We start from the raw sequence: 111,085 nt of genomic DNA on the forward strand, positions 1-111,085 counted from the left end.
GCATGCCCCAGGGCACATTGAAACCACCTCAACCATCAAGCATGAAGGGGAAAGACACTGCGCCTGAGCGCGAACAAAAAGGGGAGCACGTCACGGTGCCTGCCAATCATTGAGCGAACACTGATTCAACATTACATTTCCGAGGGACACCCTCTGGCAAATGTTATGGGTACTACAATCCACTATCACGCCATACAGTCCACTAAAAAGTTACCGACCCGACTTCCCGAAACACTCTATACCCGCAAGGGCTAGCCGGTTTCTTGTTACAGAAGCGGCAAAATGGCGTTTGCCCCAGTAATTGCAGTATACTCAACTGTAAGGGTAACTCTTCTGCTGGCAGGTCTATCGTAGGCCCAGGAACTACTTCCCCCTGGTGACACAACGATAAAAACGTAATAGGGACGCCCCAGCTTTTTTGGACAAAACCTTAGGGACATAGTCACATGCGCGTTTACTACGATCGGGATGCCGACGTTAACCTCATCAAGAGCAAGAAAGTCGCCATCATCGGTTATGGCAGCCAGGGCCACGCCCATGCGCTGAACCTGAAGGATAGCGGCGTGAAAGAGCTGGCCATCGGCCTGCGTCCGGGTTCCACCGCCATCGCCAAGGCCGAAGGCGCGGGGCTGAAGGTGATGACCCCGGCTGAAGCCGCCGCCTGGGCCGATGTCGTGATGGTGCTGACCCCGGACGAGGGCCAGGCCGACCTGTACTACAAGGATCTGGCCACCAACCTGCGCCCCGGCGCGGCCCTGGCCTTCGCGCACGGCCTGAACGTGCATTTCAACCTGATCGAGCCGCGCGCCGATATCGACGTGTTCATGGTCGCCCCCAAGGGCCCCGGCCACACCGTGCGCGGTGAGTACCTGAAGGGCGGCGGCGTGCCGACCCTGGTAGCCGTGGCGCAGAACGTCACCGGCAACGCGTTCGACCTCGCCCTCTCCTATGCCTCGGCCAATGGCGGCGGCAAGGGCGGCATCATCGAGACCACCTTCCAGGAAGAGTGCGAGACCGACCTGTTCGGCGAGCAGGCCGTGCTGTGCGGCGGTCTGGTCGAGCTGATCAAGGCTGGCTTCGAGACGCTGGTCGAGGGCGGCTACGCCCCCGAGATGGCCTATTTCGAGTGCCTGCACGAGGTGAAGCTGATCGTGGACCTGATCTACGAGGGCGGCATCGCCAACATGAACTATTCTATCAGCAACACCGCTGAGTATGGCGAGTATGTCACCGGTCCCCGCCTCATCACGGCTGAAACCAAGGCCGAGATGAAGAAGGTGCTGGAAGACATCCAGACCGGCCGCTTCACCCGCGACTGGATGCTGGAGAACAAGGTGCACCAGAGCAGCTTCAAGGCCATCCGCCGCCGCAACGCCGCCCACCCGATCGAGGAAGTGGGCGCCAAGCTGCGCGCCATGATGCCCTGGATCGGCAAGAACGCCCTGGTGGACAAGTCCAAGAACTGATCCACCTGATCAAACTTGCCGTGGGGGTGCGCAACGCCGCGCACCTTGCCGCGCTGCAATCGGCAAGGGCGGCGGCAACGCCGCCCTTGCGCCATTTTACGCGCAATTTTCCCAAGCGCGCCGCCGAGCTGACCGATGGCGGCTCGATCTACTGGGTCATCGGCGGGGTCATCCTCGTCCGCCAGCGCATTCTCGACATCACCCAGGACACCGATCCTGAAGACGGCACCCCCTCCACCGCCCTTGTGCTGGCCCCGGAACTGGTGCGCGTGGAAGCCAGGGCGCAGCGGGCCTTCCAGGGCTGGCGCTATCTGCCCCCCGAGGACGCGCCGCCCGATCTGACCGCCCGCAACAGCGACACGGCCGAGATGCCCGAGGCCATGCGCCGCGAACTGGCGGCGCTGGGACTGTTGTAAATTTTGCGTCCCGCCCGGCTCATGCTAGTGCGTCCCCACGTTAGAGGAGACCCACGATATGGCGGTGAACGCCTTTATATTCCCGGGACAGGGCAGCCAGGCCGTCGGCATGGGCCGCGACCTTGCCGCCGCCTTCGCGCCCGCCCGTCAGGTATTCGAGGAAGTGGACGAGGTTCTGAAGCAGAAACTCTCCAAGCTGATGTTCGAGGGCCCCTCCGAGGAGCTGACACTGACCGAGAACGCCCAGCCCGCGCTGATGGCCGTCTCGCTCGCCGTGCTCCGCGTGCTGCAAGCCGAGGGTGGGATCAGCCTGAAGGACAAGGCCATCGTCGTCGCCGGGCACTCCTTGGGTGAATACGCCGCCCTGGCGGCGGCTGAGTCCTTCTCCATCGCCGAGACCGCCCAGCTGCTGAAGCTGCGCGGCCAGGCCATGCAGCACGCCGTACCCGCTGGCTTGGGCGCGATGGCCGCCCTGCTGGGCGTGGAGATGGACGCCGCCCGCGAAATCTGCGCCGAGGCCGAGATGGGCCCCGAAGGGCGCGAGATCGTCTCCGCCGCCAACGATAATGGCGGCGGTCAGGTCGTCATCTCCGGCCATAAGGCGGCGGTGGACCGCGCCATCGAGATCGCCAAGGCCAAGGGCGTGAAGCGCGCCATGCTGCTGCCGGTCTCCGCGCCCTTCCATTGCGCGCTGATGGCCCCGGCGGCGGACGCCATGGCCGAAGCCTTCGCCAACATCCCGCCCCGCACCCCGCTGGTGCCCGTGGTGGCGAACGTGACCGCGCAGAAGGTGACCGACCCCAATGTCATCCGCGACCTGCTGGTGCAGCAGGTGACCGCCACCGTGCGCTGGCGCGAGAGCGTGCAGGAGATGGTGGCCCTGGGCGCGACCAATTTCGTCGAACTTGGCTCAGGCAAAGTGCTGGCCGGGCTGGTCAAGCGCATCGCGCCGGAGGCCACCGCCATCTCCGCCGGCACGCCCGCCGATATCGAATCTCTGCTGAAGGTTCTGTAAATGTTTGATCTGACTGGCAAAACCGCGCTGATCACCGGCGCTTCGGGCGGCATCGGCGCGGAGATCGCCCGCGCGCTGCACAAGCAGGGTGCGACCGTGGCGCTTTCCGGCACACGGCGCGAGGCGCTGGACACCCTGGCCGCCGAGCTGGGCGAGCGCGCCCATGTGCTGCCCGCCGATCTCTCCCAGGCCGACGAAGCCGCCCGGCTGATCAACGATGCCGAGGCTGCCCTGGGCAAGGTGGACATCCTGGTGAACAATGCCGGGCTGACCAAGGATGGGCTGGCCATGCGCATGTCCGACGCCGATTGGGAGAAGGTTCTCAACGTGGACCTGGGCGCCCCGTTCCGCCTGATCCGCGCCGCGCTCAAGTTCATGCTCCGCCGCAAGGCCGGGCGCATCATCAATATCGGCTCCATCGTGGGCACTACCGGCAATCCGGGCCAGGCCAATTACTGCGCCGCCAAGGCCGGGCTGGTGGGCCTGACGAAGTCGCTGGCGCAGGAAGTCGCCTCGCGCGGGATCACCGTGAACCTCGTCGCCCCCGGCTTCATCGAAACCCCGATGACCGACGCGCTCTCCGATGCCCAGCGCGCCGATCTCTCGGGCAAAATCCCGCTGGGCCGCCTGGGCCAGCCGGGGGATATCGCCGCCGCCGTAGTGTATCTGGCCGCCGAGGAGGCGGGCTGGGTCACCGGCAGCACCATCCACGTTAACGGCGGCATGGCGATGGCCTGAACCACCTCCTGGGCATGGCGGCTTGGCGTGGCGCGAAAAACCGTGCTAAGCGCCGCCACGTCTAGGGTTAACGATGTACGCCCGGCGGTGCTAAGATTGCACTGTCACCATCATTCTAGTTGCAGGAAAGTGAAGTTTTATGAGCGAAATCGCCGATAAGGTTAAGAAGATCGTTGTCGAGCACCTGGGCGTGGACGAAGCCAAGGTGACCCCGGAAGCCTCCTTCATCGACGATTTGGGCGCTGACTCGCTCGACACCGTGGAGCTGGTGATGGCGTTCGAGGAAGCCTTTGGCGTGGAAATCCCCGAGGATGCCGCCGAGAAGATCACGACCGTGAAGGATGCGGTCGAGTACATCGAGAAGCAGAAGGCCGAGTAAGGCTTTTTCCAGCCTTCTCCATTAAAAAGCCGTCCGAGGAGTTCGCATGCGCCGTGTTGTCGTAACAGGTATGGGGATCACCTGCCCGCTTGGGGTGGGCGTTGAACATGTCTGGAAGAGGCTGATCAACGGGGAGTCCGGCATCAGCGCCATCGACTCTTTCGACACCACGGAGCTGACGGCCAAGATCGCCGGCCAGATTCCCGCGGGGCCTGCCGCCGAGGGCAAGCTTGACCTGTCCGAATGGATCGCGGTCAAGGAGCTCAAGAAGATGGACCGCTTCATCCATCACGGCATGGTCGCCGCCGCGCAGGCCATGGCGGATTCCGGCTGGGTGCCGGAGACCGAGGAGGACAAATGCGCCTCCGGCGTGATGATCGGTTCGGGCATCGGCGGCCTGCAAACCATCTATGAGACCTCGATCATGGTGCATGAGGGCCGCGCCAAACGCGTGTCGCCCTTCTTCATCCCCGCCGCGCTGATCAACCTGATCTCCGGCCAGGTCTCCATCAAATACGGCCTCAAGGGCCCCAACCACTCCGTCGTGACGGCCTGCGCCACCGGCGTGCACGCCATTGGCGACGCCGCCCGGCTGGTCGCCTACGGCGATGCGGATGTGATGGTGGCCGGTGGCGCCGAGGCCGCCGTGAACCAAATCGGCATTGCCGGGTTCTGCGCGTCGCGCGCCCTCTCCACGGGCTTCAACGACCGTCCCACCGAGGCCTCCCGCCCCTGGGACAAGGACCGCGACGGCTTCGTGATGGGCGAAGGCGCCGGTGTTGTGGTGCTGGAAGAGTACGAGCACGCCAAGAAGCGCGGCGCCAAGATCTATGCCGAGATCGGCGGCTACGGCATGTCCGGTGATGCGCACCACATCACCGCGCCCGCCGAGCACCATGACGGCGCCTTCCGCGCCATGAAGGCCGCGTTCAAGAATGGCGGCCTGACCGCCGCGGACGTGGACTACGTGAACGCGCATGGCACCTCGACCCCCATGGGCGACGATCTGGAGCTGGAAGCGGTCGAGAACATGTTCGGCGACCACGCGAAGAAGATTGCCATGTCCTCCACCAAATCCGCCACCGGGCATTTGCTCGGTGCGGCCGGTGCCATCGAGGCGATCTTCTCCATTCTCGCCATCCGCGACGGCATCGCCCCGCCGACCTTGAACCTGCACGAGCCCAGCCGCGCCTCGGTGATCGACCGCGTGGCGCTGACCGCCCAGGAACGCAAGATCAACGTGGCGCTGTCCAACAGCTTCGGCTTCGGCGGCACCAATGCCTCCGTGATCTTCAAGCGGGCCGTCTAAGCCATTTTACGCCGCGGCCAGATTCTACTTTTGCTGGTCACCCTGCTCGTCACGCTACGGGCAGGGCAAATGGCCGCGAAGCAGGCTTATACTTCCCCCGGTGCCGGGCAAACAAACGCCGATGTGGTGATCCCCACCGGCGGCGGTAGCGCCACGGCCGAGGCGCTGGCCAAGGCAGGGGTGATCCGCCATCCGCTCGTGTTCCGGGCCGCCGCGTGGCTGACCAGGACCGATGGCGTTTTGCATGCCGGGGAGTTCATCTTCCCCGCCCATGCCAGCATCAGGGAGATCCTGAATATCCTGCGGCACGGAAAGCCGGTGGAGCATCAGGTGACCATCCCCGAGGGGCTGACCGGAGCGCAGATCGCCAAGATCATTAATAACGCACCCACGGCCACCGGCGAGGTCACCGCCCCGCCCGATGGCAGCGTGTTGCCGCAAACCTATAACTATCCGTGGGGCACGCCTCGCGCCGCCATACTGGCCCGCGCCGAAGCCGCCATGCAGGCCAGCCTGGACACCGCCTGGCCCAACCGCGCCCAGAACGTGCCGCTGAACTCTCCGCAAGAGGCGGTGATCCTGGCCTCAATCGTGCAGCAGGAGACACCGCTGGGGCATGAGTTACCGCAGGTGGCCGCCGTGTACGAGAACCGGCTGCGCCAGGGCATGAAGCTACAGGCCGATCCGACGGTGATCTATGCCGCCACCGGGGGCAAGCAGTCAGGCGGTACGGGTATCAGCCGGACGGACCTTGCCAACCCCTCGCCCTACAACACCTATGCCCATGCCGGGCTGCCGCCAGGGCCAATCTGCGCACCCGGCGCCGCGGCCATCGACGCCGTGCTGCACCCCGCCAATAGCGACGCGCTATACTTCGTCGCCACCGGCAATGGCGGGCATGTATTCTCCCGTCTCTTCAAGGACCAGCTGCGCAATATCGAACATCTGTTCGACGCGCGCAGATAATAAAAAAGGCCCCGCAAGGGGGCCTTTTTGCCATGCCCGTTGGAGCAGGGTCTTACTTCTTGCGCAGGCCGATGCTGGCGAACTTCTTGTTGAACTTGGCGACCTGGCCGCCCGTGTCCATCACGCGCTGCACGCCGGTCCACGCGGGGTGGGACTTCGGGTCGATGTCGAGGCGCAGGGTCTCACCCGGCTTGCCCATGCACGAGCGGGTCTTGAATTCAGTCCCGTCGGTCATGATGATGTTGACCTCGTGGTAGTCCGGATGAATGTTCGGCTTCACCGTATCTGCTCCAAATATGTTTTGAGCCGCCGATCCCGACCGGCGGCGTGGAAGGCCCGGCTTTACGCTGGCGCCCCGCAAGATGCAAGGGATTTTCTGGCTTTTACCAGCGGTCCAGCCTGGCGATCCGGGCGCGGCGGATCACGTAGCGCGTCCATACCAGTTGCACGGCCAGCGGCAGCAGCCCCATGGCCGGGCGCAGCGCGGAAGGGGCGGCGAGAAAGGCGAGGGCGGTGATCCCGCCCAGCGCGGCAAACCCCCAATGCAGCACGGCGACACCCCGCGAATCCATCCCCGCCCGTCGCGCAACCTGATACAGATGCCCGTTATGAGCCCGCGCGATGTTCTCGCCCGCCAGCAGGCGGCGGATGAGGGTAAAGGCGACATCGTAGAACACGCCCGAGAGCAGGAAGGGCACGAGCAGGAAGGAGAGCGGCACCCCCTGAAAGCGCGTGGCGGCAACACCGAACAGTGCAAGCATGAAGCCGCAGAACTGGCTGCCGACATCACCCATGAAGATGCGGCCCTTGGGAAAGTTGAAGGGCAGGAAGCCCAGCACCCCGCCCGCCAGCAGCAGCGAGGCGGTATAGACGAAGAACCCGCCGTGCAGCCCGGCAATGCCCGCCAGAAACAGGCTGGCGATGAGCGTGACACCCGAGGCGAGGCCGTTTAGTCCGTCGATGAAATTCATCGCGTTGGTAACGAAGACGAGAAAGCCCAACGTGATGGCAATGCCCGCCGCGCCGAAATCCACCGTGCCGTAATAGGGCAGGGCCAGCATATGCACCCACAGCCCCGAGGCCACGGCCACCCCGGCACAAGCAAGCTGGGTGAGCAGCTTCACCAGGAATGGCAGGTTGAGCAGATCGTCGATGAATGAAATGGCGGCAATCAACACCGCCGCCGCGATCACGCCGATGAAATACGGCTCCGCGAGGCGGGAGACCTGCCCATAGCGGTAAAGCAGCAGCACACCCAGCAGAAAGGCGCAGACAATGCCCACCCCGCCGGATTTGGGGGTGATGTGGGCATGGGCCTTGCGCGGGTCAGGGTGGTCCGGCACGCCGATGCTGATCATCACCCGCACCACGATGGCGGAGAAAATGGCAAGGCCCGCCATCAGCGCCAAGTGGCGGGGCAGGGCGAGCACGGCAAGGGCGGCGGGTAAATTCATATGCCGTAAACTTGGCTGAAACCGAGGCAAATTAGAAGATGCCTAACTTTGTACGAAAGGGGCTTGCCGAGGCTTGCCGGCCACGCCAGAACCGGTGACGTTGACGCATGCGGGGGACTTGGCGTGAGGATTGCGATTATTGGCGGCGGTTACGTCGGACTCGTGTCTGGCGCCTGCTTCGCTGAATTCGGTGTGTCGGTCGCGGTGGTGGAAGCTGACGCGGCAAAGCGCCAAATGCTGCTTGGCGGCCAGATCCCCATCTACGAGCCCGGTCTGGACAGACTGGTGGCCGACAATGTGGCGGCCGGGCGGCTGACTTTTCCGGCCGCGCTGGAAGAGGGCATCCACGACGCCGAGGCGGTATTCATCGCCGTTGGCACCCCCACGCGCCGCGGCGATGGCCATGCCGACCTCACCTATGTGTTCGCCGCCGTGGAGCAGGTGCTGCGCGCGCTGGATCATCCGGTGGTCATCGTCACCAAATCCACCGTGCCGGTGGGCACCGGGCGCAAGATCCTGGAACTGGCACGGGAGCTGCGGCCGGATCTGGCGGTGGACGTCGCCTCCAACCCCGAGTTCCTGCGCGAAGGCTCGGCCATCGGCGATTTCATGCGCCCGGACCGCGTGGTGGTGGGCGCCGAGAGCGAGCGCGCCCGCGAAGTCCTGCGCCAGCTCTACCGCCCGCTCAACCTGATCGAGACCCCGATCGTCTTTACCGGGCTGGAGAGCGCGGAGCTGATCAAATACGCCGCCAACGGCTTCCTCGCGATGAAGATCACCTTCATCAACGAGATGGCCGATCTCTGCGAGAAGGTGGGGGCGGATGTGAACGATATCGCCAAGGGCATCGGGCTCGATGGCCGCATCGGCCGCAAATTCCTCCATGCCGGGCCTGGCTTCGGCGGCTCCTGCTTCCCCAAGGACACGCTGGCCCTAATGCGCATCGCCGAGGAGGCGGGCGCGCCCTCGCGGCTGATCCAGTCCGTGGTGGCGGTGAACGATGCCCGCAAGGAGGCCATGGCCGCGCGCGTGGTCGCGGCCTGCGGCGGCGATGTGACAGGCAAGACCATCGCGGTGCTGGGCCTCGCCTTCAAGCCTGAGACCGATGACATGCGCGAAGCGCCCTCTTTGCCACTGGTGCGCGGGCTGATCTCGCGCGGGGCGCGGGTGCAGGCTTTCGACCCCGAGGCAATGACCCAGGCCCGCCCGCTGCTGCCCGAGAGCGTGGTGCTGGCGGCGGACACGGCGGAAGCCCTGACCGGAGCCGACGCCCTGGTGCTGGTGACCGAGTGGAACGAGTTCCGCGCCCTCGCCCCGGCCAAGCTAAAGGAGCTGATGCGCGGCAATGCCGTGATCGACCTGCGCAACGTGTTCGACCCCAAGGCCATGCGCGAGGCAGGCTTCATCTATTCCGGCATCGGCCGCGCCGCATCCTGAACACACACGAGGATAACCCGCCTTGAACGCCGCCCATACGCATTATCCCGACTTCGCCAATCCCGAGCTGCTCGAAAAAATCCCGCTTTCCGCCAAGACCATCCTGGATGTGGGCTGCGCGCAGGGCGCCCTGGGCGCAGACTACCTGCGCCGCAACCCGAACTGCCGCGTGCTGGGCATCGACATCGACGAAGACGCGGTAAGCCACGCGCGGCACCGGATCTCTGAAGTGTTCTGCGGCGATGTGGAAAAAACCCCGATGCCCTTCGAGGTGCCGGAAGGGATCGACTGCATCGTCTATGGCGACGTGCTGGAACATCTGGTTGACCCCTGGGCGCTGTTGGCCGAGCACGCCAAATATCTCTCGCCCGAGGGCACCATCCTGGTCTGCATGCCCAATGTCGAGCACTGGTCCTTCGTGGCGCGCCTGCTGACTGGCTCCTTTGGTTACGAGGAGCAGGGGCTGTTCGATCAAACGCATCTTCGCTGGTTCACCCCGCGCACCATGGCCAAGCTGCTGGCCGATGCCGGGCTGCAACTCTCGGACCTGTCGCCCCGGCCTATCGCCACCGACCAGGCCGAGCAATTCGTCGCCGCGCTGGCGCCGGGGCTGCAGGCCGTGGGGGTCGATCCGCAGGAATATCTCAACCGCGCCGGGCCGCTGCAGTTCATCTGGCGCGCGCGCAAATCCTCACCCGAGCGCCTCGAAATCGACGCCACCATGCTGGCCCCGCAGGGCGGCGTTTCCGATGTGCGGGTGGTCGAGCCCGTGCGCGCCCTGCGCACCGACAGTTCTCTCTTCGGCCAGATCCTGGACGAAGCAAATCTGCGCCCCGCACTGCCCGATACGCCGCGTATCGCCGTGCTGCACCGCCCGCTGCTCACCGGGGCCAACGGCCTCGCCCGCGTGCGCACGCTGCTGGACAAGGGCTACGTCGTCATCAGCGAGTTCGACGATCACCCGATATTCCTGGAACAGCGTGGCGTGAACCGGGACGAACTGCTCACCTTCCGCGGCGTGCATGCGGTACAGACCAGCACACGCACCTTGGCCGAGGCGCTGCTGCCCGAGAACCCGGAGATCGCCGTGTTCCCCAACGGCATCTTCGAACTGCCGCAGCCGCGCAACTTCCAGAACCCCGAGCAGATGACCCTGTTCTTCGGCGCGCTCAACCGCCAGGCGGACTGGGCGCCGCTGATCGGCGCGATCAACGACGTGGCGCGCGCCGTCGGGCCGCGACTCAGGTTCCAGGTGATGTTCGACGAAGCCTTCTTCGACGCGCTGGAAACCCCGCATAAGAGCTTCACGCCCATGGGCGATTACGCCAGCTACCTGAACATGCTGGGCGAGGCGGAAATCTGCTTCATGCCGCTATCGGACAATCCGTTCAACCGCGCCAAGTCGGATCTGAAATTCATCGAATCCTCGGCTTCGCGCGTGGCCGCGCTGGCGAGCCCCGTGGTCTATGCCGACAGCATCGAGGATGGCCGGACAGGCCTGTTGTTCAACGACCCACTGCAACTGCGCGCCGCCCTGTTGCGCCTGCTGGCCTACCCGGAGGCGACAAAGCGCATGGCCGAGGCCGCCCGGGCCTATGTGGCGGGCAACCGCATGCTGGCCTACCAGGTGGAAGCGCGCAGCCTGTGGTACCGCAGCCTGTGGGCCCGGCGCGACGAGTTGAACGCCGCACTTAAGGCCCGCGTGCCGGAACTCTTCGCCTGATGGCCGCGGCCAGGAAAATCCAGGTCACCGCCCATATTGAAGTCGAGTGGCTGCACGGGCAAACGGCAAAGGCCACCTGCCCGAATTGCGGCTGTACCGGCGAGGTGACGCAGGTCCTGGCCACCAATTACACGCCCCCCGGTCAGGCGCTGCGCTTCATCCAGCATCTTTGCCCGCGCTGTTCGGTGCGCTTCGTCGATGACATGCACACCATGGACTACGAGGGTGAGCACCTGATCAAGCTGGGCTGGCATAGCCATCAGGCGCAGATCGGGGCGGGCATCTGGCCTATCACGGCGCCGCTCACGCGCCTGCGGAAACCCGCGGGGACGCGGGTTCTGGAAATCGGCGGAGCCTATGGCTTCGGGCTTGACTTCTGCGAACAGATTTACGGCTGGAAAGGCGAGGGGTTCGATCCCTCGCCACTGGCGGCTTGTGGCGCGCGGGAGCTGGGGCTGAACATCCGCAAGGATTACTTCACTGAGGCCAATCTCGCCGAAGGTCCGTGGGATGTCATCGTTGCCACCGAGGTGGTGGAGCACATCCCCAACCCGCCGGACTTCCTGCGCCTGCTGCGCGCCGCGCTGGCCGATGACGGCATTCTGGTTCTCACCACGCCGGACGCAGAATGCATTACTCCTGAACTTGGGATGGCGGAGCTGACCGCGATCCTGGCGCCGGATGCTCATCTGGTGCTGCAAACCGCTCAGAGCCTGGAATATGTGCTGCGCGAAACCGGATTCACACAAACAACGATCCGGCGCGAGGGAATGACGCTGATCGCCTACGCCTCGCCGTCGCCCTTCACGCTGATTGAAGATTTCGCCGCCGGGCACGACGCCTACCGGCGTTATCTGGCCAAGCGCGCCACGCTGGCCGTGCCGGGCTGCGATACACAGCTCGGCTTTGCCGGGCGGGCGCTCTTCGAGGCCGTGAACGCCGCCGACTGGAACATGGCGCAGACCGCCTGGACGGCTTTGCGCGCGGGCGTGAGCGCGCGCTTCGGCTACGAGCTGGAGACGCTGAGCGCTCTGCCCCAGGGCTGCGCGGAGGCTGATCTGGCCGGACTGATCCAGAAAATCCCGCTCGGGCTGGGGATAATCCTGTTCAGCCGGGCTCTGTGGCGGCTGAACCAGGGCGAGAGCAGGGCGGCGCTGCGCCCCTTGTTCGCGCTGGCGCAGCAGGCCCTCGCAGCCCTGCGCAACGCCCTGGCCAAACGCTCGCTGGTCGATGGACTGGCTGCCAACATCGCCGATCTGGCCGCCGTGGAGCTGCTCCTCTGCGCCGCCGAGGCCGCCGGGCCGGAAAGTGTTGTCGGCCTGCTGGAGCGCGGCGACGTACTCACTGGCTGGCGGGGTTTCGTGGCGCTGGTGAATGCGGGGGCATTCGCCTTGGCGGCCGAGCTGAAGGACAAGCTGCTGCCGGACCTGCCGGGCGAGGATATTCCCGCCGGGCTGCGCCACGACGCGCTGCTGAGCCTCGCGAATTTCTACCTGGCACCGGGCGCCGATGCGGCCCTGGCCTTTCCCGTGGCCGAGGCGCTCGGTGAGGAGGGCGGGGATGTTATCCTCGGCGGCTTCACCCGGCTGGTCAATGCCTCGCGTTACGAAGAAGCCCTGGCGGCGGCGGGCCGTTACCGCATAGCGGTGCTGGCGGGCAGGGCAGGGATGGCGGCACGCGATGCGCGGCTGGCCCAGATCGTGCTCGACCTCGCCGTGGGTGACCCGGCGGAAGTGCCGGCCCGGCTGCTGGGGCTGGAGATCGAGCCCGAGCGGCGGGACGTGCTGTTGCTGGAGGCGTTCATCCGGCTGGTCAATGCCTCGCGCTACGAGGAAGCTCTGGACTTCATCGCGGCGCATGATGTCTCTGCGCTGGCTGCGCGGGCGAGCGGGGAAGTGGCAAAAAACACAGGCATTGCCAGGATGGTTCTGGATCTCGCCGTAGGCGATCCGGCGGAAATTCCAGCGCGGCTGCAAGGCTTGGAAATCGAACCCAAGCGGCGCGATGTGCTGCTGCTGGAGGCGTTCATCCGGCTGGTCAATGCCGCGCGCCTCCAGGAAGCAAGGGATGTCTCCACCATGCACCGCATGCCGGAGATGCTCCGCCGCACCGGCGGCAAGACCGGCGCGGATGCGGCCATCGCACTCGCCGTGCTGGAACTGGAATTGGGCAATCCCGCGCTGGTGCCGGAGCATCTGGCCGGGCTGGACGTACCCGCCACGCGGGCGGAGGCGTTGGTCCTTGGCGCCTTTACCGCGCTGGTGAATGCCGCCCGCTACGAGGAGGCCGAGGCCCTGGCCGCTTCCGCACCCTGGTTCGGCCGGCTGACGACACTGCCAGGCAAAGCGGCCGATGATGCACGCTGGGCAGCGATGATGCTGGATTTGCAGCGCGGGCGCGTGGTGAGTGCCGTGCAGCGGATGGAAGCGCTGGCACAAGCGGGAGCCGATGCCGCCGTGCTCGGCGCGCTATATGTGGATGCGTTCATCCGATTGGTGAATCATGGTGATTTCGCCCAGGCGCAGGCGCTGGCGGCAGGAAATGGCGTGGAAAGCCGCCTGGCATATTGCACGCCGGAAGCATGCCAGGATGCGCTGGTCGCGTTGCTGCTGCAGGAGCTGCAACCGGGCGGTACCGCCGCGCGCGTACCGGAACGGCTCAACGCTCTGGACCGGTTGTATCTGGACGAGGCATGGTTGCGGGAGCTGGCCCTGATCTCCTTCGCGACACTGGTGAACCAGGACCAACCCGATCCGGCCCGGCAATTGCTGCCGCGCGTGGAGCCGGTACTGATCAAGCTCCGCCCGCCCTACGCTCCCGCCGAACGCGATGTGCTGTTTGCCGCTGGCATCCTGTATACACAGGACGAGGAAAACTGGCGGCGCGGCTTGGCCAGCTTCGCCAAACTGCGCGACGAACTTGCCAAACTCTCAGCCCCGGGCAAAGAGCCCGCCCCGCTGTTCTGGCCAACCCTGCGCGGCGAGGTCGTGGCTTTGCACCGGCTGAACCGGGGCGGGGAAGCGAGGGAGCTGCTGGAAGCCTTTGTCAACGCCTATTCCGGCGCACCGGATGATCTGCGCCAGCAGATCGAGACATAGACCAACGAGGCCCTGCCTATGAGTTTAAGAAAATTCGCGCGCCGTATGCTGGTCCAGGCCAAATGGAGGCTCTGGGTTCCGCTTGGGCAACTCATGGGGCAGATCCGCAGCCCGCATCAGGTCGTCTTCTCCTGGCCTCAGGGCGAGGTAAAACTCGGGGCCCGCGTGGCGCTGTTCATGCATTTCGACGGGCGCGGGCTCGTGCGCCCGCAACTCTTCGACTACATGCGCGAGCTGAAGGAAAACGGGCTGGATGTCGTGTTCGTCACCAATTCCGACAAGATGCAGCCCACGGCCATCGAGGCGCTGAAGGAAGTCAGCGCCGCCATTCTGGTCCGGCGCAATATCGGTTACGATTTCGGCGCCTGGGCCGATGCGCTGCATACGCTCGGCCTGCCGCGCGAAGAGACACGGGAAATCATCCTCGCTAATGACAGCGTGTTTGGTCCTCTAACGCCGCTGGGCGATGTGCTGCGCCGTTTCAACTACGCCAAGGCGGATGTCTGGGGCCTGACAGAGAGCTGGCAGCAGCGCTACCATCTGCAATCCTTCTTCCTTGCCTTTGGCCCGGCTGCACTGCGCGCCGAGGCCTTCGGCAAGTTCTGGAAATCGGTGCGCCCCGTACCGATGAAATCCTATATCGTGAAGACCTATGAGGTCGGCATTACCCAGGCGATGCTGAAAGGCGGGCTACGTTGCGCTGCGCTCTGGACCTATGACTCGCTGATCCGCCAGGTGAACCTTGATGGGTTAGCCAAGCTTGCCGCCGAGGAGGAGAGTGAGCTGATCAAGCAGGACCCGGTGCATATCACCCGCAAGCTGCAGATCCTGCGTATCCGCGACGCGATCGCCCGGCGCGTCGCGCTGAACCCGACCTCCGATCTTTGGCGCCAGTTGTTGTTCTCGGGCTTCCCGTTCATCAAGCGCGAATTGCTGCGCGACAACCCGACCAATGTGGAGGACGTGGGCGATTGGGCCGAGGTGGTGCAGACCGTGCTGGGCGCCGACCCAGAGCCGATCCTCACCGATCTGCGCCAGATGCTGAAGGACGGCGCACCCTGATCAGACTGGCTTACCGGCTCGGGCTTTTCGTCCTCTGGACGCTGTTCGCGGCGCCGGTACAGGCGGTGCTGCTCGCGCTCCCTGGGCGGGGCAAGGAGCGCTTTGCCCGTATTTATTGGCGCGGCGTGGCCTGGATCATCGGGCTGCGCCTGCGGGTGATCGGCCAGCTTGCACAGGCGCGGCCGGTGCTGTTCGCCGCCAATCATTGGTCCTGGCTGGATATCGTGGCGCTGGGGGCGGTGCTGCCGGCCTGCTTCATCGCCAAGGGCGAGGTGGGGCAATGGCCGGGCATTGGGCTCATTGCCAAGCTCGGGCGGTCGATCTTCGTTTCACGGGGCCGCGATACCGTGGCCCGTGAGCAGAAGGAAATCCAGGACCGGCTGAAGGCGGGAGACAACATCCTGCTCTTCCCCGAGGGTACATCCTCCGACGGCAACCGCGTGCTGCCCTTCGCCGCCGCGTTTTTCTCGCTTGCCTTCAACGAGAATGCCCCCTGGGTGCAGCCCGTGACGATCGTGTACGATGAGTTGGAAGGGCTGCACGTGCGCCGGGGCGACCGCGCGAATATCGCCTGGTTCGGGGACATGGACCTCGCCCCCCATGCCGGGCAGTTGCTACGCCGGCGTAATCTCCGTGCCACCATCTGGCTGGATGCACCGATCCCGCCCGGCACCTACACCACCCGTAAGGGGCTGAGTGCGGCTTTGCAAGGGCGGATCGAAGCCAATGCCGCCGCACTGCGCCAGGGGCGGCTGCCAGAGCAATTTTAAAACGATACAGAAATAATTTACAAAGCGCTCCACGTGGAGCATGACGGCTCCCGATTCAAAACCTTGGTGTTTTTCCGGTAAACTCGTTAATACCCCGCCATGCATTACGATGTCATCGTTATTGGCGGCGGGCATGCGGGCACCGAAGCCGCCGCCGCCGCCGCGCGTTACGGCGCCAACACCTTGCTTGTCACCCAGCGGGCGGACAGGTTGGGCGAGATGTCCTGCAACCCGGCCATCGGCGGGATCGGCAAGGGGCATCTGGTGCGCGAGATCGACGCGCTGGACGGGCTGATGGGCAAAGCAGCCGATGCCGCCTGCATCCATTTCAAGCTGCTCAACCGCACCAAAGGCCCGGCCGTGCGCGGTCCGCGCGCCCAGGCCGACCGCAAGCTCTACCGCCAGGCCATCCAGGCGCTGCTGGCGGCACAGCCCCACCTCACCATTCTGGAGGCCGAGGCCGCCGGGCTGGTGCAGGATGCCTCCGGGCGGTTGCACGGCATTACGCTGGCCGATGGGCGCGAGATTGCCTGTGGCGCGGCGGTGCTCACCACCGGCACTTTCCTCAACGGCGTGCTGCATTTCGGTGCCGAGATGGTTCGCGGCGGGCGGATCGGCGATGCGCCTTCCACCCATCTTGCCGAGGCGCTGGCGCGGCTGAACCTGCCGCTCGGGCGGCTGAAAACCGGCACCCCGGCGCGGCTGGCCAAATCCTCCATCGACTGGGACGGCCTGCCCGAGGACAAGGGCGAAGACCCGCCGGAGCCGTTCTCGGCGCTGACGGCGCGCGTGACCAACCCGCAAATCTCCTGCCGGATCACCAAAACTACCGAGCAGACGCACGAGATCATCCGTGCGAATATCCATAAATCCGCCGTGTATGGCGGCAATATCGCCGGGCGCGGGCCGCGCTATTGCCCGTCCATCGAGGACAAGGTGGTGCGCTTCGCTGAAAAGCCGGGACACCAGATCTTTCTCGAGCCGGAAGGGCTGGATGACGATACCGTCTATCCCAACGGCATTTCCACCTCACTGCCCGCAGATGTGCAGGAGGAGCTGATCCACTCCATTCCTGGGCTAGAACGCGCTGTTATCCTGCGTCCTGGCTATGCGGTGGAATATGATTACGTCGATCCCCGTGCGCTGGACCATGCGTTGCAGTTGAAGGCGATGCCGGGATTGTTCCTGGCCGGGCAGATCAACGGCACAACGGGCTACGAGGAAGCGGGCGCGCAGGGGCTGATCGCTGGGCTGAACGCGGCGCGGCTGGCGGGCAATGCCGGGATGGCCGTGCTGGGGCGGGCCCAGGCTTATATCGGGGTGCTGATCGACGATCTGGTGACGCAAGGTGTGACCGAGCCGTACCGCATGTTCACCTCCCGCGCCGAATACCGCCTGCAATTGCGTGCTGACAATGCCGAGCTGCGCCTGACCCCGCTGGGGCTGGGCTGGGGTTGCGTGGGCAGCGAGCGCGAAACCGCGTTTACGGCACTGGCTGCGGAAATTTCCGGGTTCAACAACAAGCCCGAAGGCGAAAGCCGGGCCGCGAATATTTTGCGCGCCGATCTGCATTACGCCGGCTACCTTTCCCGCCAGGATGCCGAGATCAAGGCCCGTGAACGCGACGAGGCGGTGTTGATCCCGGAGGAATTTGACTTCTCCCAGGTTGGCGGACTTTCCACCGAGTTGCGCGAAAAGCTGGAGCGTGTTCGCCCGCGCAATTTGGCCGCTGCCGGGCGGATCGAGGCCATGACCCCGGCTGCTTTGGGGGCGATTTTTGGGGCATTGAAGAAAGGACGCCGGGCGGCATGAACGAGGATAAGCTACGGCAATTCGCCGCCCTGGTGGAAAAATGGTCGGCCAAGATCAATCTGGTGAGCAAGTCAGACCTGCCGCATATCTGGGAACGGCATGTGCAGGATTCGCTGCGTCTGGTGCCTTACATCCCGGCCGGTACGTCGCGGGCCATAGATATCGGCTCCGGCGCCGGGTTTCCAGGCCTCGTGCTGGCAATCGCCACTGGGATTCCGTTCGATCTGGTGGAATCCGATATCCGCAAGGCCGCGTTTTTGCGCGAGGCGGCGCGGATTACGGGTGCGCCGGCGAAAATTCACAATGCCCGCATCGAGGCTGGAGGGCTGGAACCCGCACCGCTGGTCACGGCCAGAGCCTTGGCGCCGCTGGATAAATTGCTAGGCCTTGCATCGCCTTTGCTGGCACCGGACGGCGTTTGTCTCTTCCCCAAGGGCCGGGGCTGGGAAGCCGAATTGACGGCCGCCAAAGCGCTCTGGCACATGCAGGCCGAGCGCATTTCCGCCCCCGGCTGGGGCGAAAGCTGCATCCTGAAAGTGAGCCAGATCCGCCATGCCGGTTAAAAACAAGCGCCCGCGCATCGTCGCCATCGCCAACCAGAAAGGCGGTGTGGGCAAGACCACCACCGCCATTAACCTCGCCGCCGCCATCGCGGTAGGCGGGCTGAAAGTGCTGCTGGTGGATATCGACCCTCAGGGCAATGCCAGCACCGGCTTGGGTATCGACCAATCCGCGCGCAAGGGTGGCTCTTATGCCCTACTGGCGGGTGATTCGACACTGGCCGAGTGCATTGTACCCACGGCGGTGGAAAACCTCTCCATCGTACCGGCGGTGGCGGATCTCATTGGCGCGGACCTGGAATTTGGCGCGGCTGACGGGCGCGAATTCCTACTGCGCAACACGCTGCGCGAGCATGCGGATGCGGATGTGGTGTTCATTGATTGTCCGCCCGGCCTTGGTCTGCTCACGCTCAACGGGTTGGTGGCGGCCGATGCCGTGCTGATCCCACTCCAGGCGGAGTTTTTCGCGCTGGAGGGCATTTCCCAGATCATACGCACCGTCGACATGGTGAAGCAAAACCTGAACCCGGCACTGGAGGTGGAGGGCATCGTGCTCACCATGACCGACCGGCGCAACAATCTCTCCGAACAAGTGAGCAACGATGTCCGGGCCTATTTCAAGGAAAAGGTGTTCGAGACGGTGATCCCGCGCAACATCCGCGTCACCGAAGCCCCTAGCCATGGCATCCCGGTCCTGCTTTATGATTTCCGCTCAGTCGGGGCGCAATCCTATCTCGCCCTGGCGGCAGAGTTCATGAAGCGGGCAAGGGCAAAGAAGGTGCTGGCATGAGTGCAAAGGAACAGCCGAAACGTTTGGGCCGCGGGCTGGCGGCGCTGCTGGGCGATGCCGCGGTGCCCGCCAACGTGGCCGCGCCCGGCGTGCAGCATCTGCCGGTGGAGGTGCTGGAGCCAGGGCCATTCCAGCCACGCCAGGAGATGAAGGACGACGCCCTGCAGGAATTGGCAGACTCCATCGCCCAGCGTGGCGTTTTGCAGCCGCTGCTGGTGCGCCCTGACCCGAAAAAACCCGGGCATTACCAGATCATCGCTGGCGAACGACGCTGGCGGGCCTCGCAGCGGGCCAAGCTGCATGAGGTGCCGGTGCTGGTGAAGCCGCTCTCGGATGCCGACGCCATGGCCGCCGGGCTAGTGGAGAACCTCCAGCGCGAAGACCTGAACGCGGTGGAAGAAGCCGAGGGCTATCGCCGTCTGGTCAGCGAATTTAATCTGAGTCAGGACAAGCTGGGCGAGGCTGTGGGCAAATCCCGCTCGCATATCGGCAACATCATGCGCATCCTGGACCTGCCGCCCATGGCTCTGGCCTTTGTGCGCGGGGGCAAGCTCACCGCTGGTCACGCCAAGGCGCTGCTCGGCCACCCGGACCCGGTAAAGGCCGCGCATGAGGTGCTGAAGAAGGGGCTGAACGTGCGCCAGACCGAAGCCCTGGTGCAGGCGGCTAATCGGACAGCCAAAGCGGGCGCGGCGGAAAAAGCCAAGGGTGGTGCGGATTCCGACATTACCGCCCTGGCAGGCAGCCTGACCGAACGGCTCGGCCTGCGCGTGGACATTAAATACAACGGCAAGGGCGGGCAGCTGGTGCTGAACTACGCCAATCTGGACCAACTGGATTCGCTGCTGGCCCTGCTGAATGGCTGATGCTCCACGTGGAGCATCGCCTTTTTCTCTCTAACCGATTGAAATAACCTACCTTCTGGCGGCGGAACGCGCGCGCGTCGCCAAGGCCAGAAGGGTCTGGCGGCAATAGGCTTGGTCGGGGATGTGCGTGGTCTTGCACGCGGCCTCCGCGGCCAGGGCGGCGGCAATGGCCTGATCCAGCGCGGGCAGCGGCCAGAATCGCAACATCTTCTGCACCGCCGGTTGACGCTTGAAAAACACAGGCGGGCGCATCCCGGCCATTGCCTCCTGGGCAGAAGCGCCTTGTGCCATCGCTCCCGCCGCCACACGCAGGCGCAGCAACTCGCCCAACAACACGCGGAGCAGCCCCACCGGGGCCGTGCCTTCCTCATAAGCCAAAGCCAGCGCCTTATCGGTCGCGGCTGGGTCGCCGGTCAGCGCGGCGTCTATGGCCTCACCCATTGAGGTATCGCCGCCATCGGTCAGGGCGTCAGAGACATCCCCCAGGCTCAACGTCTTATTCTCACCGGCATAGAGGAACAGCACCTCCAGAGCCTGAGAGAGCGGGCCCTCTTCGCCGGAGAGATTCTGCCCACACCAAGCGGCGGCGTCCTGGTCGATGCTCACTCCCATGCCGCGCAGCCGGGCGCTGATGATCTGCGGCAGCTTCGCTGGTTCGATGGCATAGCAGGCGATCACCGCCACATCCGGCGATTTTTCCCCCAGCGCGCGCAACTTGGATTTGGGCGTTAACTCGCCCGCCTCCAAAATCACCAGCGCCTCGGGCGGGGTTTTCAGCAGGGTCTCCAGCGCCTTGACCAAAGGCTCATGCGCATCGCGCACCCGCACCACGCGCTTGCCCCCGGTCAGCGAAGCGGCCGAGGCCTCAGCCAGCAGCGTATCAGGTGCGGGATTGTTCAGTTCTGCGAAGCGGAACGGATCATTCAATGCCCCCGGTACCGAGCGCGCCAGGGCTAGGCCGCGCTCCGCCACCAGTCCGGCATCCGGGCCATGCAGCAGAACAATTGGCGCCGCCGGGGTTTTCAGGAACGCATCGACGCGGCCCGCATCCAGCTTCATGAGTTCGGATGGGCGCGGAACCAGGCGGCGATTTGCGCGGTGATTTGGGAAGCCACCTGATCTGCCAGCTCCTTATTCACCGTGTCACCTTCCAGCGTGAGAGCGAAATATTGCTGGTCGATGATATTCTCGGCATTCACCGCCGTAGCGCTACCGGAGGCCAGCGGCTTGGAGGAATCCCCTATTGGGGTGAGCGTCCAACTCGCGGTGGCAGTAAGCCTGTTGCGGGTGGTTGCGGTATCCTGCAGCACGCCGATGCCGGTGGTGGCGATGCTGTAATTCACGTTCAGCGAATACAGCTCCGTCACCGGTGCGCCGCTGGCATGCAGTTGCGTCTCCAGGCTCTCGCGCAGGATCTGCCCGGTGCGCTCGGGGATATTGCCCACGAAGACCTGATCCAGCTGGGCGCTGGCGGCACTGCCCGCCTGTCCGCCATACATCGGCGAAAAGCCGCAGGCGGACAGGCCGAGCAGAGCGGCGAGGGTGACGGGCTTAAGCAGGTTTGACGACAAAGTTCACGATCCTGTCCGGCACGTGGATTTGCTTGACAATGGTCTGCCCGGCGAGCGCTGTCGAGACCGCCTCGGCCGCCACCGCGATATTTTGCTCGGCCGGCTGACCGGCGGGCACGGTAATGGTGCCGCGCAGCTTGCCGTTCACCTGCACGGCGATCGTCACCTCATCCACGGTGAGCAGCGCCGGATCGGCCTTCGGCCACGGCTGCTGTGCCACCAAGCCAGCTCCGGGGTTCAGCTTGGCGAAGATGTCCTCAGCCAGATGCGGCATCATCGGTGCGACAAGCCGGGCGATGATGTCCATGGCCACGCGCCGGGCGTAAAGCAGGCTGGCATCCTCCGGCGTGGTGCCCGCCAGATTCCCGGCCAGTTCATAGATACGCGCCACGGCGAGGTTGAAGGCGAAGGTATCCAGCGCCTCGGTCACCGCCGCGATGCTCTTATGCGTCAGCTTCAGCAGCTTCTTCGCTTCACCCTCCAGCACGGCCGGAGCATCCACCACAGGCTCGCCGGCGATCAGCGCGCCCAAACGCGACAGGCGCTGCACGAAGCGAAACGAGCCCTGCACGCCGGTTTCGGTCCATTCCACATCGCGCTCGGGCGGATTGTCGGACAGCACGAACCAGCGAGCCGTATCGGCCCCGAAGCGCTCGACGATCACACCTGGATCCACGGTATTTCGTTTCGACTTCGACATTTTTTCGACACGCCCGACAGTCACCGGCAAGCCCGTGTCGCGGTGCTTGGCGCTATCGCCAGAACGAATCACTTCGTCCGGATAAAGCCAGCGCCCGTCTACATCCTTGTAGGATTCATGCGTAACCATGCCCTGGGTGAACAGCCCGGCAAATGGCTCCTTAACCGAAACGTGTCCGGTACGTTCCATGGCGCGGGTGAAGAAGCGGGCATAGAGCAGATGCAAGATCGCATGCTCAATACCACCCACATACTGGTCCACCGGCAGCCAGTGCTTCACGGCGTCCACATTGGTGGGTGTTGCTGCACGTGGAGCGCAGAACCGGGCGAAGTACCAGGAGCTGTCAATGAAGGTGTCGAACGTATCGGTCTCGCGGGTGGCGGCAGCACCGCATTTGGGGCAATTCACATGCCGCCAAGTGGGGTGGTGGTCCAGCGGGTTGCCGGGTTTCTCGAAGCTCACATCCTTGGGCAGCGCCACGGGCAGCTGGTCATCCGGCACGGCCTGCGGGCCGCAGGCCTCGCAATGGATCACTGGGATCGGGCAGCCCCAATAGCGCTGACGGGAGATGCCCCAGTCGCGCAGTCGCCAGTTGGTGACGGCCTTGCCCACCTTCATTGCCTCCAACTCGGCGATGGCCTGCTTCTTCGCCTCGGCGACCCTCAGTCCGGTGAGGAAGCCGGAATTAACGATATAGCCATCGCCATCCAGCGCCTTGCCTTGCAGCTCGGGCAGCGTGTCCGGGCTGGGGGAGACCACCACCGGAATGGGCAGATCGTACTTGCTGGCGAATTCATAGTCGCGCTGGTCGCCGCAGGGGCAGCCGAAGATGGCGCCCGTGCCGTATTCCATCAGCACGAAATTGGCGATCCAGACCGGGTAATCCTGGCCGGTGAACGGGTTCTTCACCTTCAGCCCAGTGAAGAAGCCTTTCTTCTCGGCGGTCTCGATCGCCGCCTCGGACGTTCCCTGGCTGGCGCACTCGGCGAGGAAGGCCGCAGCCTCGGCATTGCCAGCGGCCACCGCCTTGGCGATGGGATGTTCCGGCGCGATGGCCAGAAACGACATGCCAAACAACGTATCTGGGCGCGTCGTATAAACGGTGACGTTCTCGATGCCATCCACCGGCTGGGTGAGCGGGAAGGTGACTTCCGCGCCCTGGCTGAAGCCGATCCAGTTCTCCTGCATCAGTTTCACGCGCTCGGGCCAGCGCTCCAGCGTTTTCAGCCCATCCAGCAGCTCAGGTGCGAAATCGGTGATGCGCAGGAACCACTGCGAGAGCTGTTTCTTCTCCACAATAGCGCCAGAGCGCCAGCCGCGCCCGTCGATAACCTGCTCATTCGCCAGCACGGTCATATCCACCGGGTCCCAGTTCACATAGCCGCCGCGCCGCTCCACCAGCCCGGATTTCCAGAAATCCAGGAAGATCTTCTGCTGCTGGCCGTAATAGTCAGGGTCGCAGGTGGCGATCTCACGGTCCCAGTCCAGCGAGAAACCCATGCGCTTCAGCTCGGCGCGCATATTGGCGATATTGGCGTAGGTCCAGCTTGCTGGATCAGCGTTGTTCTCGCGCGCGGCGTTCTCGGCGGGCAGGCCGAAGGCGTCCCAGCCCATCGGGTGCAGCACATCGAAACCCTGAGCCCGCTTGTAGCGCGCCACCACGTCGCCCAGCGTGTAGTTGCGCACATGGCCCATATGGATTTTCCCCGACGGGTAGGGGAACATCTCCAGCACATAATACTTAGGCTTGTCGCCAGCGGGCACGTCCTCGGCCTTGAAGCAGCCGGCCTGCTCCCATTGCGCCTGCCAATGCGGCTCGGAGAGGGAAAAATCGTAGCGGGTGGTTTCGGTGTCTGACATGGCCCTGTCTTTAATCTCGCCCCCAGGCCGCGCCAAGGGGCGGACTACATGGTTGAATTGAACTCGCCGCCGTCGAGCAGGATGTTCTGGCCGACGATGAATCCGGCATGGGCCGAGCAGAGAAAGGCGCAGGCCGCACCAAATTCCGCCGGATTGCCAACGCGCCGGGCCGGTATCCTCGCCGCCCAGGCCGCCATGCCCCGCTCGGCGGCCTGGTTGTCGATTTCCGGGCCAGGGGAGAGATTGCGCCGCAAACGGCCTGTATCGAACGGGCCGGGCAATATATTATTGATGATGACATTGGCCCAGGCGACCTCGCGCGAAACCCCGGCGACGAAGCCGGTAAGCCCCGTGCGGGCGGTGTTCGAGAGCGTGAGCCCCTGCATCGGCGCCTTCACCGCCGCCGAGGTGATGTTGACGATCCGCCCGAAGCGCCGGGCCACCATTCCGTCCACCACGGCGCGGATCAGCGCGATGGGTGTGAGCATGTTGGCGTTCAGCGCCGCCTGCCACTGCACATCTGTGAACTGGCGGAAATCGCCCGATGGCGGGCCACCGGCATTGGTGACGAGAATATCCGGCGCCGGACATACGGCCAGCGCCGCCGCCCGGCCTTCCTCGGTGGTGATATCCCCGGCCGCTATGGTGATTTTGGCCCCGGTTTCGGCGCGCAGGCGGTCCGCCGCCGCTTCCAGCTTCACCACATCGCGCCCGGTAATGGTTACCGCCACGCCTTCATGCGCCAGGGCGTTGGCGCAGGCATAGCCCAGCCCGGCGCTAGCGCCGCAAACCAGGGCATTACGGCCGGAAATCCCTAAATCCATCTGCCGCTCCTCAACAACATATTGAATAAGCTAGTAAAATTTCGCAGCTTTTTGAAAAAAAGCTGCACCAAAAACTTTTATGCCTCTCCTGTTTGCGCCTTCTCGTGTTTGGCGTGCCAGTTATCCATCAGTTTGAGCACGGTGGCTGCTGTTTCCTCGATGGAGCGGCGGGTCACGTCGATGGTCGGCCAGCCGCGCGCATTGCACATGCGCCGCGCCCAGAGCAGTTCCTTTTCAACAGCCTCGTAATCCACATAGGCGGTATTATCGGCGCGGGCGAAGCCCGCCTCAGACCCGACGCCGATCAATTGCAACCGGTGACGGCGGATATCGATCAACGATTTTGGGTCGATGGTCAGGCCGATCACAGGGCAGGGCGGATCGATGAGCAGTTCCGGCGGCTCGATTCCCGGCACCAGCGGCACATTCAGCGCCTTGATGCCGCGATTGGCGAGATAAAAACAAGTCGGCGTCTTGGAGGAGCGGGAAACACCCACCAGCACCACGTCCGCCTCCCGGATACCGCGCGTCGCCTGCCCGTCATCATGGCTGATGACGTAATGCATGGCGTCAATCCGGCGAAAATAATCGGCGTCCAGCACATATTGGCGGCCAGGCTTGTGCTTGGCCGGAGCGCCGAACTCCGCCTGGAGCATCTCCAGCACCGGGTCCAGCACATGCAGCAGCTTCACCCCCAGCCGGGCGCAGGCTTCGTCCAGCTCGTGGCGCAGGGCGTTATCCACAAGCGAGCACAGCACCGGTCCGGGCTCGGCCTGAATACCCTCCAGAACCCTGTGCAGCTGCAGCCGCGAGCGGATCAGCGACCAGCGATGATAGTTCACCTGGCTTTCGTCGAACTGCGCCACAGCGGCCCGCGCCAGGCTGTTCAAAGTATCCCCGGTAGCGTCGGATATCAGGTGTATATTGAGCTTATCGCTGTCCATAACACTGTTAATAGCGTGGATTACTTTGCCCTGCGTCCCCCTTTTTCAGAAAACCGGGGATAAAATGGAAGTTCCGTGAACACGGGATAAATTGAAGCGGGTTCTCCCCAGAAATGTGGATAACCAGGGGAGATATGTAAAAAACAGCAGCTTACCGCTTGTTTTTCGATGTGGATAACTTTGTGGATTTGCGGATGAACTAGGTTAACCCCCGTTATCCACAGGGTACAACCCCTCCTTCTAAAACCTTTAAAGAGAAAAGGATTAGGTTTAGGCGGTGTGTATGAAATTGCTCCAAGCCTTGAACGGCGAGCCTGTATGGCCGCCACCGGTGTGGCTCATGCGCCAAGCCGGGCGTTATCTGCCGGAATACCGCGCCACCCGTGCCGAGGCCGGGGATTTCATCCGCCTGTGCTTGAACCCGGCTTTGGCCACGGAAGTGACCCTGCAGCCGATCCGCAAATTCGGGTTCGATGCGGCGATTTTGTTCTCGGATATTCTGATCCTGCCCATGGCTTTGGGTCAGGGCCTGCGTTTTGCCGAGGGCGAGGGCCCACGCCTGCCGCCATTGGAAACTGTGGATATCTTGGACCCGGCCAAAGCGCCGGATGTCTACGCCCCCGTTATTGAGACAGTCCGCAGGCTCAAGACGGAATTACCGACCGAGACCGCCTTGATCGGCTTTGCCGGCGGTCCGGCGACGGTCGCCTGCTATATGCTGGACGGTCAGGGTGGCGGTGATTTCCCCCGCACGCGCCGATTGGCTTATGAAAAACCGGATTTCGTCTCGGATGTGCTGAATATCCTGGTGGATGCCACGATCGCCTATCTCTCGGCGCAGATCGAGGCCGGGGCGGATTGCGTGATGCTGTTCGAGAGCTGGGCGGGAATTTTCCCGGCACAACAATTCCGCGATCTGGTGATAGCCCCCAATAAGCGCATCACCGCGGCGCTGAAAGAGCGTTATCCAGGCGTCAAAATCATAGGTTTTCCGCGCCTAGCCGGGCTGATGCTCGGCGAATATGCACGCGAATCGGGGGTTGATGCGGTTGGGCTGGATACGGTCACCGATATCGAAAACGCCGTCGTCGCTTGCCCGGAAGGCACGGTGTTTCAGGGCAATCTGGACCCGTTGCTGCTGAAACTGGGCGGCGAGGCGATGGAAGCGGCGACGCGCAAGTTGCTCGCCACGGTGAAAAACCGCCCCCATATCTTCAATCTTGGCCATGGCATCACCCCGGATGTGCCGGAAGCGAATGTGGTGCGGTTAATGGAGATCATACGTTCCGCATGAAGACAGCGGTTATTCTGTTCAATCTGGGTGGGCCGGATAGTCTGGAGGCAGTCAAACCCTTCCGGGTCAATCTGTTCTCGGACAAGGCGATCATCCGCGCGCCGATTTTCATCCGCTTCTGGCTGGCGCGGTTCATTGCCGCGCGCTCGGCCAAGGCGGCGGAGCAGAATTATGCGCTGATGGGCGGCAAATCGCCGCTGCTGGAGCTGACGCAGCAGCAGGCAAGGACGCTCGAAGGGGTTTTGGGCGGGGAGCATAAATGCTTCGTCGCCATGCGCTATTGGCACCCGTTCGCCCGGGATGTGGCGCGGGAGGTGAAGGCCTGGAACCCGGACAGGATTCTGCTCCTGCCGCTTTATCCGCAGTTTTCCACCACCACCACCGGGTCTTCGCTCAACGATTGGCGCGAGGCGGCGGCCAAGGCGGGGCTGGCCAAGCCGACCACCACGCTGTGCTGCTGGCATGACGACGCGGCTTACTGCGCCGCGACGGCGGCTTTGGTGGATGAAAGCATCGCGGAGGCCAAGGCGAAGCTGCCGGGTTCCAAAATCCGCCTGCTGTTCTCCGCTCATGGCCTGCCGGAGAGCATCGTGAAGGCTGGTGATCCCTACCAGATGCAGGTTGAAGCCACCGTTTCCGGCGTCATGGCCCGGCTCAGGGACAAAACCGTGGAGCCTCTGGTGTGCTACCAGTCCCGTGCCACGCCGCAGAAATGGCTGGAGCCGAGTACGATCGACGCCATCGAGCAGGCGGGGCGGGATGGCGTGGCCGTCGTCGTCGTGCCCATCGCTTTTGTCTCCGACCATATCGAGACCCTGGTGGAGCTGGATATCGAGAACCGCCATATCGCGGAAAAAGCCGGGGTTCCGGGTTATTTCCGGGTAAAGGCGCAGAATTCAGACCCCGCCTTCATCGCCGCGCTGGCGGGCATTGTCCGCCGTGCCGAGGGCCCCGGACTATGCCGGGGCGGCTCGCTCTGCGGCCCGTCACACAAGGATTGCCCGTTCAATGCCGCCTGAGCTGATTATTTTCGACTGCGATGGCGTGCTGATCGACAGTGAAGGCGTGGCCTCCCTGGTGATTTCACGTGAGCTGACAGGCATGGGCTGGCCCATGGATGCCGATGAGGCAATGCACACCTTCATTGGCATGTCGATTGCCGACATGGTGCCGATGATCGAGGCGCGGCTGAACCGTAAGTTGCATGATACCTGGCGGCCGGAGTTGGCGGAAAAGCTGGTTGTGGCGCTGGGCGAGGATTCCAAGCTGATTCCCGGTGCGGACACGCTGCTGACGCGGGTGAATGAGCTGGGCATCGACTGGCGGGTGGCGAGCAATTCCTCGGACGAGGAGATGGCGGTGAAATTCGCCCGCACCGGGCTTTTACCGCTTACCAAGGGGCGGACACATTCGGCGTCCAGCGTGATTGCGCGTGGCGGGCGGCCAAAACCGGCGCCGGATGTGTTTCTCGCCGCCGCCGCCTCGGCCAAGGTCGAGCCAGCACGATGCATCGTGCTGGAGGATAGTCGCCTCGGCGTGACCGGCGCGGTGGCCGCGGGCATGACCTGCTACGGCTTTGCGCCGCATGGCGGAGGCGAAATGTTGCTCGATGCCGGGGCCAAGGCCGTGTTTTCGGACCTGCACGAGATCTTTGGAGTCCTGGCATGATCATTCCCGCTTTGGCGCCTGTCTTCCATTGGGTGCTGGCTTTCCACGTCATCAGCTTTACGGCCTGGATGGCGGGGATGTTCTACCTGCCGCGCCTGTATGTGTATCACTGCCAGACGACCCCTGGCACGGCGGAATCCGAGCGGTTCAAGGTGATGGAGGTGAAGCTCCTGCGCCTGATCATCAACCCGGCGATGATCTCGACCTGGATTTTCGGCATCCTGCTCGTTCTCACCCCCGGCGCGGTGAACTGGCACGCCGCTTGGTGGTGGACCAAGCTCACCTGCGTGGTGCTGATGACCGTGTTCCACGCCTTCCTCTCGCGCTGGCGCAAGGATTTCCTCAACGACCGCAACAAGCGCCCGGAGCGGTTCTACCGCATTGCCAACGAGGTCCCGACCATCCTGTTCATCATCATCGTGCTCTGCGTGGTGGTATAAAAACCAAAGTTACAAAAGTTTTTGGTGCAGCTTTTTTCAAAAAGCCGCGAAAAATGCCCCTTTTTTTGAAGAAGGGCGCCACCAAAACTTCTGTTTATTTATTTAAATCGTTGTTTTGAATAATCTCGGAATTCTCCATTCATGCAAAATACTTTTGTCAATAAAGGAAAAATCATAGGGCTAAGTGGTCAAATTTAGGGCAATGACCATTGCTGCCTCGACCTGACTATCGTTACAAACGACCCTGGAGCCGGGTTTTTGGGCATAAACCCGTGTGTAGGGAGTAAAGACGTGAACAAATTCAAGCGCCTTCTGGTCGCCAACCGGTCCGAGATCGCTATCCGCGTGTTCCGCGCGGCGGCTGAGCTGGGCATTTCGACCATCGCCATCTACCCGGAGCACGACAAGCTCTCCCTGCACCGGTTCAAGGCGGATGAGGCGTATCTGATTGGCAAGGGCATGGGGCCGATCGAGGCTTATTTGTCCATCGATGAGGTGATCCGCGTTGCCAAGCTGGCAAATGCGGACGCCATTCATCCCGGCTATGGCTTCCTCTCCGAGAACCCGGATTTCGCCGAAGCCTGCGCGCGCGAGGGGATCACCTTCATCGGCCCGCAACCCGAGACCATGCGTCAGCTCGGCAACAAGGTGGCGGCGCGCAATCTCGCCATCTCCGTCGGCGTGCCGGTGATGCCGGCGACCGGCCCGCTCCCCTATGACGACGCCGAGATCAAGCGTCTGGCGGCTGAGGTCGGCTATCCGGTGATGCTGAAGGCGAGCTGGGGCGGTGGCGGGCGCGGCATGCGGCCCATCGAGAGCGAGGAGACGCTGCTGGACTCCGTCGCCACCGCGCGGCGCGAGGCCAAGGCGGCGTTCGGCAACGACGAAGTGTATCTGGAAAAACTCGTCCGCCGCGCCTGGCATGTGGAAGTGCAGTTGCTGGGGGATTCCCACGGTAATCTGGTGCATCTGTTCGAGCGCGATTGCTCGATCCAGCGCCGCCACCAGAAGGTGATCGAGCGCGCCCCGGCCCCGTATCTCGACAATGCTTCACGTGAAGCATTGTGTAACGCGGCCCTGGCCATCGGTAAGGCCACCAATTACTGCAATGCCGGCACGGTCGAGTTCCTGATGGATCAGGATACCGGCAAGTTTTACTTCATCGAGGTAAATCCCCGCGTGCAGGTGGAACACACGGTCACCGAGGTCGTCACCGGAATCGATATCGTCAAGGCGCAGGTCCATGTGGCCGAGGGTGGGCATATTGGCGATGTCACCGAGACCGGCGTGCCGCAGCAGCGGGACATCCACCTCACCGGCCATGCCCTGCAATGCCGTATCACCACCGAGAACCCGGATAACAACTTTGTCCCGGATTACGGGCGCATCACCGCCTATCGCGGCGCGTTCGGCTTTGGCATCCGCACCGATGGCGGCACCGCTTATTCGGGCGCCATTGTCACCCGTTTCTACGACGCGCTGCTGGAGAAGGTGACCGCCTGGGCGCCGACGCCGGATGAGGCCATCGCCCGCATGGACCGCGCATTGCGCGAGTACCGCATCCGCGGTGTGGCCACGAACCTCGCCTTCCTCGAAGCGCTGCTCAACCACCCGGATTTCCGCGCAGGCAAGTACACCACGCGTTTTATCGACAACACACCCGAGCTGTTCACGGTGAAGAAACGGCAGGACCGCGCCACCAAGCTGCTGCGCTACATCGCGGATGTGACCGTGAACGGTCACCCGGAAACGCGCGGCAAGCCCAAGCCGCACGCCCATGCCCGCACACCCGAGCCGCCGGATTTCGGCAAGATCCGGCAGAATGGCACCAAGCAGTTGCTGGACCAGCTCGGCCCCAAGGGCTTCGCCAACTGGATGCTGGAGCAGAAGCGCGCTTTGGTGACGGACACGACGATGCGCGACGCGCATCAATCGTTGCTGGCCACGCGCATGCGTACCCATGACATCGTGAACGCCGCCAAGGCCACCTCGGTTGGCCTGCCGCAGCTCTTCTCGCTGGAATGTTGGGGTGGGGCGACGTTCGACGTCTCCATGCGCTTCCTGCAAGAGGGGCCATGGGAGCGCCTGAGCTGGCTCCGCGAGCGCGCGCCGAATATTTTGCTCCAGATGCTGCTGCGCGGCGCCAATGGCGTCGGCTACACTAACTACCCCGACAATGTGGTCAAATTCTTCGTCAAACAGGCGGCGGAGCGGGGCATCGACCTGTTCCGCGTGTTCGACTGCCTGAATTGGGTGGAGAATATGCGCGTCGCCATCGACGCGGTATGCGAGGCCGGGAAGCTGGCCGAAGGCGCGATCTGCTACACCGGCGATATTCTGGACCCCGACCGGGCCAAGTACTCGCTGAACTACTACGTGAAGCTGGCCAAGGAGCTGGAAGCGGCTGGCTGCCATATCCTGGCGATCAAGGACATGGCCGGGCTGCTGAAGCCCGCCGCCGCCAAGGCGCTGGTGACGGCGCTGAAGCAGGAGATCGGTTTGCCGATCCATCTGCACACGCATGACACCTCGGGCATCTCGGCGGCATCGGTCCTGGCGGCCGTCAACGCGGGCGTGGACGCCTTCGACGCCGCGATGGACCCGATGTCCGGCCTGACCTCGCAGCCCTGCCTGGGCTCGCTTGTGGAGGCTCTGCGCCATACCGAGCGCGACACGGGGCTGAACCCGCAGGTCATCCGCCAGCTCAGCTTCTACTGGGAGGCCGTGCGCTCCCAATACGCGGCGTTCGAGAGCGATCTGCAATCCGGCGCGTCGGAAGTGTATCTGCACGAGATGCCGGGTGGGCAGTTCACCAATCTGCGTGAGCAGGCGCGTTCGCTCGGCCTTGAGACCCGCTGGCACGAAGTGGCGCGCGCCTACCGCGCCGCCAACGACCTATTCGGCGATATCGTGAAGGTCACCCCCTCATCCAAGGTGGTGGGCGACATGGCGCTGATGATGGTTAGCCAGAACCTCACGCCAGAAATGGTGGTGGACCCGGCGAAGGAAATCTCCTTCCCGCAATCGGTCGTGGAGATGATGCATGGCGATCTCGGCCAGCCCCCGGGCGGCTGGCCGGAGGGGATCCAGAAGAAGGTGCTGAAGGGCAAGGAGCCGATCACCGTGCGCCCCGGCTCTCTGATGAAGGATGCCGATCTGGAGGCCGTGCGCCAGGATGTTGCCAAGAAGCTGAACATCGAGATGGAGGATCACGCTCTGGCCTCCTACCTGATGTACCCGGAGGTGTTCAGCAACTTCATCGGCGCGCGGCGGCAATACGGGCCGGTCTCGGTGCTGCCCACGCCGGTGTATTTCTACGGCATGAAACCTGGCGACGAGATCTCGGTGACGCTGGAAACCGGCAAGACCATGATCGTCAGCCTGCAGACGCTCTCGGCCACCGACGAGGACGGCAACGTCAACGCCTTCTTCGAGTTGAACGGCCAGCCGCGTGTGATCACCGTGCCGAACCGCAGCGCCACGGCCTTACGCCCGGCCCGGCGTAAGGCGGATGAGGCGGACGGCAAGCAGGTCGGCGCGCCGATGCCCGGCACGGTCTCGGCCATTCTTGTGCGCGAGGACCAGAGCGTGGAACAGGGCGAGCCCCTGCTGGCCATCGAGGCGATGAAGATGGAAGCCCAGATCACCGCCCCGCGCGCGGGCACGGTGAAATCCATCCTCGTCCGCCCCGGTGAACAGGTGGACGCCAAGGACCTGCTGATCGAGCTTGGCTGAGAACGTGGGCCAGGACCCAGGGGGCGCTGTCCCCTGGATCCTCGCAAAGGGCCGAGAGGCCCTTTGATACCACCCGGAACAGAAAAGGGGACCTCTTCATGGGGTCCCCTTTTCTGTTCCGATTATTGAGGTCCAGGGGCTCGGCCCCTGGCTGGGGGGCGGGGGGGACAGCGTCCCCCCGGTCTTGCCCACGTTCTCAGCCGATCTCGGCCAGCGTGTGCTTGGCGATCATCAGTTCCTCGTCGGTGGGAATGACGCGGATTTCCACCTTGCTGTCCGGGGTGCTGATGGCGGGTTCGTTGGCGGCGTTGGCTTCAGGCGAGATTTCCGCGCCGGTCCAAGCCAGGCGCTCGCAGATGGCGGCACGGATTGGGGTGGCGTGTTCGCCAATTCCCGCGGTAAAGACGAGGCCATCCAGCCCGCCGAGGCTGGAGATCAGCGCACCGGCATGGCGGGCCACGGTGTAGGCGAAGAGGTCCAGCGCCTCTGTGGCTTCAGGGGCCGGGCTTTCCAGCAGCGTACGCACATCTGACGAGATGCCGGACACGCCGAGCAAGCCGGATCTCTTGTAGAGCAGGTCAGTGAGCGCGGCGGCGTCCATGTTATGGGTTTGGGTCAGGTAGATCAGCACGCCGGGGTCGATGCTGCCCGAGCGCGTGCCCATCATCAGCCCTTCCAGTGCGGTGAAGCCCATGGTTGTGTCGATGGAGACGCCATCTTTGATGGCGCAGAGCGAGGCGCCATTGCCCAGATGCGCGATGATGACGCGCCCCTTGGCCAGATTGGGCGCAACCTCGCGCAGCCGCTCGGCGATGTATTCGTAGGATAGGCCGTGGAAGCCGTAGCGGCGCACGCCCTCTTCATGAAAGGCGCGGGGCAAGGCGAGGCGCGTGGCGGTTTCGGGCATGGTGTGGTGGAAGGCGGTATCGAAGCATCCCACTTGCGCCAAGGCCGGGCGTACCGCCAGTATGGCCCGCACGGCGGCGAGGTTATGCGGCTCATGTAGCGGAGCCAGCGGGTTCAGCTCGGCCAGATGCGCGATGATATTGGCATCCAGCTTGGTAGGGGCGGTGTAATACTCGCCCCCATGCACAATGCGGTGGCCCGCCGCGAGCAGTTGGTCCTCGCCCAGATGGTGCTCGACCCAGTCCAGCACCTCGCCCATCAAATCCTCATGCGTCTCGGCCGCGTGTTCCGGCCAGCGCCGTTCCAGCGCCACCTGCCCGCCCGTGGTGATGCGCAGATGCGGCGCGGTGCCGATGCCCTCGGCCAGCCCGCTGGCAATGCGGGTCAACTCCGGACCCAATTCAAACAATGCGAATTTGATGCTGGACGATCCGGCGTTGATGGTGAGGATGGCGTCAGCCATGCGATTGCGCTTCCGCCAGGATCACCGCGATGGCGCAGGAGGCGAGGCGGGCGCGGTCGTTATCGGCGCGGCTGGTAAGGATGATGGGAACCGAGGCGCCGAGCACGACGCCCGCGGCATCGGCACAGGCCAGGAAGGTGAGCTGCTTGGCCAGGATATTGCCGGACTCGATATTTGGCACGAGCAGGATATCCGCCTGGCCGGAGACCTGGGATTTAATGCCCTTCTGCGCGGCGGCGGCGGCGGAGATGGCGTTGTCGAACGCCAGGGGGCCATCGAGAATGCCGCCGGTGATCTGCCCGCGCTCGGCCATTTTGCACAGGGCGGCGGCGTCCACGGTTGCCTGCATCACCGGGTTCACGGTCTCCACCGCCGCCAGAACGGCGACGCGCGGGGTCTCGATACCCAGCACATGCGCGAGATCGATGGCATTCTGCACGATGCAGCATTTCTCTTCGAGCGTGGGGGCGATGTTGATGGCCGCGTCCGTCACCAGCAGCGGGCGGGGGTAGGTGGGGACATCGAGCACGAAGACATGGGAGAGGAGCTTGCCGGTGCGCAGCCCCGTGCCATGCGCCATCACGGCGTGCAGCAGCTCGTCGGTATGCAAGGAGCCTTTCATCAGCAGCCGCGCCTTGCCCCCGCGCACCAGGGCGACGGCCTGGGCGGCGGAGTCATGGCTGTGGGCGGTGGAGACGATTTCGAGCCCCGAAATATCCAGCATATGCGCGGCGGCGGTGTCGCGGATCTTCTGCTCGGGCCCGACGAGGATGGGCGTGATGAGCCCGCGCTCGGCGGCCTCGATCGCGGCGAGGAGCGAGATGTCATCGCACGGATGCGCGATGGCGGTGGGGATGGGGTCCCCCGCCGTGGCGCGGGTGAGCAACTCGCGGAAATGCTCATGGCGCAGCAGCCGCACCTCGGGCAAAGCGATGGCCGGGCGGCTCACCTTCTCGGTGGGGGCTTTCACGGTGGCGGTGCCGCGCAGCACCTCCTTGCCGTCCTGGTTCACGCAATGGCAGTCCAGGATCACGCGCAGCTTCTCGGGGATTTTCTCGGTGACGGTGCAGGTGGCGGTCACCGTGTCGCCCGGCGCAACGGGGGCGAGGAATTTCAGCTCCTGGCCGAGATAGATGGTGCCCGGCCCCGGCAGCTTGGTGCCGAGCACGGCCGAGATCAGCCCGGCGGTGAGCACGCCCTGGGCGATGATGTGGTGAAACAGATCGGTCTCGGCGTATTCAACGTCGAGATGCGCGGGGTTCACATCGCCCGAGATGAAGGAGAACAGGGCGATGTCGTCCTGGGTGATCTCCTTGGTGATGCTGGCGGCATCGCCCACGGTGATATCGTCGAACACCCGGTTTTCGAGCAGTTCGGTCTGCATATCCATTGGCGTTACCCTTTCAGCGCTGGAAGATGTATTGGCCCGGTGCGGTATCCAGCACCGGATAGCCGGTGAGCGGCGCGCCCATCTGCGGCGGGTTCACTGGCGTGCCGGACTGGCCATTCAGCCAGTCCACCCAGGCAGGCCACCAGGAGCCTTCGATGCAGGTGGCTTGGCTTTGCCATTCTTCGGGCGGCACGTAGAGGCCGTCGTGGCTGCGGTGCAGCATGCAATAATGTCGGTTCTTGTGCCCCGGCTCGCTCACCACCCCGGCATTATGCCCTCCGGAGGTGAGGACAAAGGTGAAGTTGTTCTGGTTGTGAAGTTGCAGCTTATAGACCGAATGCCAGGGGGCGATGTGGTCCGTCTCGGTGCCGATGACGAAGAGCGGGGCGTGGATGTCCGCCAGCGAGATCTTATGCCCGCCCGCCTCGAACCGGCCTTCGGCGAGGTCGTTGTCGAGGAACAGGCGGCGCAGATATTCGGCATGCATGCGATAGGGCATGCGGGTGGCATCCCGGTTCCAGGACATCATGTCGTTCGGGTGGTCTTCCTCGCCGAGGTAATAGCGGCGGATCAGGTTGGACCAGACCAGATCGTTGGAGCGCAGGAGCTGGAAGGCCCCAGCCATTTGCGAAGAATCGAGGTAGCCCTGCGCCCACATCGCATCCTCGAGGAAGGCGAGTTGGGAGTCGTTGATGAAGAGTTGCAACTCGCCGGCTTCGGTGAAATCGGTCTGCGCCGCGAGCAGGGTGATGGTGCCGAGCCGTTCATCGTGGTCGCGCGCCATGGCGGCGGCGGCGATGGTGAGCAGCGTGCCGCCCAGGCAATAGCCGGTGGCGTGGATCTTCTGCGCGCCGCAGATGGCGGTGACGGCGTCCAACGCCGCCATTACCCCCAGGCGCCGGTAGTCATCCAGGGTGAGATCGCGCTCCTTCGCGTCCGGGTTGCGCCAGGAGATGCAGAACACCGTGTAGCCCTGGCTGACCAGATACCGGATCATCGAGTTATGCGGCGAGAGGTCCAGGATGTAATATTTCATGATCCAGGCCGGGACGATGAGGATCGGCTCGGGCCGGACCGTCTCGGTGGTGGGGCTGTACTGGATCAGCTCGATCAGCTCGTTGCGGTACACCACGCTGCCGGGGGTGATGGCGACGTCCTTGCCCGGCTGCATCGGCAGCGGGTGCGTGCCGCCGCTGCCAGCACTTTGCAGGTCCTCGATGAAATGCCGGATGCCCTCGCGCAGGTTGTCGCCCGCTGTTTCCTGGGTCTTGGTCAGCACTTCGGGGTTGAACAGCGGGTAGTTTGAGGGGGCCATCATGTCCAGCAGCTGGCGCGCGACGAAATTGACGATGCGGCCGTTTTCTTTCGAGAGGCCGTGCACATCGGTGGTGGCGAGGTCCCACAGCCGCTCGGTGCGCAGGAAGGCCTGTACCGCGAAGGCCCAGGGGCCGTGCTGCCAGCTCGGGCTGAGGAAGCGGTGATCCTCGGGGGCGGGCTGGATGGTCTCGGCCGGCAGGCCGAGGGCAAGCCGGGCGAGCTCGCCCCAATCCGTTGCCGCCTGGCGCATCAGGCTCACTTGGCGGCCGGGCTGGTCGCCCAGATGCAGCACCCAATCGGCCCAGGCCAGCATCAGCGAGGCATGGGACAGTCCGCCGGTCAGCTTGGCCTGGGCGGCGTGCAGGGCCCGGTCCATGTCGCGGTTGTTGATGACGATTTCGTTCATGGTCTGCTCCAGACTTCAGGCGAGCAAATGTTGGCCGCCATCGACGGGGATGATGGTGCCGGTCAGCATCCTGGCGCCGTCTCCGGCCAGGAAGGCCGCGAGCGCGCCGCAATCCTCGATGGTGGCGAGGCGGCGCTCAGGGGCTTTTTGCGCGGCGTCCAGCAACTCGTTGAAATGCTCGATGCCGCTGGCCGCGCGGGTGGCGATGGGCCCCGGAGAGATGGCGTTGACCCGGATGTTCTTGGGTCCCAGCTCGGCGGCGGCGTAGCGCACGGCGCTTTCCAGCGCCGCCTTGACCGGACCCATGATGTTGTAATGCGGCACCACATGCTCGGAACCCTGATAGGTCAGGGTCATCAGCGAACCGCCGCCTTGCATCAGCGGCTCGGCGAGCTTGGTCATGCGCAGAAAGGAATGGCAGGAGATATCCATGGCCAGGGCGAAACCCTCGGGGGTGCTGTCCACCACCCGGCCATGCAGATCCGTCGCCGGGGCGAAGGCGATGGCGTGGAGCAGGAAGTCGAGCCTGCCCCAGCGCTTTGCGACTTCGTCGAACACCGCTTCCAGCTCGCCGGGCGCGTGCACGTCGCAGGGGAGCAGGAAATCGCAGGGGAGCTTGTCCGTCACCGCTTGGACGTAGGGCTTGGCCTTGTCGTTGAGGTAGGTGGCGCCCAGCGTGGCGCCGCAGGCGGCGAAGGCGTGGGCGCAGCCGGTGGCGATGCTGCGCTCATTGGCGATGCCGATAACCAAGCCCCGCTTTCCGGTGAGGCTGAAGGGGGAAGGCATTCCGGTCATGCAATTCACGGAGAGGATACGTCGCGCTGGTGGGCGGCGGCGCTGGGGCGCTCCTCCGCCTTGCCCGAGACCGCGGCCAGCGGGCGTTCCATGATGCCCGCCAGCAGCGAGGCCTGGGCGCGCATCAGGGCCTGATTATAGGCGATCTGCGCCTGGGTGACGTTGCGCATATATTCGGCGAGCTGTTCGAAGATTTTGCCCGATGGCAGGAATTTCTGCTGGGCCGTGAGCATCTCACGGGAGATCTGGAAAAGTTCGAATGGGTCGGAAGATTTCTCGTTCATACCGCTGCTCCTTCCTGGCGCTGTCTGAACGCCAGCTTTGTGCCAGCCCGCAGTACCTTCGCGTTGACCTGGATCAACCCGCAACGGATGTTATCGTAATTTTATATTGCGGCGCGGAAAATCTGCACCGGGGCGGCAAAATGTCTTCGTTCTGTTACGAAGGCCCCGGCTTGGCCTCGAACTGGTAGGGGCTGGCGCTGGTGGTTTGCGGGTCGATGGTAAGGCGGTGCGCGATGGGCGGGAAGGCGCGGGAGCGGCAATCCTGGCGCTCGCACAGCCGACAGGAGAGGCCGATGCCCACTGCCGCCGTGGCCAAGTTCAGTCCATCGCCATAGACCAACTCGCCCGCATGGGAGACATCGCAGCCCATGGCCACCACATGCACCGGCGGCGGCTCGCCCCAGCGCGCGGGGCGGCCGGTGATGGCGCGGGCGAAGCAGAGGAAGGTCTCGGTTGCGGAAAGCTGGGCCACCTGCACGCGGGTGGCCCCCGGGGTGGCGAAGGCGGAATGCACGATCCAGCGCGGGCAGGTGCCGCCGAAGCGCATGAAGGGAAAGCCCGAGGCGGAGAAGCGCTTGCTCACGTTACCGGCCGGGTCCGCGCGCAGGAAGAAGAATGGCACGCCCCGAGCCCCCGCCCGTTGCAGGGTGGAGAGACGGTGGCAAGCTTGCTCGTAGGACACGCCGAAGCGGGCGCTGATGGCGTCCACGTCGTAACGGCGCTCACGCGCGGCGGCGAGCATCGGCTCATAGGGCATCAGCAGCGCCCCGGCGATATAGTTCAGCAACCCGATGCGCAGCAGCTCGGCGGCGTCACGCGTTGTCGGGTTGGCGCGCTTGACGATTTTTTCCACAGGCTCGCGGGCTTCCAGCAGGGCCAGCTGAAAGGCCATCTGGAAGCCGCGGCTCTCGCGGGGCAGGTCCTCGGAGAGGGTGAGCATGCGGTTTCCAGCGTCGTACACGCGCAGCGCGCCGGGCAGAGGGCGCACGCTCACCACCAGCCCGTGCTGGCGGCGCAGGCGCTCGGCCAAGGCGTGGTTGGTGCCGACGGCGGCCGTGTCCAGCGTGGCGCTGATCTGCTCGGCGGCGTCTTCCAGCGCCGGGAAGTGGTTTTCGTGATCGTGGAAGAAGTCCCGCACTTCCTCGTTGGGCAGCAGGATCTTGCGGCCGGAGGGCAGGGTGATGCCTCCGCCGGCTTCCTCCCGCGCCCCGGCCAAGGCGCGGTGCAAGGCCAGCACGGCGCGGGCCGCGTTGGGGGCGGCGGCAAGGGTCTGGATCTCGGAATCCGGCACCGGCTCCACCGCCAGAGAGGGGTCGGCGAAGGCCTCGCGCAGGGCGACTTCGTATTCGCGCTCCTGCACGCCGGAGAGGGCGGCGAGATCGACCTTTAGAATATCCGTGAGCTTGAACAGTAGCGAGGCCGTAACATTACGCTGATCGTGCTCGACGAGATTGAGGTAAGACGTTGATATGCCGAGCTTCTGGGCGAAGCCCTGTTGGGTATAGCCTTGCTCCATGCGAAGCCGGCGGATGGTCTTGCCGATGGCTGCCTTTGACATATTTTACAAATAGCAAAAATTTACAGTAAAGTCACGCACAGATTTCGTGGGTTTCCGCCAGATTCCGGTATACGCCGCAGCGCAATGTAAATAGTTTGACCTCAGGATCTTCCTGCGGCGCTGATCAAGTCTCCTCTCAATCGCCCCCGGTGCCGCGGGAAGGTTCAGAACTAAAAAGATAGACATCACCAAGAGGAAGTTCACCATGCGTATTCAGCTTTTCCCGACCTTCTCCCACGATGGATTTGGTGGGCACGCCGTGGCCCAGAGCCAGCGCGAAGCTGGCAACGCGGTGGTGGCCGCGCAGGCCCAGGCTCAGCGCCGCGACGAAGAAAACCGCACCGAACATCGCGACCATGACGACGGTCTGGTGCACGGCCATTTCTGGGCCATGTCCTCCACCGTCAGGTAAGTAACAACAACAATTGCTAAGCTCAGAACTTCTGGCCCCGGGTGGAAACACCTGGGGTTTTTCATGTCCGCGTGGTTTGGCTTGGCAAGCGCCCCGTCGATATGCGAGGTCTTGCCCATGTCCGCGCGGCCTTTCCTGCTCACACCGGATCTGCTGCTCCGCGCCTATCGGCTCGGCCTGTTCCCCATGGCCGAGGCGCGGGAGAGCCGCACCCTGCACTGGCTGGACCCGGAGGCGCGCGGCGTGCTGCCGCTGCACGGGTTCCATGTTCCGCGCAGCCTGATGAAGACCCTGCGCGCAGGGCATTTCACCGTGACCGCCGATGCGGATTTTCCCGCCGCCATCGCCGCCTGCGCTGCTATCCGCGACAACCGGCCGGAGACCTGGATCAACGAGGAGATCGAGCGCCTGTTCACCGAGCTGTTCGAGCTGGGCTTCGCCCATAGCGTCGAGACCTGGGAGAACGGCAGGCTGGTAGGCGGGCTGTACGGCGTGGCGCTGGGCGGGGCGTTCTTTGGGGAGAGCATGTTCTCCACCGCCACCGATGCGTCCAAGGTGGCGCTGGTGCATCTGGTGGTGCGGCTGCGTTTGGGAGGCTACACGCTGCTCGATACGCAATTCATCACCACGCATCTCGCCCGGTTCGGGGCGGTGGAAATCCCGCGCGATGAATATCACCGCCTGCTGGCCGAGGCGGTGGAAATCCGGGCGCGGTTTCCCGCCAGCCCTGATCCTGCCGCATTGTGGGAGGAAATAGAGACGATGCGAAAAGAGGCCCCATGAAGAGATTTATACCCCTGGCCGCGCTTGCGGCCCTGCTTCCCGCTGCCGCTGCCGCCAACCCGGTGTTTCTGCCCGCGCGCGATGTAGCGGTCACCTACAGCCTTACTGCGCCGGGACGCGCACCCTCCACCTACCAGTTGGCCTATGACGCCGCCGACCAGCTCGCCCGCGTGGAGAGCCAGAACGGCTATTACGTGCTTGCCAATCTGCCGCAGGGGCAGGCGCAGGTGGTGGTACCCGCCTTGCGCGCCGTGGTGCAGGCCCCGGATTTCTCGGCCCTGACCGGGGAGATTTATAACGCGGATGGCGCGCAGTTCACGCCGGTCGGCAAGGGCCATTATGCCGGGCTGGATTGTGAGAAATATCTGGTGCTGGACAAAAACGCCACCGGCACGGCCTGCATTACCCCGAGCGGCGTGATCCTGCATTTCTCGGGGCATGACGCGAATGGCAGTGCCGATGTGACGGCGCTTTCCGTCTCCTACGCGCCGCAGCCAGCGGAGAATTTCGTGCCGCCCGCGGGGTTCTCGCCGGTGGACCTGCCGCCCGGCGCGCTGCTGGCGCTGCTGAAGGGGCAGTAACCCCGTGAACCAGCGCGCCGCTCTCGGCTTGTTTATCCTGCTCACGTTGGGCGGGGGGCTGGTGATTGGCGCGCTTGCCCTGCCGGATGCCTGGTTCGCGCAACTGCACAAACCGGCGTTTCAGCCGCCGGGCTGGGTGTTCGGGCCTGTGTGGAGCGCGCTTTACGTGCTGATAGGCATCGCCGGTTGGCGGATCTGGCGGTTGCCCCAACGCGGCTGGGCGTGGAAGCTTTGGTGGCTGCAGTTGGGGCTGAATTTTCTCTGGTCGCCGGTGTTTTTTGGCGCGCACCGGTTAGGGCTGTCCGTGGCCGTGATTTTTGCCCTGCTGGCGGTGCTGCTGGCCTGCGTTATTGCCGCGTGGCGCCAGGATAAACCGGCCGGGGTGCTGCTTTTGCCCTATCTGGCCTGGGTCAGCTTCGCCAGCGTTCTAAACGCCGCGATAGTCACGCTGAACTAAAGATAAAGCTAACAAAAGTTTTTTGGTTGCCGCCTTTTTTACAAAAAAGGCGGCATTCTGTTGGTTACTTTAGAGTTCTGGCACCGTGACAGGGCCGGTGATGAGGAATTTCTTCTCGCGCGAGGTGGCGCCCGCCGTCTGGCTGATGGCGGAGGTTTTTACGTGCAGCCAGTCGGCCAGGGCGGCGATGATCGCGGCGTTCGCCTTGCCATCCTCTGGCGGGGCGTTGATGGCGATTTTCAGCCGTGCCTCTGGCCAGCCAAGCGCAGCGGCCGCGGGCAGGACCGGGCCGATCTGCACCCGCTTGGCCCCCGGCTGCGCCTTGACGGCGAGGACCAGCCCCGCCGCCGTTTGCAGGTAGAAGCTCACACCCGCTCGAAGATGACGGCGATGCCCTGCCCGCCGCCGATGCACATGGTGGCCAGCGCGTAGCGCCCGCCGGTGCGGTGCAGCTCATAGATGGCTTTGATGGCGATGATGGCGCCCGATGCGCCGATAGGGTGGCCGAGCGCTACGGCGCCGCCATTGGGGTTCACCTTGGCGGGGTCGAGGCCGAGATCCTTGGCCACGGCACAGGCCTGGGCGGCGAAGGCCTCGTTGGACTCGATCACGTCGATATCCGCGATATTCAGCCCCGCCTTGCGCAGCGCGTTCTGCGAGGCCGGGATCGGGCCGAGGCCCATCACCTCCGGCGACACGCCCGCATGGCCGTAGGCCACGATGCGCGCCAGCGGCTTCAGCCCGCGGCTGGCCACCTCGGCGCCGCTTGCCAGCACCAGGGCGGCGCCGGCGTCGTTCAGGCCGGAGGCATTGCCTGCCGTCACCGTGCCGTCCTTCTGGAAGGCGGGCTTCAGCCCGGCCAGCGTTTCCGCAGTGGTTTCAGCGCGGACATGCTCATCGGTATCGAAAATCACGGTACCTTTGCGCGAGGGCAGTTCGACCGGGGTGATCTGCTCCTTGAAATGCCCGGCGGCGATGGCTGCGGCCGCGCGGCGGTGGGATTCAGCGGAGAACGCGTCCTGTTGCGCGCGGGTGATGCCATAGCGGGCGGCGACGTTCTCGGCGGTGATGCCCATATGGCCGTGGCCGAACGGGTCGTTCAATGCGCCGACCACCATGTCGATCACCTTGCTGTCGCCCAGGCGGGCACCCCAGCGCTCGGAGGGGATCAGATAGCCGCCACGGCTCATGGACTCAGCGCCACCGGCCACGGCCAGCGAGGCATCGCCCAGCATGATGCTCTGCGCCGCGGAAACCACCGCCTGCAGGCCCGAGCCGCAAAGCCGGTTGACGGTGAGCGCCGGGGCCTCGACCGGGATACCCGCATTCACCGCCGCGACGCGGGAGACATAGGCGTCCTTGGGTTCGGTGTGGATGACATTGCCCAGCACTACCTGCTGGATATCCTTGGCCTCGACCCCCGATTTGGTCAGGGCGGCGCGGATCGCGATTTCGCCGAGCTTTGTGGGGGGGACATCCTTCAGCGCCTTGCCGTAATCGCCGATCGCGGTGCGTTGGCCGGAGAGAATGAAAACGTCGGTCATTGGCGTGCTCCTCTTGCTATGTTGTGCGTTGCGCAAAAGATACGATGAAGCGAAGACAAAGGGCAAATGCGCTGCCATAGCGGCATAAAAAAACCCGCCAGCCACGTTGAGGGGCCAGCGGGTCAAGTCAACAGGGAGGCTTCACGTCTGGGAGACGTTGGGACCGAAGTCCCAATCCGGTTCAACCGAACCGGATGATGTCCGGCTCACACCGGACGTGTTGTATATAAGCCACAGCTGGAAAAAATTAAGTGTTAAAATGGTAATGCAGTTGATTTTTTGTATCAGCTTGTTCCAGCGCGCCAGAAAACTTCAAGAAATCCCCGGATTTAGTGCTTGGCTCCGTTACGTTCCGAAATAGAATTCACCAGGAAGTCGCGGAAGACGGAGACGCGCTTCGAGTTGCGCAGCTCCTCGGGGTACACAAAGTACATGTTGATGTTAGGCTTCTTCACATCCGGCAGCACGGGAACGAGGCCGGTGGTGTCCTGCACCAGATAATCCGGGACGGAGCCGATACCAAGCCCGGCGCGGATACAGGCCAGGATGGCTTGCAGGGAGTTGATCTCCAGCGCGCCGCGGCGGGCTGTGCCGTCCTTGCGGCCGAGATCGCCCAGCCAGTCCACATCCGGCACCGGGGGCTTGCGGTCGCCGAAGAGGATGAGCTTGTGCTTGTCGAGGTCTTCCACCGTTTCCGGCAGGCCGTGCGTCTTTGCGTATTCGGGCGAGGCCCAGATATGGCTTTTCAGCTCGCCCAGATGCCGCTGGATCAGGTCCGGCTGGTGGGGCGGGTGCATGCGGATGGCGACATCCGCCTCGCGCATCGCGAGGTCGAGATCCGTATCATCCAGCAGCAGCGATACGGTGACATCCGGATGAGCGTTGATGAAATTCTTCAGCCGCGGGGCCAGCCATGTCACGCCGAAGCTGTGCGTGGTTGTCACCTTCAGCCGGCCGGCCGGCTTTTCCTTGCTTTCCGCCAGCAGCGCCTCGGTCATCGCCAGCTTGGCGAAAACCTCGCGCACCGTGCGGTTCAGCGCCTCGCCCTGCTCGGTAAGGATGAGCCCGCGCGCATGGCGGTGGAAGAGGGGAACCGAGAGCGCTTCCTCGAGGGCGGAAATCTGCCGCGAGACGGCCGACTGGCTGAGGTTCAGGGTATCGCCGGCGTGGGTGAAGCTGCCAGCCTCCGCCACCGCATGGAAGACTCGCAGCTTATCCCAATCCATTTTCTGCCCCGTCATTATGCCGCCTCGTTCACGTGTAGTGGAATTTGGCTCAGAAATTTCTCGGCTTCCAGCGCTGCCATGCAGCCTGTGCCCGCCGCCGTTACCGCTTGGCGGAAGATCTTGTCCTGCACATCCCCGGCGGCGAATACGCCCGGCACGGAGGTTTCGGTGGTGCCCGGCTTGGTGATCACGTAGCCTTCGCTGTCCAGCTCCACTTGCCCGCTGAACAGCGCGGTGGTGGGGGAATGGCCGATGGCGATGAACACGCCATCCACCCCGATCTCCTGGGTCTGGCCGGTCTTCACGTTCTTCAGCCGCGCTGCGGTGACAACCTCAGGGGTGCCGGAGCCGAGGATTTCGTCCACGGCGTGGTCCCAGATCACGGTGATCTTCGGGTTCTCGAACAGGCGTTGCTGGAGGATGCGCTCGGCGCGCAGGCTGTCGCGCCGGTGGATGAGGGTGACATGGCTGGCGTGATGGGTGAGGTAGAGCGCCTCTTCCACCGCCGTATTGCCGCCGCCGACCACCGCGACCTTTTTGCCGCGGTAGAAGAAGCCGTCGCATGTGGCGCAGGCGGAGACGCCCGCGCCCTGGTATTTCTGCTCGGACTCAAGCCCCAGCCAGCGGGCCTGGGCGCCGGTGGCGATGATCACGGTCTCGGCCTCGAACGCTACCCCGCCATCGGTCCAGGCGCGGAAGGGGCGGGCGGAGAAATCGACCTTGGTGATGAGGTCGTACATGATCTCGGTGCCGACATGCTCGGCCTGCTTGGCCATCTGCTCCATCAGCCAGGGGCCCTGGATGGGCTCGGCGAAGCCGGGATAATTCTCGACATCGGTGGTGATGGTGAGCTGGCCACCGGGTTGCAGCCCGGCCACGAGAACGGGCTGGAGATTGGCGCGCGCGGTGTAGATCGCCGCCGTATAGCCCGCCGGGCCTGCGCCGATGATCAGAACCTTCGTCTTTCTCAACTCACCCATTGCCGTGTGTCTTTCGGGATTTCTTTTAGAAGTCCTACATATCCATTGAATTCGCGCCGATACAAGAGAGTGTCACGGTATGGCGCGGCGTGTTTTGCCACTGATTCCCACGTTTTCCCTCTCTCCGCATTCCACCCATGCGCCCTACAAGGCCGGGTTGTAGGGCTGGCAGTCATGCTTTTGGCGCGGGGGTGGCGGGGGAGGTTTCCCCCGGATCGGCGGGGCGGCGGGCGCGCAGGCGGCGGATGCGCCGCGCATCGGCCTCCAGCACCAGGAACTCGATGCCCGAGGGATGGCGGATGATTTCGCCCTTGGCGGGCACCCTGCCGGCGAGGTTGAACACCAGCCCGCCAATGGTCTCGATATCCGCGTCGCGCTCGACCTCGGTGAGTACGGGGCCGAGCTTGGCCTCGAACTCCTCCACCGGCAGGCGGGCGTTCAGTTCCAGCACACCGTCGGCACGCTCGACCAGCATGGGACCTTCAATCTCATCATGTTCGTCGGAAATATCGCCGACGATGGTCTCGACGAGGTCTTCGATCGTCACCAGCCCGTCCACGCCGCCATATTCGTCCACCACCAGGGCGAGATGGGTGTGGGTCTGGCGCATTTGCAGCAGCAGGTCGAGTACCGAGATCTGGGGCGCGACCAGCAGCGGCTTGCGCAGGAGCTTCTCCAGCGAGAATTCCGCCGCCGGGCCGGTATAGGCGAACACGTCCTTGATATGGACCATGCCGACGAGGTCATCGAGATGCTCGCGGTACACGGGCAGGCGGGAATGGCCTTCCTCGCGGATCAGCTTCAGGGCCTGTTCCAGCGTGACATCGGCGCGCATGGCTATGATGTCCGGCCGGGGGACCATCACGTCGTCCGCGGTGATCTCGCGCAGGCGCAGCACGTTGGCGAGCAGCGCGCGCTCATGCGGGGTGAGGCCCGCCAGCCCGCCGGAGGTGTCGCCCGCGCCCTCGGCCTCTTGCACTAGCTCGGCGATGGACTCGCGCACCGATTGCTCGGTGTTGCGCAGCCGGTTGAGCAGACGGGAAAGGGCGCCGCTCATCGGTTTTTCCAGGGGTTGGGCACATGCAGCCGCGCCAGGATGCGAGCCTCCTCGGACTCCATCTCCCGCGCCTCGCCGGCATGGTGGTGGTCGTAGCCGTGCAGGTGCAGCGCGCCATGCACCAGAAGATGCTGCAAATGCTGGGTGATGCTCTTGCTCTCGCGTGCCGCTTCGCGCGCCACCACGCCAAAGGCCAGAAGCATTTCCGGCGGGTTGGCGTAGGTTAGCACGTTGGTTGGCTTGTTCTTGCCGCGGTCGCGGTAGTTCAGCCGCTTTACTGTGCGGTCGTCGGTAAGCACCACGCCGGCGCCGCAGCCGGCGGCTTGCAGCGTGCGCCGTACAATAAGGGACAAATGCCGCACATGCCGGCGCCAGCGCCGGTCAGTGACGATAATCTCAGCTCCCCCGAAGGGGCTTATACTTCCAGGTTCCATCTGTACGTCAGTCTGTTTGCAAACCCGCCGGAGCAAGTCAACAAGCAGCCTGTCAGCCCTGCTTTTCGCGGGCGTGTTCCTTGGCTGCCGCGTGGCGCTGGTCGTAGGCTTCCACGATGCGCCCAACGAGCGGATGGCGCACGACGTCGGAATTGGCGAAGCGCGCCACGCCGATGCCCTGGATGCCTTCCAGCGTCTCCAGCGCGTCCGCCAGACCCGAGCGGGTGTTGGGGGGGAGGTCGATCTGCGAGAGGTCCCCGGTAATGACCATGCGCGTGCCTTCGCCCATGCGGGTCAGGAACATCTTCATCTGCACCGGGGTGGTGTTCTGGGCTTCGTCGAGGATGACAAAGGCGTGGGCCAGCGTGCGGCCGCGCATGAAGGCGAGTGGGGCGATCTCGATCTCGCCGGTGGTGAGGCGCTTGGTGAATTGCTCCCCGGGGAGCATTTCGTTCAGCGCGTCGTAGAGCGGGCGCAGGTAAGGGTCCACCTTCTCCTTCATGTCGCCGGGCAGGAAGCCGAGGCGCTCGCCAGCTTCCACCGCCGGGCGGGAGAGCACGATGCGGTCCACCTTGCCGGAGGTGAGCATCGCCACCGCCTGGGCTACGGCGAGGTAGGTTTTGCCCGTGCCGGCGGGGCCCATGGCGAACACCATCTCATGCTTGGCCAGCAGTTCCATATAGGCGGCCTGGCCGTTGCTGCGCGGGCCGACGGCACCTTTGCGGGTGCGGATGGCGGGCATGTCCGACAGCGGGAGGCGCGGCTCGGTGGCCGGGTCGGTCATGCGCAGAACGGCGTCCACCTTTGGGCCATCGATCATCTCTCCTCGTTCCAATTGCCGGTAAAGGGCGGCCAGCGCGGCTTCCGCCACGGCCATCTGTTCCGGCGTGCCGGAGATGGAGATGCGGTTGCCGCGGCAGGCTAAACGCACGCCGAGACGCTGCTCGATGCGGGCGAGATGGCGGTCGTGATCTCCGAGCAGCAACGACAGCAGTGCGTTGTCGCCGAAGGTCATGGTGAGAGGGCGCGCCAGCGGGGCGGGATTGGGGGGGGATGAGATGATGATCTGGCTCAAGCGGCGATTTGCTCCTTGCTGATGAGAGTGCCGATAAGAGAATTGGGGTTGCTGCGGGTGATTTTCACCATGTGAATCTCACCGGTCAGTTCCGTCGGGTGCTCGACCACCACGGGGTTCAGCCAGAGCGAGCGCCCGGCGATCTGCCCCTCGTGACGGCCCTTGCTGGTGAACAGCACGGGCGTGGTCAGCCCCACGGTGGCGGCGTTGAACTCGTCCTGCTGGCGGCGCAGCTCGGCCTGCAGCTCGTAGAGGCGGGAATCTTTCACGTCCTCGGGGATTTGCCCCAGCCCGGCGGCAGGGGTGCCGGGGCGCGGGGAGTATTTGAAGGAATAGGCCAGGGCGAAGCCGGTTTCGCGGACCAGTTTCATCGTGTCCTGGAAGTCCGCCTCCGTCTCGCCGGGGTGACCGACGATGAAATCGGACGACAGGGCGATGTCCGGCCGGGCGTTGCGGAGCTTGTCCACGATGCGTCGGAAGGCGTCGGCCTTGTGCTTGCGGTTCATGGCCTGGAGGATTTTGTCCGACCCGGACTGCACGGGCAGATGCAGGAAGGGCATGAGCTTGGCGTTGTCCCGGTGGGCCAGGATCAGCTCGTCATCCATGTCGTTGGGGTGGGAGGTGGTGTAGCGCAGGCGCTCCAGCCCCTCGATCTCGGAGAGTTCGGCCAGCAGGCGGGTAAGGCTCCACGTGGAGCCCGCCGGGCCCTCGCCGTGATAGGCGTTCACGTTTTGCCCCAGCAGCGCGATCTCCTTGGCTCCCTGCGCGACCATGCGCCGGGCCTCGGCCAGCACGCTCGCCACGGGGCGGGAGGCTTCCGCGCCGCGCGTATAGGGCACGACGCAGAAGGAGCAGAATTTGTCGCAGCCTTCCTGGATGGAGAGGAAGGAGACCACGCCTTGCGGGGCCGCGGTGTCCGGCAGGTGGTCGAATTTCTGCTCGGCGGGGAATTCTGTGTCGATCACCGCGCCCTGTTTACGGTGGGCCTGGGCGATGAGTTCCGGCAGGCGGTGATAGGCCTGGGGGCCGACCACGAGATCGACGAACGGGGCGCGCTGGGTGATCAACTCCCCCTCGGCCTGGGCGACGCAGCCGGTGACGGCGATCATCATCTCGCCGCCTTTCTCTTCCTTGAGCACGCGCAGGCGGCCGAGATTGGAGAATACCTTTTCCTCGGCGCGCTCGCGTATATGGCAGGTGTTCATGATCACCATGTCTGCCTCTTCCGGGCTGTTCACCGTGGTGTAGCCCAGGGGGCGGAGTACGTCCGCCATGCGTGCACTGTCGTACACGTTCATTTGGCAGCCATGAGTCACGACATGCAGTTTGCGGAGTTTGCGGTCCGTCGGGTTCATACGTCTAAGTCCATCCGGTTTTGCCGGACGGAAAAGCGCGTGGTGAAGAGACAGGTCAAGCGCAAATTCACTGAGCTCCCCGTAAACCTGATGCAATTTCGCTACGGCTGACCGCGCCGTGTCAAGAAAAATCGGGTTGAGCTTTGGCTTCGGCGGGTTTTTGGCAAGAGGGACGGAAAGATAACAGACCCGCAATGGGAGGGGATGGCGGGATTTGATTACGCCGTGGCACCGCCTATATGGAGTGCAATCTGGCTGTGGCGGTAATGGAAATAACGGATCGTGAACGAAAGGGCTGAGGAACCTGGCGCGGCGGCGCATGTCGGCCGTTGCACCGTGGAGCACGGTGAGCTTCCGTTCCTGATCAGGCGCGACGGCACTTGGCTGTATAAGGGCAGCCCGATCGCCCGCAAGGAGATGGTCTGCCTGTTTTCCTCCGTGCTGACGCGCGACGAGGACGGGCAGTATCTGCTGGAGACGCCCGTGGAGCGCGGGCGGATAGAGGTGGAGGATGCCCCGCTGGTGGCCGTGGAGATGAGCTGGAAGGGCCACGGGCGCGACCAAGTGCTGTGTTTCCGCACCAATACCGATAAATGCATCACCGCTGGGCCTGAGCATCCGATCCGCATCGCGCATGATTTGCTCAGTTGCGAGCCGACGCCGTATCTTCATGTGCGTGATGGCAGAGGCAGATACCCGATCGAGGCGCGGATATGCCGCGCGACCTATTACGAGATGGTGGCCCTGGCCGAACCAGGAATGCTGCGCGGGCGCGAGGTGCTGGGGGTGTGGAGCAAGGGGGCGTTTTTCTCGCTGGGTGATCTCGCCTCCTGCTGCGAAGACTGAGCGGCCTTGGCCGTGCCCCTGACCGAGGCGGAATTGCGCCGCAGGCTGCCGCCTGGGTTTGGCCATGCCCGGCTTTCCGCGCCGAGACACAAGCCGGCGGCGGTGCTGGTGGCGCTGGAGCCGGAGCGGGGAGTGTGGCTGACCCGGCGCGCGGCGGCGATGCCGAGCCATGCGGGGCAGGTGTCTTTTCCTGGTGGCAAGATCGAGCCGCAGGATGACTCGCCCGAGGCGGCGGCGCTGCGCGAGGCGCAGGAGGAGATCGGGCTGGACCCGGGATGCGTGGAAATCCTCGGGCGGATGGATGACCATGTGACCCTGACCGGGTTCCATATCGCCCCGGTGATCGGGCTGGTGCCCAAAAACGTGCAATTGCGGGCGGAGCCGGGCGAGGTGGAGGAGATTTTCTGCCTGTCCTTCGAGGTGCTGTTGGACCCGGCGTTGCCGCGTCGGCGCCGGGCGGTGATGAGCGGGCGGGAGCTGGCCTTCTATATCTGGCCGCATCGGGACCATGTGATCTGGGGTGCGACGGGAGAGATGCTGCGCCGTTTGGCCCTGCGGTTGCGGGGGGAGGAATGATAACCCTGCCCGGCATGGACCGCGTGTGGGATGCGCTGCCCGAGGCGCGGATGGTGGGCGGCGCAGTGCGCGACATGCTGGTCGGGTGCCCGGTGGCGGATGTGGATTTCGCCTCGCCGCTGGCGCCAGAGGTGGTGATAAAGCGCGCCCGCGCGGCGGGGTTGAAGGCGGTGCCGACAGGGCTGGCGCATGGCACGATTACGGTGGTCGCCGAGGGGCAGGGCTTTGAGGTGACGACGTTGCGCCGTGATGTGGCGACCGACGGGCGGCATGCCGTGGTGGAATTCACCGACGACTGGCGCGAGGATGCGAGCCGCCGGGACTTCACCATCAACGCCATGTCCGCGACGCGGGACGGCACGATTTACGATTATTTTGGCGGGCGGGCGGATCTGGCTGCTGGCCGGGTGCGGTTTGTGGGCGAGGCGGCGACGCGCATCCGGGAGGATTATCTGCGGGTGCTGCGCTTTTTCCGCTTCTATGCCCGCTATGCGCGGGGGGAGCCCGATGCGGAGGCGGTGGCGGCGATTGTGGCGCTGCGCGAGGGGGTGAAGAGCCTCTCGGCAGAGCGGGTGTGGAGCGAGATCAAGCTGATTTTGAAGGCCGCCGATCCGGTGCCCGCGCTGCGGCTGATGGTGGGCACGGGCGTGCTCGAGTTGCTGTTGCCGGGGGCGGATGTGGAGCGTCTGGCCGGCTTGGTGGCGCGGGGTGCGCCGGTGGACTCGTTGCTGCGGGTGGCGGCTTTGGGGCCTGGCGAGGTGGCGGACTTTGCCAAACGCTGGAAGTTGAGCCGGGCCGAGGAGGTGCGGCTGGAAAAGCTGATGCGCAGGGAGATGCCGCGCCCGGAGGATGACGATGCGGCGTTGCGCCGGGCGCTGGCGGCGGATGACGCGGCGGTGCTGATGGACCGGAGTTGGCTTTATGGCGATGCCGGTCCTGGCTGGGAGAGCCTGCGGGCAAGGCTGCCCGGGTTGGACCGCCCGGTATTTCCGCTGCAGGGGCGAGATTTGGCGGCTCTGGGGGTGTCGCCTGGGCCACGCATGGGCGTGTTGCTGCGCATGGCCCAGGATTGGTGGCTGGCGGGTGGCTGTGTGGCTGACGCCGAAGCCTGCCGCGCCTGGGTTTTAGAGGAGGCTGGAAAGATCAGCCCTTTAAAGTAACAATAAGTTCTTGGTGCAGCTTTTTTCAAAAGCCGCAAAGGAAATGCCGCCCTTTGTGGAAAAAGGGCGGCACCCAAAAACTTTTATAAACTTATTCAAGAGGTTGTTTTGAGACAGCCCCTTAAACCGCGATGCGCACACCTAGCTCGACCACGCGGTCGCTCGGAATACGGAAGAATTCGGTGGCCGAGATGGCGTTGCGGGCCATGAACAGGAACAGCCAGCGGCGGATAAAGCGCAGCTTGGGCACCGAGGCGGGTACCACGGTCTCGCGGCCCAGGAAGTAGCTGGCCTGCATGGCTTTGAAGTCGATGCCCTGGGCGGAGAGGCTCTCCAGCGCCTGTGGTACGTTCGGGCTCTCCATGAAGCCGTAATACAGCGTCACCTTATAGATGCCCGGCGCGGCCTCCTCGGCCTTCACCCGGTCGGCGGGGTCGGCGTAGGGAACATCCATGTTGCGCACGGTGACGAAGAACACCTGCTCGTGCAGCACCTTGTTGTGCTTGAGGTTGTGCAGCAGCGCGTTCGGCACGAAGTCCAGATTGCCAGTCATGAACACCGCGGTGCCAGGCACGCGCACGATGCGCGATTGCGGCAGGCGGGCCAGGAAGGAGGACAGGGGCAGGGAGTCCTGCACCCAGCGGGCCATGATCAGCCCGCGGCCGCGGCGCCAGGTGGTCATGACCAGGATGATGCTGAGGCCAATGGCCAGAGGCACCCAGCCGCCCTCGAAAATCTTCATCGAGTTGGCTGCGAAGAAGGCGAAATCCGCGATGCCGATAGCGCCGAAGACGGCGATCACCGCCCAGCGCATCCAGCCGAACTGGCGGCGGTAAACGAAGGCGGCGAGGGCGTTGTCGCACAAAAAGGTGCCGGTGACGGCGATGCCGTAGGCCGACGCCAGGGCGGCGCTGGAGCCGAAGGTGAGCACCAGCATCACCACGCCTATGGCGAGGATGGTGTTGATCTGGGGCACGTAGATCTGGCCCGCCTCCATGGCGCTGGTGTGGCGGACCTCCATGCGCGGCAACAGGCCGAGCTGCACGCACATGCGCGAGACCGAGAACGCGCCGGTGATGACCGCTTGGCTGGCGATGACCGTGGCCAGGGTGGCGAGCATGATCATCGGCACCTGCAGCACGTGCGGGGCGAGCTTATAGAAGGGGTTGTCGGCCGCCGAGGGGTCGGAGATGACCAGAGCGCCCTGGCCGTAATAGTTAAGGATGAGGCATGGCAGCACGAAGAACAGCCAGGAGACGCGGATCGGCTTTTTGCCGAAATGGCTCATGTCGGCATAGAGCGCCTCGGCACCCGTGACGGCCAGCACCACGGCGCCCAGCGTGACGAAGGCCATGGTGTCGTGGTTGATGAGGAATTCGATGCCGAAGCTGGGGCTGAGCGCCTCCAGAACGAAGGGGTGGTGGAGGATCTGGACGAAACCGAGACTGCCAAGTGTGAGGAACCAGAGCACCATGACCGGGCCGAAAGCGCGGCCGACCTTGCCCGTGCCGTGGCGCTGCACCAGGAACAAAAAGAGAATAACGAACAGGGCGATGGGTAGGACGAGATGGGAGGTCTCGGGAGAGACGACCTGGATGCCCTCGACCGCCGAGAGGATGGAAATGGCGGGGGTGATCACGCCGTCGCCAAAGAACAGCCCGGCGCCGACGATGCCGATCAGGCCCAGTACGGTGCGGGTGCGGTCGCTGCGGGAGACGCGGCTGGCGAGCGCCATGAGGGAGAGCGTGCCGCCCTCGCCGTTATTGTCGGCGCGCATGATCAAGGTGACGTATTTCAGCGTCACCGTGATGATCAGCGCCCAGGTGATGAGGGAGAGCATGCCCAGCACGTCGGCGTTGGTGAGCCTGCCGTGTGTGAAGTAGCTGAGGCAGGTCTGTAGCGCGTAAAGCGGGCTGGTGCCGATGTCGCCATAAACAACGCCGAGAACGCCGATGAGGGCGCCAAGACGCAGTTGTTCGCTGGCACCCGTTCCGTGGTGCGGATCAGAACTCATTCATATCACCCTGATGCTTTTGAGCCGCCGCTGTAGCCGGTTTGGCGCGGCGGCGGCAAGTTCATGCCCTATTGCCCGGCCGGTTTGGGCAGCAGCACGAAAAGTTTACCGGGCTGGCGCATGGAGCCAGCGGTGGTTTCGGCATCGGCTCCGGCGCCAAAGAAGAGATCAGCCCGGTCAGGCCCCTGGATGCCGCCGCCCGTGTCCTGCGCGATGGTCAGGCGCTCGAGCGGGGATTGGGTGATTGGGTCCGTGGTGGCGACGAAAACCGGGGTGCCGAGGGGAATGACGGATTTGTCCACCGCCAGGGAGCGCCCGGCGGTGAGGGGCACGCCCAGCGACCCGGGGGCGCCTTCGTCATCCGGCAGATAGCCGAGCGGCTTGATGAACACGTAGCGCGCGTTCTGCTCCATGATCCCCTGCGCCTCGGCGGGGTGGGCTTTCAGCCAAGCGGAGATGCTCTGGTAGCTGACATCGTCCGCCGCGAGATCGCCCTGCTGGACCAGGATGCGCCCGATGGGGGTGTAGGGCTGGCCGTTCTGGCCGCCGAAGCCTACCCGCAGGGTGCGGCCATTGGAGAGTATGATGCGCCCCGAGCCCTGGATTTGCAGCATGAAGGCGTCCACCGGATCGGCCAGATAGGCGGTGACCGGGGTTTTGCGGTTCAGGGCCCCAGCGTCGATGGCGGAGCGGGGCAGGGAGGCGAGGGTGTCGTCCGCCGGTTTGGAATAGAGCGGCACCTTGTAGCCGGGCGCCGGGTTCTTGGAGCCGGGGAACTCGGGCTCGAAATAGCCGGTGATCAGGGCCTGGCCGGAGACGGCGTAGGGAACGAAATAGCTCTCGAAGAATTGACGCGCGGCGGTGTCATCGTTGGGGGCGATGGCCTTGGCGGCGGTGCAGGCGGCGGACCATTGCCCGGCCTGCCCGCCCGCGGATTGGGCGAGGCCAGAGCCGCCGAGCGATTGGTCGGGCGGCATGGTGGTGATGGTCTTGCAGCCGGTGACGAAGGCTTCCAGCGCGCCGGAGGTGTTGTCGGTGCTCCAGCCGGGAAGATCCGAGAAGGAGACGGCGTTGCCGGGCGGGGCGCCGGGCAGGTTGAGCGTGGCGCTGGTTTGCGGCTGCACGCAGCTGGCCAGGGCAAGAAGGGAAAGAGCGGGCCAGAGATGGTTCTGGGAGAGGCGGGGCATGGGGGAATCAGCCGGTGCGCGCGGCGGCGAGGCGCCAAGTAAGTTCGGGGCCTTTGAGGTTGCGCTCGAATGTCCAGAGATCGGTGAGCTCGGTCACGGCGTCGGTGCCGATCTTGGGGTGGCCTTCGGCGTCCAGCACCATGTTCACCTGGTCCGAGGTGAAGCGGACGATGATGGCGGCGGTGTCGCCCAGGAGCTGGGCGTCCTCGATGCGGGCTTCGGGGATGGATTTGATCTCGGTCTGGTGGCGTTCGGCCGCCTGCTCGCGCGCGGTGATGGCGGCCTCAAAAGTCTCAAACACATGCTCGGTGAGCAGGGGCTTGAGCGCCGTGCGGTCGCCGGCGGCGAAGGCGGTGACGATGAGGCGGAAGGAGGTCTCGGCCTGGGACAGGAATTGCGGCGGGTCGAAATGCTGGTCGCGGCTGACGATCTGCATCAGCTTCTGGCCCAGGGGAGAGCCGGGATCCGGCACCACATGGCCGGATTGCACGGGGAAGGCCTGACCCTCGATGACTGGGCCGGAAGCCTGGCCGGGTGCGGGACCCTGGGGCATGGGCGGACGCTCGAACCCCACGCGGCGGCCAAGCACGCCACGCAGACGCAGGACGAGGAAGATCGCCACGCCTGCGAAGCTAATAAGGATGACGGGGAAACCGCCAAGGGATTGTAACGCGTTTGCCTGCACTGAACCCTCTATCGGGAAACTCTGCGACAAGGCTTAGATGAAAGCAAGCGGCTGATCCAGGCTGGCCAACCCGGCCCCCCTGGGACATAAAAGCAGAGCCGGGCGCCGTGAGCGCCAGGGGAGTAGAAGGAAGAGACATGTTTCTGCTGCGCCATGGGCAAAGCTATTTCAATCTGCACTTCACCGAGACGAGGCGGGACCCGGGGATAGAGGATCCGGAGCTGACGCCGCTGGGGCATGAGCAGGCGCGGCGGGCGGCGGAAAAACTGCGCGACACCGGGCTGACGCGGGTCATCGTCTCGCCCTATACGCGGGCGCTGCAGACGGCCCAGCCCTTTTTGGCGCTGCCCGGGGTGAGCGTGGAGGTGATGCAGGAGGTGCGAGAGCGCACGGCCTTCGTGTGTGATATCGGCTCGTACCCCGAGGCGTTGGCGGAACGGTTTCCGCAACATGAGTTTGGGCATTTGCCGGCGCAATGGTGGCATGACGGGGAGGAGGACGAAGAGCAGACCAGGAGGCGGGCCGATGCGTTTCGCGCCGCCATGGCAGCCCGTGCCGACCACGGGACCACGCTGCTGGTCAGCCATTGGGGGTTTCTGCTGGCCCTGACCGGCGTGTCGGTGATGAATGGCGAGATGATTGAGTACGACCCGCGCGCCGAGGCGCCGGAACAGCTCGTGTGGAGGCCGTGACGTGAGCGCCGGATTGCTGGGAGCGGATGAGGCGGCGCCGGTCGAGACGTTGCGGACCGAGGGAAAGAGCCGGTTTCTGCTGACCGCCGACCATGCTGGGCGGGCGGTCCCCCGCGCGCTGGGGGATTTGGGCGTAAGCGCCGCTGAGATGGAACGGCATATCGCCTGGGATATCGGCATTGCCGGGGTGACGCGGCGGCTAAGTGCTCTGCTGGATGCTCCGGCGGTGTTGCAGGTGTATTCGCGCTTGGTGATCGACTGCAACCGCAGGCCAGATGTGGCGAGTGCTTTTCCCGAAGTGAGCGAGGCGACGGAAATTCCGGGGAACAAGGGGTTGGACGAGGCGGCGAAGGCGGCGCGGCGGGCGGCGATCTTTGATCCGTACCACGCGCGGATCGAGGCGCTGATAACGGGGCGGGGGCGACCGGTTTATGTGGCCATGCACAGCTTTACACCAGTGTATATGGAGCAGGCGCGGCCGATGCACGTTGGGGTGCTGTATAATCGCAGCCCCGGCCTTTCCCACGCGCTGGCGGCGCTGCTGCGAGAAGAAGGCGGGCTGGTGGTGGGGGAGAATGCGCCCTACCGGCTGACAGATGAGACCGATTACGGTGTGCCGGTGCATGCCGAGGCGCGCGGGCTTGACTATTTGGAAATAGAAATACGGCAAGATTTAATCGCCGCTGAGGCGGGACAGATGGAATGGGCGGAGCGCTTGGCGCGGCTGTTGCCGGTGGCGTTGGAGGCCGCTGAAGTGGAAGGCTAGACTATGACCACCAAAAAGAGCGTGAGCCGGAAAAATAGCGTGGCGGCGGAGAGGAAGTTGCTGGGCTTCATCGACCGGATCGAAGAGGCCGGGGTGGGCGGCTGGGCGGTGGATTTCGACGCCCCCGCCGAGAGTTTGAGGCTGCGGGTGCTGATCGACGGCGTGATCGCCGATATGGTGGTCTGCGATTTGCACCGCGATGACGCCCGGCTGGTGACCCAGGTAAACAGCCGGATCGGGTTCTATTACGTTATCCCGGAGCGCTACCATGACGGGCTGCGCCACGTTATGACCTTTGCCGCGTTGGATGGGGCCGATGTGCCGCTGTCCTCACGCAATGGGGCGATGACGGCGCTGAACTTCTGTCTGGCCAAGCCGACGCGGGTGGATGCCACGGTGGATGGGCTGGCTGGCGGGTTGCTCCAGGGCTGGGCGTTGCGCGTGGATGAGCGCGCGGGAACCAAGCTAGGCGGCGTGCGGATCCTCGTGACTGATGGAGGCCAGCCAATTGCCGAAGTGACGGCGGACCAGTTCCGGGGCGATGTGGCTACCGCCACGGGCGGCGATGCGGCGTGTGGGTTCAGTTTTTACCTACCCGAGGAACTGCGTCGGCCGCGTATGAGGCTGCAATTCTTCGCCATGCCGGAGCATGCGGAACTGCGTGGTTCTCCGCTGGAGATCGAGTTTCCGGCGGCCCCATCGCGGGAGCAGATCACGGCTCTGATTGCCCGCACAGATGAGTTGTTCACCTTTGCTTTCCGGCTGAAGCAGGATTTGCAGGCGGCGCTGCCGCGTGAGCGCTACATGCTGGATGATTACCGGCGTTGGGCCGCGGCCTCGCTGCCGCTGGCAGCGGCCAGGGCCGAGGCGCGTTATGGCGGGGTGCCGCAGACGTTGCCGCTGGTTTCCGTGGTCTGCCCGGTGTACCGGCCGGGGATTGCGGATTTTCTGGCCGCTGTGGATTCCGTGCGGCGGCAAACCTATGAGAACTGGGAACTGCTGCTGGTGGACGATGCCAGCAGTCAGCCCGAGCTGACTGCCGCGATGAAGGCGTTGGCCAAGGCGGATAAGCGGATCCGGTTGTTGCCCCGTAAGCGCAACGGGGGCATCGCCCGGGCCACGAATGATGCGCTGGCGGCGGCCAGGGGCGAGGTGATCGCGTTTTTCGACCATGACGATCTGCTGGAGCCGGTGGCGCTGGAGGTGATGCTGCGCGCGCGGCGAGCGACGGGGGCGCGGCTGCTCTATTCCGACGAGGATAAGGTGGAGTGCTCCGGTGCGCTGTGCGAGCCACATTTCAAGCCGGATTTCAATTACAGGTTCCTGTTGGACATCAACTACATCTGCCACTTCGTGATGGTGGATGCCGAGGTGCTGCGCGAGGTTGGGGGGCTGGACCCGGAACTGGACGGGGCGCAGGACCATGATTTGCTGCTGCGGCTGTGTGAGCGCCTGACGCCCGGGGAGATCCACCATGTGGCGGAGGTGCTCTACCATTGGCGTAAATCCGCCAGCTCCACGGCGGCGGCGGGGGCGCAGGCCAAGCCCAAGGCCGTGGCGGCGGGAGAGGCGGCTGTGCAGGGGCATCTGCGGCGGCGGGGGCTGCCCGCGCGGGTGAAAAGCCGGGGCGGGCTGACCTGCTACCAAGTGGAATGGCAGTTTCCGGCCAAGGCCCGCAAGGCGGCCGGAGTTTCCATTCTGATCCCGTTCCGTGATCATATCGGGATGACACAGGAATGTGTCGAGGCGATCCGTAAGTACACAAAGGATGTACCCTACGAGATCATTCTGCTGGATAATTGGTCCAGCTCCCTTGAGGCCGAAGCGTTTATCACCGCCCAGGCGAACATGCCGGATACCAAGGTGATCCGAATCGCCGAGCCGTTCAATTATTCGCGGATCAATAACATCGGGGTGAGGGCAGCGGAGCGGGAGTATCTGCTGTTTCTGAACAACGATGTGTTTGTAAACGAACCATTCTGGCTGAGGCGAATGCTGGATGAGTGTTTGGCCGCCCCGAAACTGGGGGCGGTGGGGGCGAAACTGCTGTACCCGAACGGAACCGTGCAGCATGCCGGTGTGGTGCTGGGCGTGGGGGGCGTGGCGGACCATGCGTTCCGCGGTTTGGCGGGCAGTGCGCCCGGCTATATGACGCACGCCATGACGGCGCAGGAGGTTGCCGCCGTGACGGCTGCCTGCATGTTGGTTCGTAAGGAAGCCTTTGAGGAAGTTGGTGGATTTGACGAGGAATCGTTGAAAGTTGCGTTTAACGATGTGGATTTGTGTGTGAAACTAAGCAAATCCGGTTGGAAACTCGTGTATATGCCGGACGCCGTAGCGGAGCATCGGGAGAGCATAAGCCGGGGCGATGACTTCAATGACGAGAAACTCGCACGGTTTATGTGGGAAAACGAAGTCATGAAGCAGAGATATGCGGATGCTCTGCCGTTTGACCCATATTACAATAGGCATTTTTCCCGCGAAGGCGGGGTGTACCGCGAACTTCGCCTGTTGCGGCCGGAAGACGCGTAGTTAGCTAAGCTAGCTACGCGCCAAGCGGCGCGCCGTTTGCAGGAGCATACGGCGGTCTTCGGCCGAACAGGCCCGGTACAGGCGCATCAGGGCCAGTTCATCGCCCAGAAGCGACCCGGTTTCGCCGGAAACCAAGTAGCCAAGCGAAGTGTTGAGAACTTTCGCGATACGCTCCATGTTCTCCCGCACCTGACCGGCACGGTCCGTCTCCCATTGAGCAATGGCAGAGCGGGAAACATTGAGTTTCGCCGCGAATTCATCCTGGGTCATATTGGCCGCAAGGCGTAAAGCGCGGATTCGGGCGCCAACGGTTTCGGCCGGGGGCTGCTTTTTTGTTGCCATGACAGTTCTCATAACATGACTTCAGCTAGACTCAATGTTAGTTTTTCTTGACGTTAATTGTTAGTTAACCTAACACAACGCGGCAGGCAAAGGAGGGATCATGCCGCAGGCAAGGCAGTGGACCGCGATTGCGGACCAGACGATTTGCGAAATGAGGGCAGCGGGGGAAACTTGGTCGGCGATTGGGCGCCGGTTGGGGCTGGCCAGAAGCACTGTGATTGAGCGGGGGCGGCGTTTAAGGGCCTCGGCACCTGTGAAATCACTTATGTTACCAAAGCGTGACGATATGTTGGATGACCCGAACCGGCCGCCTCTGCCGGCGGGGCACCCTTTGACCTGGAGCTTGCTAACGGATGAACCATTCCCGGAAGGAGACGAAGCATGACGGCGGAAGACCTTATCAGCCGATTGGAAGCGGCGGGCGCGACATTGCTGGCTTTACCCTCGCACGGGTATTCGACGCAGCTGCGGACGATGAAATTTGACGTGGTCCACACGGCACTAGAGGCTTATGGTTGGCAGAGCACCATGGTGCGCCCCGCCATGCCAAGTGCGGCTGATATCAGCCGCATGGATGAAGTTTTTGGATGGTTAACAATTATCCCTGAAACGAAATACGTACTGCGGCGGATTCTGGGGGCGCGGGCGCTGGTGCATCCGATTACCGGGCGGCATTTGTTTCCATGGCGGCGGATCGCGACGATGCTGGGGGCGGATCATAAGTCGATCCAGCGCTGGCATACCCAAGGGATTGAACTGGTTTTGCAGGGGATAAACGAGCGGCGTTAATATTTTTACTAACATCATGTTATTTTTCTCTTGCCCACCTGCCCCAGTTTGACGTATACTCCTTGGCATACTGGTTCTACGGCTCACACGGACGGGTTGGTAAATAGATTGATGGCGGCGGGTGGGTTTCTGGAATTCGCCCGCCGGGCCATGGAGGCCAAGGGCCAGATGCCCGCCCGGCACCATGAATTATTGATTGAGCATCTTCAGAGTGTTGCCGATGGGGGTTGCGACCGGCTGATGGTGCAGATGCCGCCAGGATCGGCGAAGTCGACCTATGGGTCGGTGCTGTTTCCGGCGTATTTTCTGGCGGCAAAGCCTAGGGGGCAGGTGATTGCCGCGGCGCATACGGCGTCGCTCGCGAATCATTTCGGACGGCGTGTTAGATCCTCTATTGAGGAAAATGGTGGTTGGCTTGGGGTTGCCATCAGCAAGGACAGCAAGGCGGCGTCGCGCTTCGCCTTGGATGGGGAAGGGGAATATTTCGCTGCCGGGGTGCGCGGGCCGATAACCGGGCGCAGGGCGGATCTGATCGTTATCGACGATCCGGTGAAGTCCTGGGCCGAGGCGGAAAGCCAAACGGCGCGGGATGCGCTGTTCGATTGGTACCGGGGCGAGTTGACCGCGCGGTTGAAGCCGGGCGGGCGGGTCGTGCTGATTATGACCCGGTGGCATGAGGATGATCTGGCGGGAAGGCTGCTGGCGGCCGAGGCTGGGTGGAAATGCCTGCGTCTGCCCGCACTGGCTGAGGTTGGGGATGAGCTGGGCCGCGCGCCGGGGGAGGCGCTGTGGCCGGAATGGCAGGGACGAGAGGATATCGAGCGGCGGCGCCTTGAAGTGGGCGAGCGGGCGTTTGCGGCCATGTATCAGCAGGCGCCGCTACCGCCGGACGCGGCGTTTTTTAACACCGCGCGGGTGCGGATTGTGCCCGAGGCGCCGCCGCTGCGGCAGGTGATACGAGGATGGGATTTGGCTGCGACCCTGGCGGCATCTGGGCGCAGCCCGGACTATACGGTAGGGCTGAAGCTGGGCGTAACGGAGCAGAGCCTGCTGGTGGTGCTGGATGTGGTGCGGCTGCAGGCTGCACCTGCCCAGGTGGAGGCGAAAATTGTGGAGATGGCGCGGCAGGATGGGCCGGGGACAGTGATTGCGCTGCCGCAGGATCCGGGACAGGCGGGGGCGGCGCAGATTGCGATGCTGACGCGCAGTCTGGCCGGATACAAGGTGGTGGCGAGCCCGGAGCGGGATGCCAAGACCATCCGCGCCATGCCGGCGGCCACACAAATGGATGGGGGGAATTTGGCCATGGTGGCCGCCCCCTGGAACGACGCGCTGCTGGCGGAGCTGCGGGCGTTTCCACATGCGGGCAAGGACGATCAGGTTGATGCGCTCTCCCGCGCGGTGAACACGCTGGCAACCACCATGGCAGGGGCGCCGGCGAGGCGGCTGCATCTGCCGCTGATGGCACGGTGAATATCTAACCAAAGAGAACTGCATGTTTGAAACGATTTGCGGCACGATCCAGGCGGATACGAGCCTGCCGGCGCGCGTGGCCAAGCTGGATATTCTGCGCCGTGTGCTGGATGGCACGCTGTATGACAATCTCCCTTACCAGTTCCACGAGGAACGGAACATGGCGGGAGAGTATATTCCGCTGCGGTTGCGCAGGCCCTCGGTGAAGTATGGGCTGTGCCGGGTGGTGGTGGAGGATTCCGTGGCGCTGCTGTTCAGCGCTGGGCATTTTCCGGCTGTGGATGCCGAGGATGCGGCGCTGGTGCGGTGCTTGCAGGATGTTATCGCGGAGTCTCGTCTCAATGAGGTGATGATTGATGCGGCGATCAGGGGTTCGGTTGGTTCGGTGGCGGTGCTGTTCCGCGTGCTGCAGGGGCGGGTGTTTTTCTCGGTGCTGGAGAGCCTGTATCTGACGCCGGTGTGGAGTGCGACCGCTCCTGACACGTTGGCGCAGGTGACGGAGCGCTACAAGGTGAGTGGTGCCGATCTTGTAGAGCAGGGCTATGAGGATATCGACGCGCAGGCGATGTACTGGTTCCAGCGCGCCTGGGATACCGAGGCGGAGACCTGGTATCTGCCCTGGGCGGTGAGCGATCCGCTCGGCGGGCCAGTGAAGGACGAACAGCGCAGCGTGGTGCATGGGCTGGGGTTTGTGCCGGTCGTGTGGATACGCAATCTGCCGGGCGGGGATGGCGTGGACGGGGCGTGTACGTTCCGGGCGGCAATCGATACCAATATCGAGATAGATTACCAGCTGAGCCAAGCAGGGCGGGGGCTGAAATATAGTTCTGATCCGACGCTGCTGATCAAGGAACCGGCGACCAGCGATACGGAGATCGTGAAAGGTGCTGGTAACGCACTGGTGGTTTCCGAGAAGGGAGATGCGAAGTTGTTGGAGATTGGGGGCACGGCGGCGGAGGCGGTGATCTCTTATGTGCGGACGCTGCGGGAGTTCGCACTGGAGAGCGTGCACGGCAACCGGGCCAGTGCGGACAGGCTGACGGTGGCGCAATCCGGCCGGGCGCTGGAGTTGATGAACCAAGGGCTGATCTGGCTCGCGGATAATCTGCGTATCTCCTACGGCGATGGCGGTATTTTGCAGTTGCTGAAAATGGTGGTGCGGGCCTCGCGGAAATTTCCGCTGATGGTGATGGGCAATAGGGTGGTGCCGCTGGATGAGGCGCAGCGGTTGAAGCTGCGCTGGCCGCGCTGGTACCCGCTCTCGGCCGATGACCGGCTGAAGGAGGCGCAGGCGGTTTCGGCGCTGGTGAATGCCGGGCAGCTCTCGCGCGAGACGGCGGTGAAGACCGTGGCCGCCGCGCATGGGATTACGGATGTGGAAGCGGAGTTGGATGCCATTGACCAGGATGCGCAATGACTGATGAAAACGAGAACACCGAGGACTGGCGTGTACGCGCTGAAAGCGCCGAGGCGGCGCTGAGCCAGATGCAGGCACAAATGGCTGCGCGTGTGGCGCAGGCTGAGTTGAAGGCGGAAGCTGTACGGGCGGGGATGATCGACCTTGATGGGTTGAAGCTGATCGATGTGGCGTCGATCCGGTTGAACCAAAATGGCGAGGTTGAGGATGCGGCGAGCCTGCTCGTGCGGATGAAGCGGGAGAAGCCGTGGCTGTTTGGGACGGCGGTGTCGTCCTCGGCTGCGGCGACCCCGCCGAGGCCCGAGCCGCCGCGCTCGCGCCATGCCAATGAGCTGAGCCATGAAGAGTGGCTGAATGCTCGCGCGGCACTGATCCGCCGCCGCTGAGCGCGGCACCAGAATAATCGTTGCAATTTACGTCTTGTGTGCCGGCTGCGGGATGTCCGCTGGCTGGTGATAAGTCATGTTCAAGCAAGGGAATGAATAGAGGATGGGTATTCAGAATTTTCCGGCAGCACTTCAGCCGATCATTCAGCAGGGTTTTCTGGAGCGTGAGTTTGAGACGGCGCTGAAATCGCGTCTGGGTTATCGACTGATTGCTGATCGCGAGGAATTTGCTGTAGGCATTGGTGAGACGCTGACCAAGACCCGCGCTGGTTTGAAGCCGAGTGTCACCATTCCGCTGGCCGCCGCGAACAATACCAATCTGGATAATGGTCTGACCTCCACCAACTGGGGCGTGGAGCAGTACACCATTTCGCTGAACTTCTATGCCGCGACGCAGGATCTGAACATGGTGACCAGCCGCGTGGGCATTGCCTCGCAGTTTTTGCAAAATGCCGCGATTAACGGTGAGCAGGCCGCGCGCAGCCTGGATGAGCTGGCCCGCAATGCGTTGTTTGCTCCGTATTTCGGCGGCAATACTCGTGTGAATACCACGATTTCCAGCGCTGGTGCGGCGGTTTCGGTTGACGATATCCGTGGTTTTCAGACGGTGTTTGTGAATGGGGTGCAGCAGGCTGTATCCTCCACTAATCCGCTGACCGTGACTGTGGGCTCGAACCTGTATGACGTTGTGGGCGTGACCCTGGATGCAACCAATGTGTCCACCGCGCCAAATGGTATCTCGGGCCAGCTTCTGTTCTCGGGCAATGTGACCGTGGCCGACGGCACTGCTGGCAATGCCGTGCAGGCCGCTACGGCCAGCGCCATTGTGCGCCCCGCGCAGCGCAATACCACCGCCGCGCTACAGGCCACCGATACGCTGAGCATGGCGAACCTGCTTGATGCCGTGGCGCTGCTGCGCCGTAATGCCGTGCCACTCGTGGATGGGCTGTATAATTGTTATCTTGATCCTGTCTCGGCCCGGCAACTTTTCTCCGACCCGGATTTCAAGCAGCTTTTCCAGGGTAGCACTGCGGCGAACCCGGTGTTCCGCCAGGGCATGGTGAGCGACTTCCTTGGTCTGCGCTTTATCACCACCACCGAGGCTTATGTGCAGAGCCATCCTGGCATCACGGGGCTGTATGTGCGCCGTCCTATTGTATGCGGCCAGGGAGCGCTGATCGAGGGCGATTTCGCTGGTATGGATTCGAGCGATGTGGCGCCAAGGGACAGCCTGGTGCAGGTGATCGACGGTGTGGCCATGGTGACGCGCGAGCCGATCGACCGGCTGCAGCAGATTATCGCGCAGAGCTGGTATTGGATTGGCGGGTTCTGCGCGCCCTCGGACACCACAACCACGCCCAATACCGTGCCGACGGCGACCAACGCGAATTACAAGCGCGCCGTGATGATCGAGCATATCGGTTAAGGAGGGGCGCGCATGTCGACTGGTGCTAACCAGCCTTTTCGACCGGCGGGGACGGTGGCGGCTTCGGCCTCCACCACCGTTGCCAATGTGGCGCTGGCGGGCGGCGGTGCTGCCGTGCTGGTGTACAACTCCTCCGCCACCACCGCGTTCTTCCGCCTTGGCGCTGCGACGGGCCTGACCGCCACCACCTCTGACACCCCGGTACCGCCCGGAGCAAGGATGCTGGTGGATGCGGGGCCGTTTGTACGCAATGCCGCCGTGGTGCTGAGCGCCGGGACCGGCACTGTGTACTTTACCCTTGGCGACGGGGATACGTACTGAATGTCCGGCTCCATGGTGAGCGGATTCAGTGATGGTCAGAAGGTGCAGGTCCGCCGATATTGCGGGTATCCGGCCTATGGCGCCGGAGCGGAGGGGTTTAGCTCTTGGCGGTTCTTCCAGGCCTATGGGACGCTGGAATACCGGCTGAATAATCTGGCTCCGGCGGAGGTGGCCGTGACGTTGCAATATGTCTCCACGTTGGAGACGATTGAGGCGGCGATTCCACGGATCTCGGAAAACCTGGACACCGAGAGTGCCGCGGCGTGGACGCATAACGCCGATGAGCTGAAGGACCGCGAGGCGCTGTTCGACAGTTGGCGGCGGCGGTTGTGCGGGTTTCTGGGAGTGCCGCCGGGCCCGGCCTTGGGCCAGGCCGGGGTGGCGCTGGTGGTGTGAGCATGGATGGGGTGAAGCTGGCCGACCGTCTGGCCTATGGGGCGGGGTGTGCCGCGCGGCGCGTGGGCTTTGTGCATGACGCGTTCCGCCCCGATGGGCCGGAGGCGCCACTTGAGCCGGCCAAGCGCTTTTTGCGCTTGAGTGTGGCTTATGCGCTGCTCGGTGGTTCTATGACCGCGCCAAGCGGCTTTGCGGAACCGTTCCGGCAGGCCTGGGCGGATTGGAGCTATCTCCGGCCTGGTGATTATCTGGCTGGGCCGGAGGGGGTGGCGTTTGTGGCGGTGGTAGAGCCGCCTAAGCCGATGCTGGTGGTGATGACTAATGCCGTTGTCACGCTGGCGCGGACATCCGCGCCGGTACTGGCGGGATTAAATCCTTATGGTGCATCGATACGCACGACCGAGACCGTTCTGGTGCGGGGGTTTCCGGCCAGTCTGCTGGTGGGCGGGAGCGCTGACCGTGCCAAGACCGGGTTGCCAGACGATGCAAGGTTGCCGGGTTTTACCGCCATGCTGCCGGTTGTTGCTGGCGTGCAGCCGAGTGTTGACGATGTGTTGATGGATGAGACGGGCGGGCGCTTCGTGCTGACGGCGGTTGAGACTGTTGGTGCGGTGTGGCGGCTGTCTCTGGTGCAGGCGGTAAGCTGATGGCTGATCAGGCGGATGTGGAAAATGCGCTGGCAGCACTTGTGGCGAATGCGATTTATCCGAATGGGACGGGGGCGGCCAGTGTAACCGGGCAGGTGTGCAAGGTGTACCGGGGGTATCCGAACCCGTCGGCATTGGATGCGGATCTTGCTGCTGGGATCGTGCATGTTTCGGTGATGGCTGGTGATAGGCTGGTGCGGAATGTGACGCGGTATCCGCGCCAATGGCAGGTGGTGAAGCCGGTGAGCCAGGTGCTGAGTGTGATGGTGCAGGGAGTGTCCGCCACGTTCTCAGGCACATGTGCGGTGGGGCAGCTTGCCGGTGTGCTGGTGAATGAGCAGACGTTCTCCTACGCGGTGCAGGCGAGCGACAGCCCGGCGACAGTGGCGAGCAATCTGGCGGCGATGATCCGCGCCGCAGGATGGATTGTGAACTATGCGGGGGCTGGATTGACCGTGCCGGGGGCGGATCGGTTCGCCGCGCGGGTGGTGGCCGGGGGCGGGGCGTTGCAGGAAATCCGGCGCCAGGTGCAGGACTTTAAGGTGACAATGTGGTGCCCGAGTCCGATGGTGCGGGATGAGATTGCGCCTGTCATTGATGAGGCTTTGACGGCGGTGAAATTTATGCCGCTGGCAGATGGCTCAGCCGGGCACATGGTTTTTGCCGGAACCGCCACGCAGGATGGTGGTGCGGAGACAAGCCTGTTCCGGCGTGAGCTGGTTTGGGCGGTGGAGTATCCGACCACGCTGGCGCAGATGGCGCCAGCGATGTTGTTCGGGACGGTGACAGCGATGGCCGATGCGGTGGTACTCGGCGATTTTCAGAGTTGAGGAAAAACATGACATTTCATTTGGTGGTGCTGAAGCCGTTTGACGGTTACCAGCGGGGTGAGCTGATTACCAATACGGCGACGGTGGAGAAGATTCTTGCCGGGTCGCAGGCGAGTTTCGTTGTGCGCGTGATGGCGAAGGAGGGCTGAGCCATGCCGATTGTGCAGCAAGGGGCACTGAATACCACAGCGCTGATTGTTCCTGATCTTTATGTGCAGATCGTGCCGCCGCAGTCGCTGCTGTTGAATGGTGTGCAGACCGATGTCGTCGGTGTGGTCGGTACGGCAAGCTGGGGGCCGGTAGGTGAGCCGACCATCATTGGCAGCATGAGCGATTATGCAACGAGCTTCGGCCCCATTGCGGCGCGAAAATACGATATGGGCACGCAGGTGGCGGCTGCGGTGCAGCAAGGGGCTGGGAATTTCCGTTGCGTTCGGGTGACGGATGGGACCGATACCGCAGCTTCGCTGAGCGTGCTGGGGGCGATCACCTTTACGGCTATGTATACCGGCAGCATGGGAAACCAGCTGCAGCTGACAGTCTCGCCCGGTTCGGCCGCGAGCAGCTGGCGCCTGACCATTGCCATGCCTAGATTGAGCCCGGAGGTTTTTGACAACATCACTGGCACGGGCCTCGCCTTCTGGAAAAATCTGGCCAACGCCGTGAATAATGGTAATAGCGCGCTGCGCGGACCGTCGCAGCTGGTGGTGGCGACGACACTGGGTGGTGCTGCAACCCCGCTGACGGGGGTGTTCCAGTTCGCTGCGGGTAATCCGGGCCTGGATGGTGCGACAGGTGTGAATGCCGCGATGCTGGTGGGCAGTGACACTTTGCCGCGCCAGGGTATGTATGCGCTGCGGGGGCAGGGGTGTGCCATTGGCCTGCTGGCGGACGCTGATGATTCGACGCAGTGGAGCGTACAGGCGGCGTTTGGCCTGAGCGAGAGCGTCTATATGATCCTGACCGGCCCGGCGGGCGATAATATCGTGAATGCCGTGACGATGAAGGCGGAAGCCGGGGTCGACTGCTATGCGGCCAAGCTGATGTTCGGCGATTGGGTGTACTGGTACGACCAAGCCAATGCGATGACGCGCCTTGTCTCGCCACAGGGTTTTGTGGCTGGGCGTTTGGCGAATCTCTCGCCGGAGCAGTCCTCGCTGAACAAGCCTCTTTATGGCGTGATCGGCACGCAGAAATCCGGTCAGCCGGGGGGAAGAACGGCGACGACTTATTCCAGCGCCGATCTTGGCGTTTTGCTAGGGGCCGGGATCGACGTGATCGCCAATCCGCAGCCTGGTGGCAACTATTGGGGCGTGCGCGGGGGGCATAATTCATCGTCCAACGCGACGGTGAATGGCGATAACTATACGCGCTTGACCAACTATATCTCCATCACGCTGGCGGCGGGTATGGGGGTGTATGTTGGACAAGTGGTCAATGACACATTGTTCCAGAATATCCGCTCCACGCTTATGGCATTCCTGAATGGCCTGCTCTCGCAAGGTTTGCTGGGCAGCACTGATGGCAGCCCGCCGTTTGCGGTGGTGTGCGATACTAGTAACAATCCCGCCAGCCGCACGGCGCTGGGATATGTACAGGCGGATGTGCAGGTGCGCTACCAGGCGATCAACGAAAAATTCATCGTGAATGTTCAGGGCGGGCAGACGGTGCAGGTGAGCGTGCAAACCGTTTCCACCACCAACTGAGTGAGGATGCAGAAAGATGCCGTATAATACTTTCACGGTTGGAAGAGATTGCCAGCTGGTGGTGATGGGGCCGTTCGGGCGTGTTGATCTTGCACATGTCACCGGCTTCGAGGCGCAGCAGATTACCGCAGCGGTGCGCGTGGACAGGCTGGATGGCGTGCAACTCGGCGCGGAACTGCCGAAAGGATGGAGTGGCAGCTTTACTCTGGATCGTGGCTCATCGGCGGTGGATGATTTTATCGCCAAAATTGAGCAGGCCTACCTCTCTGGCAAGACCATCCAGGGTGGCACACTGTACCAGTATGTTAACGAAACCGATGGGTCTGTCTCGACCTATCAGTTCAGCGGTGTGGTATTCAAGCTGGCCTCGGCGGGAGTTTATCGCGGTGATGCGGCTGTGATGCAGAAACTCGACTTTTTTGCGTCTACCCGGAAGCGTGTTTGATGAATGACGTTGTTTCCGACCGGGCTGGACGGCGGATAGAACTGCGGCGAGTGGGCGTGGTGGAGCAACTCAGGTTGTTCAAGGCGTTGGGGCCGGAACTTTCGGAAAATAGGGCCTATTTTGGCCTTGCCAAACTCGCTGCGTCTATCGCGATGATCGACGATGTGCCGGTGCCGTTCCCCGCTAATGAGGCAGGGATTGAGGCCGTTCTGGAACGGCTCGGCGATGATGGGGTGGAGGCGGTGGGGGCGTATCTTACCGCTGATACTGGACGAGATACTCTGGGCGAAGCGGGAAACTGAGCCGGCACCCCGGGCTGATGGATTGTCTATATCTTGTCAGCTGCGGGGTGCCGTATGAGGTGGCATTTGGCCTCGATGAGGCCGAACGCATCGCCCATGTGGTGGTGTTCGGGACAATGTCCGGTTTGAGTTTCGATTGGCAGACTCTGCGTTGGAATGAAGACTGATATAATGATGATGGTGATACGATGGGCAAGGTAACGCTGACTCTGGGAGGTGTTGCCTTTCAGGATATGGAGGTGCCGGAGGCGATTAGCTTCGGAGGGCGGCAGCGTGTTGCGGTGCAGGAGCTCATCGGCGGTGGCCGCGCTGTGCAGGCGTTGGGTGTTGATGAGGGCATCATCACATTCTCAGGCATTTTCTCTGGCTCTGATGCTGCCGTAAGAGCGCAGCTTCTGGATGCAGCAAGGACAACTGGGGCTGCTCTGCCGCTGATGTGGGATAGCTTTTACTATCTGGTGATTATCGAACAGTTTGCGGCTGAATATCGAAAGCCGAATCTCATTCCGTTTGAAATCGCTTGTATCGTTGTTGATAATGTGGCGAGTGCCGTGGTTGCACCGCTGGCATCGCTGGTAGGATCTGATTTAGCTGTTGCGGAAAATCTTGGCGTTCAGGCGGGAATTTCCATGCTCGGATTGGGACTTGGCTCAGCGGTGGGTTACGAGGCGGCGCGAGGGCAGGTTGATGCTGTTATGACGTCGTCTGGTGCGGCAGTGCGTAATGCGGGCACGGCATTGGACACGGTGGCTGATGCCGGCGCCGGAGCAGGAATTTTGAATGGATTAAGTGCTGGGACGGCTCAATTGGCAGCAGCGGCGAATATGCGTGGATATCTGAACCGTGCCGCCGTGAATTTGGGGATGGCGTAGGTATGACGAACAGGATTGTGGTGGTGGCGGGCGGAAATTTGTTTGTGTTGGCGGCAAAGTATCTAAGCGATGCGACGCAGTGGATCAGGATTGCGCAAGTGAATAAGCTGTCTGATCCGGTGCTGAGCGGCGTTACGACGCTGCTGATTCCGCCCGTTGACACCATGGCGGGAGGCGGCATTGCCAGCTGAAGCGCCGCAGATTCGCTTGAGCATCGGCGGTATGCAGGTAGAGGGGGTCGTGGCCCTGGAAGTTGAGTCGGTTGGCTATTTTGCTGCGGACAGATTCAATGTGGCCTGCGCGCTTTCCGGGAGGGCTGGCTATTTTGCCGCGTTGGGCAAGCAAGATGTGACGATCGAGGTGGCAGCCGATGGTGTGGGTTATGCCACGTTACTCGTTGGCCAACTAGATAACGTGCGAGTCGATTTGGGGTGCAATGAGGTTGTACTGGCAGGCCGGGATCTAGCAGCACGGTTGATTGATGCTGAAATAGCCGAGACTTTTGCAAACCAAACAGCTAGCCAGATTGCGTTGACATTGGCTGGACGGCGTGGGTTGACGCCGAATGTAGCGGTGACATCCACGCAGGTTGGACAGTATTACGAACTGGACCACGCGCGCAGTGCGCTGGCTACTCATGCACGGTCTGTCACAGAGTGGAGTTTGTTGACGCAGTTGGCGCAGGCCGAGGGTTTTGCGCTATGGGTGAGCGGCGAGAGGCTGAATTTTGGACCGTGGCCTCAGATGACGTCGATGCCAGTGGCACCAGAAAATTTTTTGACGTTGACGTTTGATATGATCAATGTGTTGCCAGCGGCTGTAACGGTAAAATCCTGGAATACGCGCAATAAGGCCGTGGTTTCACAAAGTCGCGGCAACGGCGTGGGGACGACACTGGTTCGTCCGAACTTGACGGCGGCGCAGGCACGGAGTTTAGCCACTTCGCAATTGACGGCATTGGGGCAGCATGGGGTGATGATGAATGCTACCATGCCGGGAGATACAATGCTGCGTCCAGGAATGACGCTGGTGATGGCGGGGACGGATTCAGCGTTGGATCAGAGCTATGCGGTGTTGACCGTGACGCGACGTTTGAGCGCACGCCGGGGATTTGAGCAAAATGTGACGGCTTATGCCATGAATTAGGAAAATAAATGGACCAGTTCTGGAACATGGTGAAGGCCAGTGCCGCGGGGCTGGATGGCCAAGGCGGTGTTGCGCGGTTTGGATTGGTTTCAAGCTTTGATCCCAATGCCTATGCAGTACGGGTTCTAATACAGCCGGAGAATGTTTTGACTGGGTGGCTGCCGATTGTCTCTCCCTGGGTTGGGGCGGGCTGGGGTATGGCGGCGCCGCTGACTCCGGGTGCCCAGGTGCTGGTTCTGGCGCAGGAAGGCGATGCGGAACATGGCGTTGTGCTGGGGGCGGTATGGTCGGCCGTGGATACACCGATGCCAGCGCCTGCAGGGGAGATGTGGTTAAGGCACCAGACTGGGAGCTTTGTAAAGCTGCTCAATGACGGAACCATTGGTGTACAGGCGAGCATGGTGAAGATTACCGGCGATCTTGTCGTGACGGGAGATATATCTGACCAAAATGGCACGCAGGGCACGTTGGCAACGCTGCGCAATACCTATGATCAGCATCAGCACGTCGACTCGAAGGGTGGAACCACGAGCGTGCCGTCGGAGATTGTATAATGGCGGATTTGGCCTTGCAGTTTGGTGGTGATCTGGCCATTGGTCCGACTGGTGATCTGCTGCTGAGCGAGGGAACCACGTTGACACAGCAGCGCGTACTCCGGCGGCTTTTAACGAATCCTCTAGATTATATATGGCAACTTAATTACGGTGCGGGGCTTGGTAAGTATGTCGGCCAGCCGGGAGCACCGGCGGCGATAGCTGGCATGGCCAGGACGCAGATTCTTCTGGAGGCCGCCGTGGTGGCATCGCCAGCGCCAATTGTTGGCGTGATGGCACAAACAGATGGGACAGTGAATTTGTCGCTCAGCTACACGGATGCGGCGGCAGGCGAGACTTCGGCGCTCACGTTTTCGCTTTAGGAAATCATGAAATTATCGCTTCAGAATTTCTCCGCGCTTGTGGAGGGAATGGCGGCTGCCGTGCAGGGCGCGGCGGCGAGTCTATTGGATTTGACTGTGGGGTCTGTACTGCGCGCGATATTGGAGGCGAATGCCTCGGTCGCGCTGTGGTTGCAATGGCTGATCGTACAGGTGCTGGCAACGACCAGACTGGCGACCAGTACAGGAGATGATTGTGATAGCTTTGGTGCGGATTTTGGCTTTAGCCGCTTGCCGGCGGTTGCCGCCAGTGGGCAGGTGATGTTCTCACGTTTTACGCCAAGCGTGGCGGCGCTGGTGCCGGTGGGAACGGAAGTTTCGGTTACGGGCAATGTGCAGAGTTTTGTGGTGGTGACGGATGTGAGCAATCCGGCCTTCAGCTCTGCAAGCAATGGTTATGTTCTGGCGCCGGGGATTGCGAGTGTGGCCGCAGCAGTCGCGGCGGTTGTTCCGGGTAGTATAGGTAATGTGCAGCCGGGTACGATCGCCGTGCTTGGTTCGGCGATTGCCGGCGTGGACACGGTGACGAATCCGCTGGCGCTGACGGGGGGCATGGATGCGGAGAGCGATCCGGCATTTCGGGCGAGGTTTGGGAATTATCTGGCGAGTCTGAGCCGGGCGACGGCGCTGGCGATTGGCAGTGCTATCGCGGCTATTCAGCAAGGACTGAGCTACACGATTACCGAAAACATGAGTCAGGCTGGGACCGTGCAGATGGGGCATTTTGTGGTGACGGTTGATGATGGCACCGGTGCTCCTTCCATAAACCTCTTGTCCACGGTGCAGCAGGCTGTGGATGCGGTACGGCCGGTCGGTACTAGCTTTGCAGTGCAAGGCCCGGTGGTGGAGGCGGCGAATGTGGCGGTGACGCTGGTGACATCGAGCCAGGCAGTCCATGCCAGGGCGGTGGCCAGTGTTGCGGCGGCGATTGAGGCCTATATCGCTGGTTTGCCGGTGGGGGCAACGCTGAGCTACACGAGGCTGGCACAGCTGATCTATGATGCCTCTGGTGCTGTGACTAACATCGCCACGCTGGTGCTGAATGGTGGCGCGATGGACTTGGTACCGCCGCTGTTTGGTGTGATTCGCGCTGGTACTGTGACGGTTTCCTGATATGATCGGAGATAGCAATGATATGCTGCTCCGTTTGAAGCAGGTTCTGCCTGGGCGGTGGTTCGCGGATAGCTCGCCGGTGCTGGATGCGCTGCTTGGTGGTTTGGCGGCAGCGTGGAGCGGGTTGTACACGTTATTAGACCAAGTGAAGGCGCAGGTTCGCCTGGCAACGGCTAGCGGTGTGTTTCTGGACATCGCGGCGCAGGATTTCTTCGGTGGCAAATTAACCCGCCGTGTTGGCGAGGCGGATGGTGCCTATGGCAGCCGGTTGCGTGCAAATTTGGTGGCGCCACGAGCGACGCGGGTAGGATTGATACAAGCGCTGCAAACCCTTACCGGACGTGCCCCGAAGATTTTTGAGCCATTGAATGCGGCGGATACAGGTGGGTACAATGTGAATCTCGGCTACAACAGCGCCGGGGGATATGGCAGCATGAGCCTGCCGTATCAGTTCTTTGTGACCGCGTACCGGCCGAATGATCTGCCGATCAGTAATGCCGGCGGTTACAATGATGGCCCTGGCGGATATGGCACAGGGCTGCTTGCCTACGCCACAACCGAGGAATTCGCCGGGAATATCGGCGACGATGAAATCTACGCCAGCGTCGCGGCGGTGATTCCCGCTTCGTGCGTTGCTTGGACGAATATTTCCAACTGAGGATTGTTTATGGATCGCAATATTGTTTATCCCGGGAGCATCCCGCTGGATACGGATATCCTATACCCGAATCGTAATGCAATGATCGGCATCGCGGCACTGACCGCCGCGACACTGGGCAACAATACCATGGTGGATGGGCTGGCTTGCACGCCGACCTCTCCAGCCTCGCTGACCGTGGTGGTCGGGCCGGGTAGTATCACACAGCTCTCGGCGCTGGATGCTACCGCTTATGGTTCGCTTGCGGCTGATGTGGCCGATCAGATCGTGAAAACCGGTATTAATCTGCAGGCGACGAACTTTACGTTTTCGGCACCGGCGAGTTCTGGGCAGTCCATCAACTACCTGATCGAGGCTGCGTTTTCCGAGACCGATACGAATGCCGTCGTATTGCCTTATGTGAATGCGGCGAATCCGAGCCAGCCTTATTCTGGCCCGAATAATGCGGGGACCGCGCAGAATACCCAGCGCGTGCAGCGCGTGCAGCTGCAGGCGAAGCCGGGGGCGGCGGCGGCGGCGGGCATGCAGACCACGCCGGCGGTGGATAGCGGTTGGGTGGGGTTGTATGTGGTGACCGTGAATTACGGTCAGACCGCGATCACGGCCGCGAATATTGCGACACTACCTGGCGCGCCATTCCTCGCCTACAAACTTCCTAGCCTGCGCCCAGGGTTTTCTTCGATGCAGGTCTTCACGCAGTCTGACAACTTCATTGTACCGAATGGTGTGAGCACGGTGAAGGTGACTGTGGTCGGCGGCGGCGGTTCCGGCGGTTACCACAGCACCATGCCGAGCGGTGGAGGTGGCGCGGGTGGCCGCGCGAAAGGCATCATTACCGGTTTGATGCCGGGCCAGGTGATTCCGGTGACGGTGGGTGCCGGTGGTGCAGCGCTGACTAGTGCGCAGAATGGCAATAGTGGCAGCGCCTCCAGCTTTGGCAGCTACATGTCGGCCAATGGCGGTGCGGGCGGTATGGGGGGCACAGCCGCTAATTTTTCCAATGCAGGTGGTGTTGGCGGAAACGCATCGGGTGGGCAGGTGAATATGACCGGTTCGTACGGCTCGGATTCGATTACCGCTGGATGCCGTGGTGGCGATGGCGGTGGTCCGGGCAATGGGCGTGGTGCCAGCGGCCCGATGGTGGGCATGAGTGCGGGTGGTTATGGTGGCGGCGGTGGCGGCGGCGGCATGACTACCAGTGGCAGCGCCGTGGGTTCGCCTGGTGGTGCAGGTGGTGCTGGGCTTGTGATCGTGGAATATTAAGGGGAGCGCTTGATGCCGACAGTTGCAAGCCATTTATGGCGCCCCTCCAGTGCGCGTTATGTGCAGATCGAGGGGTTTGTGCCGACGCCGCGCGGTGCCGTGGCCACGCCACCGCAGGCGCTAGCTTGGCCGGTGAAAGATCCCGGCGACACGCTGGACTATGTTTTCGATATTGCCCCGGCGCTGACGGCAAATCCAGGTGATACCATCGCTACGCTGGATGTGACGGTAAGCCCGGATAATGCCGGTGATGTCACTCTGGTTTCGGCCTCGGCAGATGGCGCCAGGGCGGTGCTGTGGCTGAGCGGCGGTCAGGCGGGAATCACATATACGGTGACGGTGAATGTGACGACGGCGGGCGGGCGGGCACTGGTGCGCAGCCTCTCGTTGCCGGTACTCGCACTTTCCACGGTGCCGTCGCCGGCCAATGCGCTGGAAACGCCGTCCGGCGACGCGCTCACCGGGCCGAATGGCACGCCGCTGACCACAAGCTGAAGGATTTCCATGACTACGATTGGGCAATTGCCGCCGGCGGCCTCGGTCTCCGACAGCGACGAGATTGCGATTTTTCAGAATGGCCAGACCCTGGCGGCGACGCGCGCGCAGATTTTGGCGGGAACGCAGGCTGCGTTGACACTGCCGGCGAATACGCTGCTGGGCAATGGCTCTTCCGGCACCGCAGCGCCGGGTGCGATCAGCATCGGTGCGAATCTTGCCGTTTCTGGCAATACGTTATCAGCCACCGCAGCGCCGTTTGTAATCCCCTCGCTCACTACGGGGGGCGTGCCGGGAGTTGCGGACACCGTGCCGCTGGGGCAGGGTGGGGCAAATGTTGGCGTGCCGTACGCCACTTTCATGTCGGGGATGGGTAATGTCTCCGGCCTGCCGGGTGGGGCGCTGACAGCAACCGCAAGCGGCGCGACCACGGTGCGGACAGTCGCGGCTCTGGCGGCTAATGCTGTGTCGATCGAGGATTTTGGCGCCAAGGGCGATGGCGTGACCGATGACGGCGCGGCGTTGTTGGCGGCGATTGCCAGCGGGATGCCGGTGCGCTTTGGCGCTAAGACCTATGCCATCGCGGGTGAATGCGACATTACCGGTACCGCCTGCACGCTGCTGGGCGTGCCGGGGTTGACCGTGCTGACGCGTCCGGGGCAGACGAAGATCGGCACGTCGGCAATAGCTGCGTGGATCAGCGTGTCGGCAGCCACGTTCTATGCCGATGGTATCATTTTTGACGGCAACAGTTCCATCACCACCGATACGATGGGTGTAGCTGTACAGGCGGGTTGCACGAAATCTCTGATCACGCGCTGCCTGTTCCGCAACATGAAGGGGTCGAATAATGGCAGCGGTCTGACGTATCTGGCGAGTGATCCGACCCTCACGCAGCATCATGTCGATAATTGTGAGTTTACCGCTAACGCTCAGCACGGGTTGTATGCCAACGCGTTGGATGCGCTGAGTGTGACCAATTGCCGAGCGCATGATAATGCTGTGAATGGTATCTATGTGGACAGCATGGATCCGACCTTCACCTTGAAGATCCGGGCGCTGCATATCATCAGCAATACATGTTGGAATAATAATTGCGGTATCATCGTCGGCAATTTCATCGTCAATAATCTCTGGTCTTCCCCGCTGGTTTACGGCAATGCGAATCCTGACGTGCTGGGGGCAGTGATTGCCAGCAATAATTGCTATTCGAACCTGCGCTACGGTATTTATATTTCAGGTCGTAATATTCTTGTCTCGGGCAATTTGTGCACTAATAACAGCTCCATTGCGCTGAGCGGCGCGGGGATTCTGTGCGATACCGGGTATTGCAAGATTACTGGCAACATGATCACCGGTAATTCTGCTTTTGGCATCGATTGCGGCGGTTCGATTTATACCGAGGTTGATAATAACTACATCAATGGCGCGCTGATCGGGCTGAATATTGGCGGTGGGCAGTATTGCACAGCCCGCGCGAATTTTATTCAGGATTGCACAGCCGTTGGTATCGCGGTGCAGAATGTTGAGGCGGATGGATCCGGGGATACTTTCAATCTGGCTTGCACGGGTTTGTCGATCATCGGCAACTGGATCACCTACGCGGGCAGTGTTGCGCCCATTGAGGTTCGCGATGCGGCGCAGAATGTGCTGATCGAAGAGAATGTCATTTACGGCAAGCCTGGTGCCAACATGACCACGACGATGTCGATCTATACGGATACGGCGATTATTCGGCGAAATACCCTCAATTTCACCACTCGGTGGGCGGTGAATCCGGCGGCGGTGAATGGCGTGTATACGTTGACCGTGCCGGATATTGCTGATGCGGTAACGATCTCACAGTCCACTGCGCCGATTGCCAGCATCGTGACGCTGCAAGGTGCGAAGATGGCGGGGCAGGTCACTTTTGCGAAGGTGACGAATGGCGGCTCTGGCTATACCAGCGCGACCGTCAGTTTCTCGGGTACCGGTACGGGGGCGGCGGGCAAGGTTTGGCTGTCCGGTGGTGTGGTGATCGGTATTCAGATGACCAATTTTGGTTCTGGCTATGGAGCGGGTACGACGGCGACGATTTCCGGTAATGGCGCCGGGGCTACCGTTACCGTGCAGGTTGGGCTGCCGGTTTGGAAGAACAAGGAACTGGCCATTGACTGTACCGCGGCGGTGACGTTCGCAACCGCGGGGTCCTCGCCAACGCAGAGCAACTGGACTGGAGCGCCGATTACCGTGCCGGCGGGGGCAACGATCGATTGGATCGGCACCGGTAGCGGCTGGCGCGCGGCACGCTTTACACAAAACGATTATGTGTCGCCCAATGGCGATGGCAGCCTGACGCTGAAAACACAGTCGGGAGATATGTCGCTGCATCCCGCGGGAAGTGGTGTGGTGCGGATTATCTCTGATACGGAATCGACCGGGGCGGTGGAATTGATCGGGCGGGGTTCACCGCTGAACGTGGTTACGGCGCCCGCAGGTTCGACCTTCAGGAATCTAAATGGTGGTGTGGGCAGCACGTTCTGGGTGAAGCAGTCGGGGACTGATTCGGCCAATTGGGTGGCTGTGGCCTGAGAGGCCGACGGAAACAATAGAGAACATAAGGTTGTTTTGAATGACAACGATTGCGCAACTGCCAGCCGCGTCTTCGGTTGGCGGCAGTGATCTGCTGCCGCTTTCACAGGCCGGGCAGGTTTATTCGGTGAGTGTATCGCAGCTTACGGCAGGGCTGCAGACGCAGATCGCTGTGCCGAGCGGTGAGCTGCTGGGGCGGCACAGCATTGGCGCCGGAGCGCCGGAGAGCGTGGCTCTGGGCGTTGGCTTGGCCGTGGCCGAGGGCAGTTTGGCCGCGAATGGCGGGGATCATGCAGGGTTTCCGGTGCAGACCGCGATGACCCTTTCCGATGAGGTGGTGATCAACACGGGCGGTGCGCCCGGGTTGTTACCCGTGACCGCGCTGCGTGGGTTGTTCTCGGCGGGTGAGGGGGTGGCGATCAGTGCCGATGGTGTGATCGGGGTGACGGTTTCCGCCATGGCTGGCCCTGCGGGGCCGCAGGGGCCGGCAGGGCCGCAAGGGCCGGAGGGTGCCATCGGCCCTGCTGGAACTGGCTTGTCCGGTCCAGTGGCGAATAATTCCGCGAGCGCGGTTGGTACTTCTGACTATGTGGCGCTGTGGCAGAACGGTGCGTTGGCCTGGATGCCTTATGGCCAGTTTCTCGGCGGGCAGACGATTGACGAGTTACCTGCCGCAGGTCCAGTCGCAGATAGCGACGAACTGCTGGTGGCACAGAACGGAAATACGCTCAGTGTGCAGAGTTTTGGTGCGATATGGAACTATGTGCAGAGCAAGCTGCCCAGCGTGAAGCCACAGGTGGTGGAGCTGACGGCGAATACCGTGCTGGACGTAACAGACCACAACAACCGCGTGCTCGTGGCCAGCGCGCCGATTACGCTGAGTGCGAATTTTACCAATATGGGGGCTGGATTTTCCTGCACCGTGATCAACCTGGCGGCGGGGCCGGTGATCATGGGGACTGGGATTAGCTCTGGCTCCGGCTCCACGACCTTGCCGCCCGGTACGGCGACGGAGCTGCTGGGATTGAGCTATTCAGGCGGTTCTCTGGTGTGGTGGAGCGGCGTGGTGCCAAATGCGCCGACGATTACCGTGGGGATGATTAGTCCGCCGGTGTTGAACGCCTCGTTCACCGTGAGCGGTGGTATCTTTAACGATGCACCGACGGCGCTGGATTATTCAACCGATGGTGGCAATACCTGGGTGGCTGTGGCGAGTCCGGTGATCACGGCCAATGCCTACAGCTTTACCGCTGCAGGGCTTGCTGCCGGGACCTATGCGCTGCGCGTGCGTGACCACAACAATCAGGCGATTGTTGGTGTGTCCAACAGTTTTGCCGTTGCGGCGCCGACGATTACGCTGGGCAGCCTGCCGGTGGGAGCGATGGTGAACAGCGTGATCGCGCTGGCTGGTACCGTGGTGCCGGCGAATAGTGCGGTGCAGGTTGGTCTCTCCGCTAATGCCGCCACGGTACCTGCGGCTTGGGTGAACGCGGTGACCAATAATGGTGAGTGGACTGCAAGCCTGACGCCGACGGTTGCGGGTACATACTATGTTTGGGCGCAGCAGGAGGCGGATCCTGCGGTGCAGGTGGTATCGGCGGCCGTGAACGTGGTGTCGGCGGCGTTGAGCGTGAGCGCCCCCGCAACCGGTATGGCCGGGATCGCGCTGGCGGTGACGGGCAGTGTGACGCCGGCGGCGGATGCGGTGAATGTGCAACTCTCGGCACAGAATACCACGGCGCCGAATTCAGGCTGGACGGCAACGACGAATGCGAACGGCAGTTTCTCGGCATCGCTGACGCCATCGGTGGCGGGAACCTATTATGTGTGGGCGCAGGACCCCGCCAGTGGTCTTACCGCCGTTTCCGCCGCGATTACCGTGGCGGCTGCACCCAGTGTGGTTTATGGTTTCAACGATCCGGGTGGAAGCTATGTGCATGGTGTGAGCACAATTCCGCTGAATGGCTCCATAACGCCAGCGCAGAGTGTGGCGACGCAGGTGGCGCTCTCGACCTCCAACGCCGTCGCGCCAGGTTCTGGCTGGCAGACGGCGTCGGTCATCTACTCGAACTCGCTGTGGGCGATTTACTACACAACGCCGGCAACCGCTGGAAATTACTATGTGTGGGTGCAGACCGCAGCCGGTACTGCCTCTGCTGTCAGTAGCTTCACTGTTACGGTGACTTAAGCCATGGCCATGTTGTTCAACATTCCTGGTTCTCCGCTGGCGACAGGGCGGGGCATGCGCGTGCTGGCGGGGCCGCTGTTTGCTGGGAACGCGCCGCCCGCAGGGTTGTTCACCGGGCCATACCCGTCGGCGATTAGTGGGATATCGGGCTGGTGGGATGCCGGGTTGCCGAATGGGTTGCTGGATGCGGGCGGGGCCACGTTGCTTGTGAGCAACGGTGTTGTTGGGGCGGTGAAGGATAAAACTGGTAACGGCAATAATTTGATGCCGTATCATATTGCCGCTGATACCACACCTGCCGCGACCATCGCGGCGCCTCGGGTAAACGGGTATCTGGGCGCGGTGGGGGCGCCGGATGCGGCCATCGTGAATTATGGGCCGAGCCTGGACCCGGATTGGGGGCTGGTGCATCCGGCGCTGGAGTTGGGTGCGGGGGTTGCTTGGACGCGCTACTTCGTGTGGACGCGGCCGAACTGGCGGCAGGGGACCTATTACGTCAATAACCAGCCTATTCCATTGCTTCACACCACCGCCGGGGCGGGATTGACGATCTTGCAGGCGGACAGCGTCGAGGGGACGAACCTCACGTTGTTTCCCGGCACGGCGAGTCAGACCGTGCTCTCCGCCACGCTGGCGCGGCGGCACAGTCATGCGGTAATTCTGCGCAACACGCCAGGCAGTGGCGTGGATGTGTGGCTGGATGGCGTGCAGGTGGCCTCTGGAGTGGTTAATCCGCTGGCGGCGAGCGCCAGTGGGCAGGTGCTGTTTTTGCATGATGGCAGCATCCAGGGGTCGGCGCAGTGCTGGTTCCATGAAGCAGCTTCGTGGGAGCGCGCACTTAGTGCGGGTGAGATTGGCACGCTGATCTCGGCACAAGCGCGCTGGGCGCTGGGGACGCGCCGGGGCGTGAACCTGTTGGTGATGGGCCAGTCTAATGCGGCGTGGTTCATTGGCGCAGGCGGGCCATTGGCGCTGGCGCAGGGGGTGGCCTGGTATCTTGGCGCCGCGGCCTATGGCTATACGGCGGCGGCCTCGGGCTCGTATATCTCGCCGGACCGGTACTCGGTGATTCCGGGGCATCCGATCTCCAATTCCTCGTCGCCATTGTTTCCACCGGGAGCCTCGAATGGCACGTTTCTGACCAATCCGGGGGATGGATCTGACCCGTCTAGTTGGGCGGCGGGGCCGGATTTTGAGGCGTTGACCGCTTATCTGACCGGCGGCAATGCAGTGGTGAGCGCGGTGGATGAGAATGACATCGCGTTGCTTGTCTGGCCGTGGTCGGAGCAGGACAGCACCATGCCGTATGCTAACAAGGCGTTATATAATGGCAGTGTGTTGCGTCTGTTGGGGATGACGCGCAGCCTGCTTGGGCGGACGGCGGCGACGCTGCCGTTGTTGGTCTGGAATGCGATCCCGTACGAGACCAATGACGGTGTGCAGATGGTGCGTGAGGTGATCGCGGATCTGGCTGCGGATGCCAGCAACAATGTTGTGGTGTTTGCGGCGCAGACGGCGGATTCGAATCCGCTGAACGCGGCGTATGACCCTACGACCGGTGTATTCTCAGGTGGTGATCCGCAACATCGGGATGAACCTGATCTGCTGCGCTACGGTCGGATCGGTGTGCATGCGGCAGGGCGGGCCGCGCTGGCGATGGGGTTGAGCGATACCATTCCGGCGGCGCAAGTGCCGGCCACTGGTTTGCCGGTGGGCGGTGGACCGAGGATCACGCATGTGTATCGCGCTTCCGATACGCGGCTGATCCTGACGATCCAGCATGATGGAGGAAATGATCTGCTGGTGCCGTTGCAGGCAACGAATGGCGTGGGCTTTGCCGTGATGGATGGCGGTTCGGTGGCGGTGCCGGGGACGATCATTACCGCCACGGCGGCGGCTAGAGTCGATGCGACGCATCTGGCCGTGACATTGGCGGCGCCGGTTACCAATCCGTCTGCCGAAGTGTTGCTCTTCTACCCGTATGGCAGCGCGCAGATTGGGCGCGGCAATGCAGTGACCGACAATGCAGCGAGCCAGACGCTGCCCGCGAATTGGAACATTGGCAATGATCTGGGGGCGGCCTGGACTGTCAATTTTCCGCTCCAAGCCACGACCTATCCTATCACGCTGTCTGATACGCCAGACTGAGGAGCCAATATGGATACAGCAGACACTGTCGCCCTGCTGCGGACAGACATTGCCGGGCTGCGCAACGATATAAGCGGTATAAGACAGGATATCGGAATCCTGGAAGCCAAGGCGGATGCGGTCGAGGCATGGAGGATAAGGTATCTGGCGCAGGAAGACCAGGTCGTTGGAAAGTTGTTTACGAAAGTCGATGAGCTGATGGCTGGATTGAATGATATGCGGGCGGATCTGGCGCGCATACGTGGTGAGCGCGATGCGGAACGGCGAATCAGCGTGATGATCATCAGCCTGCTCTCCGCCGTGTGCGGTGGGCTCTGCGCGAGGATATTCCATGGATAATTTTGCCAAGTGCTTCGCCTTTACCCTGGGGGCAGAGGGGGGATACACGGATAATTCCGCCGACCCCGGCAACTGGACCGGTGGTGCTGTGGGACATGGGGAGTTGCGTGGCACCAAATTCGGGATCAGTGCGGCGGCATATCCCGATCTGGATATCAGCAAACTTTCAGAGACCGATGCGCAGGCCATCTACCGGCGAGATTTTTACGCGCCGCTGCATGGCGATGAGCTGGTGTTGCCGGTGGCGATGGTGGCATTCGATGCGGCAGTGAATGCCGGGTTGCGGCGCTCGGTGTGCTGGTTGCAGCAGGCTGCCGGACTTGTGGCCGATGGCGTGCTTGGGCCGAAGACACTTTCCGCTTTCAACAAAACTGATGCATTGGCTTTGGCGCGTGAAGCTCTGGCGCGGCGGATTGATTTTTACAGTCGATTGCCAGGGTGGGGGAATTTCGGACTGGGCTGGACGCGCAGGGTGATCGCCCTTGCGGGTGAAATTCTTCATTGATGAGATATGGATGAATTCAATCAAGGTGTTTTTGCAGTCGCCGACCAACAGGACAGGGTTCGCGATTTGGCTGGGGACCGCTGTGACGGCGGTGCTACAGTATTTCGTACTCAAGCAGACGCTGCCGTCCGAGGATTTGCTCGGGATTATTCTGGGTTTTGTGAAAATTCTCGAGCCGGAGACGACGGTGACCGTGGCGCAGCTGGAGACGGCGATCGGGGATGTCGCGCAACTGATCAAGACGAGTAATCCGGCCGAAATCGAAACGGTTGTGGCGGATATGGGTCTGATCGCGGCCGAAGTAGCCAAAGGCAACGGTTGAGTGACCACCGCGCGGCGCGGATCGCCGTATCAGGAAAAGAGGGGTTATCATGAGCGAGATTACCAATATTGAAACTGGCTTGAACGCGGCGGCGGCGATTGGCGAGGCTGCAGGCGGTGCTGTGGGCGCGGCCGTGGCGACCGGTTTGCGGATCGGCGAGGCGGTGATGAATTCTGTGGTGGCCAGCAATACGGCGCATGCCACCGCGCTGGATACCGCGACCGCTGCCGCCGCCACTTTGGCCACCGCCGCAGAACCGGTGCTGGCCACGCTGCCCTCGGGTGATGCTGCCAAGGCCAAGGCGGGTCTTAGTTTGCTGCAGACGATCCTGGCCGATCTGAAGTCGATCTTCGGGCTGTAAGAGGAGGCGGCCGGATGGCGGAACTGACGGGTGAGGATTTGACCCATCTGGCGGCATTCCGAGCGCGGCTTCGTGCTACACGGCCCGCCAAGAGTCGGGGGAACGCCGTGCAGGACATGGCGGTGCATCTTGGTGCAAAGGGGATTGCCGGGGTTGCGCCGGTTCTGTTTCGGCGCGTCTCCCGCACGCTTCGGCAGACTGTGGGGCTGGGAGAAGGGGCGGGTTTTGTTCCTGGTCCCGCGCGTCGGCCGATGACGGCAGAGGTTCTGAAGCCCGTGTCTGATGCCGTGGCGCGGCAGCCGCAGGGATTTCGAGCCGTCCTGGCGGCGGCGCGGCAGGAGGCGGCGCAAGGGCGTGCCAGACGGGAGCTTGAGCGAGGGGCGGATTATCTGCCGCCCCGGCGCGAGGCGGCGGAGCGGCAGACGTTTGCGCCAGTCCAGCGTAACGCGCCGACCGGTGTGCCGAAAATGGCGGGTAGCCACGAGGCTTTGGCGCCGGTGTCTGTCCGGTCTGCGTCCCGTATACTGGCAGGCGGGCAGGGTATGCGGGGGGCGAGCGCGTTACCCCGTGCCGTATTTTCTGCGGCGGAACGTGGGGCCGAGCCTGGGGTGGCGTCCGGCGAGATGTTTGCTCCCGTTGCGGCTCGGGCGGTTGACCGCGAGCAGGGGACGGATCTGGCACAGGCGTTGCGGACATATTTCTTCCGCCAGTCGCGTTTGCCGCCCGCGGGCGGCACCGGGTTTGACCCGCGCCTCACTCCGGCTTGGGCTGGGGTTAAAATTCCAGGGTAGTGGAGAGGCTCTTAATCAGGGTCTCGGCTTCCTCGCGCTCCAGGGCCATGGCGCGGCGGGCGGTGCTCTGGGCGAAGCCGCCACGGGCCATGGCGGCGAGGATCTTTTGCTCTGGTGCGTCGCCAAATGGCCCGGCGCGGCGGCGGCGCAGATAGGCGCAGGCGGCGGCAAGTTCGCGTTCCGGGTCCTCGGGCAGGGAGGGGGATTTGACGCCCTTGGCCACCAGATGCGCCAGCGTGGCCCGGTGCGACTTGCCCTCCCGTGTCAGGCGTTTGGCGCGTGAGGCGGCGAAGGCTTCGTCGTTGAGCACGCCAAGCTCTTTCAGCCGGGCCAGTACGCCGGGGATTTCCGCCTTGGCGCGGCGCATGGCGCGGGCGATTTCCTCGGACTCTGCGTTCTCCTGGGACTGTCCCCAGCGCTCCACCCGGCGTGCCAGCACACGGGCCAGGCTGGCTTCGGTGGCGGCGTAGCGCGCCATGTGGTTCAGTGCCGCCTCGTGTAGACTGGCTGCGTCTGGTGGTTTGCCTGCCATAATTGTAGAGTCTGCCTGTATCTGAGTCTCTTGTCACGCACGGGCGTAGGCCTTATACGCGCCGCTTCACCGTAAAACGTGATGCGCGCGTGTCCGGGCCTTTTAGGCATGCCTGGCCGCCGCCCCGATATCCGGGACCCCCGTGCGAACGGGGATAAAGTGATAGGAGACCGAAATGCCGAAGCTGAAGACCAAGTCAGCGGTCAAGAAGCGCTTCAAGATCACCGCCACGGGCAAAGTGCTCGCCGGCCCGGGCAAGAAGCGCCACAATCTGTATGCCCGCAGCCAGAAGGCCAAGCGCCAGAACCGCGGCAGCCAAGTCCTCACCCATGCTGACGGCCTGACCGTGAAGCAGTGGACCCCGTACGGTCTGTAAGAATTAGGGAGAGATAGACAATGGCACGTGTGAAACGCGGCGTTACCACCCACGCCCGCCACAAGAAGGTTCTGGAACTGTCGAAGGGCTATGTTGGCCGTTCGTCGACCAATTATCGCATCGCGATGGAGCGCCTGGAAAAGGCCCTGCGCTATGCTTACCGCGACCGCCGTGTGAAAAAGCGCGAGTTCCGCTCGCTCTGGATCCAGCGTATTAACGCTGCGGTGCGCGAACATGGGCTGACCTACAGCCAGTTCATCTTTGGCCTGAAGCAGGTCGGGCTGGAGCTGGACCGTAAGGTGCTCTCGGCCATCGCTTTTGACGACCCCGCGTCCTTCGCGGAGATCGTGCAGGCAGTGAAGGGCGTTTCCGCCGCCGCTGCGGAATAATTTCCCTAAACGTCACTTGTCTCATGGCCGGGCGAAGGTGCATCCTTCCCCGGCCATGACTATTTCTGCCCCCATCCCAGACGAACTTGCGGATCAGGCCGCTTTCCTCACCCCCTATGAGCAGGAGCAGCTTTGGCGGGCCGCTGTCATCATGGCGGATTCACGCGGGGTGTTGCTGCGTCTGGCTGGTGTGTTCGGCCGCCGGATCGAGGCGTTGCGCGTAAGCCTGGCACAGACCGGTGAGCGTCTGGGCGGCTCCACTTGGACCGGCCTTGTGCAGCGCGTGCAGGACGCGGTGGAGGACACGCTCTGGTCCAGCTACCGCTATGCCACGTTCGGGCTGGAGGCGGTGCCGCAATTGGCTAGGCCGAAATCTCCCCGCAGCAACCCGTTCCATCGCCTTGCCACCACGGCCAGCGGTGCGGCGTCAGGTTTTGTCGGATTGCCGGGCGTGCTGTTCGATATTCCGTTCACCACAACCACCATTCTGCGCTCTATTGCCCAGGTCGCGCGTGATTCCGGCGAGGATCTGGCCGAGGAGGATACACGACGGGCTTGCCTGCAAGTGTTAGCCTTCGGCGGTCCTGGCACGGAGGATGACGATGCGGAAACCGGCTATTGGGCGACGCGCCTGGGTGTGAACCACCTGACCGTGAACCTGCTGATTAGCAACGCGGCCGGCCAGTTCGGGGTCACCTTATCCGAGAAGTTTATGGCCCAGGCAGTGCCGGTGGCGGGCGCGCTGGCGGGCGCGGCGCTGAATTACGCCTTTACCGAGTACTATCAGAATATGGCCCGGGTGCATTTCTGCCTGCGTGGGCTGGAGCGCCGCACTGGCGATCCGGCGGCGGTGCGGGATTGTTTTGGGGATATGGTGCGCCTGGCGCGGGAACGCCGGCGGGTGAAGCGCCGACAGGGCAAGGCATTGCCGCTGAAATATCTGCCGCGCGAGGCCCGCTGAGGCCGCGCGGCAGCGAAACTTAGGTTACTTGAAGGAAACCAGCTCGACGTCGAACATCAGCGTCGCGCCGGGCGGGATCACACTGCCTGCGCCGCGCTGGCCATAGCCGTGCTCGGGCGGCAGGATCAGGGTGCGCTGGCCGCCGGGCTGCATGGTCGACACGCCGATATCCCAGCCGGAAATCACCTGGCCAACACCCAGCTTGAAGGAGAAGGGCTGCCCGCGGTCGCGCGAGGAGTCGAACTTCTTACCTTTGGTACCGTTCTCATACAGCCAGCCGGTATAGTGCACGGTCACGATCTGGCCTTTCTTCGGCGTTTCGCCGGTGCCCACCACATGGTCCTGGTACTGCACGCCAGACGGCAGGGTGACGATCTCGCTTTCGGCCATTTTTCAATCCTTTACGCAAATTTCATCTGGGGAGGCAGCAAAGCCTCCCCAGAGCTTTATACTTAGTTCTTGGCCTGGTGGTAGCCAGCGGCGTCGGCGTCGGCCTTGCAGACATAGGCGCCGTGCTTGGTCTTGCCGTACAGCTTGGAGGAGCTCAGGTGGTAGCTCTTGCTCTTGGAGAGGGTGCTCCACACCACGGTGTCGCCCGGGCAGTGCGCGGTGGCGGCGGCCTCGGTCTTAAACTCACTGGTCTTCGCTAGCGGGGTGACGGCCTTCGTGGCCGGCTTCATCGCCGGGGCGGCCGGGGTGGTCGGGGTGGCAGCCGGAGCGGCCGGAACGGTCGCGGCGGGCGCCATGGTGGAGTTGGGCATCGGGGCCATAGTGCCGCCAGTGCTGGTCTGTGCGAAAGCGGCCGGGGCGAAACCCAGGGCGCATGCGAAGGTGAACGCCGGCAGATGCTTGGTGAACTTCATCTTTTCTCTCCTGTAGTAACGCCGCTTAATCTTATGGCGGACGCGTCATATGTTGGTTTGTCATCGGTACTGTAACACTCGGTGACAAATGCGGCCTATGCTCATTTCATTGGCTCCGCAAGCGCAGAGATTGGCCATCTCGTGATTTGCGCGCCGGGCGCAGCGGGTTTAGAAGGCGCCCGCCTTCAACTTAACTGAGACGTAACAGAATGACCCTGATCGCCGACCGGCTGAACCGCATCAGCCCAAGCCAGACCATCGCCATTTCCTCCAAGGCGCGGGCGCTGAAAGCCGCCGGCCGGGATATCATCAGCCTCTCCGCCGGGGAGCCGGATTTCGATACCCCTGCCCATATCAAGCAGGCGGCCATCGACGCGATCAACAACGGTGACACCAAGTACACCGATGTTGCGGGCACGCCTGCCCTGCGCAAGGCCGTGGCAGCCAAGTTCCTGCGGGACTCTGGGATCGACTACAAGCCGGAGGAAGTGATTGTCTCCACCGGCGGCAAGCAGGTCATCTTTAACGCCATGCTGGCCACGGTGCAGGCGGGCGACGAGGTGATCATCCCCACCCCGTGCTGGGTCTCCTACCCCGACATCGTGCAGCTCGCCGAGGGCGCGCCCGTCTTCGTGCCGTGCAGCCAGAACAACGGCTTCAAGCTGCGCGCCGAGGATCTGGAAGCGGCGATCACGCCCAAGACCAAGTGGTTCTTCCTGAACTCCCCCAGCAACCCGACCGGTGCCGCTTATTCCGCCGAGGATCTGCGCCCGATCTGCGACGTGCTGCTGAAGCACCCGAATGTGTGGGTCTTTACCGACGATATCTACGAAAAGCTGACCTATGACGGGTTCAAGCCAGCCACCATCGTGCAGGTGGAGCCTAAGCTGCGCGACCGCACCATCACCATGAATGGCTGCTCCAAGGCCTATGCCATGACCGGCTGGCGTATCGGCTTCTGCGGCGCTCCGGTCGAGCTGATCAAGGCCATGGACAAGTTGCAGAGCCAGTCCACTTCGAACACCTCCTCCATCAGCCAGGCGGCCGCCGTGGCGGCGCTGAACGGGCCGGAGGATGCGCTGCACGAGATGACGAAGGTGTACAAGGAGCGCCGTGATCTGGTGGTGGAGATGCTGAACCAGGCCGAGGGCCTGACCTGTGCCAAGCCGGAAGGCGCGTTCTACGTGTTCCCCTCCATGCAGGGCTGCATCGGCAAGACCACTTCGAAGGGTGTGAAGATCAATACCGACGAGGATTTCGTCATCGCCCTGCTGGATGAGGAAGGCGTCGCCGCCGTGCATGGCTCGGCCTTCGTGTATCCCGGGCATTTCCGCATCTCCTACGCCACCTCCACCGAGGCGCTGCGTGAGGCCTGCACCCGTATCCAGCGCTTCTGCGCGGCGCTGAAGTAACGACTACCCCTTGGTCCGGCGGGGTTTTGTCTCCGCCGGTACCGGGGTTTTCTCCGGGTATGTGCACCAAGTGGCACCAGGGCAGCGCCAGCATTCCGGCGCACGCGCCTTGCATACATAGCGCCCATGCAAAATCAGCCATAAATGCGCGGGTTTGAGCATCTCCTTGGGGATGCGCTTGAGCAGTTGGTCCTCGACCGCGCGCGGCGTGGCGCCTGGAGCGATGCCGGTGCGGTTGCCTAGGCGGAAAATATGCGTGTCCACCGCCATTGTCGGCTGGCCGAACACCTCATTCAGCACCACATTCGCCGTCTTGCGTCCCACGCCAGGCAGGGCCTCCAACGCCTCACGCTCGCCAGGCACCTCGCCGCCATGGCGCTCCAGCAGCAGCTGCGCGAGTGCCGCCACGTTTTTGGCCTTGGCGCTCCATAGCCCGATGGATTTGATGAACGGGCCAATCCCCTCCGCTCCAAGTGCCGCCATGGCAGCCGCATCCGGCGCCGCCGTGAACAAGGCGGGCGTCACCTTGTTCACAGCCACATCCGTTGTCTGCGCCGAGAGCACCACGGCCACTAGGAGCTGAAACGCCGTCTGGTAGTGCAGCTCGGTTTTCGGGTCCGGGTTGCCTGCGGCGATGGCGGTGAGGAAGGCGGGAATATCCGCCCGTTTCATCAATTTTGGCATCTGGTCCTTGGGGCAAGCGGCTTGATGCACGATGTATGCGGCATGGACGCATACGCCGCCAAGCCCGCCAGCCCCCTGTTCTTCGAGGCAGATCTGAGGCCGCATCGCAGTCTCTCGCGCGGTGCGCTGTTGGCTGTGCTGGGGGGCATGGCGGTCGGTTCGCTCTATGTCACCACGCTGATGTACCTGCTAGGCGCGTGGCCGGTGGTCGGCTTCAACGGTGTCGATCTTGCTCTGGCCGCACTGCTGTTCTGGCTGAATGCCCGTGCCGCCCGGGCACGTGAGATCATCCGCCTGAATAACGATGATATCGAGATCACCCACATCACCCCGTCAGGGCGCAGGAGCGTGGTTTTTATCCCGCCCGGCTGGGCAAGGGCCGAACTGGAGGAAAGGCCCGGCGCGGTGCCCCACCTCGTCATCCGTACCCCGGCTGCACGGCGGGAGATTGGCCGTCAGCTTGGTGAAGCCCAAAAACGGGACCTCGCTGCGGCGATCAACCGCGCTTTGGCCCGCTGGCGCTCGCCGCAGTTATAACTATTTGGTCCCGAACAACCGGTCCCCGGCATCGCCAAGGCCCGGGCGGATATAGGCATGCTCGTCCAGCTGCCGGTCCAGTGCGGCGGTATAGACCGGCACATCCGCATGCACAGCCTCGAACGCCGCCACACCCTCGGGCGCCGCGATCAGGCAGACCAGCTTGATCTGCTTTGCTCCAGCTTCCTTCAGCTTGGTGACGGCGGCGGCGGCGGAGTGGCCGGTGGCGAGCATCGGGTCCACCACCACACAGAGCCGTTCTTCCAGCGCTTCCGGCACCTTGAAGTAGTACTCCACCGGCTCGTGCGTCTCCGGGTCGCGGTACAGCCCGATATGGCCGATACGAGCGGAGGGGACGAGGTCGAGGATACCGTCCAGAATGCCCTCTCCCGCGCGCAGGATGGAGATGAAGCACAGCTTCTTGCCCTGCACCTGCACGGCTTCCATCGTCTCCAGCGGGGTCTCAATGGTGATCGTCTCCAGCGGCAGGTCGCGCAGCACCTCGTAACCCAGCAGCAGTGAGATCTCGCGCGCGAGGCGGCGGAAATCGCCGGTGGTGGTATCCTTCTTGCGCATTAGCGTGAGCTTGTGCTGCACCAGCGGGTGGTCGATGACGGTCAGCATTTTTTAGTCTCCTGCTTTCGGCAGCCGGATCACAAAGCGCGCGCCGACGATCTTGCCTTCGTCGTCGCGCCGGTTCTCGGCCGAGATGCGGCCCTGGTGCGCCTCCACGATCTGGCGCGAAATGGATAGCCCGAGCCCCGAATGGCTGCCGAACTGCTCGGTCTGCGGGCGCTCGGAATAGAAGCGGTCGAAGATGGAATCGAGCTTGCCATCGGGAATACCGGGGCCTTCATCCTCCACCGCCAGTTCGATCATCCCGCCGGTCTCGCGCCCGCGCAGATAGATCTTCGCATCCGGCGGCGAGAATGAGATGGCGTTGCCGATCAGGTTGCGCAGCACCTGCACCAGCCGGGTCTCGGAGCCGCGCACGTAAAGCCCTTCGGCCTGTGCATCCACCTCTATGAAGGGGCTGCCCTCCTTGCGTGTGGCATCGTGGATTTCGGCGAGTGTCGCCAGCATCCGCGCCATGTCCACAATTTCGTATCTGCTTCGGGAGAGTTCAGAGTCCAGCCTGGAGGAGTCTGAAATATCCGTGATCAGCCGGTCGAGGCGTTGCACATCCTGGTTGATGATGGCGAGCAGGCGCGAGGCGCGGGCCGGGTCCTCCACGCGCGTCAGCGTCTCGATGGCCGAGCGGATCGAGGAAAGCGGGTTCTTGATCTCGTGGCTGACATCGGCGGCGAATTTCTCGATCGCATCCATGCGCGCCCAGAGCGCCTGGGCCGAGCTTTCCAGCGTGCGGGCCAGGGTGCCGATCTCGTCGTTACGGCCGGTGATGGTCTCGGGCAGCTTCTGCGCCCGGGCGCGGCCTTCGCGCAGCCGGTCGGCGGCGTCGGCCAGGCGGGTGATCGGGCTGGCGATGGTGCGTGAGAGGTAGAAGGACACGATCACGGTGAGCGCCAGCGCCAGGGCGAACAGGCCGAGGATGGAGATCCGCACCGAGAGCACGGCCTGATCGACTTCCGAGGCCTCGCGGGTGAGCAGAACGGTGCCGATCACCTGCTGGCTGCGTTCCACCGGCTCGGCCACGGTGACGAGCAGCAGCCCCTCGGAATCACGCCGCACGAAGGGGGCGGCTTCTTGCCCCGGATTGGTCGAGGTGAGTTGCAGCACGGTGCGGGCATCGGGCTGCCAGCCCAGCGTGTTCGGGTCCTGCCCGGCGCCGGAGCCCACCAGACCGGACTCATCCTCGTTCCCGGTTACCGAGCCGGAAAGATGGTCGTAGATGAACCCGACCACGCGGCTGAGGAAGCCCGGCGGCGGCGGGGCGGAGAGCGGCTGGGTGACGATGGCGCCGCCAGCCCCCGGATGCACGCGGGAATTGGCGATCAGCGTGCCATCCGTGCCGTAGATCAGCGCCTGCGCGTTGGGGGTGGGCTCGGTGAGCGAGTAAAGTAGCGGCTGCGCCTGGTCGGGACTCACTGCGGGCTGGCCGTTATTCACCTGCACAGCCGTCTGGGCGATGGCCCCGGCATAGATGCGCGCCTGCTCGCGCAGGGCGGAGACTTCGGCCGCCAGCAGTCCTTGCTGGTACTGGTCCAGGTACAGCAGCGCCGCGAAGATCAGCGCCAGCGGCAACAGGTTGACGAGGAGGATGTCTCGCAGCAGGCGCGAGATGCGGGGTTTGCGGTGCAGGATCAGGCGTCCTTGTAGCGGTAGCCGATGCCGTAGAGCGTTTCGATCTGGTCGAACTCGCCATCGACATTGCGGAATTTCTTGCGCAGGCGCTTTACATGGCTGTCGATGGTGCGGTCATCCACATACACGTTCTCGCCGTAAGCGGCGTCGATCAACTGGTCGCGCGACTTCACCATGCCGGGGCGCTGGGCCAGCGCCTTCACCAGCAGGAACTCGGTGACGGTGAGCTGGATGTCCTTTCCCTTCCAGAGGCACTGGTGCTTGGTCTCGTCCAGCGTCAGGTCGCCGCGGGTGAGCACGCTGGCGGGGGCGGCGCCGGTGGCCTCGGCGCGGGTGGAATCGTGCCGGCGCAGCAGCGCGCGGATGCGTTCCAGCAGTAGGCGCTGGGAGAAGGGCTTGGTGATGTAGTCATCCGCGCCGAGGCGCAGGCCCATCAGCTCGTCCAGCTCGTCATCCTTGGAGGTCAGGAAGATCACCGGCATCTGCGTGCGCACCCGCAGCTTCTGCAGCAGCTCCATGCCGTCCATGCGGGGCATCTTGATATCCAGCACCGCGAGGTCCGCTGGCTTGGCCAGCAGCGCCTGCAGTGCGCTTTCGCCATCGGTATAGGTGCGGACCTGGAATCCCTCCGCCTCCAGCGTCATCTGCACGGAGGTGAGGATATTGCGGTCGTCGTCAACCAGGGCGATTGTGTGCTTCATCTGTTCCGGAACCTATGCTGGGCTTTACGGCCTTTGTGGTTTCAGGGAGTGACCGGATTATGGCAGCAAATCAAGAGGCTTTGCGGGAGGCCGCCGCGTTGTTGCTGGGTGCGCGCGTTGGCACGTTGGCCACGGCGCAGGCGGGCGCGCCCCATGCGGCACTCGTCACCCCCGCGCTGGATGAGGACGCCCAGCCCCTTCTCCTGCTCTCCACGCTTGCGGTGCACACGCGTCAACTCAAGGCCAACCCGGCCTGCGCCCTGCTGGTGAGCGGTCCCGCCGCCTCCGAAAACCCGCAAACCGCCCCGCGTTTGTGTCTAACTGGTGAGGCCCGGCAAATCCCGCCCGAGCCGGCGCGGGCGCGCTTTCTCGCCGCGCATCCTTATGCGGTCCAATATGTGGATTTCGGAGATTTCGGTTTTTGGAAAATTTTTGTTCATGACACCCAGTATATCGGGGGGTTCGGGCGGGCAGTGCATTTGAATTTTGCCGCATTGCAGCATGAAATTTCTCAACATCGAGCCTCTGGTTATGGTTGATGCCGCGTCCCCGCCTGCTTATGAAGGCCAAGGAACCCCAGCCGCCCAACAAGAAGAGGACGCTCCCGTGACCCACTCGACCACCGCCACCGATCCGCGGGATAGCAAGGCCCTGTCCGGCACCGGCGTGCGCGCCACCGCCCCGCTGCATGCCAATCTCACCGCTCCGGCCCTCGTCGCCCATTCGCTACGCAAGGGCGAGGGCCGTCTCTCGGCCGATGGCGCGGTGATCGTGCGCACGGGTATCCATACCGGCCGCTCGGTGGCCGACAAATTCGTGGTCGACGAGCCTTCCACCACGGAGCATGTCTGGTGGGGCAAGGTGAACCAGAAGCTCCCGCGCGAGAAATACGAGGTGCTGAAGGGGCGCGTGCAGGCTTATCTGCAGGGCCGCGAGCTGTTCACGCAGGATGTCTATGCCGGGGCCGACCCCGAGAACCGCATCCGCGTGCGCCTGGTTACCACTGGCGCGTGGCATGCGCTGTTCGCCCGCAACATGTTCATCCGCCCCAAGGCCGAGGAACTGGCTGGGTTCGAGCCGGATTACGTGATCCTGCACGCGCCGGACTTCCAGGCCGAGCCAGCGCTTGACGGCGTGCGTTCCGCCACCGCCATTGCGCTCTCCTTCGCCGAGAAGGTGATCATCATCGCCGGCACCGAGTATGCGGGCGAGATCAAGAAATCCATCTTCACGGTGATGAACTGGATCCTGCCCGAGCGCGGCGTGCTGCCCATGCACTGCTCCGCCAATATCGGCCCGGATGAGGATTCCGCCCTGTTCTTCGGCCTCTCCGGCACCGGCAAGACCACGCTCTCCTCCGATCCGACCCGCCGCCTGATCGGCGATGACGAGCATGGCTGGGGCCCGCAGGGCGTGTTCAATTTCGAAGGCGGCTGCTACGCCAAGGTCATCGACCTTAGCCAGAAGAGCGAGCCCGAGATCTGGGCGGCGACGCACCGCTTCGGCACCGTGCTGGAGAACGTGGTGGCCGACCCGCATGGCCGCCTCGACCTGACCGACAAGACCTTCACCGAGAACACCCGCGCCTGCTATCCGGTGGAGTTCATCCCGAATGTGGAGCTCTCCGGCCGTGGCGGCACGCCGCGCAACGTGGTGATGCTGACGGCTGACGCCTTCGGCGTACTGCCGCCGATCTCGCGCCTCACCCCGGCCCAGGCCATGTACCATTACCTCTCCGGCTATACCGCCCGCGTGGCGGGTACCGAGAAGGGGCTGGGCGCCGAGCCGCAGGCCACCTTCTCCACCTGCTATGGCTCGCCCTTCCTGCCGCGCCACCCGCAGGTTTACGGCAAGCTGTTGCAACAGCTCATCAAGGAGCATGGCACCTCGTGCTGGCTGGTGAACACCGGCTGGACCGGTGGTGCCTATGGCGTGGGCAAGCGCATGTCCATCGCCCATACCCGCGCTTTGCTGCGCGCCGCCCTGGCGGGCGAGCTGGACAATGTGAGCTACCGCACCGACCCGTTCTTCGGCCTCGCCATCCCCGAGCATGTGAACGGCGTGCCGGATGAGGTGCTCGACCCGCGCTCCGCCTGGGCCGACAAGGCGGCTTACGACGAAGCCGCCAAGGGGCTTGTGCAGCGCTTCATCGAGAATTTCTCGTCCTTCGCCGAGCATGTGGACGAGGACGTGAAGGCGGCGGCGATCAAGGCCGCCGCGTAAAGCAGGGGGGCGGGCTTAGCCCGCCTTCACCGCACCAATCAGAAATTCCACATTCCCCTCCGGGCCCTTGATCGGGCTCGGGGTGATGCCCAGCACTTTCCAGCCGGGCAGGGAGCCAAACCACGCCTCGATGCGCTGGCAAACCTCCTCATGCACCGCCGTGTCGCGCACCACCCCGCCTTTGCCCACCTGGCCGGGTCCGGCCTCGAATTGCGGCTTGATCAGCGCAATGGCGAAGGCCCCCGGCGCGCACAGGCCAAGCCCTGCGGGCAGCACGGTTTGCAGCCCGATGAAGCTGGCGTCGCAAACCAACGCGCCGATTGGCTCGGGGATAGTCTCGGTAGTGAGGTGGCGGGCATTGGTCTTCTCCAGCACCACCACGCGCGGGTCGGAGCGCAGTTTCCAGGCCAATTGCCCGTGGCCGACATCCACGGCATAGACCTTGGCCGCCCCGTGGGTGAGCAGCACATCGGTAAAGCCGCCGGTCGAAGCGCCGACATCCAGGCAGACCCGCCCCTCGGGGCTCAGGCCGAAATGCTCCAGCCCATGTGCCAGCTTCACCCCGCCGCGCGAGACCCAGGGGTGGTCCTGCCCCTTTACGGAGAGTTGCGAGTCCTCGGGCAGCATGTCGCCGGATTTTTGCACCCGCGCCGTACCGGCATAAACCAGCCCGGCCATGATGAGCGCCTGCGCCTTGGCGCGGGACTCCACGAGGCCGGAATTGACGAGCATGAGATCGGCGCGCTGCTTGGGCATGGTCCGGCGGGCATAGTCCATCCGGCCCTAATCGCCAAACACCGGTGTGCGGTTCTCCCGTGCAGCGGCGCGGGTCTCGGCATGTTCGGGCGAGGCGAGCAGCGCCTCCTGCTCCACCGACTCAGCCAGCAGCAGGGCAGGGGCATCGGCCTCGCTGTTCAGCAGGCGCTTCGCGGCACGGATGGCGGGCGGGCTTTGGCTGGCGATGTGCTTGGCCAAAGCCAGGGCCTCGGCGCGCGGATCGTCCGCCAAGCGCGTCACCAGCCCCAATCTGGCAGCCTCATCCCCCAGAAATTTGCGTGCGGTGTAGATCAGCTCCCGAGCCACATCGTCGCGCACCAGGCGGCGCAGCAGGGGAAAGCCCGCCATGTCCGGCACTAGCCCCCAGTGCGTTTCCAGCACCGAGAACTGCGTTTGCGGCGCGGCAATGCGGATATCCGCGCCGAGCATGATCTGAAACCCTGCCCCAAAGGCGAAGCCATGCACGGCGGCGATCACCGGCACCGGTAATTGCCGCCAGCCCCAGGCTGCGTGCTGGTAGATATTCGCGGCACCTTGGGTGCGGGGGCGCAGGGGAATGGTCTGCTTCAGGGCGTCCAGATCCGCCCCGGCGCAAAAGCCGCGCCCCTCGCCGGAGAGAACCACGCAGCGCAGGCCCGGCAGGCGGGCGAGCCGCGTCGTCATGGCCGCGATGGCCTCGAACATCTCGTGATTGAGCGCGTTGATCTTATCGGGCCGGTTGAGGCGGATATCCGCCACCCCGGCCGCGATGCTGGCTGTCATCAGCTCCGCCATGCCACTCCCCTTGTCTGCGTTGGCCGCATGTTGCGTGTCCCGGCTGAGTGCAGGTTGTCTCGTTACGCGTGCAAGTTCAATCCTTTTTCAGCCCTCCTTGGCCAGCCGGGCCAGCGCCGCCCGGTATTCGGTGCCGAGGCGCTCCACTAGCCTGGCCACCGGCACCACCGCCTTCACCGCGCCGATGCCCTGGCCAGCGCCCCAGATATCCCGCCACGCCTTGGCCTCGCTGCCCGGCGCTTCGGCGAAGTTCATGTGCTGGGTTTCGGCGGCTTTCAGGGCGGCGGGGTCCAACCCGGCGGCCTCGATGCTGGGGATGAGGTAATTGCCATGCACGCCGGTGAAATGGTCGGTGTAGAAAATATCCTTGGCGGCACTCTCCACGATCATTTTCTTGTAGCGCGCATCGGCGGTGGCTTCCTCGGTGGCGATGAAGGCCGAGCCGATATAGGCGAGATCCGCCCCCAGCGCCCGCGCGGCGGCGATGGCGTTGCCATTGGCGATGGCCCCCGAGAGCGCCAGCGGGCCGGAGAACCATTCGCGGATTTCCTGCACCAAAGCGAAGGGTGATTGCGTGCCCGCATGCCCGCCCGCCCCGGCGGCCACGGCTACCAGCCCGTCCGCCCCGCGCTCGATGGCCTTGTGCGCGAATTCATCGTTGATGATGTCGTGGAACACGATGCCGCCATAGGAATGCACAGCCTCGTTCACCTCGGGCCGCGCGCCCAGCGAGGAGATGACCACCGGCACTTGGTACTTCACCACCAAGGCGAGGTCTTCCGCGAGCCGCGTGTTGCTCTTGTGGACGATCAGGTTCACCGCGAAGGGCGCGTCCTTCTCCGTCAGCTCCCGGCGCAGTTGTTGCAGCCATTGCTCCAGCATGCCCGAGGGCCGGGCGTTGAGCGAGGGGAAAGACCCCACCACCCCCGCGCGGCACTGGGCGAGCACCAGCTCCGGGCGGGAGATGAGGAACATCGGCGAGGCGATGACGGGAATGGAAAGTCGGCCCCGGAAGAGTTCAGGTGTGGACATTTTGGTTTGTTTCCTCCTGTTTTGGTGAGGCTATCATTCCCCGTGCCACGCCCGCCGTAAAGTGGTTTTGACAGCGCCGTATTTCAGGACATAGTCTTTGCCCCATAACAACCAAGGGGAGTGAAGCCATGGCTCTGCACGACGATCCGGCGCGGCTCGATATCGCCAATTATCCGCTGCGCTACACCAGCCGCGTGCTGTTCGCGGACATGGACGGCTTCCGCCATCTCAACAATGTCGCCATCGCCCGGTTTTTCGAGGAAGGACGCGCCGCGGGGATGATCGAGGCGTTTGGCATCGACAGCCTGCTCAACCCGCCCGAGGGGCGGATCATGCTGCTGGCCTCCAACACCATCGACTATATCGCCCAGGCCTATTACCCCGGCGATGTCGAAATCGGCTCCTCCATCCTGCGCATCGGCGGCTCGTCCTTCCTGCTGGCGCAGGCGGCGTTCCAGAACGGCAAATGCTTCGCCCTGGCGAACGGCACCATGGTGAAGGCGCTGCATAATAAAGCTGACCCGCTCACCGAGGATGAGCGGGCCAAGTTGCATGGTTTCGCCTTCAGGGGCGGGGTTTAGCCCACAGCGGCGAAGGCCTCGCGGATCTGGTCCAGGACGCTGGCATCCTCGATGGTGCCGGGTACGGTGACCGGCTCGCCATTGGCGATCTTCTTCATCGCCGCGCGGAGGATTTTGCCTGAGCGGGTCTTGGGCAGGCGGGGCACCACCATCACCTCGCGGAACGCCGCCACGGGGCCGATCTTCTCGCGCACCAGGGCGATCAGCTCGGCCTCCACCTGCTTCGGGTCGCGCTCCACGCCCGCCTTCAGCACGACAAGGCCGCAGGGAATTTCGCCCTTCACCTCGTCCGACCGGGCGATGACCGCGCATTCCGCGATGTCCTTATGGCTGGCGACAACCTCCTCCATCGCCCCGGTGGAGAGGCGGTGCCCGGCGACGTTGATGATGTCGTCCGTGCGGCCCATGATCCAGACATCGCCATCCTCGTCGATCATCCCGGCATCGCCGGTGCGGTACCAGCCGGGGAAGGCCTTGAGATAGGCGCTGACATAGCCCTCGTCGTTCTGCCACAGCGTGGGGCCGCAGCCGGGCGGCATGGGCAGGCGGATGCACAGATTCCCCACCGTGCCGCGCCCCACCGGCTCGCCGGCTTCGTCCAGCGCTTGCACGTCGTAGCCGGGTGAAGGACGCCCGCCCGAGCCTGGCTTGAACGGGGTGAGCCCGAGCCCGAGGAAGCGCGAGGTGATCGGCCAGCCGGTTTCCGTCTGCCACCAATTATCGATTACCGGCTTGTCCAGCAGCTTCTGGATCCACACGGCGGTTGGCGGGTCGCAGCGCTCGCCCGCGAGGAACAACGCCTGGAGGCTGGAGAGATCGTATTTGCGCAGGTAATCGCCCGCGAAATCCTGCTGCTTGATGGCGCGCAAAGCGGTGGGCGCGGTGAACATGGTCTTCACCTTGTGCTGCTCGATGACGCGCCAGAACGCTCCGGCATCCGGCGTGCCCACGGGCTTGCCCTCGTAGATGATGGTGGTCGCCCCCACCAGCAGCGGGCCGTACACCACGTAGGAATGCCCCACCGCCCAGCCGACATCGGCGGCGGCCCACATCACCTCGCCAGCGCCCACGCCGTAGGTGGTCTTCATGCTCTGCGCCAGGGCGACGGCGTGGCCGCCATTGTCGCGCACCACGCCTTTGGGGCGGCCGGTGGTGCCGGAGGTGTAGAGGATATAGAGCGGGTGGGTGGCTTCCACGCTCACCGGGTCTGTCGGTTCGGCGGCGGTCTCGGCGGCGATGAAATCATGGTCCAGCCCCGGCGTCATCTGTGCCTGGCAGGCCGGGCGCTGGAAGATCAGGCACGCCTCGGGCTTGTGGTCGGCAAGCTCCAGCGCGGCATCGAGCATCGGCTTGTAGGCGATGAGGCGGCCCGGTTCCAACCCGCAGGAGGCGGCGATGATGGCCTTGGGCTTGGCGTCCGAGATGCGGGCGGCCAGCTCAGGCGGAGCAAAACCGCCGAACACCATGGAATGGATGACCCCCAACCGCGCGCAGGCGAGCATGGAGAACGCGGCCTCTGGCACCATCGGCATGTAGATGACGACGCGGTCGCCCTTGCTCACTCCGAGCTTGCGCAGCGCCCCGGCGATCTTGGCCACGCGGTCGCGGGCCTCGGTATAGGTGATTTTGAGCAGTTTGCCTTCCATCGGGCTGTCCCAGATGATGGCAATGCGGTCCCCATGCCCGGCGGCGATGTGGCGGTCGAGGCAGTTGTAAGAGGTGTTGAGCTTGGCATCGGGGAACCAGGCGCCGTAGGGGCCGGTTGCGCCGTCGAAGATTTTGTCCGGGGCTTTGTCCCAGTCGATGAGTTTGGCGCATTCGGCCCAGTAGCTGTCGGGGTTGGCCTGCCAGCCGGCATAGAGAGAGGTATAGGCGGTCATCGGGGCGTCTCTCCGGAAATGTCTTGATTATCGATAGAACGAAAAAGGGGTGGCCACTGGCCACCCCTGCGATGATCGGCTGGTTAAGCGCGTGTGCCGAGTGGCAGCACGGTCTTGCCGTGCGCCTCGTTGATGACTTCCGCCGCCCCCGTGTAGAAGGCCAGCGCCGCGGTGATGAGCCCGCCATAGCCGCCGATGGTGCCGAGCAGGGGGTTGCCCAGCAGCTTGCCGAAGCCGAGCAGGAAGAAGGTCGGTACCAGCGCGGTGAAGACCAGGAACACGGCGCGGTTGAGAGCGAAGGTGGCAATCCACATGGCGAAGGTGAGCGCGCCCCACACGAAGAGATACCAGGCGACAGCGGCGCCGACATCGGCCCCGGCGACGGTGGCGGGGATCCCGCCCACGAAGAACTTCACGAACAGCGCGAAGCTCCACCAGAACGCGCCGTAAGAGCAGAAGGCGACGAAGCCGAAGGTGTTGCCCTTGGCCATCTCCATGAGGCCGGCGAAGAACTGGGCGGTGCCGCCAAAGGCGAAGGCCATGGCGAGCACCAGCGGCATCAAGGCGCCCTCGGGCAGGAGCCCGGCATTGGCCATGCTGAGCAGCCAGGTGGTGAGAGCAAAGCCGAAGAGCCCAAGCGGGGCCGGGTTGGCAAGTTTCATTCTTGGTATTCCTCCTGCGAATTCGGACGTTTTTTATACGTTATCCCAGTTCCGACGATTGGTGTCAGAACCGGATTGATTATTGCCGATTTCGTGGAAAATGTAAAATAGTGCACTAATGCGCCATAACGGCGCAATCTGCTTCAGATGACCGGAGTGGCCACGCCGTCCATGCCGATGGTGACGCCGCTGACATAGCCCGCTTTCTCCGAGGCCAGGAACACCGCCATGTTGGCGATGTCCGCAGGCTCGGCCATGCGGCCCAGCCCGATATCGGCGACGGCCCGCTCCAGCGCCTGCTCGGTGCTGATGCCCTCGCGCTGGGCTTTGGTTTCAATGAAGCCGGTGACGCGCCCGGTGGCGGTGATCCCTGGATTGAGGCCCACAACCCGCACACTCTGGCGCCCATAGGCGGCGGCGAGCCCTGCGGTGGCCAGCATGAGCGCGGCATTGGCCGCCCCGCCCGCGATATGCACCGGGTTGGCGACCTTGCCGCCATTGCCGATGATGTTGACGATAACGCCCGACCCACGCGCCGCCATGGATTTCACCACAGGGTCGATAACATTGATGTAACTGAAGAATTTCGCATCCAGCGCGGCGCGCCACAAAGCCGGGGTCAGCTCCTCGGGGGCCACGCGCTTGGCCGCACCGGCGCTGTTCACCAGCACGTCCACCGGGCCGATCGTAGCCTGCACATCCGCCAGCATGGCGGTGGCTTGGGCGGCGTCGGTCAGGTCGGCGGTGAAACCGGCTGCGGTGGGCAGGTCCACCAACGCGGCATCGACATGCGCCGGATTGCGCGAGCAGATGGCCACGCGTGCACCCTCGGCCAGAAAAGCCTGGGCACAGGCGAAGCCGATACCCCTGGACCCGCCCGTGATAAGGACGGTTTTGCCGCCGAGCCCGAGTTCCATCAGGCCGTGGCGGCCTCGGCTGGCTGCAGGATCTGGCAGAGGGCCGCCACCAGCTCGTCCATCATCTCGTCGGTATGCTTCGGCCCGGGGGTGAAGCGCAGACGCTCCGTGCCCTGCGGCACGGTGGGGTAGTTGATAGGCGTGGCGTACATACCGAACTCGCGGATCAGCCGCATGGAGACTTCCGTCGCCTTCGCGGCATTGCCGATCATCAGCGGCACGATATGGCTGGTGCTGGGCATAACCGGCAGCCCGGCGGCCTTGAACTTGGCCTTCAGCGTCTCGGCGCGGTTGAACAGCAGCGCGCGGCGGGCGTTGTCGGCCTTCAGCGTGCGGATGGAGGCGAGCGCCGCCGCCACGGTGGGGGGCGGCAGGGCGGTGGTGAAGATGAACCCGGCGGCGACGGAGCGGATATAGTCCAGCACCTTGAAATCGCCGGTGATGTAGCCGCCATGGCAGCCGTAGGCCTTGGCCAGCGTGCCTTCGATGATGGTGATGCGGTCCGCCACGCCATCGCGCTCGGACACGCCGCCGCCATGCGGGCCGTACATGCCCACGGCATGCACTTCGTCCAGATAGGTGATGGCGTTGTACTTGTCGGCGAGGTCGCAGATCTCGGCCAGCGGGGCGATGTCGCCATCCATGGAGTACACGCTCTCAAAGGCGATCAGCTTCGGCGCATCGGCGGGGGCGGCGGCGAGCAAGCGCTCGAGATCCGCCATGTCGTTATGCTTGAAGATATGCACCGTGGCCTGCTTGCCGCCCTTGATGCCGACAATCATGGAATTGTGGTTCTGCGCGTCGGAGAACACATGCCAGTCGGGCAGGGAGTTGAGGATGGCGGTGAGGCTGGCCTGGTTGGAGACATAGCCCGAGGTGAAGAGCAGCGCCGCATCCTTGCCGTGCAAATCAGCGAGTTCCTCCTCCAGCGCCACATGGATGGGGCTGGAGCCCGCGATGTTGCGCGTGCCGCCCGCGCCCGCGCCGTAATTGCGCGCGGCGTCTATGGCGGCTTCGATCACCACCGGGTCGGTGCCCATGCCGAGATAATCGTTGGTGGACCAGACCAGGATGTCCCTGGTTTTGCCCTCCATCGTCACGCGGTAATAGGGAAAGGTCTCGACCAGTTTCTCGAGCGCCACAAAGCGCCGGTAGCGCCCCTGGGCGGAGATTTCGGCGAGGGCTTCGTCACATTTGGCAAGAAACTTGTGCATCTGAACCGGTAAGTCGCTGGAATGCGCTAACAAAAGGCGCGCATGCCGCGGGAGTCAATGACTTACATCAAGCGGCTGGGTTGAGTGTGGCGGGATGCCGCGGCTGCGCGGCAGCATCCCGCCAATCCGCTAGGCCGCGGGCGCGTGGGCGGAGACGCTGCCTGTCACGTAATTGCGCAGCGAGTCCACCTCGTACTGGCACTGGTCGATGCGCGCCTTCACCATGTCGCCAATGCTGACGAGGCCGGTGAGGATGCCGTTTTCCATGACCGGCAGATGGCGGAAATGCCCGTTGGTCATCATCTCCATCGCCTGTTCCACGGTGGTTTCCGGCGAGGCGGTGGTGGGGTTGGGCGTCATCAGCGCGGCGGCGGTCATGTCCAGTGTGTCCTGGGCGTTCTTCACCAGGCTGCGGACGATGTCGCGCTCGCTTAGCACGCCGGCGAGACGGCCATTATCCAGCACCAGCACGGCGCCAATGCCGCGATCCGCCAGGATTGAGAGCACGGTGGTGATACGGTCCTCGGGGGCGACGGAGACGAAGCCCGGCGGCTTGTTACGCAGGATCTGTTTTACATTCATGGCTATTCCCCTTTTTGGCCAATATGGGGCAGGGGGGAGCCGCAATGCAATTAATATTTATTTCGGTTGCGCTAATGCTCCGTACAGCTCCGGCCTGCGGTCTTTGAAAAACGGGTCGGCGGCGCGCACGGCGGCGAGATGCGCCGGGTCGATCTCGGCGAACAGCATTTCCTCGTCCCGCCCGGCGAAGGCCAGGATCGCGCCGTTCGGGCCGCAAATGCTGGAAAGCCCGATATAGCCAAGCCCGTTCTCCTCGCCCGAATGGTTGGCGTAGGCGGTATAGACCTGATTCTCATAGGCGCGGGCGGGCAGCACATGGCGGGCCACCTGCTCGTAAGGCTGCATTTGCGCGGTGGGGATGAGCAGGACATCCACTCCCGCCAAAGCGAGACGCCGGGCGGGTTCGGGGAATTCGATGTCGTAGCAGATCAGCAGGCCGAATTTGAGTCCGTTCAGCTCGGCCACAGGGAACTCCGTGCCGACGGCCTTGAACATCGCGCGGTCGAGATCGCCGAACAGATGCGATTTGCGGTAGTTGAGCAGGATCGCGTCATCCGGCCCGATGAGCACGGCGGAATTGGCAACATCCTCGCCCAGCTTCTCCGGGTAGCCGAAAGCCAGGGCGATGTTGTGCGCCTTGGCGATTTCGCGCGCCGGGGCGAGGCCTTCGGCGGTCACGGCCTGGGCCTTGGCAGCCTCCGCGCCGATATTATAGCCGGAGAGGAACATCTCAGGCAGGATCAGCAGATCCGCGCCCTGGGCCTTGGCCTGTTGCGCCTTGGCGTCCAGCAGGGTGAAGGAGGCGGGGACGTTGTTGATGAGCCCGGGGCCCTGATACAGCGCGATTTTCATGAGAAAACCCTAGTCGGCCCGGCAGTTGTTGAAAAGTGGCGAAAAAGCCGCTAAACCCCGCCCCGCCGGCACCCCTGGAGGCCGGCTTTTGTTGTTTGTAGGAGCGTATTATGGCCAATTTTGAAGCTGTTGAGGCCTCTGCGCGTTCGCGTGCCGGCAAGGGGGTGGCGCGGGCGACGAGGCGTGAGGGCAAGGTGCCCGCCGTTGTTTATGGTGCGAAGCAGGAGCCGACGCTGATCGCGCTCGATCCGCGTTTTGTTCTGCGCGAGCTGAAGCGCGGCGGCTGGCGTTCGCGCCTGTATGAGATTTCCGTTGACGGGCAGACCACCCGCGCCCTGATGCGCGACGTGCAGTTCCACCCGGTTACCGACCAGCCCGAGCATGTGGACTTCCAGCGCCTCGTCTCCGGCGAGCGCGTGCGCGTGGCCGTGGCCGTGCACTTCCTGAACGAGGCGACCTGCCCGGGCCTGAAGCGCGGCGGCGTGCTGAACGTCGTGCGCCACAAGGTTGAGGTTGAGGTCGACCCCGACCACATCCCCGAGAAGTTCGAGGTTGATCTCGCCACCCTGGACATCAACGACAACGTTCGTTGGCATGACCTCAAGGGCGCCGAGAACTGCCAGCCGGTGATCGTGGGCCGCGACTTCGTCGTCGCCACCCTGGCGCCGCCGACCGTCTCCGCCGAGCAGCTGGCCGCCGACGCCGCTGCCGCCGCTGCCGCTGCCGCCGCGAAGGCCGGCAAGGGCGGCAAGAAGAAATAACTGAAGTATCTGCCGCGCCATGCTGCTTTGGGTTGGCCTTGGAAACCCGGAACCGGGTATGGCGCGGCAGAGGCATAATATCGGCTTCATGGCAGCCGATACGATCGCGCTCCGCCACGGGTTTTCCCCGTGGCGGTCGCGTTTTAAGGGCCAGACCGCCGAAGGGCGGATCGGCACTCACAAGATTCTGCTGCTCAAGCCGATGACCTACATGAATCTCTCGGGGGAGTCGGTGCAGGAGGCGGCCGCCTTTTATAAGGTGGAGCCCGCCAATATCGCCGTGTTCCACGACGAGCTGGACCTGGAGCCCGGCAAGATCCGGGTCAAGAAGGGCGGCGGCAATGCCGGCCATAACGGCCTGCGCAGCATGGACAAGCACTTAGGCACGCCGGATTACTGGCGCGTGCGCCTTGGCATCGGCCACCCTGGCGACAAGGCCCGCGTGACCGGCTACGTGCTGGGCGATTTTTCGAAGACCGACCAGCAATGGCTGCTGCCCTGCCTGGACGCCGTGGCGGATAACGCCGCGCTGCTGGCCGAGGGCAAGCCGGAAGATTTCATGACGCGCATCGCGCGCAGCGCATAACGGAGCAGAAACATGGGGTTTAATTGCGGGATCGTGGGTTTGCCGAATGTGGGCAAGTCCACCCTGTTCAACGCGCTCACCGCCACGGTGGCGGCGCAGGCGGCGAATTATCCGTTCTGCACCATCGAGCCGAATGTCGGCCGCGTGGCGGTGCCGGATAAGCGCCTCACCAAGCTCGCCGAGGTTGGCAAGTCCCAGAAGATCGTGCCGACCAGCCTGGAATTCGTGGACATTGCCGGTCTGGTGCGCGGCGCCTCGAAGGGCGAGGGGTTGGGCAACCAGTTTCTGGCAAATATCCGCGAGGTGGACGCTATCGTGCATGTGCTGCGCTGCTTCGAGGACCCGGACGTGACCCACGTTGAAGGCTCCGTGGACCCGACCCGCGATGCCGAGACGGTGGAAACGGAGCTGATGCTGGCGGACCTCGAGAGCCTGACCAAGCGCGTGCCGAATTTGCAGAAGAAGGCCAAGAGCAATGATAAGCTGGCCGCCGCCGAGCTGGAGCTGATCGAGCCGATCATCGCAGCACTTGAGGCAGGCAAGCCGGCCCGCACCGCCATCCCCAAGGGCGAGGAAGAGGCGGTGAAGCGCCTCAATCTGATGACCTCCAAGCCCGTGCTGTATGTGTGCAATGTCGAGGAAGCCTCGGCTTCCACCGGCAACGCCTTCTCCGCCCGCGTGGCCGAGATGGCGGCGCAGCAGGGGGCGAAGCATGTGATCATCTCCGCGGCCATCGAGGCCGAGGTGAGCCAGTTGCCGGAGGAGGATCGCGAGGGCTTCCTCGCCGATCTGGGCCTTGAGGATAGCGGGCTGGACCGCATCATCCGCGCCGGTTACGCGCTGTTGGGGCTCATCACCTATTTCACCGTGGGGCCGAAGGAGACGCGCGCCTGGACCATCGTGCAGGGCACCAAGGCGCCGGGCGCGGCTGGCGTCATTCATGGCGATTTCGAGCGCGGCTTCATCGCGGCCGAGACCATCGCCTATGACGACTATATCGCCTTCAAGGGCGAGGCCGGGGCGCGCGAGGCGGGCAAGCTGAAGGTCGAAGGCAAGGAATATGTCGTCAAGGATGGCGACGTGATGCTGTTCCGCTTCAACGTATAACCGGTTAGGGTGGGGCATGTCCCTCGCCCGTATCATTGAAGCCATATTGTTCGGCGGCCGCTGGCTGACCGTTCCCATCTACCTCGCCATGCTCGGCCTGCTGGCCGTCGTGGTGGGGTATTTCCTCTATGAGTTCGCGAATACGCTGCCAGCTCTCGCGACGATGAGCGAGAGCGCGGTGGTGATCTTCACCCTCACGCTGATCGATCTTTCGCTCACGGCGAACCTGATCGTGCTGGTGATCTTCTCGGGCTATGAGAATTTCGTCCGCCGGGTGGGGCTAACGCCCCAGGATTCCAGGCCTGAATGGATGGGTAAGATCGATTTCGCCGAGCTGAAGCTGAAGCTGCTGGGCTCCATCACCGTGATCGCGGCGGTGGATTTGCTGCGCAGCTATCTGGAGATCGATGGCGAGACCGACCGCAATTTGATGTGGAAGGTGGTCATTGTGTCCGTGTTCGGCCTGTTGTCGTTGCTGTTTGCGCTGACCGACTGGATCACCGACAACGCCCATAAGAGCTAAGAAAGTTTCGGGAGTGCCGTTTTTTGAAAAACGGCACCGTAAAACGTTTAGAACAATACCAGATCGTCGCGGTGGATGGCCTCATCGCGTCCACGGAAGCCGAGCAGAGCCTCGAAATCCTCCGAGCGATGCCCGGCCAGGGTGGCCATCTCGATGCTGGAATAGGTGACGAGGCCGCGGGCAATGCGGGTGCCCTCGGCCGTCAGCACATCCACAGGATCGCCGCGCTCGAAGCTGCCAGTAACGGCCTTGATGCCCGCCGGAAGCAGGGATGAGCCGTTTTCCAGCGCCTTCACGGCCCCGGCGTCGATGGTCAGCGTGCCTTGCGGCGCCAGATGCCCGGCGATCCAACTCTTGCGCGCCGAGCGGCCCTCTGGCGCGGGCAGGAACCAGGTGCATTTGCCGCCCTTGGAGATGGCGGCGACGGGGTTGGGGCGGTTGCCCAGCGCGATGGCCATGGCGCAGCCCGCTTGGGTGGAGATATGCGCCGCCACCAGCTTGGTGCGCATGCCACCCGAGGAATAGCCCGGCGGGGGCTCGCCGCCCATGGCGTCGATCTCGGGGGTGATGACCGGCACCACGGGGATGTGCGAGGCTTCCGGGTCCTTGCGGGGGTCGGCGGTGTAAAGCCCGTCGATATCCGAGAGCAGGAGCAGCACGTCGGCCTGCATCATCTCGGCCACGCGGGCGGCCAAGCGGTCGTTGTCGCCATAGCGGATTTCGGCCGTGGCCACGGAGTCGTTCTCGTTGATGACCGGGACGCAGCCGAGCGAGAGCAAAGTGGAGAGCGTTGCGCGGGCGTTGAGGTAGCGGCGGCGGTCCTCGGTGTCGTCCAGCGTGATGAGTAGCTGGGCGGCGATGAGGGATTTTTCCGACAGCGTTTCCGCCCAGGCCTGGGCCAAGCGGATCTGCCCCACGGCAGCGGCGGCCTGCTTTTCGTCCAGCCGCAGTTTGGCGCCGTTCAGCCCGAGCTGGCGGCGGGCCAGCGCGATGGCGCCCGAGGAGACGACGATGATCTCGGCCCCCCGGCTGGCCAGGGCGGCGATGTCCTCGACCACGCCGCGCAGCCACTCCGTGCGGGGAGCGGCGGTGGCGGGGTCCACGATCAGCGCGCTGCCGATCTTGATGACAATGCGCTTGGCGGTGGCCAGCGAGGGGATCATGACTTCCGAGACTCGTTGATGACGTTCTGCAGCGCGCGCAGAACTTCCTTCACGCCTTCGCCGGTCACGGCGCAGATGGCCATTACCTTGGCCCCGGAGGCTTTCGCCAGGGCGGCCTTGCGGGAGGAGAGCTCGCGCGGGGTCATGGCGTCGGTCTTGTTCAGCACGAT

At 63.5% G+C, this 111,085-nt stretch carries 116 protein-coding genes (1 of these 116 cut by a window edge); 73 read left to right on the forward strand and 43 right to left on the reverse strand.

Translation table 11 applies throughout. The features are described 5' to 3' along the window. Positions 1-446 precede the first annotated feature (446 nt). The 7 genes from ilvC to mltG all read left to right on the forward strand — a co-directional run bounded on the left by ilvC (position 447) and on the right by mltG (position 6,289). The gene (ilvC, locus tag HNP71_RS09060) at positions 447-1,466 is read left to right on the forward strand and encodes a ketol-acid reductoisomerase (RefSeq protein WP_183266578.1); all 1,020 of its coding nucleotides are present in this window, start codon (positions 447-449) and stop codon (positions 1,464-1,466) included. An 8-nt stretch (positions 1,467-1,474) separates the two neighbouring features. Then, positions 1,475-1,882, forward strand: coding sequence for a DUF1489 family protein (locus tag HNP71_RS09065; RefSeq protein ID WP_456304184.1), 408 nt, complete (start codon positions 1,475-1,477; stop codon positions 1,880-1,882). 58 nt (positions 1,883-1,940) lie between these two features. Beyond that, positions 1,941-2,897, forward strand: a complete 957-nt coding sequence (gene fabD, locus HNP71_RS09070; protein ID WP_183266579.1) for an ACP S-malonyltransferase — start codon at positions 1,941-1,943, stop codon at positions 2,895-2,897. Beyond that, on the forward strand, positions 2,898-3,635 hold the full coding sequence (gene fabG, locus HNP71_RS09075; RefSeq protein ID WP_183266580.1) for a 3-oxoacyl-[acyl-carrier-protein] reductase: 738 nt from the start codon (positions 2,898-2,900) through the stop codon (positions 3,633-3,635). Between the two features lie 139 nt (positions 3,636-3,774). Further along, on the forward strand, positions 3,775-4,014 hold the full coding sequence (locus HNP71_RS09080) for an acyl carrier protein (RefSeq protein WP_183266581.1): 240 nt from the start codon (positions 3,775-3,777) through the stop codon (positions 4,012-4,014). 46 nt (positions 4,015-4,060) lie between these two features. Continuing rightward, complete coding sequence (gene fabF, locus HNP71_RS09085) at positions 4,061-5,323, forward strand: beta-ketoacyl-ACP synthase II (protein WP_183266582.1); 1,263 nt, start codon at positions 4,061-4,063, stop codon at positions 5,321-5,323. Positions 5,324-5,353: 30 nt separating this feature from the next. Then, positions 5,354-6,289, forward strand: a complete 936-nt coding sequence (gene mltG / locus HNP71_RS09090) for an endolytic transglycosylase MltG (protein WP_246344151.1) — start codon at positions 5,354-5,356, stop codon at positions 6,287-6,289. Positions 6,290-6,341: 52 nt separating this feature from the next. Here mltG and rpmE read toward each other — a convergent pair whose 3' ends face one another. Further along, the gene (rpmE, locus tag HNP71_RS09095) at positions 6,342-6,569 is read right to left on the reverse strand and encodes a 50S ribosomal protein L31 (protein WP_183266583.1); all 228 of its coding nucleotides are present in this window, start codon (positions 6,567-6,569) and stop codon (positions 6,342-6,344) included. 103 nt (positions 6,570-6,672) lie between these two features. Next, positions 6,673-7,743 carry a glycosyltransferase family 4 protein gene (locus tag HNP71_RS09100; RefSeq protein WP_246344152.1) on the reverse strand — a complete coding sequence of 357 codons (1,071 nt, stop codon included), beginning with the start codon at positions 7,741-7,743 and terminating at the stop codon, positions 6,673-6,675. A gap of 123 nt (positions 7,744-7,866) precedes the next feature. Here HNP71_RS09100 and HNP71_RS09105 point away from each other — a divergent pair, with 123 nt between their 5' ends. From HNP71_RS09105 to HNP71_RS09145, 9 genes are all read left to right on the forward strand, one after another. Next, on the forward strand, positions 7,867-9,180 hold the full coding sequence (locus tag HNP71_RS09105; protein ID WP_183266584.1) for a nucleotide sugar dehydrogenase: 1,314 nt from the start codon (positions 7,867-7,869) through the stop codon (positions 9,178-9,180). Between the two features lie 22 nt (positions 9,181-9,202). Beyond that, positions 9,203-10,903, forward strand: a complete 1,701-nt coding sequence (locus tag HNP71_RS09110; RefSeq protein WP_183266585.1) for a methyltransferase domain-containing protein — start codon at positions 9,203-9,205, stop codon at positions 10,901-10,903. After that, positions 10,903-14,001: a class I SAM-dependent methyltransferase gene (locus tag HNP71_RS09115; protein WP_183266586.1), complete on the forward strand. Its 3,099-nt coding sequence runs from the start codon at positions 10,903-10,905 to the stop codon at positions 13,999-14,001. The genes HNP71_RS09110 and HNP71_RS09115 overlap by 1 nt, the downstream gene beginning before the upstream one ends. Before the next feature lie 18 nt (positions 14,002-14,019). Continuing rightward, positions 14,020-15,063, forward strand: coding sequence for a rhamnan synthesis F family protein (locus tag HNP71_RS09120; RefSeq protein WP_246344153.1), 1,044 nt, complete (start codon positions 14,020-14,022; stop codon positions 15,061-15,063). A 65-nt stretch (positions 15,064-15,128) separates the two neighbouring features. After that, positions 15,129-15,833: a lysophospholipid acyltransferase family protein gene (locus tag HNP71_RS09125; RefSeq protein ID WP_343062377.1), complete on the forward strand. Its 705-nt coding sequence runs from the start codon at positions 15,129-15,131 to the stop codon at positions 15,831-15,833. A 99-nt stretch (positions 15,834-15,932) separates the two neighbouring features. Next, positions 15,933-17,645: a tRNA uridine-5-carboxymethylaminomethyl(34) synthesis enzyme MnmG gene (gene mnmG / locus HNP71_RS09130; RefSeq protein ID WP_183266587.1), complete on the forward strand. Its 1,713-nt coding sequence runs from the start codon at positions 15,933-15,935 to the stop codon at positions 17,643-17,645. Beyond that, positions 17,642-18,208, forward strand: coding sequence for a 16S rRNA (guanine(527)-N(7))-methyltransferase RsmG (rsmG, locus tag HNP71_RS09135; protein ID WP_183266588.1), 567 nt, complete (start codon positions 17,642-17,644; stop codon positions 18,206-18,208). The genes mnmG and rsmG overlap by 4 nt, the downstream gene beginning before the upstream one ends. Beyond that, entirely contained in the window at positions 18,198-18,995 is a 798-nt protein-coding gene (locus tag HNP71_RS09140; protein WP_183266589.1) for a ParA family protein, read from the forward strand. Before rsmG ends, HNP71_RS09140 begins: the two co-directional genes overlap by 11 nt. Next, positions 18,992-19,861 (forward strand): ParB/RepB/Spo0J family partition protein, encoded by an 870-nt coding sequence (locus tag HNP71_RS09145; RefSeq protein WP_183266590.1) that lies wholly within the window; start codon positions 18,992-18,994, stop codon positions 19,859-19,861. The genes HNP71_RS09140 and HNP71_RS09145 overlap by 4 nt, the downstream gene beginning before the upstream one ends. A 48-nt stretch (positions 19,862-19,909) precedes the next feature. Here the strand turns inward: HNP71_RS09145 and holA are convergent, their stop codons facing one another. From holA to HNP71_RS09170, 5 genes are all read right to left on the reverse strand, one after another. After that, the gene (gene holA, locus HNP71_RS09150) at positions 19,910-20,920 is read right to left on the reverse strand and encodes a DNA polymerase III subunit delta (protein ID WP_183266591.1); all 1,011 of its coding nucleotides are present in this window, start codon (positions 20,918-20,920) and stop codon (positions 19,910-19,912) included. Next, the gene (lptE, locus tag HNP71_RS09155; RefSeq protein ID WP_183266592.1) at positions 20,917-21,432 is read right to left on the reverse strand and encodes an LPS assembly lipoprotein LptE; all 516 of its coding nucleotides are present in this window, start codon (positions 21,430-21,432) and stop codon (positions 20,917-20,919) included. The genes holA and lptE overlap by 4 nt, the downstream gene beginning before the upstream one ends. After that, positions 21,413-23,992 carry a leucine--tRNA ligase gene (gene leuS, locus HNP71_RS09160; RefSeq protein ID WP_183266593.1) on the reverse strand — a complete coding sequence of 860 codons (2,580 nt, stop codon included), beginning with the start codon at positions 23,990-23,992 and terminating at the stop codon, positions 21,413-21,415. The genes lptE and leuS overlap by 20 nt, the downstream gene beginning before the upstream one ends. Before the next feature lie 44 nt (positions 23,993-24,036). Then, positions 24,037-24,816 (reverse strand): SDR family oxidoreductase, encoded by a 780-nt coding sequence (locus HNP71_RS09165; protein ID WP_183266594.1) that lies wholly within the window; start codon positions 24,814-24,816, stop codon positions 24,037-24,039. Positions 24,817-24,893: 77 nt separating this feature from the next. Next, a complete protein-coding gene (locus tag HNP71_RS09170) occupies positions 24,894-25,760 on the reverse strand; it encodes a pyruvate, water dikinase regulatory protein (RefSeq protein ID WP_183266595.1) in 867 nt (288 codons plus the stop codon). 283 nt (positions 25,761-26,043) lie between these two features. Here HNP71_RS09170 and hemE point away from each other — a divergent pair, with 283 nt between their 5' ends. The 5 genes from hemE to pyc all read left to right on the forward strand — a co-directional run bounded on the left by hemE (position 26,044) and on the right by pyc (position 32,897). Continuing rightward, complete coding sequence (gene hemE / locus HNP71_RS09175; protein ID WP_183266596.1) at positions 26,044-27,054, forward strand: uroporphyrinogen decarboxylase; 1,011 nt, start codon at positions 26,044-26,046, stop codon at positions 27,052-27,054. Further along, positions 27,051-28,073: a ferrochelatase gene (gene hemH / locus HNP71_RS09180; RefSeq protein WP_183266597.1), complete on the forward strand. Its 1,023-nt coding sequence runs from the start codon at positions 27,051-27,053 to the stop codon at positions 28,071-28,073. Before hemE ends, hemH begins: the two co-directional genes overlap by 4 nt. Then, on the forward strand, positions 28,063-28,722 hold the full coding sequence (locus HNP71_RS09185; RefSeq protein WP_183266598.1) for an HAD family hydrolase: 660 nt from the start codon (positions 28,063-28,065) through the stop codon (positions 28,720-28,722). The genes hemH and HNP71_RS09185 overlap by 11 nt, the downstream gene beginning before the upstream one ends. Continuing rightward, entirely contained in the window at positions 28,719-29,162 is a 444-nt protein-coding gene (gene hemJ, locus HNP71_RS09190; RefSeq protein WP_183266599.1) for a protoporphyrinogen oxidase HemJ, read from the forward strand. The genes HNP71_RS09185 and hemJ overlap by 4 nt, the downstream gene beginning before the upstream one ends. Before the next feature lie 291 nt (positions 29,163-29,453). Next, positions 29,454-32,897, forward strand: coding sequence for a pyruvate carboxylase (gene pyc, locus HNP71_RS09195; RefSeq protein WP_183266600.1), 3,444 nt, complete (start codon positions 29,454-29,456; stop codon positions 32,895-32,897). A gap of 196 nt (positions 32,898-33,093) precedes the next feature. Here pyc and HNP71_RS09200 read toward each other — a convergent pair whose 3' ends face one another. The 6 genes from HNP71_RS09200 to HNP71_RS09225 all read right to left on the reverse strand — a co-directional run bounded on the left by HNP71_RS09200 (position 33,094) and on the right by HNP71_RS09225 (position 40,016). Further along, positions 33,094-34,266 carry an acetate/propionate family kinase gene (locus tag HNP71_RS09200; RefSeq protein ID WP_183266602.1) on the reverse strand — a complete coding sequence of 391 codons (1,173 nt, stop codon included), beginning with the start codon at positions 34,264-34,266 and terminating at the stop codon, positions 33,094-33,096. Beyond that, positions 34,259-35,656, reverse strand: a complete 1,398-nt coding sequence (locus HNP71_RS09205) for a bifunctional enoyl-CoA hydratase/phosphate acetyltransferase (RefSeq protein ID WP_221246743.1) — start codon at positions 35,654-35,656, stop codon at positions 34,259-34,261. Before HNP71_RS09205 ends, HNP71_RS09200 begins: the two co-directional genes overlap by 8 nt. Before the next feature lie 13 nt (positions 35,657-35,669). Beyond that, a complete protein-coding gene (locus HNP71_RS09210; RefSeq protein WP_183266603.1) occupies positions 35,670-37,379 on the reverse strand; it encodes a PHA/PHB synthase family protein in 1,710 nt (569 codons plus the stop codon). 15 nt (positions 37,380-37,394) lie between these two features. Beyond that, positions 37,395-38,174, reverse strand: coding sequence for an enoyl-ACP reductase FabI (gene fabI / locus HNP71_RS09215; protein WP_183266604.1), 780 nt, complete (start codon positions 38,172-38,174; stop codon positions 37,395-37,397). Between the two features lie 5 nt (positions 38,175-38,179). Beyond that, positions 38,180-38,458 carry a hypothetical protein gene (locus HNP71_RS09220; protein WP_183266605.1) on the reverse strand — a complete coding sequence of 93 codons (279 nt, stop codon included), beginning with the start codon at positions 38,456-38,458 and terminating at the stop codon, positions 38,180-38,182. Positions 38,459-38,612: 154 nt separating this feature from the next. Continuing rightward, the gene (locus HNP71_RS09225) at positions 38,613-40,016 is read right to left on the reverse strand and encodes a helix-turn-helix domain-containing protein (RefSeq protein ID WP_183266606.1); all 1,404 of its coding nucleotides are present in this window, start codon (positions 40,014-40,016) and stop codon (positions 38,613-38,615) included. A gap of 205 nt (positions 40,017-40,221) precedes the next feature. On the opposite strand from HNP71_RS09225, the gene HNP71_RS09230 reads away from it, so the two are divergent. The 4 genes from HNP71_RS09230 to HNP71_RS09245 all read left to right on the forward strand — a co-directional run bounded on the left by HNP71_RS09230 (position 40,222) and on the right by HNP71_RS09245 (position 42,249). Then, positions 40,222-40,428, forward strand: coding sequence for a hypothetical protein (locus tag HNP71_RS09230; protein ID WP_183266607.1), 207 nt, complete (start codon positions 40,222-40,224; stop codon positions 40,426-40,428). Positions 40,429-40,545: 117 nt separating this feature from the next. Next, on the forward strand, positions 40,546-41,211 hold the full coding sequence (aat, locus tag HNP71_RS09235; protein WP_183266608.1) for a leucyl/phenylalanyl-tRNA--protein transferase: 666 nt from the start codon (positions 40,546-40,548) through the stop codon (positions 41,209-41,211). Next, complete coding sequence (locus HNP71_RS09240; RefSeq protein ID WP_183266610.1) at positions 41,208-41,792, forward strand: hypothetical protein; 585 nt, start codon at positions 41,208-41,210, stop codon at positions 41,790-41,792. Before aat ends, HNP71_RS09240 begins: the two co-directional genes overlap by 4 nt. A gap of 4 nt (positions 41,793-41,796) precedes the next feature. After that, the gene (locus tag HNP71_RS09245; protein WP_183266611.1) at positions 41,797-42,249 is read left to right on the forward strand and encodes a tryptophan-rich sensory protein; all 453 of its coding nucleotides are present in this window, start codon (positions 41,797-41,799) and stop codon (positions 42,247-42,249) included. 69 nt (positions 42,250-42,318) lie between these two features. Here HNP71_RS09245 and HNP71_RS09250 read toward each other — a convergent pair whose 3' ends face one another. The 8 genes from HNP71_RS09250 to miaB form a co-directional block, all read right to left on the reverse strand. Beyond that, a complete protein-coding gene (locus tag HNP71_RS09250) occupies positions 42,319-42,618 on the reverse strand; it encodes a DUF167 family protein (RefSeq protein ID WP_183266613.1) in 300 nt (99 codons plus the stop codon). Next, a complete protein-coding gene (locus HNP71_RS09255; protein WP_183266614.1) occupies positions 42,615-43,793 on the reverse strand; it encodes an acetyl-CoA C-acyltransferase family protein in 1,179 nt (392 codons plus the stop codon). Before HNP71_RS09255 ends, HNP71_RS09250 begins: the two co-directional genes overlap by 4 nt. A gap of 329 nt (positions 43,794-44,122) precedes the next feature. Beyond that, positions 44,123-45,034: a LysR family transcriptional regulator gene (locus tag HNP71_RS09260; RefSeq protein WP_246344154.1), complete on the reverse strand. Its 912-nt coding sequence runs from the start codon at positions 45,032-45,034 to the stop codon at positions 44,123-44,125. Next, positions 45,034-45,999 (reverse strand): thioredoxin-disulfide reductase, encoded by a 966-nt coding sequence (gene trxB / locus HNP71_RS09265; RefSeq protein ID WP_183266615.1) that lies wholly within the window; start codon positions 45,997-45,999, stop codon positions 45,034-45,036. Before trxB ends, HNP71_RS09260 begins: the two co-directional genes overlap by 1 nt. Positions 46,000-46,171: 172 nt before the next feature. Beyond that, entirely contained in the window at positions 46,172-47,056 is an 885-nt protein-coding gene (locus tag HNP71_RS09270) for a hemolysin family protein (RefSeq protein WP_183266617.1), read from the reverse strand. Beyond that, positions 47,053-47,418 carry an rRNA maturation RNase YbeY gene (gene ybeY / locus HNP71_RS09275; protein ID WP_343062378.1) on the reverse strand — a complete coding sequence of 122 codons (366 nt, stop codon included), beginning with the start codon at positions 47,416-47,418 and terminating at the stop codon, positions 47,053-47,055. Before ybeY ends, HNP71_RS09270 begins: the two co-directional genes overlap by 4 nt. Before the next feature lie 124 nt (positions 47,419-47,542). Continuing rightward, positions 47,543-48,565 (reverse strand): PhoH family protein, encoded by a 1,023-nt coding sequence (locus HNP71_RS09280; RefSeq protein WP_246344156.1) that lies wholly within the window; start codon positions 48,563-48,565, stop codon positions 47,543-47,545. Beyond that, positions 48,562-49,920, reverse strand: coding sequence for a tRNA (N6-isopentenyl adenosine(37)-C2)-methylthiotransferase MiaB (miaB, locus tag HNP71_RS09285; protein WP_183266619.1), 1,359 nt, complete (start codon positions 49,918-49,920; stop codon positions 48,562-48,564). The genes HNP71_RS09280 and miaB overlap by 4 nt, the downstream gene beginning before the upstream one ends. Positions 49,921-50,202: 282 nt before the next feature. Between miaB and HNP71_RS09290 the strand changes: the two genes are divergently transcribed. The 3 genes from HNP71_RS09290 to HNP71_RS09300 are packed head-to-tail and all read left to right on the forward strand — an operon-like array spanning position 50,203 to position 52,502. Beyond that, a complete protein-coding gene (locus HNP71_RS09290) occupies positions 50,203-50,766 on the forward strand; it encodes a DUF1285 domain-containing protein (protein ID WP_183266620.1) in 564 nt (187 codons plus the stop codon). 12 nt (positions 50,767-50,778) lie between these two features. Next, on the forward strand, positions 50,779-51,342 hold the full coding sequence (locus tag HNP71_RS09295) for an NUDIX hydrolase (RefSeq protein ID WP_343062380.1): 564 nt from the start codon (positions 50,779-50,781) through the stop codon (positions 51,340-51,342). Beyond that, entirely contained in the window at positions 51,339-52,502 is a 1,164-nt protein-coding gene (locus tag HNP71_RS09300) for a CCA tRNA nucleotidyltransferase (RefSeq protein ID WP_183266622.1), read from the forward strand. The genes HNP71_RS09295 and HNP71_RS09300 overlap by 4 nt, the downstream gene beginning before the upstream one ends. Before the next feature lie 121 nt (positions 52,503-52,623). On the opposite strand, the gene HNP71_RS09305 is transcribed toward HNP71_RS09300, so the two are convergent. The 3 genes from HNP71_RS09305 to HNP71_RS09315 all read right to left on the reverse strand — a co-directional run bounded on the left by HNP71_RS09305 (position 52,624) and on the right by HNP71_RS09315 (position 56,388). Further along, positions 52,624-54,516, reverse strand: coding sequence for a potassium transporter Kup (locus tag HNP71_RS09305; protein ID WP_183266624.1), 1,893 nt, complete (start codon positions 54,514-54,516; stop codon positions 52,624-52,626). Between the two features lie 68 nt (positions 54,517-54,584). Beyond that, the gene (gene mltA / locus HNP71_RS09310) at positions 54,585-55,703 is read right to left on the reverse strand and encodes a murein transglycosylase A (protein WP_183266626.1); all 1,119 of its coding nucleotides are present in this window, start codon (positions 55,701-55,703) and stop codon (positions 54,585-54,587) included. A 7-nt stretch (positions 55,704-55,710) separates the two neighbouring features. Further along, positions 55,711-56,388: a Tim44/TimA family putative adaptor protein gene (locus HNP71_RS09315; protein WP_183266628.1), complete on the reverse strand. Its 678-nt coding sequence runs from the start codon at positions 56,386-56,388 to the stop codon at positions 55,711-55,713. 137 nt (positions 56,389-56,525) lie between these two features. Between HNP71_RS09315 and HNP71_RS09320 the strand changes: the two genes are divergently transcribed. From HNP71_RS09320 to HNP71_RS09330, 3 genes are read left to right on the forward strand one after another with little or no spacing between them, the layout of a single operon-like run. Further along, positions 56,526-57,080: a histidine phosphatase family protein gene (locus HNP71_RS09320; protein WP_183266629.1), complete on the forward strand. Its 555-nt coding sequence runs from the start codon at positions 56,526-56,528 to the stop codon at positions 57,078-57,080. Between the two features lies 1 nt (position 57,081). Further along, entirely contained in the window at positions 57,082-57,846 is a 765-nt protein-coding gene (locus tag HNP71_RS09325; protein ID WP_183266630.1) for an N-formylglutamate amidohydrolase, read from the forward strand. Between the two features lie 3 nt (positions 57,847-57,849). Then, complete coding sequence (locus HNP71_RS09330) at positions 57,850-60,378, forward strand: glycosyltransferase family 2 protein (RefSeq protein ID WP_183266631.1); 2,529 nt, start codon at positions 57,850-57,852, stop codon at positions 60,376-60,378. A 9-nt stretch (positions 60,379-60,387) separates the two neighbouring features. On the opposite strand, the gene HNP71_RS09335 is transcribed toward HNP71_RS09330, so the two are convergent. Next, positions 60,388-60,720, reverse strand: coding sequence for a helix-turn-helix domain-containing protein (locus HNP71_RS09335; protein ID WP_183266632.1), 333 nt, complete (start codon positions 60,718-60,720; stop codon positions 60,388-60,390). Positions 60,721-61,101: 381 nt separating this feature from the next. On the opposite strand from HNP71_RS09335, the gene HNP71_RS09340 reads away from it, so the two are divergent. From HNP71_RS09340 to HNP71_RS09485, 30 genes are all read left to right on the forward strand, one after another. Then, the gene (locus tag HNP71_RS09340; RefSeq protein ID WP_183266633.1) at positions 61,102-61,509 is read left to right on the forward strand and encodes a DUF6362 family protein; all 408 of its coding nucleotides are present in this window, start codon (positions 61,102-61,104) and stop codon (positions 61,507-61,509) included. 96 nt (positions 61,510-61,605) lie between these two features. Next, positions 61,606-62,982 (forward strand): phage terminase large subunit, encoded by a 1,377-nt coding sequence (gene terL / locus HNP71_RS09345; RefSeq protein WP_246344158.1) that lies wholly within the window; start codon positions 61,606-61,608, stop codon positions 62,980-62,982. A 22-nt stretch (positions 62,983-63,004) separates the two neighbouring features. After that, the gene (locus HNP71_RS09350) at positions 63,005-64,399 is read left to right on the forward strand and encodes a phage portal protein (protein WP_183266634.1); all 1,395 of its coding nucleotides are present in this window, start codon (positions 63,005-63,007) and stop codon (positions 64,397-64,399) included. Next, positions 64,396-64,785 (forward strand): hypothetical protein, encoded by a 390-nt coding sequence (locus HNP71_RS09355; RefSeq protein WP_183266635.1) that lies wholly within the window; start codon positions 64,396-64,398, stop codon positions 64,783-64,785. Before HNP71_RS09350 ends, HNP71_RS09355 begins: the two co-directional genes overlap by 4 nt. A 103-nt stretch (positions 64,786-64,888) precedes the next feature. Next, a complete protein-coding gene (locus HNP71_RS09360; protein ID WP_183266636.1) occupies positions 64,889-66,211 on the forward strand; it encodes a DUF4043 domain-containing protein in 1,323 nt (440 codons plus the stop codon). A gap of 12 nt (positions 66,212-66,223) precedes the next feature. Then, complete coding sequence (locus HNP71_RS09365) at positions 66,224-66,532, forward strand: hypothetical protein (protein WP_183266638.1); 309 nt, start codon at positions 66,224-66,226, stop codon at positions 66,530-66,532. Continuing rightward, positions 66,533-66,928: a hypothetical protein gene (locus HNP71_RS09370; RefSeq protein ID WP_183266639.1), complete on the forward strand. Its 396-nt coding sequence runs from the start codon at positions 66,533-66,535 to the stop codon at positions 66,926-66,928. A gap of 2 nt (positions 66,929-66,930) precedes the next feature. Beyond that, positions 66,931-67,575: a hypothetical protein gene (locus tag HNP71_RS09375; RefSeq protein ID WP_183266640.1), complete on the forward strand. Its 645-nt coding sequence runs from the start codon at positions 66,931-66,933 to the stop codon at positions 67,573-67,575. Continuing rightward, positions 67,575-68,405, forward strand: a complete 831-nt coding sequence (locus HNP71_RS09380) for a hypothetical protein (RefSeq protein WP_183266641.1) — start codon at positions 67,575-67,577, stop codon at positions 68,403-68,405. Before HNP71_RS09375 ends, HNP71_RS09380 begins: the two co-directional genes overlap by 1 nt. A gap of 8 nt (positions 68,406-68,413) precedes the next feature. Continuing rightward, entirely contained in the window at positions 68,414-68,554 is a 141-nt protein-coding gene (locus tag HNP71_RS09385; RefSeq protein WP_183266642.1) for a hypothetical protein, read from the forward strand. Positions 68,555-68,557: 3 nt separating this feature from the next. Beyond that, positions 68,558-70,111 carry a phage tail protein gene (locus HNP71_RS09390; protein WP_183266643.1) on the forward strand — a complete coding sequence of 518 codons (1,554 nt, stop codon included), beginning with the start codon at positions 68,558-68,560 and terminating at the stop codon, positions 70,109-70,111. A gap of 16 nt (positions 70,112-70,127) precedes the next feature. Next, positions 70,128-70,556 (forward strand): hypothetical protein, encoded by a 429-nt coding sequence (locus HNP71_RS09395; protein ID WP_183266644.1) that lies wholly within the window; start codon positions 70,128-70,130, stop codon positions 70,554-70,556. After that, complete coding sequence (locus HNP71_RS09400) at positions 70,556-70,858, forward strand: hypothetical protein (protein WP_183266645.1); 303 nt, start codon at positions 70,556-70,558, stop codon at positions 70,856-70,858. The genes HNP71_RS09395 and HNP71_RS09400 overlap by 1 nt, the downstream gene beginning before the upstream one ends. A 188-nt stretch (positions 70,859-71,046) precedes the next feature. Continuing rightward, complete coding sequence (locus HNP71_RS09405; RefSeq protein WP_183266647.1) at positions 71,047-71,730, forward strand: hypothetical protein; 684 nt, start codon at positions 71,047-71,049, stop codon at positions 71,728-71,730. 2 nt (positions 71,731-71,732) lie between these two features. Continuing rightward, positions 71,733-71,921: a hypothetical protein gene (locus tag HNP71_RS09410; protein WP_183266648.1), complete on the forward strand. Its 189-nt coding sequence runs from the start codon at positions 71,733-71,735 to the stop codon at positions 71,919-71,921. Next, positions 71,911-72,876, forward strand: a complete 966-nt coding sequence (locus HNP71_RS09415) for a phage late control D family protein (RefSeq protein ID WP_183266649.1) — start codon at positions 71,911-71,913, stop codon at positions 72,874-72,876. The genes HNP71_RS09410 and HNP71_RS09415 overlap by 11 nt, the downstream gene beginning before the upstream one ends. 8 nt (positions 72,877-72,884) lie before the next feature. After that, a complete protein-coding gene (locus tag HNP71_RS09420) occupies positions 72,885-73,430 on the forward strand; it encodes a phage baseplate assembly protein V (RefSeq protein WP_183266651.1) in 546 nt (181 codons plus the stop codon). Next, on the forward strand, positions 73,430-73,792 hold the full coding sequence (locus tag HNP71_RS09425) for a hypothetical protein (RefSeq protein ID WP_183266653.1): 363 nt from the start codon (positions 73,430-73,432) through the stop codon (positions 73,790-73,792). Before HNP71_RS09420 ends, HNP71_RS09425 begins: the two co-directional genes overlap by 1 nt. Positions 73,793-73,798: 6 nt before the next feature. Next, on the forward strand, positions 73,799-74,923 hold the full coding sequence (locus HNP71_RS09430) for a baseplate J/gp47 family protein (RefSeq protein ID WP_183266654.1): 1,125 nt from the start codon (positions 73,799-73,801) through the stop codon (positions 74,921-74,923). A gap of 1 nt (position 74,924) precedes the next feature. Beyond that, positions 74,925-75,581, forward strand: a complete 657-nt coding sequence (locus tag HNP71_RS09435) for a hypothetical protein (protein ID WP_183266656.1) — start codon at positions 74,925-74,927, stop codon at positions 75,579-75,581. A gap of 9 nt (positions 75,582-75,590) precedes the next feature. Next, entirely contained in the window at positions 75,591-76,844 is a 1,254-nt protein-coding gene (locus HNP71_RS09440; RefSeq protein WP_183266657.1) for a glycine-rich domain-containing protein, read from the forward strand. A gap of 12 nt (positions 76,845-76,856) precedes the next feature. Next, a complete protein-coding gene (locus HNP71_RS09445; RefSeq protein WP_183266658.1) occupies positions 76,857-77,339 on the forward strand; it encodes a phage fiber-tail adaptor protein in 483 nt (160 codons plus the stop codon). Between the two features lie 9 nt (positions 77,340-77,348). Continuing rightward, positions 77,349-79,910 carry a right-handed parallel beta-helix repeat-containing protein gene (locus tag HNP71_RS09450; protein WP_183266659.1) on the forward strand — a complete coding sequence of 854 codons (2,562 nt, stop codon included), beginning with the start codon at positions 77,349-77,351 and terminating at the stop codon, positions 79,908-79,910. A 40-nt stretch (positions 79,911-79,950) separates the two neighbouring features. Next, positions 79,951-82,098, forward strand: a complete 2,148-nt coding sequence (locus HNP71_RS09455) for a collagen-like domain-containing protein (RefSeq protein WP_183266661.1) — start codon at positions 79,951-79,953, stop codon at positions 82,096-82,098. 3 nt (positions 82,099-82,101) lie between these two features. Beyond that, positions 82,102-84,246, forward strand: coding sequence for a hypothetical protein (locus HNP71_RS09460; protein ID WP_183266663.1), 2,145 nt, complete (start codon positions 82,102-82,104; stop codon positions 84,244-84,246). Positions 84,247-84,255: 9 nt separating this feature from the next. Further along, the gene (locus HNP71_RS09465) at positions 84,256-84,585 is read left to right on the forward strand and encodes a hypothetical protein (protein ID WP_183266665.1); all 330 of its coding nucleotides are present in this window, start codon (positions 84,256-84,258) and stop codon (positions 84,583-84,585) included. Further along, positions 84,578-85,090 carry a glycoside hydrolase family 108 protein gene (locus tag HNP71_RS09470; RefSeq protein ID WP_183266666.1) on the forward strand — a complete coding sequence of 171 codons (513 nt, stop codon included), beginning with the start codon at positions 84,578-84,580 and terminating at the stop codon, positions 85,088-85,090. The genes HNP71_RS09465 and HNP71_RS09470 overlap by 8 nt, the downstream gene beginning before the upstream one ends. 10 nt (positions 85,091-85,100) lie before the next feature. Beyond that, positions 85,101-85,412, forward strand: a complete 312-nt coding sequence (locus tag HNP71_RS09475) for a hypothetical protein (RefSeq protein ID WP_183266667.1) — start codon at positions 85,101-85,103, stop codon at positions 85,410-85,412. Between the two features lie 49 nt (positions 85,413-85,461). Beyond that, positions 85,462-85,773, forward strand: a complete 312-nt coding sequence (locus tag HNP71_RS09480) for a hypothetical protein (protein ID WP_183266669.1) — start codon at positions 85,462-85,464, stop codon at positions 85,771-85,773. Positions 85,774-85,787: 14 nt separating this feature from the next. Continuing rightward, on the forward strand, positions 85,788-86,564 hold the full coding sequence (locus tag HNP71_RS09485; protein WP_183266671.1) for a hypothetical protein: 777 nt from the start codon (positions 85,788-85,790) through the stop codon (positions 86,562-86,564). Here HNP71_RS09485 and HNP71_RS09490 read toward each other — a convergent pair. After that, a complete protein-coding gene (locus tag HNP71_RS09490) occupies positions 86,548-87,096 on the reverse strand; it encodes a regulatory protein RecX (protein ID WP_183266672.1) in 549 nt (182 codons plus the stop codon). The two genes, HNP71_RS09485 and HNP71_RS09490, sit on opposite strands and share 17 nt — an antisense overlap. A 175-nt stretch (positions 87,097-87,271) precedes the next feature. Here HNP71_RS09490 and rpmI point away from each other — a divergent pair, with 175 nt between their 5' ends. Genes rpmI through HNP71_RS09505 form a run of 3 tightly spaced genes read left to right on the forward strand, consistent with a single transcriptional unit; the run spans position 87,272 to position 88,822 of the window. Further along, on the forward strand, positions 87,272-87,472 hold the full coding sequence (rpmI, locus tag HNP71_RS09495; protein ID WP_183266673.1) for a 50S ribosomal protein L35: 201 nt from the start codon (positions 87,272-87,274) through the stop codon (positions 87,470-87,472). Between the two features lie 20 nt (positions 87,473-87,492). Then, on the forward strand, positions 87,493-87,861 hold the full coding sequence (gene rplT / locus HNP71_RS09500) for a 50S ribosomal protein L20 (protein WP_183266674.1): 369 nt from the start codon (positions 87,493-87,495) through the stop codon (positions 87,859-87,861). Positions 87,862-87,916: 55 nt separating this feature from the next. After that, positions 87,917-88,822, forward strand: a complete 906-nt coding sequence (locus HNP71_RS09505; RefSeq protein ID WP_183266675.1) for an EcsC family protein — start codon at positions 87,917-87,919, stop codon at positions 88,820-88,822. 24 nt (positions 88,823-88,846) lie between these two features. Here HNP71_RS09505 and HNP71_RS09510 read toward each other — a convergent pair whose 3' ends face one another. Together HNP71_RS09510 and HNP71_RS09515 are read right to left on the reverse strand one after the other, a co-directional pair. After that, positions 88,847-89,212, reverse strand: coding sequence for an FKBP-type peptidyl-prolyl cis-trans isomerase (locus tag HNP71_RS09510; protein ID WP_183266676.1), 366 nt, complete (start codon positions 89,210-89,212; stop codon positions 88,847-88,849). Between the two features lie 62 nt (positions 89,213-89,274). Further along, complete coding sequence (locus HNP71_RS09515) at positions 89,275-89,685, reverse strand: hypothetical protein (protein ID WP_183266677.1); 411 nt, start codon at positions 89,683-89,685, stop codon at positions 89,275-89,277. A gap of 209 nt (positions 89,686-89,894) precedes the next feature. Between HNP71_RS09515 and HNP71_RS09520 the strand changes: the two genes are divergently transcribed. After that, positions 89,895-91,097, forward strand: a complete 1,203-nt coding sequence (locus tag HNP71_RS09520; RefSeq protein ID WP_183266678.1) for a pyridoxal phosphate-dependent aminotransferase — start codon at positions 89,895-89,897, stop codon at positions 91,095-91,097. A 3-nt stretch (positions 91,098-91,100) separates the two neighbouring features. Here HNP71_RS09520 and nth read toward each other — a convergent pair whose 3' ends face one another. Beyond that, complete coding sequence (gene nth / locus HNP71_RS09525) at positions 91,101-91,781, reverse strand: endonuclease III (RefSeq protein ID WP_246344159.1); 681 nt, start codon at positions 91,779-91,781, stop codon at positions 91,101-91,103. A 42-nt stretch (positions 91,782-91,823) separates the two neighbouring features. On the opposite strand from nth, the gene HNP71_RS09530 reads away from it, so the two are divergent. Continuing rightward, positions 91,824-92,318, forward strand: coding sequence for a DUF2244 domain-containing protein (locus HNP71_RS09530; RefSeq protein WP_221246756.1), 495 nt, complete (start codon positions 91,824-91,826; stop codon positions 92,316-92,318). Here HNP71_RS09530 and upp read toward each other — a convergent pair whose 3' ends face one another. Genes upp through HNP71_RS09545 form a run of 3 tightly spaced genes read right to left on the reverse strand, consistent with a single transcriptional unit; the run spans position 92,319 to position 95,281 of the window. Then, entirely contained in the window at positions 92,319-92,942 is a 624-nt protein-coding gene (gene upp, locus HNP71_RS09535; RefSeq protein WP_183266680.1) for a uracil phosphoribosyltransferase, read from the reverse strand. A 3-nt stretch (positions 92,943-92,945) separates the two neighbouring features. Further along, positions 92,946-94,550: an ATP-binding protein gene (locus HNP71_RS09540; protein WP_183266722.1), complete on the reverse strand. Its 1,605-nt coding sequence runs from the start codon at positions 94,548-94,550 to the stop codon at positions 92,946-92,948. A 29-nt stretch (positions 94,551-94,579) separates the two neighbouring features. Further along, positions 94,580-95,281, reverse strand: coding sequence for a response regulator transcription factor (locus tag HNP71_RS09545; protein WP_183266681.1), 702 nt, complete (start codon positions 95,279-95,281; stop codon positions 94,580-94,582). 59 nt (positions 95,282-95,340) lie between these two features. Between HNP71_RS09545 and HNP71_RS09550 the strand changes: the two genes are divergently transcribed. Next, entirely contained in the window at positions 95,341-95,820 is a 480-nt protein-coding gene (locus HNP71_RS09550; RefSeq protein ID WP_183266682.1) for a pyridoxamine 5'-phosphate oxidase family protein, read from the forward strand. Continuing rightward, positions 95,813-97,504, forward strand: a complete 1,692-nt coding sequence (locus HNP71_RS09555) for a phosphoenolpyruvate carboxykinase (RefSeq protein ID WP_183266723.1) — start codon at positions 95,813-95,815, stop codon at positions 97,502-97,504. The genes HNP71_RS09550 and HNP71_RS09555 overlap by 8 nt, the downstream gene beginning before the upstream one ends. A 15-nt stretch (positions 97,505-97,519) precedes the next feature. On the opposite strand, the gene HNP71_RS09560 is transcribed toward HNP71_RS09555, so the two are convergent. From HNP71_RS09560 to HNP71_RS09570, 3 genes are all read right to left on the reverse strand, one after another. Further along, positions 97,520-98,260, reverse strand: coding sequence for a TlyA family RNA methyltransferase (locus HNP71_RS09560; protein WP_183266724.1), 741 nt, complete (start codon positions 98,258-98,260; stop codon positions 97,520-97,522). A 27-nt stretch (positions 98,261-98,287) separates the two neighbouring features. After that, a complete protein-coding gene (locus HNP71_RS09565) occupies positions 98,288-99,055 on the reverse strand; it encodes a crotonase/enoyl-CoA hydratase family protein (protein ID WP_183266683.1) in 768 nt (255 codons plus the stop codon). Between the two features lie 87 nt (positions 99,056-99,142). Further along, entirely contained in the window at positions 99,143-100,087 is a 945-nt protein-coding gene (locus HNP71_RS09570; protein WP_183266684.1) for an NAD(P)H-dependent flavin oxidoreductase, read from the reverse strand. 128 nt (positions 100,088-100,215) lie between these two features. Between HNP71_RS09570 and HNP71_RS09575 the strand changes: the two genes are divergently transcribed. Continuing rightward, a complete protein-coding gene (locus tag HNP71_RS09575; RefSeq protein WP_183266685.1) occupies positions 100,216-100,668 on the forward strand; it encodes an acyl-CoA thioesterase in 453 nt (150 codons plus the stop codon). On the opposite strand, the gene HNP71_RS09580 is transcribed toward HNP71_RS09575, so the two are convergent. The 6 genes from HNP71_RS09580 to HNP71_RS09605 all read right to left on the reverse strand — a co-directional run bounded on the left by HNP71_RS09580 (position 100,665) and on the right by HNP71_RS09605 (position 106,775). Continuing rightward, positions 100,665-102,548 (reverse strand): AMP-binding protein, encoded by a 1,884-nt coding sequence (locus tag HNP71_RS09580; protein ID WP_183266686.1) that lies wholly within the window; start codon positions 102,546-102,548, stop codon positions 100,665-100,667. The two genes, HNP71_RS09575 and HNP71_RS09580, sit on opposite strands and share 4 nt — an antisense overlap. Before the next feature lie 83 nt (positions 102,549-102,631). Next, positions 102,632-103,210, reverse strand: a complete 579-nt coding sequence (locus tag HNP71_RS09585) for an acetate uptake transporter (protein ID WP_183266687.1) — start codon at positions 103,208-103,210, stop codon at positions 102,632-102,634. Positions 103,211-103,353: 143 nt separating this feature from the next. Further along, entirely contained in the window at positions 103,354-104,127 is a 774-nt protein-coding gene (locus tag HNP71_RS09590) for an SDR family NAD(P)-dependent oxidoreductase (RefSeq protein WP_183266688.1), read from the reverse strand. Continuing rightward, positions 104,127-105,341 carry a 5-aminolevulinate synthase gene (hemA, locus tag HNP71_RS09595; protein WP_183266689.1) on the reverse strand — a complete coding sequence of 405 codons (1,215 nt, stop codon included), beginning with the start codon at positions 105,339-105,341 and terminating at the stop codon, positions 104,127-104,129. Before hemA ends, HNP71_RS09590 begins: the two co-directional genes overlap by 1 nt. Positions 105,342-105,470: 129 nt before the next feature. After that, entirely contained in the window at positions 105,471-105,923 is a 453-nt protein-coding gene (locus tag HNP71_RS09600) for a CBS domain-containing protein (RefSeq protein WP_183266690.1), read from the reverse strand. Between the two features lie 57 nt (positions 105,924-105,980). Continuing rightward, positions 105,981-106,775, reverse strand: coding sequence for a carbon-nitrogen hydrolase family protein (locus HNP71_RS09605; protein WP_183266691.1), 795 nt, complete (start codon positions 106,773-106,775; stop codon positions 105,981-105,983). A gap of 110 nt (positions 106,776-106,885) precedes the next feature. Here HNP71_RS09605 and HNP71_RS09610 point away from each other — a divergent pair, with 110 nt between their 5' ends. Genes HNP71_RS09610 through HNP71_RS09625 form a run of 4 tightly spaced genes read left to right on the forward strand, consistent with a single transcriptional unit; the run spans position 106,886 to position 109,752 of the window. Beyond that, positions 106,886-107,536 (forward strand): 50S ribosomal protein L25/general stress protein Ctc, encoded by a 651-nt coding sequence (locus HNP71_RS09610; protein WP_183266692.1) that lies wholly within the window; start codon positions 106,886-106,888, stop codon positions 107,534-107,536. Between the two features lie 19 nt (positions 107,537-107,555). Further along, positions 107,556-108,122, forward strand: coding sequence for an aminoacyl-tRNA hydrolase (pth, locus tag HNP71_RS09615; protein ID WP_183266693.1), 567 nt, complete (start codon positions 107,556-107,558; stop codon positions 108,120-108,122). Between the two features lie 12 nt (positions 108,123-108,134). After that, positions 108,135-109,229, forward strand: coding sequence for a redox-regulated ATPase YchF (ychF, locus tag HNP71_RS09620; protein WP_183266694.1), 1,095 nt, complete (start codon positions 108,135-108,137; stop codon positions 109,227-109,229). A 16-nt stretch (positions 109,230-109,245) separates the two neighbouring features. Continuing rightward, on the forward strand, positions 109,246-109,752 hold the full coding sequence (locus HNP71_RS09625; protein WP_183266695.1) for a YqhA family protein: 507 nt from the start codon (positions 109,246-109,248) through the stop codon (positions 109,750-109,752). Positions 109,753-109,799: 47 nt separating this feature from the next. Here the strand turns inward: HNP71_RS09625 and proB are convergent, their stop codons facing one another. Further along, positions 109,800-110,915: a glutamate 5-kinase gene (proB, locus tag HNP71_RS09630; RefSeq protein ID WP_183266696.1), complete on the reverse strand. Its 1,116-nt coding sequence runs from the start codon at positions 110,913-110,915 to the stop codon at positions 109,800-109,802. Beyond that, positions 110,912-111,085, reverse strand: the 3' portion of a protein-coding gene (gene obgE, locus HNP71_RS09635; RefSeq protein ID WP_183266697.1) for a GTPase ObgE. It continues 828 nt past the right edge of the window; 174 of the gene's 1,002 nt are visible here — the last part of the coding sequence; its start codon lies beyond the right edge, outside the window — the gene reads right to left on this strand; it ends in the stop codon at positions 110,912-110,914. Before obgE ends, proB begins: the two co-directional genes overlap by 4 nt.

The sequence above is a fragment of the Acidocella aromatica genome, assembly GCF_014201825.1.
Classification (GTDB): Bacteria; Pseudomonadota; Alphaproteobacteria; order Acetobacterales; family Acetobacteraceae; genus Acidocella; species Acidocella aromatica.

Excerpts from the sequence above, each read along its gene's own strand:
- ilvC (WP_183266578.1), top strand. The coding sequence starts at position 447 with ATGCGCGTTTACTACGATCGGGATGCCGACGTTAACCTCATCAAGAGC.
- fabD (WP_183266579.1), top strand. The coding sequence starts at position 1,941 with ATGGCGGTGAACGCCTTTATATTCCCGGGACAGGGCAGCCAGGCCGTC.
- fabG (WP_183266580.1), top strand. The coding sequence starts at position 2,898 with ATGTTTGATCTGACTGGCAAAACCGCGCTGATCACCGGCGCTTCGGGC.
- HNP71_RS09080 (WP_183266581.1), top strand. The coding sequence starts at position 3,775 with ATGAGCGAAATCGCCGATAAGGTTAAGAAGATCGTTGTCGAGCACCTG.
- fabF (WP_183266582.1), top strand. The coding sequence starts at position 4,061 with ATGCGCCGTGTTGTCGTAACAGGTATGGGGATCACCTGCCCGCTTGGG.
- HNP71_RS09100 (WP_246344152.1), bottom strand. The coding sequence starts at position 7,743 with ATGAATTTACCCGCCGCCCTTGCCGTGCTCGCCCTGCCCCGCCACTTG.
- HNP71_RS09115 (WP_183266586.1), top strand. The coding sequence starts at position 10,903 with ATGGCCGCGGCCAGGAAAATCCAGGTCACCGCCCATATTGAAGTCGAG.
- HNP71_RS09120 (WP_246344153.1), top strand. The coding sequence starts at position 14,020 with ATGAGTTTAAGAAAATTCGCGCGCCGTATGCTGGTCCAGGCCAAATGG.
- mnmG (WP_183266587.1), top strand. The coding sequence starts at position 15,933 with ATGCATTACGATGTCATCGTTATTGGCGGCGGGCATGCGGGCACCGAA.
- rsmG (WP_183266588.1), top strand. The coding sequence starts at position 17,642 with ATGAACGAGGATAAGCTACGGCAATTCGCCGCCCTGGTGGAAAAATGG.
- HNP71_RS09140 (WP_183266589.1), top strand. The coding sequence starts at position 18,198 with ATGCCGGTTAAAAACAAGCGCCCGCGCATCGTCGCCATCGCCAACCAG.
- HNP71_RS09145 (WP_183266590.1), top strand. The coding sequence starts at position 18,992 with ATGAGTGCAAAGGAACAGCCGAAACGTTTGGGCCGCGGGCTGGCGGCG.
- holA (WP_183266591.1), bottom strand. The coding sequence starts at position 20,920 with ATGAAGCTGGATGCGGGCCGCGTCGATGCGTTCCTGAAAACCCCGGCG.
- leuS (WP_183266593.1), bottom strand. The coding sequence starts at position 23,992 with ATGTCAGACACCGAAACCACCCGCTACGATTTTTCCCTCTCCGAGCCG.
- HNP71_RS09165 (WP_183266594.1), bottom strand. The coding sequence starts at position 24,816 with ATGGATTTAGGGATTTCCGGCCGTAATGCCCTGGTTTGCGGCGCTAGC.
- HNP71_RS09170 (WP_183266595.1), bottom strand. The coding sequence starts at position 25,760 with ATGGACAGCGATAAGCTCAATATACACCTGATATCCGACGCTACCGGG.
- hemE (WP_183266596.1), top strand. The coding sequence starts at position 26,044 with ATGAAATTGCTCCAAGCCTTGAACGGCGAGCCTGTATGGCCGCCACCG.
- hemH (WP_183266597.1), top strand. The coding sequence starts at position 27,051 with ATGAAGACAGCGGTTATTCTGTTCAATCTGGGTGGGCCGGATAGTCTG.
- HNP71_RS09185 (WP_183266598.1), top strand. The coding sequence starts at position 28,063 with ATGCCGCCTGAGCTGATTATTTTCGACTGCGATGGCGTGCTGATCGAC.
- hemJ (WP_183266599.1), top strand. The coding sequence starts at position 28,719 with ATGATCATTCCCGCTTTGGCGCCTGTCTTCCATTGGGTGCTGGCTTTC.
- HNP71_RS09200 (WP_183266602.1), bottom strand. The coding sequence starts at position 34,266 with ATGGCTGACGCCATCCTCACCATCAACGCCGGATCGTCCAGCATCAAA.
- HNP71_RS09205 (WP_221246743.1), bottom strand. The coding sequence starts at position 35,656 with ATGGATATGCAGACCGAACTGCTCGAAAACCGGGTGTTCGACGATATC.
- HNP71_RS09210 (WP_183266603.1), bottom strand. The coding sequence starts at position 37,379 with ATGAACGAAATCGTCATCAACAACCGCGACATGGACCGGGCCCTGCAC.
- fabI (WP_183266604.1), bottom strand. The coding sequence starts at position 38,174 with ATGACCGGAATGCCTTCCCCCTTCAGCCTCACCGGAAAGCGGGGCTTG.
- HNP71_RS09220 (WP_183266605.1), bottom strand. The coding sequence starts at position 38,458 with ATGAACGAGAAATCTTCCGACCCATTCGAACTTTTCCAGATCTCCCGT.
- HNP71_RS09225 (WP_183266606.1), bottom strand. The coding sequence starts at position 40,016 with ATGTCAAAGGCAGCCATCGGCAAGACCATCCGCCGGCTTCGCATGGAG.
- HNP71_RS09230 (WP_183266607.1), top strand. The coding sequence starts at position 40,222 with ATGCGTATTCAGCTTTTCCCGACCTTCTCCCACGATGGATTTGGTGGG.
- aat (WP_183266608.1), top strand. The coding sequence starts at position 40,546 with ATGTCCGCGCGGCCTTTCCTGCTCACACCGGATCTGCTGCTCCGCGCC.
- HNP71_RS09240 (WP_183266610.1), top strand. The coding sequence starts at position 41,208 with ATGAAGAGATTTATACCCCTGGCCGCGCTTGCGGCCCTGCTTCCCGCT.
- HNP71_RS09255 (WP_183266614.1), bottom strand. The coding sequence starts at position 43,793 with ATGACCGACGTTTTCATTCTCTCCGGCCAACGCACCGCGATCGGCGAT.
- HNP71_RS09260 (WP_246344154.1), bottom strand. The coding sequence starts at position 45,034 with ATGACGGGGCAGAAAATGGATTGGGATAAGCTGCGAGTCTTCCATGCG.
- trxB (WP_183266615.1), bottom strand. The coding sequence starts at position 45,999 with ATGGGTGAGTTGAGAAAGACGAAGGTTCTGATCATCGGCGCAGGCCCG.
- HNP71_RS09270 (WP_183266617.1), bottom strand. The coding sequence starts at position 47,056 with ATGAGCGGCGCCCTTTCCCGTCTGCTCAACCGGCTGCGCAACACCGAG.
- miaB (WP_183266619.1), bottom strand. The coding sequence starts at position 49,920 with ATGAACCCGACGGACCGCAAACTCCGCAAACTGCATGTCGTGACTCAT.
- HNP71_RS09300 (WP_183266622.1), top strand. The coding sequence starts at position 51,339 with ATGATAACCCTGCCCGGCATGGACCGCGTGTGGGATGCGCTGCCCGAG.
- HNP71_RS09305 (WP_183266624.1), bottom strand. The coding sequence starts at position 54,516 with ATGAGTTCTGATCCGCACCACGGAACGGGTGCCAGCGAACAACTGCGT.
- mltA (WP_183266626.1), bottom strand. The coding sequence starts at position 55,703 with ATGCCCCGCCTCTCCCAGAACCATCTCTGGCCCGCTCTTTCCCTTCTT.
- HNP71_RS09320 (WP_183266629.1), top strand. The coding sequence starts at position 56,526 with ATGTTTCTGCTGCGCCATGGGCAAAGCTATTTCAATCTGCACTTCACC.
- HNP71_RS09330 (WP_183266631.1), top strand. The coding sequence starts at position 57,850 with ATGACCACCAAAAAGAGCGTGAGCCGGAAAAATAGCGTGGCGGCGGAG.
- HNP71_RS09335 (WP_183266632.1), bottom strand. The coding sequence starts at position 60,720 with ATGGCAACAAAAAAGCAGCCCCCGGCCGAAACCGTTGGCGCCCGAATC.
- HNP71_RS09340 (WP_183266633.1), top strand. The coding sequence starts at position 61,102 with ATGACGGCGGAAGACCTTATCAGCCGATTGGAAGCGGCGGGCGCGACA.
- HNP71_RS09350 (WP_183266634.1), top strand. The coding sequence starts at position 63,005 with ATGTTTGAAACGATTTGCGGCACGATCCAGGCGGATACGAGCCTGCCG.
- HNP71_RS09355 (WP_183266635.1), top strand. The coding sequence starts at position 64,396 with ATGACTGATGAAAACGAGAACACCGAGGACTGGCGTGTACGCGCTGAA.
- HNP71_RS09360 (WP_183266636.1), top strand. The coding sequence starts at position 64,889 with ATGGGTATTCAGAATTTTCCGGCAGCACTTCAGCCGATCATTCAGCAG.
- HNP71_RS09365 (WP_183266638.1), top strand. The coding sequence starts at position 66,224 with ATGTCGACTGGTGCTAACCAGCCTTTTCGACCGGCGGGGACGGTGGCG.
- HNP71_RS09370 (WP_183266639.1), top strand. The coding sequence starts at position 66,533 with ATGTCCGGCTCCATGGTGAGCGGATTCAGTGATGGTCAGAAGGTGCAG.
- HNP71_RS09375 (WP_183266640.1), top strand. The coding sequence starts at position 66,931 with ATGGATGGGGTGAAGCTGGCCGACCGTCTGGCCTATGGGGCGGGGTGT.
- HNP71_RS09380 (WP_183266641.1), top strand. The coding sequence starts at position 67,575 with ATGGCTGATCAGGCGGATGTGGAAAATGCGCTGGCAGCACTTGTGGCG.
- HNP71_RS09385 (WP_183266642.1), top strand. The coding sequence starts at position 68,414 with ATGACATTTCATTTGGTGGTGCTGAAGCCGTTTGACGGTTACCAGCGG.
- HNP71_RS09390 (WP_183266643.1), top strand. The coding sequence starts at position 68,558 with ATGCCGATTGTGCAGCAAGGGGCACTGAATACCACAGCGCTGATTGTT.
- HNP71_RS09395 (WP_183266644.1), top strand. The coding sequence starts at position 70,128 with ATGCCGTATAATACTTTCACGGTTGGAAGAGATTGCCAGCTGGTGGTG.
- HNP71_RS09400 (WP_183266645.1), top strand. The coding sequence starts at position 70,556 with ATGAATGACGTTGTTTCCGACCGGGCTGGACGGCGGATAGAACTGCGG.
- HNP71_RS09405 (WP_183266647.1), top strand. The coding sequence starts at position 71,047 with ATGGGCAAGGTAACGCTGACTCTGGGAGGTGTTGCCTTTCAGGATATG.
- HNP71_RS09410 (WP_183266648.1), top strand. The coding sequence starts at position 71,733 with ATGACGAACAGGATTGTGGTGGTGGCGGGCGGAAATTTGTTTGTGTTG.
- HNP71_RS09420 (WP_183266651.1), top strand. The coding sequence starts at position 72,885 with ATGGACCAGTTCTGGAACATGGTGAAGGCCAGTGCCGCGGGGCTGGAT.
- HNP71_RS09425 (WP_183266653.1), top strand. The coding sequence starts at position 73,430 with ATGGCGGATTTGGCCTTGCAGTTTGGTGGTGATCTGGCCATTGGTCCG.
- HNP71_RS09430 (WP_183266654.1), top strand. The coding sequence starts at position 73,799 with ATGAAATTATCGCTTCAGAATTTCTCCGCGCTTGTGGAGGGAATGGCG.
- HNP71_RS09435 (WP_183266656.1), top strand. The coding sequence starts at position 74,925 with ATGATCGGAGATAGCAATGATATGCTGCTCCGTTTGAAGCAGGTTCTG.
- HNP71_RS09440 (WP_183266657.1), top strand. The coding sequence starts at position 75,591 with ATGGATCGCAATATTGTTTATCCCGGGAGCATCCCGCTGGATACGGAT.
- HNP71_RS09445 (WP_183266658.1), top strand. The coding sequence starts at position 76,857 with ATGCCGACAGTTGCAAGCCATTTATGGCGCCCCTCCAGTGCGCGTTAT.
- HNP71_RS09450 (WP_183266659.1), top strand. The coding sequence starts at position 77,349 with ATGACTACGATTGGGCAATTGCCGCCGGCGGCCTCGGTCTCCGACAGC.
- HNP71_RS09455 (WP_183266661.1), top strand. The coding sequence starts at position 79,951 with ATGACAACGATTGCGCAACTGCCAGCCGCGTCTTCGGTTGGCGGCAGT.
- HNP71_RS09460 (WP_183266663.1), top strand. The coding sequence starts at position 82,102 with ATGGCCATGTTGTTCAACATTCCTGGTTCTCCGCTGGCGACAGGGCGG.
- HNP71_RS09465 (WP_183266665.1), top strand. The coding sequence starts at position 84,256 with ATGGATACAGCAGACACTGTCGCCCTGCTGCGGACAGACATTGCCGGG.
- HNP71_RS09470 (WP_183266666.1), top strand. The coding sequence starts at position 84,578 with ATGGATAATTTTGCCAAGTGCTTCGCCTTTACCCTGGGGGCAGAGGGG.
- HNP71_RS09475 (WP_183266667.1), top strand. The coding sequence starts at position 85,101 with ATGAATTCAATCAAGGTGTTTTTGCAGTCGCCGACCAACAGGACAGGG.
- HNP71_RS09480 (WP_183266669.1), top strand. The coding sequence starts at position 85,462 with ATGAGCGAGATTACCAATATTGAAACTGGCTTGAACGCGGCGGCGGCG.
- HNP71_RS09485 (WP_183266671.1), top strand. The coding sequence starts at position 85,788 with ATGGCGGAACTGACGGGTGAGGATTTGACCCATCTGGCGGCATTCCGA.
- HNP71_RS09490 (WP_183266672.1), bottom strand. The coding sequence starts at position 87,096 with ATGGCAGGCAAACCACCAGACGCAGCCAGTCTACACGAGGCGGCACTG.
- rpmI (WP_183266673.1), top strand. The coding sequence starts at position 87,272 with ATGCCGAAGCTGAAGACCAAGTCAGCGGTCAAGAAGCGCTTCAAGATC.
- rplT (WP_183266674.1), top strand. The coding sequence starts at position 87,493 with ATGGCACGTGTGAAACGCGGCGTTACCACCCACGCCCGCCACAAGAAG.
- HNP71_RS09505 (WP_183266675.1), top strand. The coding sequence starts at position 87,917 with ATGACTATTTCTGCCCCCATCCCAGACGAACTTGCGGATCAGGCCGCT.
- HNP71_RS09510 (WP_183266676.1), bottom strand. The coding sequence starts at position 89,212 with ATGGCCGAAAGCGAGATCGTCACCCTGCCGTCTGGCGTGCAGTACCAG.
- HNP71_RS09515 (WP_183266677.1), bottom strand. The coding sequence starts at position 89,685 with ATGAAGTTCACCAAGCATCTGCCGGCGTTCACCTTCGCATGCGCCCTG.
- HNP71_RS09520 (WP_183266678.1), top strand. The coding sequence starts at position 89,895 with ATGACCCTGATCGCCGACCGGCTGAACCGCATCAGCCCAAGCCAGACC.
- nth (WP_246344159.1), bottom strand. The coding sequence starts at position 91,781 with ATGCCAAAATTGATGAAACGGGCGGATATTCCCGCCTTCCTCACCGCC.
- HNP71_RS09530 (WP_221246756.1), top strand. The coding sequence starts at position 91,824 with ATGGACGCATACGCCGCCAAGCCCGCCAGCCCCCTGTTCTTCGAGGCA.
- upp (WP_183266680.1), bottom strand. The coding sequence starts at position 92,942 with ATGCTGACCGTCATCGACCACCCGCTGGTGCAGCACAAGCTCACGCTA.
- HNP71_RS09545 (WP_183266681.1), bottom strand. The coding sequence starts at position 95,281 with ATGAAGCACACAATCGCCCTGGTTGACGACGACCGCAATATCCTCACC.
- HNP71_RS09550 (WP_183266682.1), top strand. The coding sequence starts at position 95,341 with ATGGCAGCAAATCAAGAGGCTTTGCGGGAGGCCGCCGCGTTGTTGCTG.
- HNP71_RS09555 (WP_183266723.1), top strand. The coding sequence starts at position 95,813 with ATGGTTGATGCCGCGTCCCCGCCTGCTTATGAAGGCCAAGGAACCCCA.
- HNP71_RS09560 (WP_183266724.1), bottom strand. The coding sequence starts at position 98,260 with ATGCCCAAGCAGCGCGCCGATCTCATGCTCGTCAATTCCGGCCTCGTG.
- HNP71_RS09565 (WP_183266683.1), bottom strand. The coding sequence starts at position 99,055 with ATGGCGGAGCTGATGACAGCCAGCATCGCGGCCGGGGTGGCGGATATC.
- HNP71_RS09570 (WP_183266684.1), bottom strand. The coding sequence starts at position 100,087 with ATGTCCACACCTGAACTCTTCCGGGGCCGACTTTCCATTCCCGTCATC.
- HNP71_RS09575 (WP_183266685.1), top strand. The coding sequence starts at position 100,216 with ATGGCTCTGCACGACGATCCGGCGCGGCTCGATATCGCCAATTATCCG.
- HNP71_RS09580 (WP_183266686.1), bottom strand. The coding sequence starts at position 102,548 with ATGACCGCCTATACCTCTCTCTATGCCGGCTGGCAGGCCAACCCCGAC.
- HNP71_RS09585 (WP_183266687.1), bottom strand. The coding sequence starts at position 103,210 with ATGAAACTTGCCAACCCGGCCCCGCTTGGGCTCTTCGGCTTTGCTCTC.
- HNP71_RS09590 (WP_183266688.1), bottom strand. The coding sequence starts at position 104,127 with ATGGAACTCGGGCTCGGCGGCAAAACCGTCCTTATCACGGGCGGGTCC.
- hemA (WP_183266689.1), bottom strand. The coding sequence starts at position 105,341 with ATGCACAAGTTTCTTGCCAAATGTGACGAAGCCCTCGCCGAAATCTCC.
- HNP71_RS09600 (WP_183266690.1), bottom strand. The coding sequence starts at position 105,923 with ATGAATGTAAAACAGATCCTGCGTAACAAGCCGCCGGGCTTCGTCTCC.
- HNP71_RS09605 (WP_183266691.1), bottom strand. The coding sequence starts at position 106,775 with ATGAAAATCGCGCTGTATCAGGGCCCCGGGCTCATCAACAACGTCCCC.
- HNP71_RS09610 (WP_183266692.1), top strand. The coding sequence starts at position 106,886 with ATGGCCAATTTTGAAGCTGTTGAGGCCTCTGCGCGTTCGCGTGCCGGC.
- pth (WP_183266693.1), top strand. The coding sequence starts at position 107,556 with ATGCTGCTTTGGGTTGGCCTTGGAAACCCGGAACCGGGTATGGCGCGG.
- ychF (WP_183266694.1), top strand. The coding sequence starts at position 108,135 with ATGGGGTTTAATTGCGGGATCGTGGGTTTGCCGAATGTGGGCAAGTCC.
- HNP71_RS09625 (WP_183266695.1), top strand. The coding sequence starts at position 109,246 with ATGTCCCTCGCCCGTATCATTGAAGCCATATTGTTCGGCGGCCGCTGG.
- proB (WP_183266696.1), bottom strand. The coding sequence starts at position 110,915 with ATGATCCCCTCGCTGGCCACCGCCAAGCGCATTGTCATCAAGATCGGC.